The sequence below is a fragment of the Ruegeria sp. BC8 genome (assembly GCF_056535705.1).
Window position 1 is genome coordinate 258,428 of record NZ_JBQFIV010000001.1, and the last position, 109,482, is coordinate 367,909.

General features: G+C 61.9%; 118 protein-coding genes and 1 tRNA gene (2 of these 119 only partly in view). 64 read left to right on the top strand and 55 right to left on the bottom strand.

Features of this window, described 5'->3' with window-relative positions; genetic code table 11:
- The 9 genes from ACR3EK_RS01445 to ffh all read right to left on the bottom strand — a co-directional run.
- On the bottom strand, positions 1-158 hold the beginning of the coding sequence (locus ACR3EK_RS01445; protein WP_480632496.1) for a hypothetical protein. It extends 661 nt beyond the left edge of the window; the window shows 158 of its 819 coding nt (coding positions 1-158); its start codon is at positions 156-158; the stop codon falls past the left edge of the window.
- Entirely contained in the window at positions 155-658 is a 504-nt protein-coding gene (rimM, locus tag ACR3EK_RS01450) for a ribosome maturation factor RimM (protein ID WP_170453980.1), read from the bottom strand. Before rimM ends, ACR3EK_RS01445 begins: the two co-directional genes overlap by 4 nt.
- Entirely contained in the window at positions 651-800 is a 150-nt protein-coding gene (locus tag ACR3EK_RS01455; protein WP_170366219.1) for a hypothetical protein, read from the bottom strand. Before ACR3EK_RS01455 ends, rimM begins: the two co-directional genes overlap by 8 nt.
- A 6-nt stretch (positions 801-806) precedes the next feature.
- Entirely contained in the window at positions 807-1,442 is a 636-nt protein-coding gene (gene bluB / locus ACR3EK_RS01460; protein WP_480632497.1) for a 5,6-dimethylbenzimidazole synthase, read from the bottom strand.
- A 12-nt stretch (positions 1,443-1,454) separates the two neighbouring features.
- A complete protein-coding gene (gene rpsP / locus ACR3EK_RS01465) occupies positions 1,455-1,850 on the bottom strand; it encodes a 30S ribosomal protein S16 (RefSeq protein ID WP_170526298.1) in 396 nt (131 codons plus the stop codon).
- Positions 1,851-1,920: 70 nt separating this feature from the next.
- Complete coding sequence (locus ACR3EK_RS01470; protein ID WP_005981236.1) at positions 1,921-2,217, bottom strand: chorismate mutase; 297 nt, start codon at positions 2,215-2,217, stop codon at positions 1,921-1,923.
- Positions 2,214-2,765 (bottom strand): GNAT family N-acetyltransferase, encoded by a 552-nt coding sequence (locus tag ACR3EK_RS01475; RefSeq protein ID WP_170392261.1) that lies wholly within the window; start codon positions 2,763-2,765, stop codon positions 2,214-2,216. Before ACR3EK_RS01475 ends, ACR3EK_RS01470 begins: the two co-directional genes overlap by 4 nt.
- Positions 2,762-3,370, bottom strand: coding sequence for a GNAT family N-acetyltransferase (locus ACR3EK_RS01480; RefSeq protein WP_480632498.1), 609 nt, complete (start codon positions 3,368-3,370; stop codon positions 2,762-2,764). Before ACR3EK_RS01480 ends, ACR3EK_RS01475 begins: the two co-directional genes overlap by 4 nt.
- Positions 3,371-4,879: a signal recognition particle protein gene (ffh, locus tag ACR3EK_RS01485; RefSeq protein WP_480632499.1), complete on the bottom strand. Its 1,509-nt coding sequence runs from the start codon at positions 4,877-4,879 to the stop codon at positions 3,371-3,373.
- Positions 4,880-5,137: 258 nt separating this feature from the next.
- Here ffh and ACR3EK_RS01490 point away from each other — a divergent pair, with 258 nt between their 5' ends.
- Positions 5,138-5,668 carry a prolyl-tRNA synthetase associated domain-containing protein gene (locus tag ACR3EK_RS01490; RefSeq protein ID WP_480632500.1) on the top strand — a complete coding sequence of 177 codons (531 nt, stop codon included), beginning with the start codon at positions 5,138-5,140 and terminating at the stop codon, positions 5,666-5,668.
- Here the strand turns inward: ACR3EK_RS01490 and ACR3EK_RS01495 are convergent, their stop codons facing one another.
- Entirely contained in the window at positions 5,669-6,409 is a 741-nt protein-coding gene (locus tag ACR3EK_RS01495; protein WP_480632501.1) for an aspartate/glutamate racemase family protein, read from the bottom strand. It lies immediately after the preceding gene.
- Between the two features lie 73 nt (positions 6,410-6,482).
- On the bottom strand, positions 6,483-7,064 hold the full coding sequence (locus ACR3EK_RS01500; protein ID WP_170366227.1) for an FMN-dependent NADH-azoreductase: 582 nt from the start codon (positions 7,062-7,064) through the stop codon (positions 6,483-6,485).
- A 121-nt stretch (positions 7,065-7,185) separates the two neighbouring features.
- On the opposite strand from ACR3EK_RS01500, the gene ACR3EK_RS01505 reads away from it, so the two are divergent.
- The 4 genes from ACR3EK_RS01505 to ACR3EK_RS01520 all read left to right on the top strand — a co-directional run bounded on the left by ACR3EK_RS01505 (position 7,186) and on the right by ACR3EK_RS01520 (position 9,790).
- Positions 7,186-8,064 (top strand): LysR family transcriptional regulator, encoded by an 879-nt coding sequence (locus ACR3EK_RS01505; RefSeq protein WP_480632502.1) that lies wholly within the window; start codon positions 7,186-7,188, stop codon positions 8,062-8,064.
- Positions 8,061-8,975: a DMT family transporter gene (locus tag ACR3EK_RS01510; RefSeq protein ID WP_480632503.1), complete on the top strand. Its 915-nt coding sequence runs from the start codon at positions 8,061-8,063 to the stop codon at positions 8,973-8,975. Before ACR3EK_RS01505 ends, ACR3EK_RS01510 begins: the two co-directional genes overlap by 4 nt.
- A gap of 57 nt (positions 8,976-9,032) precedes the next feature.
- A complete protein-coding gene (locus ACR3EK_RS01515) occupies positions 9,033-9,302 on the top strand; it encodes a hypothetical protein (protein WP_141138530.1) in 270 nt (89 codons plus the stop codon).
- Between the two features lie 74 nt (positions 9,303-9,376).
- Positions 9,377-9,790 (top strand): universal stress protein, encoded by a 414-nt coding sequence (locus tag ACR3EK_RS01520; protein WP_170361483.1) that lies wholly within the window; start codon positions 9,377-9,379, stop codon positions 9,788-9,790.
- Here ACR3EK_RS01520 and ACR3EK_RS01525 read toward each other — a convergent pair.
- Positions 9,787-10,122, bottom strand: coding sequence for an ArsR/SmtB family transcription factor (locus tag ACR3EK_RS01525; protein ID WP_170361571.1), 336 nt, complete (start codon positions 10,120-10,122; stop codon positions 9,787-9,789). The two genes, ACR3EK_RS01520 and ACR3EK_RS01525, sit on opposite strands and share 4 nt — an antisense overlap.
- A gap of 231 nt (positions 10,123-10,353) precedes the next feature.
- On the opposite strand from ACR3EK_RS01525, the gene ACR3EK_RS01530 reads away from it, so the two are divergent.
- The 8 genes from ACR3EK_RS01530 to ACR3EK_RS01565 all read left to right on the top strand — a co-directional run bounded on the left by ACR3EK_RS01530 (position 10,354) and on the right by ACR3EK_RS01565 (position 15,751).
- The gene (locus ACR3EK_RS01530) at positions 10,354-10,686 is read left to right on the top strand and encodes an AtpZ/AtpI family protein (protein WP_093965213.1); all 333 of its coding nucleotides are present in this window, start codon (positions 10,354-10,356) and stop codon (positions 10,684-10,686) included.
- 2 nt (positions 10,687-10,688) lie between these two features.
- Positions 10,689-11,444 carry a F0F1 ATP synthase subunit A gene (locus ACR3EK_RS01535; RefSeq protein ID WP_093965215.1) on the top strand — a complete coding sequence of 252 codons (756 nt, stop codon included), beginning with the start codon at positions 10,689-10,691 and terminating at the stop codon, positions 11,442-11,444.
- Between the two features lie 69 nt (positions 11,445-11,513).
- Positions 11,514-11,738: a F0F1 ATP synthase subunit C gene (locus ACR3EK_RS01540; RefSeq protein WP_005981269.1), complete on the top strand. Its 225-nt coding sequence runs from the start codon at positions 11,514-11,516 to the stop codon at positions 11,736-11,738.
- 86 nt (positions 11,739-11,824) lie between these two features.
- Complete coding sequence (locus ACR3EK_RS01545) at positions 11,825-12,376, top strand: F0F1 ATP synthase subunit B' (RefSeq protein WP_170343394.1); 552 nt, start codon at positions 11,825-11,827, stop codon at positions 12,374-12,376.
- Between the two features lie 5 nt (positions 12,377-12,381).
- Positions 12,382-12,942, top strand: coding sequence for a F0F1 ATP synthase subunit B (locus ACR3EK_RS01550; RefSeq protein WP_170361487.1), 561 nt, complete (start codon positions 12,382-12,384; stop codon positions 12,940-12,942).
- 255 nt (positions 12,943-13,197) lie between these two features.
- Positions 13,198-13,980: a hypothetical protein gene (locus ACR3EK_RS01555; protein WP_480632504.1), complete on the top strand. Its 783-nt coding sequence runs from the start codon at positions 13,198-13,200 to the stop codon at positions 13,978-13,980.
- A gap of 79 nt (positions 13,981-14,059) precedes the next feature.
- Positions 14,060-14,965: a hypothetical protein gene (locus tag ACR3EK_RS01560; RefSeq protein WP_480632505.1), complete on the top strand. Its 906-nt coding sequence runs from the start codon at positions 14,060-14,062 to the stop codon at positions 14,963-14,965.
- Positions 14,966-14,968: 3 nt separating this feature from the next.
- Complete coding sequence (locus ACR3EK_RS01565) at positions 14,969-15,751, top strand: class I SAM-dependent methyltransferase (RefSeq protein ID WP_480632506.1); 783 nt, start codon at positions 14,969-14,971, stop codon at positions 15,749-15,751.
- Here ACR3EK_RS01565 and ACR3EK_RS01570 read toward each other — a convergent pair whose 3' ends face one another.
- Positions 15,752-16,525 carry an FCD domain-containing protein gene (locus tag ACR3EK_RS01570; RefSeq protein ID WP_480632507.1) on the bottom strand — a complete coding sequence of 258 codons (774 nt, stop codon included), beginning with the start codon at positions 16,523-16,525 and terminating at the stop codon, positions 15,752-15,754.
- Between the two features lie 159 nt (positions 16,526-16,684).
- On the opposite strand from ACR3EK_RS01570, the gene ACR3EK_RS01575 reads away from it, so the two are divergent.
- The 5 genes from ACR3EK_RS01575 to ACR3EK_RS01595 all read left to right on the top strand — a co-directional run bounded on the left by ACR3EK_RS01575 (position 16,685) and on the right by ACR3EK_RS01595 (position 22,880).
- Complete coding sequence (locus tag ACR3EK_RS01575; RefSeq protein WP_480632508.1) at positions 16,685-17,878, top strand: aminotransferase-like domain-containing protein; 1,194 nt, start codon at positions 16,685-16,687, stop codon at positions 17,876-17,878.
- Between the two features lie 44 nt (positions 17,879-17,922).
- Positions 17,923-18,327 carry a hypothetical protein gene (locus ACR3EK_RS01580; protein WP_480632509.1) on the top strand — a complete coding sequence of 135 codons (405 nt, stop codon included), beginning with the start codon at positions 17,923-17,925 and terminating at the stop codon, positions 18,325-18,327.
- Between the two features lie 137 nt (positions 18,328-18,464).
- Positions 18,465-21,920 (top strand): chromosome segregation SMC family protein, encoded by a 3,456-nt coding sequence (locus ACR3EK_RS01585; protein ID WP_480632510.1) that lies wholly within the window; start codon positions 18,465-18,467, stop codon positions 21,918-21,920.
- Between the two features lie 54 nt (positions 21,921-21,974).
- Complete coding sequence (locus ACR3EK_RS01590; RefSeq protein WP_480632511.1) at positions 21,975-22,337, top strand: hypothetical protein; 363 nt, start codon at positions 21,975-21,977, stop codon at positions 22,335-22,337.
- Positions 22,338-22,382: 45 nt separating this feature from the next.
- Complete coding sequence (locus ACR3EK_RS01595; RefSeq protein WP_480632512.1) at positions 22,383-22,880, top strand: P-loop nucleotide/nucleoside kinase family protein; 498 nt, start codon at positions 22,383-22,385, stop codon at positions 22,878-22,880.
- A gap of 4 nt (positions 22,881-22,884) precedes the next feature.
- Here the strand turns inward: ACR3EK_RS01595 and ACR3EK_RS01600 are convergent, their stop codons facing one another.
- From ACR3EK_RS01600 to cobD, 3 genes are read right to left on the bottom strand one after another with little or no spacing between them, the layout of a single operon-like run.
- Positions 22,885-24,048 carry a lytic murein transglycosylase gene (locus ACR3EK_RS01600; protein ID WP_480632513.1) on the bottom strand — a complete coding sequence of 388 codons (1,164 nt, stop codon included), beginning with the start codon at positions 24,046-24,048 and terminating at the stop codon, positions 22,885-22,887.
- Between the two features lie 14 nt (positions 24,049-24,062).
- Complete coding sequence (gene cbiB / locus ACR3EK_RS01605; RefSeq protein WP_170441998.1) at positions 24,063-24,983, bottom strand: adenosylcobinamide-phosphate synthase CbiB; 921 nt, start codon at positions 24,981-24,983, stop codon at positions 24,063-24,065.
- The gene (gene cobD, locus ACR3EK_RS01610) at positions 24,980-25,945 is read right to left on the bottom strand and encodes a threonine-phosphate decarboxylase CobD (RefSeq protein ID WP_170343406.1); all 966 of its coding nucleotides are present in this window, start codon (positions 25,943-25,945) and stop codon (positions 24,980-24,982) included. Before cobD ends, cbiB begins: the two co-directional genes overlap by 4 nt.
- 182 nt (positions 25,946-26,127) lie before the next feature.
- On the opposite strand from cobD, the gene ACR3EK_RS01615 reads away from it, so the two are divergent.
- Positions 26,128-26,490 (top strand): response regulator transcription factor, encoded by a 363-nt coding sequence (locus ACR3EK_RS01615; RefSeq protein ID WP_170342693.1) that lies wholly within the window; start codon positions 26,128-26,130, stop codon positions 26,488-26,490.
- On the opposite strand, the gene ACR3EK_RS01620 is transcribed toward ACR3EK_RS01615, so the two are convergent.
- Positions 26,472-27,461 carry a glutathione S-transferase family protein gene (locus ACR3EK_RS01620; protein WP_480632514.1) on the bottom strand — a complete coding sequence of 330 codons (990 nt, stop codon included), beginning with the start codon at positions 27,459-27,461 and terminating at the stop codon, positions 26,472-26,474. The two genes, ACR3EK_RS01615 and ACR3EK_RS01620, sit on opposite strands and share 19 nt — an antisense overlap.
- Positions 27,462-27,675: 214 nt before the next feature.
- Here ACR3EK_RS01620 and ACR3EK_RS01625 point away from each other — a divergent pair, with 214 nt between their 5' ends.
- Positions 27,676-28,029 (top strand): hypothetical protein, encoded by a 354-nt coding sequence (locus ACR3EK_RS01625; protein ID WP_093965240.1) that lies wholly within the window; start codon positions 27,676-27,678, stop codon positions 28,027-28,029.
- A 20-nt stretch (positions 28,030-28,049) separates the two neighbouring features.
- Here the strand turns inward: ACR3EK_RS01625 and ACR3EK_RS01630 are convergent, their stop codons facing one another.
- On the bottom strand, positions 28,050-29,222 hold the full coding sequence (locus ACR3EK_RS01630; protein ID WP_480632515.1) for a MalY/PatB family protein: 1,173 nt from the start codon (positions 29,220-29,222) through the stop codon (positions 28,050-28,052).
- A gap of 94 nt (positions 29,223-29,316) precedes the next feature.
- On the opposite strand from ACR3EK_RS01630, the gene def (ACR3EK_RS01635) reads away from it, so the two are divergent.
- Genes def (ACR3EK_RS01635) through ACR3EK_RS01660 form a run of 6 tightly spaced genes read left to right on the top strand, consistent with a single transcriptional unit; the run spans position 29,317 to position 32,345 of the window.
- The gene (gene def, locus ACR3EK_RS01635; RefSeq protein WP_170462032.1) at positions 29,317-29,835 is read left to right on the top strand and encodes a peptide deformylase; all 519 of its coding nucleotides are present in this window, start codon (positions 29,317-29,319) and stop codon (positions 29,833-29,835) included.
- Positions 29,832-30,326, top strand: a complete 495-nt coding sequence (gene def / locus ACR3EK_RS01640) for a peptide deformylase (protein WP_170462030.1) — start codon at positions 29,832-29,834, stop codon at positions 30,324-30,326. The genes def (ACR3EK_RS01635) and def (ACR3EK_RS01640) overlap by 4 nt, the downstream gene beginning before the upstream one ends.
- Positions 30,327-30,332: 6 nt before the next feature.
- Positions 30,333-31,253, top strand: coding sequence for a methionyl-tRNA formyltransferase (gene fmt, locus ACR3EK_RS01645; RefSeq protein WP_170392227.1), 921 nt, complete (start codon positions 30,333-30,335; stop codon positions 31,251-31,253).
- Entirely contained in the window at positions 31,253-31,489 is a 237-nt protein-coding gene (locus ACR3EK_RS01650) for a hypothetical protein (protein ID WP_005981317.1), read from the top strand. Before fmt ends, ACR3EK_RS01650 begins: the two co-directional genes overlap by 1 nt.
- Position 31,490: 1 nt before the next feature.
- A complete protein-coding gene (locus tag ACR3EK_RS01655) occupies positions 31,491-31,727 on the top strand; it encodes a GlsB/YeaQ/YmgE family stress response membrane protein (protein WP_149776373.1) in 237 nt (78 codons plus the stop codon).
- 57 nt (positions 31,728-31,784) lie between these two features.
- On the top strand, positions 31,785-32,345 hold the full coding sequence (locus ACR3EK_RS01660; protein ID WP_170361520.1) for a DinB family protein: 561 nt from the start codon (positions 31,785-31,787) through the stop codon (positions 32,343-32,345).
- Here the strand turns inward: ACR3EK_RS01660 and ACR3EK_RS01665 are convergent.
- From ACR3EK_RS01665 to ACR3EK_RS01690, 6 genes are all read right to left on the bottom strand, one after another.
- Entirely contained in the window at positions 32,342-32,965 is a 624-nt protein-coding gene (locus ACR3EK_RS01665) for a trimeric intracellular cation channel family protein (RefSeq protein WP_170343413.1), read from the bottom strand. The two genes, ACR3EK_RS01660 and ACR3EK_RS01665, sit on opposite strands and share 4 nt — an antisense overlap.
- A complete protein-coding gene (gene rnhA, locus ACR3EK_RS01670; protein ID WP_480632516.1) occupies positions 32,962-33,429 on the bottom strand; it encodes a ribonuclease HI in 468 nt (155 codons plus the stop codon). The genes ACR3EK_RS01665 and rnhA overlap by 4 nt, the downstream gene beginning before the upstream one ends.
- Complete coding sequence (locus ACR3EK_RS01675) at positions 33,422-34,006, bottom strand: class I SAM-dependent methyltransferase (protein ID WP_480632517.1); 585 nt, start codon at positions 34,004-34,006, stop codon at positions 33,422-33,424. Before ACR3EK_RS01675 ends, rnhA begins: the two co-directional genes overlap by 8 nt.
- Positions 34,003-34,455: a DUF3429 domain-containing protein gene (locus tag ACR3EK_RS01680; protein ID WP_170366272.1), complete on the bottom strand. Its 453-nt coding sequence runs from the start codon at positions 34,453-34,455 to the stop codon at positions 34,003-34,005. Before ACR3EK_RS01680 ends, ACR3EK_RS01675 begins: the two co-directional genes overlap by 4 nt.
- Entirely contained in the window at positions 34,452-35,402 is a 951-nt protein-coding gene (gene ispH, locus ACR3EK_RS01685; RefSeq protein WP_480632518.1) for a 4-hydroxy-3-methylbut-2-enyl diphosphate reductase, read from the bottom strand. Before ispH ends, ACR3EK_RS01680 begins: the two co-directional genes overlap by 4 nt.
- Before the next feature lie 200 nt (positions 35,403-35,602).
- Positions 35,603-36,175: a LabA-like NYN domain-containing protein gene (locus tag ACR3EK_RS01690; RefSeq protein ID WP_170370048.1), complete on the bottom strand. Its 573-nt coding sequence runs from the start codon at positions 36,173-36,175 to the stop codon at positions 35,603-35,605.
- Positions 36,176-36,323: 148 nt separating this feature from the next.
- Between ACR3EK_RS01690 and folK the strand changes: the two genes are divergently transcribed.
- The 9 genes from folK to rnc all read left to right on the top strand — a co-directional run bounded on the left by folK (position 36,324) and on the right by rnc (position 43,415).
- Entirely contained in the window at positions 36,324-36,881 is a 558-nt protein-coding gene (gene folK, locus ACR3EK_RS01695) for a 2-amino-4-hydroxy-6-hydroxymethyldihydropteridine diphosphokinase (protein WP_480632519.1), read from the top strand.
- Positions 36,882-36,975: 94 nt separating this feature from the next.
- Positions 36,976-37,329 (top strand): DNA-directed RNA polymerase subunit omega, encoded by a 354-nt coding sequence (rpoZ, locus tag ACR3EK_RS01700; RefSeq protein WP_093965263.1) that lies wholly within the window; start codon positions 36,976-36,978, stop codon positions 37,327-37,329.
- 26 nt (positions 37,330-37,355) lie between these two features.
- Complete coding sequence (locus ACR3EK_RS01705) at positions 37,356-39,488, top strand: RelA/SpoT family protein (protein ID WP_480632520.1); 2,133 nt, start codon at positions 37,356-37,358, stop codon at positions 39,486-39,488.
- Between the two features lie 16 nt (positions 39,489-39,504).
- Complete coding sequence (locus tag ACR3EK_RS01710) at positions 39,505-40,203, top strand: DUF2062 domain-containing protein (RefSeq protein ID WP_170392217.1); 699 nt, start codon at positions 39,505-39,507, stop codon at positions 40,201-40,203.
- Positions 40,196-40,942 (top strand): pyridoxine 5'-phosphate synthase, encoded by a 747-nt coding sequence (locus ACR3EK_RS01715; RefSeq protein ID WP_170343422.1) that lies wholly within the window; start codon positions 40,196-40,198, stop codon positions 40,940-40,942. Before ACR3EK_RS01710 ends, ACR3EK_RS01715 begins: the two co-directional genes overlap by 8 nt.
- 37 nt (positions 40,943-40,979) lie before the next feature.
- Positions 40,980-41,426, top strand: coding sequence for an ABZJ_00895 family protein (locus ACR3EK_RS01720; protein ID WP_480632521.1), 447 nt, complete (start codon positions 40,980-40,982; stop codon positions 41,424-41,426).
- A complete protein-coding gene (gene acpS, locus ACR3EK_RS01725) occupies positions 41,423-41,869 on the top strand; it encodes a holo-ACP synthase (protein ID WP_093965271.1) in 447 nt (148 codons plus the stop codon). Before ACR3EK_RS01720 ends, acpS begins: the two co-directional genes overlap by 4 nt.
- Positions 41,870-41,901: 32 nt before the next feature.
- Positions 41,902-42,738 (top strand): signal peptidase I, encoded by an 837-nt coding sequence (lepB, locus tag ACR3EK_RS01730; RefSeq protein ID WP_170342658.1) that lies wholly within the window; start codon positions 41,902-41,904, stop codon positions 42,736-42,738.
- Positions 42,735-43,415: a ribonuclease III gene (rnc, locus tag ACR3EK_RS01735; RefSeq protein WP_170343425.1), complete on the top strand. Its 681-nt coding sequence runs from the start codon at positions 42,735-42,737 to the stop codon at positions 43,413-43,415. The genes lepB and rnc overlap by 4 nt, the downstream gene beginning before the upstream one ends.
- Positions 43,416-43,517: 102 nt before the next feature.
- On the opposite strand, the gene ACR3EK_RS01740 is transcribed toward rnc, so the two are convergent.
- Positions 43,518-44,900 carry a multicopper oxidase family protein gene (locus ACR3EK_RS01740; RefSeq protein WP_480632522.1) on the bottom strand — a complete coding sequence of 461 codons (1,383 nt, stop codon included), beginning with the start codon at positions 44,898-44,900 and terminating at the stop codon, positions 43,518-43,520.
- 161 nt (positions 44,901-45,061) lie between these two features.
- Here ACR3EK_RS01740 and era point away from each other — a divergent pair, with 161 nt between their 5' ends.
- Both era and ACR3EK_RS01750 read left to right on the top strand, forming a co-directional pair.
- Complete coding sequence (era, locus tag ACR3EK_RS01745; RefSeq protein ID WP_480632523.1) at positions 45,062-45,970, top strand: GTPase Era; 909 nt, start codon at positions 45,062-45,064, stop codon at positions 45,968-45,970.
- Positions 45,967-46,296 carry a DUF1491 family protein gene (locus tag ACR3EK_RS01750; protein WP_170367960.1) on the top strand — a complete coding sequence of 110 codons (330 nt, stop codon included), beginning with the start codon at positions 45,967-45,969 and terminating at the stop codon, positions 46,294-46,296. The genes era and ACR3EK_RS01750 overlap by 4 nt, the downstream gene beginning before the upstream one ends.
- Before the next feature lie 7 nt (positions 46,297-46,303).
- Here the strand turns inward: ACR3EK_RS01750 and trhA are convergent, their stop codons facing one another.
- A complete protein-coding gene (trhA, locus tag ACR3EK_RS01755; RefSeq protein ID WP_170441969.1) occupies positions 46,304-46,951 on the bottom strand; it encodes a PAQR family membrane homeostasis protein TrhA in 648 nt (215 codons plus the stop codon).
- A 159-nt stretch (positions 46,952-47,110) separates the two neighbouring features.
- On the opposite strand from trhA, the gene recO reads away from it, so the two are divergent.
- A complete protein-coding gene (gene recO / locus ACR3EK_RS01760) occupies positions 47,111-47,836 on the top strand; it encodes a DNA repair protein RecO (RefSeq protein ID WP_170367964.1) in 726 nt (241 codons plus the stop codon).
- On the opposite strand, the gene ACR3EK_RS01765 is transcribed toward recO, so the two are convergent.
- The 3 genes from ACR3EK_RS01765 to ACR3EK_RS01775 form a co-directional block, all read right to left on the bottom strand.
- Complete coding sequence (locus ACR3EK_RS01765; protein WP_170361550.1) at positions 47,820-48,212, bottom strand: META domain-containing protein; 393 nt, start codon at positions 48,210-48,212, stop codon at positions 47,820-47,822. The two genes, recO and ACR3EK_RS01765, sit on opposite strands and share 17 nt — an antisense overlap.
- Before the next feature lie 25 nt (positions 48,213-48,237).
- Positions 48,238-48,765: a hypothetical protein gene (locus ACR3EK_RS01770; protein WP_480632524.1), complete on the bottom strand. Its 528-nt coding sequence runs from the start codon at positions 48,763-48,765 to the stop codon at positions 48,238-48,240.
- Positions 48,766-49,010: 245 nt separating this feature from the next.
- The gene (locus ACR3EK_RS01775) at positions 49,011-50,702 is read right to left on the bottom strand and encodes an acyl-CoA dehydrogenase family protein (RefSeq protein WP_480632525.1); all 1,692 of its coding nucleotides are present in this window, start codon (positions 50,700-50,702) and stop codon (positions 49,011-49,013) included.
- 144 nt (positions 50,703-50,846) lie between these two features.
- On the opposite strand from ACR3EK_RS01775, the gene ACR3EK_RS01780 reads away from it, so the two are divergent.
- Positions 50,847-51,611 carry a sulfite exporter TauE/SafE family protein gene (locus tag ACR3EK_RS01780; protein ID WP_480632526.1) on the top strand — a complete coding sequence of 255 codons (765 nt, stop codon included), beginning with the start codon at positions 50,847-50,849 and terminating at the stop codon, positions 51,609-51,611.
- Between the two features lie 4 nt (positions 51,612-51,615).
- On the opposite strand, the gene ACR3EK_RS01785 is transcribed toward ACR3EK_RS01780, so the two are convergent.
- The 3 genes from ACR3EK_RS01785 to ACR3EK_RS01795 all read right to left on the bottom strand — a co-directional run bounded on the left by ACR3EK_RS01785 (position 51,616) and on the right by ACR3EK_RS01795 (position 54,455).
- On the bottom strand, positions 51,616-52,158 hold the full coding sequence (locus tag ACR3EK_RS01785; protein ID WP_254430024.1) for a hypothetical protein: 543 nt from the start codon (positions 52,156-52,158) through the stop codon (positions 51,616-51,618).
- 32 nt (positions 52,159-52,190) lie between these two features.
- Positions 52,191-52,508 carry a hypothetical protein gene (locus tag ACR3EK_RS01790; protein WP_254920234.1) on the bottom strand — a complete coding sequence of 106 codons (318 nt, stop codon included), beginning with the start codon at positions 52,506-52,508 and terminating at the stop codon, positions 52,191-52,193.
- Positions 52,509-52,856: 348 nt separating this feature from the next.
- Positions 52,857-54,455: a phosphoenolpyruvate carboxykinase gene (locus tag ACR3EK_RS01795; protein ID WP_480632527.1), complete on the bottom strand. Its 1,599-nt coding sequence runs from the start codon at positions 54,453-54,455 to the stop codon at positions 52,857-52,859.
- Positions 54,456-54,801: 346 nt separating this feature from the next.
- On the opposite strand from ACR3EK_RS01795, the gene ACR3EK_RS01800 reads away from it, so the two are divergent.
- The 7 genes from ACR3EK_RS01800 to ACR3EK_RS01830 are packed head-to-tail and all read left to right on the top strand — an operon-like array spanning position 54,802 to position 60,223.
- Positions 54,802-55,506: a response regulator transcription factor gene (locus tag ACR3EK_RS01800; RefSeq protein ID WP_170342637.1), complete on the top strand. Its 705-nt coding sequence runs from the start codon at positions 54,802-54,804 to the stop codon at positions 55,504-55,506.
- 35 nt (positions 55,507-55,541) lie between these two features.
- Complete coding sequence (locus ACR3EK_RS01805; protein WP_480632528.1) at positions 55,542-57,254, top strand: sensor histidine kinase; 1,713 nt, start codon at positions 55,542-55,544, stop codon at positions 57,252-57,254.
- Between the two features lie 51 nt (positions 57,255-57,305).
- Entirely contained in the window at positions 57,306-57,728 is a 423-nt protein-coding gene (locus tag ACR3EK_RS01810) for an HPr kinase/phosphorylase (RefSeq protein ID WP_254437156.1), read from the top strand.
- Complete coding sequence (gene rapZ, locus ACR3EK_RS01815) at positions 57,725-58,606, top strand: RNase adapter RapZ (RefSeq protein ID WP_170343439.1); 882 nt, start codon at positions 57,725-57,727, stop codon at positions 58,604-58,606. Before ACR3EK_RS01810 ends, rapZ begins: the two co-directional genes overlap by 4 nt.
- Positions 58,603-58,995: a PTS sugar transporter subunit IIA gene (locus tag ACR3EK_RS01820; protein WP_093965293.1), complete on the top strand. Its 393-nt coding sequence runs from the start codon at positions 58,603-58,605 to the stop codon at positions 58,993-58,995. The genes rapZ and ACR3EK_RS01820 overlap by 4 nt, the downstream gene beginning before the upstream one ends.
- A 17-nt stretch (positions 58,996-59,012) precedes the next feature.
- Positions 59,013-59,282 carry an HPr family phosphocarrier protein gene (locus ACR3EK_RS01825; protein ID WP_170343440.1) on the top strand — a complete coding sequence of 90 codons (270 nt, stop codon included), beginning with the start codon at positions 59,013-59,015 and terminating at the stop codon, positions 59,280-59,282.
- Positions 59,283-59,323: 41 nt separating this feature from the next.
- Positions 59,324-60,223, top strand: coding sequence for a lysophospholipid acyltransferase family protein (locus ACR3EK_RS01830; protein ID WP_170343441.1), 900 nt, complete (start codon positions 59,324-59,326; stop codon positions 60,221-60,223).
- Between the two features lie 56 nt (positions 60,224-60,279).
- On the opposite strand, the gene ACR3EK_RS01835 is transcribed toward ACR3EK_RS01830, so the two are convergent.
- Positions 60,280-61,155, bottom strand: coding sequence for a 3-hydroxybutyryl-CoA dehydrogenase (locus tag ACR3EK_RS01835; protein ID WP_170407999.1), 876 nt, complete (start codon positions 61,153-61,155; stop codon positions 60,280-60,282).
- A gap of 165 nt (positions 61,156-61,320) precedes the next feature.
- Between ACR3EK_RS01835 and ACR3EK_RS01840 the strand changes: the two genes are divergently transcribed.
- Positions 61,321-62,148, top strand: coding sequence for a DUF6473 family protein (locus ACR3EK_RS01840; protein WP_480632529.1), 828 nt, complete (start codon positions 61,321-61,323; stop codon positions 62,146-62,148).
- Between the two features lie 48 nt (positions 62,149-62,196).
- On the opposite strand, the gene ACR3EK_RS01845 is transcribed toward ACR3EK_RS01840, so the two are convergent.
- The 6 genes from ACR3EK_RS01845 to ACR3EK_RS01870 all read right to left on the bottom strand — a co-directional run bounded on the left by ACR3EK_RS01845 (position 62,197) and on the right by ACR3EK_RS01870 (position 66,496).
- Complete coding sequence (locus ACR3EK_RS01845; protein ID WP_170361565.1) at positions 62,197-63,126, bottom strand: electron transfer flavoprotein subunit alpha/FixB family protein; 930 nt, start codon at positions 63,124-63,126, stop codon at positions 62,197-62,199.
- Positions 63,126-63,884 carry an electron transfer flavoprotein subunit beta/FixA family protein gene (locus ACR3EK_RS01850; protein ID WP_093965302.1) on the bottom strand — a complete coding sequence of 253 codons (759 nt, stop codon included), beginning with the start codon at positions 63,882-63,884 and terminating at the stop codon, positions 63,126-63,128. The genes ACR3EK_RS01845 and ACR3EK_RS01850 overlap by 1 nt, the downstream gene beginning before the upstream one ends.
- Positions 63,885-64,116: 232 nt before the next feature.
- Positions 64,117-64,689: a cob(I)yrinic acid a,c-diamide adenosyltransferase gene (locus ACR3EK_RS01855; RefSeq protein ID WP_480632530.1), complete on the bottom strand. Its 573-nt coding sequence runs from the start codon at positions 64,687-64,689 to the stop codon at positions 64,117-64,119.
- Positions 64,690-64,893, bottom strand: a complete 204-nt coding sequence (locus ACR3EK_RS01860) for a twin transmembrane helix small protein (protein WP_093965306.1) — start codon at positions 64,891-64,893, stop codon at positions 64,690-64,692.
- 80 nt (positions 64,894-64,973) lie between these two features.
- Positions 64,974-65,801 (bottom strand): SDR family NAD(P)-dependent oxidoreductase, encoded by an 828-nt coding sequence (locus ACR3EK_RS01865; RefSeq protein WP_475142768.1) that lies wholly within the window; start codon positions 65,799-65,801, stop codon positions 64,974-64,976.
- 68 nt (positions 65,802-65,869) lie between these two features.
- Positions 65,870-66,496, bottom strand: a complete 627-nt coding sequence (locus tag ACR3EK_RS01870; protein WP_244952481.1) for an SH3 domain-containing protein — start codon at positions 66,494-66,496, stop codon at positions 65,870-65,872.
- Positions 66,497-66,695: 199 nt separating this feature from the next.
- Between ACR3EK_RS01870 and ACR3EK_RS01875 the strand changes: the two genes are divergently transcribed.
- The 3 genes from ACR3EK_RS01875 (at position 66,696) to tuf (ending at position 71,024) form a co-directional block, all read left to right on the top strand.
- Positions 66,696-69,044 carry a DNA topoisomerase IV subunit A gene (locus ACR3EK_RS01875; protein WP_170392192.1) on the top strand — a complete coding sequence of 783 codons (2,349 nt, stop codon included), beginning with the start codon at positions 66,696-66,698 and terminating at the stop codon, positions 69,042-69,044.
- Between the two features lie 97 nt (positions 69,045-69,141).
- Positions 69,142-69,732 (top strand): hypothetical protein, encoded by a 591-nt coding sequence (locus tag ACR3EK_RS01880; protein WP_170361569.1) that lies wholly within the window; start codon positions 69,142-69,144, stop codon positions 69,730-69,732.
- Between the two features lie 116 nt (positions 69,733-69,848).
- Positions 69,849-71,024: an elongation factor Tu gene (gene tuf / locus ACR3EK_RS01885; protein WP_170343064.1), complete on the top strand. Its 1,176-nt coding sequence runs from the start codon at positions 69,849-69,851 to the stop codon at positions 71,022-71,024.
- A gap of 6 nt (positions 71,025-71,030) precedes the next feature.
- Here the strand turns inward: tuf and ACR3EK_RS01890 are convergent, their stop codons facing one another.
- Both ACR3EK_RS01890 and ACR3EK_RS01895 read right to left on the bottom strand, forming a co-directional pair.
- A complete protein-coding gene (locus ACR3EK_RS01890) occupies positions 71,031-71,420 on the bottom strand; it encodes a hypothetical protein (RefSeq protein ID WP_480632531.1) in 390 nt (129 codons plus the stop codon).
- Between the two features lie 45 nt (positions 71,421-71,465).
- Complete coding sequence (locus ACR3EK_RS01895; RefSeq protein WP_170390736.1) at positions 71,466-72,170, bottom strand: lysophospholipid acyltransferase family protein; 705 nt, start codon at positions 72,168-72,170, stop codon at positions 71,466-71,468.
- A gap of 144 nt (positions 72,171-72,314) precedes the next feature.
- On the opposite strand from ACR3EK_RS01895, the gene ACR3EK_RS01900 reads away from it, so the two are divergent.
- The 8 genes from ACR3EK_RS01900 (at position 72,315) to lptF (ending at position 85,032) form a co-directional block, all read left to right on the top strand.
- Positions 72,315-72,390 (top strand) — tRNA-Trp (locus tag ACR3EK_RS01900).
- 204 nt (positions 72,391-72,594) lie between these two features.
- Complete coding sequence (locus ACR3EK_RS01905) at positions 72,595-75,909, top strand: adenylate/guanylate cyclase domain-containing protein (RefSeq protein ID WP_480632532.1); 3,315 nt, start codon at positions 72,595-72,597, stop codon at positions 75,907-75,909.
- 122 nt (positions 75,910-76,031) lie between these two features.
- A complete protein-coding gene (locus tag ACR3EK_RS01910) occupies positions 76,032-77,591 on the top strand; it encodes an FAD-binding oxidoreductase (protein ID WP_480632533.1) in 1,560 nt (519 codons plus the stop codon).
- Positions 77,592-77,635: 44 nt separating this feature from the next.
- Positions 77,636-79,336, top strand: coding sequence for a hypothetical protein (locus ACR3EK_RS01915; RefSeq protein WP_480632534.1), 1,701 nt, complete (start codon positions 77,636-77,638; stop codon positions 79,334-79,336).
- A complete protein-coding gene (locus tag ACR3EK_RS01920; RefSeq protein WP_170440382.1) occupies positions 79,329-81,086 on the top strand; it encodes a ferritin-like domain-containing protein in 1,758 nt (585 codons plus the stop codon). Before ACR3EK_RS01915 ends, ACR3EK_RS01920 begins: the two co-directional genes overlap by 8 nt.
- Positions 81,083-82,390 carry a radical SAM protein gene (locus ACR3EK_RS01925; RefSeq protein WP_480632535.1) on the top strand — a complete coding sequence of 436 codons (1,308 nt, stop codon included), beginning with the start codon at positions 81,083-81,085 and terminating at the stop codon, positions 82,388-82,390. The genes ACR3EK_RS01920 and ACR3EK_RS01925 overlap by 4 nt, the downstream gene beginning before the upstream one ends.
- A gap of 11 nt (positions 82,391-82,401) precedes the next feature.
- Positions 82,402-83,841 carry a flavin-dependent monooxygenase QhpG gene (gene qhpG, locus ACR3EK_RS01930; RefSeq protein ID WP_480632536.1) on the top strand — a complete coding sequence of 480 codons (1,440 nt, stop codon included), beginning with the start codon at positions 82,402-82,404 and terminating at the stop codon, positions 83,839-83,841.
- A gap of 51 nt (positions 83,842-83,892) precedes the next feature.
- Complete coding sequence (lptF, locus tag ACR3EK_RS01935) at positions 83,893-85,032, top strand: LPS export ABC transporter permease LptF (protein ID WP_480632537.1); 1,140 nt, start codon at positions 83,893-83,895, stop codon at positions 85,030-85,032.
- Between the two features lie 2 nt (positions 85,033-85,034).
- Here the strand turns inward: lptF and ACR3EK_RS01940 are convergent, their stop codons facing one another.
- On the bottom strand, positions 85,035-85,871 hold the full coding sequence (locus ACR3EK_RS01940; protein ID WP_170436072.1) for a LysR family transcriptional regulator: 837 nt from the start codon (positions 85,869-85,871) through the stop codon (positions 85,035-85,037).
- Positions 85,872-85,975: 104 nt separating this feature from the next.
- On the opposite strand from ACR3EK_RS01940, the gene ACR3EK_RS01945 reads away from it, so the two are divergent.
- Positions 85,976-86,566, top strand: coding sequence for an HD domain-containing protein (locus ACR3EK_RS01945; RefSeq protein WP_170390745.1), 591 nt, complete (start codon positions 85,976-85,978; stop codon positions 86,564-86,566).
- On the opposite strand, the gene speB (ACR3EK_RS01950) is transcribed toward ACR3EK_RS01945, so the two are convergent.
- From speB (ACR3EK_RS01950) to ACR3EK_RS01995, 10 genes are all read right to left on the bottom strand, one after another.
- Positions 86,563-87,405 carry an agmatinase gene (gene speB / locus ACR3EK_RS01950; protein WP_480632538.1) on the bottom strand — a complete coding sequence of 281 codons (843 nt, stop codon included), beginning with the start codon at positions 87,403-87,405 and terminating at the stop codon, positions 86,563-86,565. The genes ACR3EK_RS01945 and speB (ACR3EK_RS01950) overlap by 4 nt on opposite strands.
- A complete protein-coding gene (gene nspC / locus ACR3EK_RS01955; protein WP_480632539.1) occupies positions 87,402-88,571 on the bottom strand; it encodes a carboxynorspermidine decarboxylase in 1,170 nt (389 codons plus the stop codon). Before nspC ends, speB (ACR3EK_RS01950) begins: the two co-directional genes overlap by 4 nt.
- A gap of 131 nt (positions 88,572-88,702) precedes the next feature.
- Positions 88,703-89,914, bottom strand: a complete 1,212-nt coding sequence (locus ACR3EK_RS01960) for a saccharopine dehydrogenase family protein (RefSeq protein WP_480632540.1) — start codon at positions 89,912-89,914, stop codon at positions 88,703-88,705.
- A 23-nt stretch (positions 89,915-89,937) separates the two neighbouring features.
- Positions 89,938-91,827: a biosynthetic arginine decarboxylase gene (gene speA, locus ACR3EK_RS01965; protein ID WP_480632541.1), complete on the bottom strand. Its 1,890-nt coding sequence runs from the start codon at positions 91,825-91,827 to the stop codon at positions 89,938-89,940.
- Positions 91,828-91,926: 99 nt separating this feature from the next.
- On the bottom strand, positions 91,927-93,015 hold the full coding sequence (locus tag ACR3EK_RS01970) for a DUF1513 domain-containing protein (RefSeq protein WP_170340143.1): 1,089 nt from the start codon (positions 93,013-93,015) through the stop codon (positions 91,927-91,929).
- Positions 93,016-93,018: 3 nt separating this feature from the next.
- A complete protein-coding gene (locus ACR3EK_RS01975; protein ID WP_480632542.1) occupies positions 93,019-94,029 on the bottom strand; it encodes an imelysin family protein in 1,011 nt (336 codons plus the stop codon).
- Between the two features lie 3 nt (positions 94,030-94,032).
- Positions 94,033-95,568 carry a di-heme oxidoreductase family protein gene (locus tag ACR3EK_RS01980; RefSeq protein WP_480632543.1) on the bottom strand — a complete coding sequence of 512 codons (1,536 nt, stop codon included), beginning with the start codon at positions 95,566-95,568 and terminating at the stop codon, positions 94,033-94,035.
- On the bottom strand, positions 95,540-96,025 hold the full coding sequence (gene bfr, locus ACR3EK_RS01985; protein WP_149776400.1) for a bacterioferritin: 486 nt from the start codon (positions 96,023-96,025) through the stop codon (positions 95,540-95,542). Before bfr ends, ACR3EK_RS01980 begins: the two co-directional genes overlap by 29 nt.
- Positions 95,973-96,266, bottom strand: coding sequence for a (2Fe-2S)-binding protein (locus ACR3EK_RS01990; protein ID WP_480632544.1), 294 nt, complete (start codon positions 96,264-96,266; stop codon positions 95,973-95,975). Before ACR3EK_RS01990 ends, bfr begins: the two co-directional genes overlap by 53 nt.
- Positions 96,267-96,382: 116 nt before the next feature.
- Positions 96,383-97,654 carry an imelysin family protein gene (locus ACR3EK_RS01995; protein WP_480632545.1) on the bottom strand — a complete coding sequence of 424 codons (1,272 nt, stop codon included), beginning with the start codon at positions 97,652-97,654 and terminating at the stop codon, positions 96,383-96,385.
- 284 nt (positions 97,655-97,938) lie between these two features.
- Here ACR3EK_RS01995 and ACR3EK_RS02000 point away from each other — a divergent pair, with 284 nt between their 5' ends.
- On the top strand, positions 97,939-98,457 hold the full coding sequence (locus ACR3EK_RS02000; protein WP_480632546.1) for a ZrgA family zinc uptake protein: 519 nt from the start codon (positions 97,939-97,941) through the stop codon (positions 98,455-98,457).
- A gap of 12 nt (positions 98,458-98,469) precedes the next feature.
- Here the strand turns inward: ACR3EK_RS02000 and speB (ACR3EK_RS02005) are convergent, their stop codons facing one another.
- A complete protein-coding gene (gene speB, locus ACR3EK_RS02005) occupies positions 98,470-99,435 on the bottom strand; it encodes an agmatinase (protein WP_480632547.1) in 966 nt (321 codons plus the stop codon).
- 350 nt (positions 99,436-99,785) lie between these two features.
- Between speB (ACR3EK_RS02005) and ACR3EK_RS02010 the strand changes: the two genes are divergently transcribed.
- The gene (locus tag ACR3EK_RS02010) at positions 99,786-103,454 is read left to right on the top strand and encodes a flavoprotein (protein ID WP_480632548.1); all 3,669 of its coding nucleotides are present in this window, start codon (positions 99,786-99,788) and stop codon (positions 103,452-103,454) included.
- Here the strand turns inward: ACR3EK_RS02010 and ACR3EK_RS02015 are convergent.
- Both ACR3EK_RS02015 and ACR3EK_RS02020 read right to left on the bottom strand, forming a co-directional pair.
- The gene (locus tag ACR3EK_RS02015; protein ID WP_254430305.1) at positions 103,435-104,652 is read right to left on the bottom strand and encodes a hypothetical protein; all 1,218 of its coding nucleotides are present in this window, start codon (positions 104,650-104,652) and stop codon (positions 103,435-103,437) included. The genes ACR3EK_RS02010 and ACR3EK_RS02015 overlap by 20 nt on opposite strands.
- Positions 104,649-107,948 (bottom strand): adenylate/guanylate cyclase domain-containing protein, encoded by a 3,300-nt coding sequence (locus tag ACR3EK_RS02020; RefSeq protein WP_480632549.1) that lies wholly within the window; start codon positions 107,946-107,948, stop codon positions 104,649-104,651. Before ACR3EK_RS02020 ends, ACR3EK_RS02015 begins: the two co-directional genes overlap by 4 nt.
- A 280-nt stretch (positions 107,949-108,228) precedes the next feature.
- Between ACR3EK_RS02020 and napF the strand changes: the two genes are divergently transcribed.
- The 3 genes in view from napF to napA are tightly spaced (each overlapping or abutting the next) and all read left to right on the top strand, a layout consistent with a single transcriptional unit that may run on beyond the window.
- Positions 108,229-108,741 carry a ferredoxin-type protein NapF gene (gene napF / locus ACR3EK_RS02025; RefSeq protein ID WP_170339549.1) on the top strand — a complete coding sequence of 171 codons (513 nt, stop codon included), beginning with the start codon at positions 108,229-108,231 and terminating at the stop codon, positions 108,739-108,741.
- Positions 108,738-109,031 carry a chaperone NapD gene (locus tag ACR3EK_RS02030; protein ID WP_170451192.1) on the top strand — a complete coding sequence of 98 codons (294 nt, stop codon included), beginning with the start codon at positions 108,738-108,740 and terminating at the stop codon, positions 109,029-109,031. Before napF ends, ACR3EK_RS02030 begins: the two co-directional genes overlap by 4 nt.
- Positions 109,028-109,482, top strand: the 5' end (the start) of a protein-coding gene (gene napA, locus ACR3EK_RS02035; RefSeq protein ID WP_170365082.1) for a nitrate reductase catalytic subunit NapA. 2,038 nt of this gene lie beyond the right edge of the window; 455 of the gene's 2,493 nt are visible here — the first part of the coding sequence; its start codon is at positions 109,028-109,030; its stop codon lies off the right edge, out of view. The genes ACR3EK_RS02030 and napA overlap by 4 nt, the downstream gene beginning before the upstream one ends.

Here is a 109,482-nt window from a genome sequence, read left to right on the forward strand (position 1 = left end):
CGCGTGGCGGCTTCGGATAACCCGGATTTGCGGGTGACATAGGGCAGAACCAATGCGTGGCGCGGCCAGATAAGCGCTCGGTTCTCGAACAGAAAGGATTGCGCGGCGGTCGTGCCGGTTTTGTGAAGGCCCAGATGCAGCAGGATGCGCCGCGTCACAGCAGGCCCTCGGGAGGGTCGGCAACGATACGCCCGGCCTCAAGGTCAACCGTGGGTACGGCCGCCTTGGTGAATGGCAGGAACACAGTCGATTTCAGCCCCGGCCCGTGCAGTTCGAGCAGGTCGTCGGCGCCGTGGTTCTGCACCGATTTGACCCGCCCCAACAGGGTTCCGCCGGTATCATAAACGTCAAGCCCCAAAAGGTCGGCGTGATAGAATTCGTCATCTGGAAGCGATGGCAACTGCTCGCGCCGGGCATAAAGGCGAAGCCCCTTCAGGGCGTCCGCCTGTTCTTTGGTTTCGACCCCGCCCAGACGCGCGGCAAATCCGTTCTTGATCGCGCGGGTGATGATCAGCGGATAGCGCTGGGCGCCACTCTCGTCGGTCAGAGGGGAGTAGGTCTCGATATCCTCGGGGACCGCGCAATAGCTTTTCAGGCGGACCTCGCCGCGTACGCCGAAGGACCCGGCGATGCTGCCGACACAGATCAGATCAGTCATTGGGCATTTCCGTAGTCACGCATATTCCACTTTCCCAGACACCGATTTCGTCACAGGCTTCGCGTTGATTGCTGCGTTCAAAGAACACGCCCACAATAAAGGCGATCAGCAGCAGGATGGGAAGGCGTATCAATCCAAACATGCCACCCTACCGCGTTTTCACCGGGAGGCTGCCGCGGCGGCACTCCCAGCCATGGGTTTCCAGTTCGGGCGTGTCCGAGCTTTCCTCGGGCCAGCCCACGCAGAAATAGCCGATCAGCCGCCAACCCTCGGGCACCGACAGGTCGCGGGCGAGCCGGTCGGGATCGAGGATCGAGACCCAGCCCAGCCCCAGGCCATGCGAACGCAGCGCCAGCCAGAACAAAGTGATGGCCGAGACCACCGAATAGCGGCGCATCTCGGGCATGGTGCCTGCGCCCAGCCCCTGGCCCTTGTCGGTGGCGTCATCGCAGAACACCGCCAGCTGCACCGGCGCCTCTTGCATGCCCGACAGTTTCAGCTGGCTGTACAACTGCGCTCGGTCACCGGAGTAGCCCGCCAGCGCCGCGTCATTTGCCGCCTTGAAGTTCTCCAGCGCCGCGGTCCGGGCCGCGGGGCTTTCGACGCGGATCACGCGCCACGGTTCGCTCAGCCCCACCGAAGGGGCCAGCTGAAACGCATCGAGGCAGCGCGTCAGCACTGCCTCGTCCACCGCGTCTGTGCGGAACCGGCGCACATCGCGCCGGAGCCGCATCAACAGATCGAACTGCGTGCGGAAATCTTCGGTGAAAGCCTGATCCTGCACGCGCCCGCCTGTTTACTCTTCTGCAGCAGCAGCTTCTTCTTCGGCCGGAGCGGCAGCAGCCTCTGCGGCTTCAGCAGCCTTGGCGGCTTTCTCTTCGGTGCGCTCCTGGGCTTTCTTGCCCGGGGTGCCCTTCTGAGGGTTGTTGCGCTCGGCTTTCTCTTTGGCGCCGGCGGCTTCCAGCATGCGGGCGATCCGGTCAGTCGGCTGCGCGCCCTGGCCCAGCCAGTACTGGATGCGCTCCATGTTCATCTTCACGCGCTCTTCGCTGTCTTTCGGCAGCAGCGGGTTGTAGGTGCCCAGCTTCTCGATGAAGCGGCCGTCACGCGGCATGCGGCTGTCCGCTGCAACGATGCGGTAGAAGGGGCGCTTTTTCGAGCCGCCACGGGCCAGACGAATTTTCATTGCCATTGTGGTATCTCCTTTGGATGGCGTTGGCCGGAGTGTTCCGGCTATTTCTGGTGTTTGTTGAACCTCTGGTTCACTTCTGGTGTTTCTTGTGGTGTCGGATGACTTCCTGAATGATGAAATTCAGGAAAGCCTTGGCAAAATCGGGGTCCAGATCCGCCTCTTTCGCCAGGTCTTCAAGCCGTGCGATCTGCGCGGCCTCGCGCGAGGGATCGGACGGGGGAAGGTCGTGTTCGGCCTTGAGCTTGCCAACGGCCTGCGTGTGCTTGAACCGCTCGGCCAGCGTATAGACCAGAATCGCATCCAGCCGGTCGATGCTTTCGCGGTGGTCTTTCAGCAAGGCCGCGGCCCGCGTCACGGGATTGTTCATTGGCCGGTCCTTTCGGTGGTCAGATCGGTCGTTGACGTGTCGAGTTTCGGGTGCCGCCAGATCTGCGCGGACTTGCCCAGCACTTCGCCCTCGCGCTCGTAGGTCGCGCCGAGACGCTGTGCCAGAGCGCGCGAGCGGTCATTGGCGTGGGCGATATAGCTGATGACGCCGTTCAGCCCCTGATGGCGCGCCGCGTGGTCGCGGGCGGCCTGCGCGGCCTCGAAGCCCAGGCCCTTGCCCTCGACCTGCTCCATCAGGGTCCAGCCCAGCTCGGGTTCGTCCCAGCCCGGCACATAGATCATGCCGGTCCAGCCCACGAAAGTACCGCTGGCCTTTTCGGTCAGGTGCCACAGGCCATAGCCACGCAGCGCCCAATGGCCCAGACGGTTGGCCAGTCCGTTCCAGCAGCCCGCCGCATCCTTGGGGCCGCCCACCATGTGGCTGCGCTCGGTCGCGTAGAAGGCCGTCATGGCCGGCAGGTCGTCCGGATGCGGTGCCCGAAGGATCAGGCGCTCAGTCTCAAGGGTCGGGATGGTGAAGGTCGTCATGCGTAGGCCTCCATCCCGCCATCGCCGTCGCCGGGCAGATGACGATAGACCAGAACCGACTCGTCGAACCCGGCCTCGGCCTGCAGGTCGCGCTGGGCGCCCAGGCGCTCGGCCACGCGGGCCGAGGCTGCGTTGTCGGGGTCCACATAGCTGACCAGTGACGGCAGAGCCTGCGACCCCAGCGCAAAGTCGCGGGCGGCTTCGGCCGCCTCGGTTGCAATGCCACGCCTTTCGGCGGCTTCGGTCAGCAGATAGCCCAGCTCGTGTTCGCGGTCGCCGAATTCCATGCCAATCGACACGAAACCCAGAACCTGACCGCCCGCGCGGTCCTCGATGGCCCACATTCCCGCGCCGCGCAGCAGCCAGCCCGCGACGTATTGCGAGAAATCCAGCCAGGCCGCCTGCCGGTTAAACGGGCCGTCCATGTGTTTGGCACGGTCCGACATCAGGATGTCGGCATAGGTGTCGAAATCCCCGATCCGCGGCGCGCGCAGCACCAGCCGCGCGGTCTCGATCCGCGGCAAGTCCGCAGCCAGCCGCGCCGACAGCGCGGCGGCGGGGCCGGTGGCCGGAGCCTCCCAGGGATATGCGACGGGCGCAGTCACTTACTTTTTCTTTCCGAATCCGCTCAGGCCGGGGGGCAGGGCCATGCCGCCGCCCATGCCGGGCAAACCGCCGGGCATCTTGCCGCCCATCGCCTTGGCCGCGGCTTCCAGCGCCTTGGGGTCCATGCCCGCGGCCATTTCTTCGGGGCTGGGCGCGCCCTTGCCGAACATGCCTTTCATGGCCTGTTTCAGCATTTTGCCTTTGCCCATCTTGCCCATCTTCTTCATCATGTCCGACATCTGCCGGTGCATCTTGAGCAGCTTGTTGATGTCGCTGACTTCCATGCCCGACCCGGCCGCGATGCGTTTCTTGCGGCTGGCCTGCAGCAGCGCGGGGTTCGCGCGTTCCTTCTTGGTCATCGACTGGATCATGGCGATCTGCTGGCGCAGGATCCGGTCGTCCAGCCCGGCCTGATCCATCTGCTTGGCCATCTTGCCCATGCCCGGCATCATGCCCATCATGCCTTGCATGCCGCCCATCTGGATCATCTGTTCCAGCTGCATCTTCAGGTCGTTCATGTTGAACTGACCCTTCATCATGCGCTTCATCATGCGCTCGGTCTGCTCGAGCTCCATGGTCTCCTGGGCTTTTTCGACCAGGGCCACGATGTCGCCCATGCCCAGGATCCGGCCCGCGATGCGGTCGGGCTCGAAGGTTTCCAGCGCATCCATCTTCTCGCCCAGACCGACGAAGCGGATGGGCTTGCCGGTCACTGCGCGCATCGACAGCGCCGCGCCGCCGCGGCCGTCACCGTCCATCCGGGTCAGGACCACGCCCGTGATGCCGACCTTGGCGTCGAACTCTTCGGCCACCTCGACGGCGACCTGACCGGTCAGGCCGTCGACCACCAGCAGGGTTTCGCGCGGGTCGACCACGTTGCGGACCTGCTCGACCTCGTCCATCAGGACCTCGTCGATATGCAGACGGCCGGCAGTGTCGAGCATGTAGACGTCATAGCCGCCGAGCGTGGCCTGCTGTTTGGCGCGCTTGGCGATGTCCACCGGCTTCTGCCCCGGCACGATCGGCAGGGTGTCCACTCCGATCTGGGTGCCCAGCACCGCCAGCTGGTCCATCGCCGCCGGGCGGTAGACGTCCAGCGAGGCCATCAGGACCTTCTTGCCCTCTTTTTCTTTCAGGCGTTTCGCCAGCTTGCCGGTGGTGGTGGTCTTGCCCGAGCCCTGCAGGCCGACCATCAGGATCGGCGCAGGCGGATTGTCGATCTTGAGCTTGCCGGGGTCTTCCTCGCCGCGCAGGGTATCGACCAGCGCGTCGTGCACGATCTTGACGACCTGCTGGCCTGGCGTGATCGACTTGGTCACCGCCTGGCCGGTCGCCTGCTCCTGCACCTTCTTGACGAACGCACGCGCCACCGGCAGCGATACGTCAGCCTCAAGCAACGCCACGCGAACCTCGCGCAGCGCGGTTTTGACGTCTTCCTCGGACAGGGCGCCCTGTTTGGTCAGCCGGTCAAAGACGCCAGAGAGGCGTTCGGATAGATTTTCAAACATGCCTTCGGCCTCCTTCGCCGGTTGTCGATTGGCGCCCCATAGATAGGGGCAGACGGGTCAATGCACAAACGCCCCCACGGGCGAAACTCGCTGGTGGGGGGCGATCCCTGAACGACTCAAGGGACCGGAAGAACAGACGCTTCCGGATGTTGCGTTGGCGTTTAGGCTCATTGGCTGCCTGAGTCAACCATCAGCGCTTGCCGGGTTGCATCGTCTGGCCCCGTCGGCCATCACTGGCGCGCTATTTAGGAGAAGACCATGGACGCCTCATCCGCTTTTCAGGACTCATTGCCGCTCAGTTCCGATGCACTGCTGGAGCAGCTGGACGATTGGGGGCTGCCCTATCGCCTGCACAGCCACGTCCCGCTGCGGACGGTCGAAGAGTCGAAGGCGGTTGAGGATCAGTTCATGGTGCCGGGCGAAAACGCGTTGCGGCTCAAGAACCTGTATATGCGCGACAAGAAAAAGCGGAACTACCTGGTGACGCTGGAACAGAGCCGCGAGATCGACCTCAAGGCGCTGGGCGCCGAACTGGGTGTAGGCAACCTGTCCTTCGGGTCGGCGGATCGGCTGATGCAGAACCTTGGCATCCGTCCCGGCGCGGTCAGCCCGCTGGCGATGATCAACGGCGTGGGCAACGATGTGCGGTTCTTCATGGACGACGCGGCGCGGCGCGCGGATGTGATCTATATGCATCCGCTGGTCAATGACCGGACGGTGGCCATGGCGCGCGACGACCTGATGGCCTTCTACGACCGGATCGGGTGCGAGGTCACCTGGCTGCCTTGATCATTCGCTCAGCGCCTCTTTCAACGCGGCGGCGACATGGGCGGCCGAGGGATTGACGAACAGGTGTCCGTCGGCCTCGAAAACCGGGTCATCAAGATGTTGGGGAAAGGCTAGCGGCAATTCCGTGCAGGCCAGCAGGATCGCGGTTCCGGGGGCGGCGTGCCGGTTGCAGAACGCCAGCAGATCGTGGCGGGCATTGGCCGAGGCACCGCCGTAGAACTCGGTGTCGATCATGGCCTGCATTTCCGCGATCTGGTCCTCGGGAAGCCGGTCATTGGCCGTGATGGCTTCAGCCGCCAGCCGTTCCGCATAGTGGCGCGCTTGCATCGTGACCGAGGTTCCCAGCACCAGCGCGCTTTTGGCGCCTGTCGTTTTGGTGGCCACGGCGGTTGCATCAAAGATACTCAGGATCGGCATGGTCACGCCCTGCCGGATCGCATGCAAACGGGCGTGAGGTGTGTTCGAGGCGATGATGCCGAAATCACATCCCGCCTGCTCAAGCGTCAGCAGTGCTTCGCGGAAAACGGCATCGAACGCGGACCAGCTTGCTTCGTCGCCGGCGGTTCCACGCAGCGCGCGGGTTTTGGCCTGGGTGACGGACTCGATGGTCATCGGAGGAACAGGCAGCGGTGATCCGTGCCCACGGTCTGCAAAATGACGCCCCGCGCCCTCGGCGATGGCGCGGTAATAGTCTATTGTCGACGCCCAGCCGACCCCGCCCAGAATTCCGATCTTCTTCATGACAACCGTCCAACCTGCCGATCCCGCTCGGGGACAGATTGGACGGTTTGACCGGGGATGGCCAGTGGCCGGATCAGGCGGCCAGTTCGGCCACGGCTTTCTGGGCGTTGCTCAGAGTTGCTTCCGGGTCCAGCGCCATGCGGTCAGCGGCCACCACATCCACGTCATGGATGCCGATGAAGCCCAGAACATGGCGGGCGTATCCGGTTGCAAAGTCGATCTCGGACCCCACTGCGGTACCGCCCGAAGCGATGGCGAGGATGGCGCGCTTGCCCTCCAGCAGGCCCTTGGGGCCGTTCTCGGTATACGAGAACGTCAGGCCCGCACGGGCGACCAGGTCGATCCAGGCTTTGAAGGCGGCCGGGACCGAGAAATTGTAGATCGGCAGCCCGATCACCACCGTGTCGGCCTGCTGCAGTTCCTTGACCAACTCGTCCGACAGGGCCAGCAGGTCGCGCTGGGTGGCGTCGCGTTGATCGGCGGGGGTGAAGTTGGCGGTGATCCAGTCCTCGGTCAGCAGTGGCAGGGGGGTGGCCAGGTCGCGGCGGATGATGCGGCTGGCGCCCAGGTGCTGGACGATGCGGGCCGACAGGTCGCGGGTGGCCGAGCCGGTGCGGCGGGCCGAGGCGTCGATATGCAGGATGGTCTTTGTCATGGCGTGGATCCTTCTCAGGGTTCGGATTTTGCGTCTGAGCCCAATATGAGTATTGCGTGAGCGAACGAAACTAGGATAAATCAACAGGCATTGTTGGAAATTGCACAGAATTGGTTTTGTCATGGACAATTGGGACGAGGTCCGCACCGCCTATCAGGTTGCGCGAATGGGTACGGTCAGCGGCGCGGCCGAGGTTCTGGGGGTGCACCACGCCACGGTGATCCGCCATATCGACGCGATCGAGGCCCGGCTGAAGGTCAAGCTGTTCCAGCGCCACGCGCGCGGCTACACCCCGACCGAGGCGGGCGAGGATCTGCTGCGCGTGGCCCAGGCCACCGAGGATCAGTTCAACCAGCTGGTCGGGCGGCTGAAGGGGCGTGGAGACGATGTCTCGGGCGAGTTGGTGGTGACCTCTCTGGCCTCGCTGGCGCCGCTGGTGGTACCCACCCTGACCGCGTTCCAGCAGGACCATACCGACCTGATCGTGCGCTATCTGACCGGCGACCGCCTGTTCCGCCTGGAATATGGCGAGGCGCATGTGGCGATCCGCGCCGGTGCGGCCCCCGACCAGCCGGACAACGTGGTGCAGCCCTTCATGACGCAAGAGGTGGGGCTTTATGCCAGTCAGGACTACATCGCGCGGCGCGGCCTGCCCGCGGGCGTCGAGGATTTCCCCAACCACGCCTTCGTCGGGGCGGATGATGAAAACAGCCGCGCGCCCTTTTCACGCTGGCTGCGCGCCAATGTTCCGGCCGAGGCGATCACCTTCCGTTGTTCCAACAACTTCACCGTGGCCGAGGCGGTACTGGCCGGGGCGGGGATCGGCTTCATGGCCCGGTGGGAGGCCGCCCGCCATCCGCAGCTGCAGGAAGTGATGGAGCCGCTGCCGGAATGGGCCGGCAATCTGTGGCTGGTAACCCATGTGGATCTGCACCGCACCAACAAGGTGCAGACCTTTCTCAAATTCCTCAAGGAGCAGGCCAAGGACTGGCTGCCATGAACCCGCAGGCGCGTGGCCACTTGGCCATGCTGGTGTTCTCGGCGCTGGTGGCGGGCAGTTTCTCGCTGGGTTCGATGATTGCCAACGAGATCGCGCCGGCGGCGTTGAACGCCGCGCGCTTCGCGATTGCCGGCGTGGTGATCGGCATCGCGGCGCTGATGACGACCGGTTTGCCGCGCAGCGCGGCGCGCGCGCCGTGGCGCTATCTGGTGCTGGGCGGGCTGTTCTCGGCCTATTTCGTGCTGATGTTCTACGGGCTGAAAACCGCGCCGCCGGTCAGCGCGGCGGCGGTGTTCACCCTGACGCCAATCTTGTCGGCGGTGGCAGGTTGGGTGTTGCTGCGCCAGATCACCACCCCGCACATGGCCCTTGCGCTGAGCGTGGGCGCGGTTGGCGCGCTGTGGGTGGTGTTCCGCGCCGACTGGCTGGCCTTTCGCGCCTTCGAGATCGGGCAGGGCGAGATCATCTATTTCTGGGGCTGTGTGGCCCATGCGATCTATACGCCCATGGTGCGCAAGCTGAACTGGGGCGAGCCGCCGGTCGTGTTCACCTTCGGCACGCTGGTGGCCGGGTGCGCAGTGCTGACGGTGTTCGGCTGGTCCGACATCCGCGCAACCGACTGGGCCAACCTGCCGGCGATCGTCTGGATCGGCCTGTTCTACGTCGCCATCTGCGCCAGCGCGGCCACCTTCGTTCTGTTGCAGTACGCCACGCTGCTGCTGCCATCGGCCAAGGTCATGGCCTATACCTACCTGACGCCCAGCTGGGTGATCATCTGGCAGATCGCGCTGGGCCAGCCGGCGCCGGGCCCGTTGGTCCTGGTGGGAATAGGGCTGACGATCCTTGCCCTCGTGCTGCTGCTGAAAGGGGATGACCTAGGGATGGCTCGGCAACAAACCGCGCCGGACTGACCTTTGCCAAAGCGCCCGTTCGTGGCAGGGTGAGGCAAACTCCGAAAGGACCAGAACATGCACAGATTGATTGCCTCGGCCACGCTAATGTTGGTTTTTGGATGTACGCAGGACACCGCCGACAATTCAACCCTTCAAGCCAGCTGCGAGGCATTGGTGGCTGCTGAGGCAAACCGGAGCCCCGCGGATGTCCAGGCTCTGTCTACAACTGCCGAACCGGCGGGAACCGTCACGCAGGTCGCAGTGGCCGGCGCTCAGGCACCCTGGCTGTGCCGCGCCGATCCCAGCGGCGTGGTCACAGGGGTCGAGTACAGCCAGCAAGGCTGATCCTCTTGGGTTGAGCCACATCAAGGGCCGGTTGTGTCAAACCCGCTAAGCTGTCGGCGTGAAAGGAGGGACTGATGTTCAAACACATAATGTTTCCCGTCGATCTGCATCTGCCACCCGAAGTGCGCAAGGCGGCCGAGGTTGCGGCACAAGTCGCCCGGTGGCAGGGGGCGCGGATAACCATCGTCAGCGTGACAAGCAATCAGCCCGGCGACCCCACGCAAACCGAATCCGCGATCAAGGACCATCTGTCCGATCTGGCGGACGAGTTGTCCCAAGCCAGTGGAGCGCAAGTTGATTTCCGCAACATTCATTCGGTGGATGTGGCGGTCGAAGTGGATGGTGACCTGGCCCGCACCGCTGAAGAGATCGGTGCCGACCTGATCGTGGTGGGCACCCATGCGCCGCGGATTACCGACTTTATACTGTCCAGCCATGCCGGATATCTGGCCAAACATGCCAGCATGTCGGTCTTCGTAGTGCGCTAGACCTCGTCCCCCGCGGAAAGCTGGTTTTCCAGGAACCGCTCGAACGCGTCCAGATTCACGGGTTCGAACTGCCCGAACCCTTGCATCCAGACCGAGGCCGCGCGCAACGCGTCGGGTTCCAGCTTGCACCATTTCACCCGGCCGCGCTTTTCCTGGCTGATCAGCCCGGCCCGGGTCAGGATCGTCAGGTGTTTCGAGATCGCCGCCAGCGACATCTCGAACGGCTCGGCCACGTCGGTGACGGCCATGTCATCCTCGAGCAGCATCGCCAGGATGGCGCGCCGCGTGGGGTCGGCCAGGGCCGCAAAGACGGTATCGAGGTCATCGGACATGATCCCGCTGAACCACAGCGGGAAAGTTTGGTCAACCATTTGGTTGAATATGCGGAATCCGGTGCTTCCAGCGGAATGGATTGCCAGTGACCCGATCGGCAGACAACGTGCTCCCTTAATATACATTAGAAAACAAAGGTTTAAGCTGCGTCAATTGGAGCCATCAACAGCGTTGACTCTGCGCGCGAGGCCGCATAGCAACTGCGCCAAGACTGTGCGAGGGAAACGCCCGTGACCGATGACGACCCAAAGCAGCGCCTGACGCAGCTTGAGGCCAAGATCGACGCGGCAAAAAAGGCCAAAGCGCCGAAACCGCGTGCGGACGCTGACATATCCGGGGGCGAACTGGCCTGGCGGATGGTCATCGAGATGGTTTCCGGTCTGGGGATCGGATTTGGCATCGGGTACGGGCTGGACAGCCTGTTCGGGACGATCCCGATCTTCCTGGTGCTGTTCACATTGCTGGGCCTTGTCGCGGGCGTGAAGGTCATGCTCCGCAGCGCGCAAGAAGCTCAAGAGAAACAAGCGGCCTCGACACAGGCCGAGAAGGACGAGAGGGACTGAACGTGGCGACCGAGACCACCGCAGCAGAAGGCAGCAGCCTGGTTTTCCATCCGATGGACCAGTTCATCGTCAAGCCGCTTTTCGGCGGTGAGATGGCTTGGTACACGCCCACCAACGTGACCCTGTGGCTGTTCTTCGCGGTTCTGGCCATCATCGGCCTGCTGGTGCTCAGCACCTCGAAGCGCGCCATCGTTCCGACCCGCATGCAGTCGATCGCCGAGCTCGCCTACGGCTTCATCTACAAGATGCTGGAAGACATCTGTGGCAAGGAAGGCGTCAAATACTTCCCCTATGTCATGACCCTGTTCATGTTCATCGTCACCGCGAACTTCCTCGGCCTGATCCCGACCTCGTTTACCACGACATCGCATTTCGCGGTCACCATTCCGCTGGCGCTGGCCGTGTTTCTGACCGTGACCGTTCTGGGCTTTGTCAAGAACGGTGCTGGGTTCCTCAGCCTGTTCTGGGTGTCCAGCGCGCCGCTGGCGCTGCGCCCGATCCTGGCGATCATCGAGCTGATCTCGTACTTCGTGCGCCCGGTCAGCCACTCCATTCGTCTTGCAGGTAACGTCATGGCCGGCCACGCCGTGATCAAGGTTTTCGCCGGCTTCGCCGCGGTCGCCGTGATCTCGCCCGTGTCCGTTCTGGCGATCACCGCAATGTACGGCCTCGAGGTCCTGGTGGCCTTCATTCAGGCCTACGTATTCACCATTCTGACCTGTGTTTATCTGAAGGACGCTCTGCATCCGCATCACTGATCAGGGGCGACCCTGAGCACAGGAACGATAACCCAAAATCGAAACTTCCAATTCGTAAGGAGATACATCATGGAAGGCGATCTCGCACACATCGGCGCAGGCCTGGCAGCAATCGGTTCCGGCGCGGCCGCAATCGGGGTGGGCAACGTGGCCGGCAACTTCCTGGCCGGCGCTCTGCGCAACCCTTCGGCGGCTGCTTCGCAGACCGCAACCCTGTTCATCGGTATCGCATTCGCAGAAGCCCTGGGGATCTTCGCATTCCTGGTCTCGCTGCTGCTGATGTTCGCCGTATAATCTGCGGAACCTGATCCTTACGCGCAGGTGGGCCCAAGCCATAGCGGCCCACCTGTTGTAAAGACAACGTTCCGACGGAGGACATCATGGCGACAGAACCCATAGCTGCAGAAGCAGTCGGCAAATGCGTCGATTCCCATGGCTCGGCCATCGGGATGCCGCAGCTCTGCTTCGATTGGTTCCCCAACCAGATCTTCTGGCTGGTCATTACGCTGGTCGTCATCTTTCTGGTCCTGTCCCGCGTGGCCCTGCCGCGCATCGCGGCGATCCTGGCCGAGCGTCAGGGGACCATTACAAATGACCTGGCTGCGGCCGAAGACCTGAAGGCCAAAGCGGTCGAGGCCGAAGAGGCCTACAACAAGGCGCTGGCTGATGCCCGTGCCGAGGCGCAGCGGATCGCAGCCGAAGCGCGCGCCGAAATCCAGGCGGATCTGGATGACGCGATCGCCAAGGCAGATGCGGAAATCGCGGCCAAGGCGGCAGAATCGGAGAAGGCAATTGCCGAAATCCGTGCTGGAGCGCTGGAAAGCATTCAACAGGTTGCCAACGATACGGCGGCCGAACTGGTGACTGCGCTGGGCGGCGAGGCGGATGCCAAAGCCATCAGCAGTGCCGTCAGCGCACAGATGAAAGGATAAGTGACATGCGGAATACACTTGCTCTTATCCTGACCGCAGGCTTCGCCAGCCCGGCGCTGGCCGCAAGCGGCCCGTTCTTCTCGCTGGCGAACACCGACTTCGTCGTGACGCTGGGCTTCATCGTCTTCATCGGGGTTTTGTTCTATTTCAAAGTTCCGTCGATGATCGGCGGGGCGCTGGACAACCGCGCCGAGGGCATCAAGGCCGAGCTGGACGAAGCCCGTGCCCTGCATGAAGAAGCGCGCAGCCTGCTGGCCTCATACGAGCGCAAGCAGCGTGAAGTGCAGACTCAGGCCGAAGCCATTGTGGCCGCGGCGAAGGAAGATTCGGTTCTGGCTGCCGAACAGGCAAAGGCGGATCTGGAGAAATCCATCGCGCGTCGTCTGGCTGCCGCACAGGATCAAATCGCATCGGCCGAGGCCTCGGCGGTGAAGGAAGTGCGCGACCAGGCTGTTACTGCGGCCGTTGCGGCGGCCAAGTCCGTGCTGGCCAAGCAGATGACTGCGGCGCAAGCCAACAAGCTGATTGACTCGGCGATCTCCGAGGTCGGTGACAAGCTGCACTGAGCTGTTCGGCGTGAGCCAATCTCAATTTCCAAAACCCGAAAGCTACCTGCTTTCGGGTTTTTTGCTTGTAGCCCGTGTCATTGTCTGTTGATTCAGGGCAGTCAGCTTGTGGCGTTTCGGTGAGGTACGATGACATCCGGACATACCAAGATTGTTGATCCCGCCCCTGTGTGCGTGTTCGCGTTCAACCGACCCGAACACACGCGGCGGACGTTGGATGCCCTGGCCCAATCGCCCTTGGCCGCGTCGACATCCTTGACCGTATTCATCGACGGCCCCCGCAATGATGCCGAGAAGCCGATTGTCGACGCTGTTGCGCAGGTCGCCGAAACGCAGCAGGGCTTCGCCAGTATCGAGCTGCGCCGACGTGACCAAAATGCAGGGCTGGCGGTCTCGATCGAGGAGGGTGTTTCGCAGATGATGGCCGAGCATGGCCGCGCGATCATTCTCGAGGATGATATACTCACGTCGCCAGCCTTTCTTCATTATATGAACCTTGCCCTAGAGCACTACAGGGAAACTCCGGATGTGTGGCACATAGCCGGGTACAATGAGGATATTCCGCAGAACAGAGGCTCGAACCATGCGAGTCTGTGGCGGTTCATGAGTTGCTGGGGCTGGGCGACGTGGGCTGATAGATGGACCCATTACTCGCGCGATCCGGACGAGTTGGTCAGTCTGTTTACGGATGAAGACATCCACCGTTTCAACCTAGACGGAGCAAATGACTTCTGGGCTCAGGTTCTTGCCAATAAGAGTGGGGAACTGAAGACTTGGGCCGTGTTCTGGTACGCCACGATCTTCCGCAATGGGGGGCTTTGCTTGTCCCCCCAATTCTCCTACGTCGAAAACATCGGATTTGACGGCTCAATCGTACTGTGCTCGCTCCAGTTTCAATTACCCGGGCAGTGTTTGGACCGAAACGAAAACACGGCCTTTCCGGAAATAGTGCCGAAGGAAAAGGCGCCCGTAAATGCGCAAGAGGAATTCCACGCTCCTTGGACGGGTCTATTCGCAAAAAACCTTCTCATGGTTTAAGTAATAGACCCGTAAAGCCGAAAATGGCGACTAAGAAAGAAAGGGGCGAATTGCAGATATTCATGACTGAGAGATAAAGATGAAGAAAACAACTTCTTTTGCGACCGATCCCGGTGGGATGTTATTGGAAACACCGGGTGGCGATGTTTGCATGAGTATCGTGGGTGTCGTGCGCAATGGTGGCAATGCATTGAAAAAGACGATCTCACGGATCGAAGAGTTATCTATGCACCTTCGAGATTTCTCAATTATTATAGCAACTAACGATAATTCAGACGACACCGACGCGGTATTATCTGCATTCTCTGAGCGTTGTGGAAAATCCCTGATTCTTCGTTTGGACGGCTTGAATGACGAATATCCGGAAAGAGTCGAAAGAATCACGGTCGCACGAAACGCGGTGCTCGACGCATTGCAAGAAGGTGAGACAAAGAAAGAGTACACCCTAGTTTTGGACTTGGACGGACCGAATACCGAATTGGATATTTCCGCCGTGTTGGCCGCGACCCAGCGCGCGACACTGCGCTGGGATGCGGTTTTCGCGAACCCTAGACCGGCCTATTATGACATTTACGCTCTTAGGTGTCGCGGTTGGTGCGAAGAAGATGTTTGGAATCGAATTGGAAACACGCGCAAACCCTTGTTTGGCAGACGGAAATGGCGGCGCAATCTTGTCAAGTCGGCGATCTATGACCGCCAGTTCAATATACCTAGGAATTTCCCGCTGATAGCTGTTGACAGCGCTTTCGCCGGTGCAGGCCTGTATCGTACCAAGGCCCTGGAAGGTTTAAGCTACTCTTGTCGAGATGAGCATGGTAGGCTTGTTTGTGAACATGTGATGCTGCACAAAAGAATGCGGGACCGCGGGGCGCGTTTGTTTATCGACCCAGCCTTTATGACTGTTGCACCAGACGAGCATCTTGGTGAAGGAAGCGGAGCGCAGCTACCACCAAATTTAATCAATCGCGTATCGGGGATTTATTGATCAATGCCAAAGTCACCAATTACTGGACAGGTTGGCACTTATTTATTCGAAGCTAAAGTAATCGGCCATCATTCTGCAAAGTACTACCTAGACAATAGTTGCGGTTATATCTGGGTAGAGAATCCCACATGGTTGGAAGAAGCTTACAGCGATGCCATCGCTCTGACCGACACCGGGATAGTTGCCCGAAATCTAAAGAATACTCAGTCAATTACCCAAGTCATGCGGGCAAATAGGTTAACCCACGAATGCGGCGTTGACCTTGGTGGAGGTTACGGTCTGCTAGTCAGGGGCCTAAGAGACTCCGGATTGGATTTTCATTGGTCAGATCCTTACGCCAGAAACTTGCTCGCGCGCGGTTTCGAGGCGGTTGACAAAAACTACGCGGTGGCGACGGCCTTTGAGGTTTTGGAGCACCTGCCGAACCCCCTAGATTTCCTAACGCAGGCACGTGCACGATATGGATTTGACACTCTCTTTTTTTCGGCAACCTGCTTTGACCCACACGAGATCCCGCATCGCGACTGGTGGTATTGGGCCTTTGAAACCGGACAGCACATTAGCTTTTTCTCAGAAAAGTGCCTCGACTATATGGCAGTTCAATTGGGCATGAGAAAGGTTCACCTGCGTGGGGACATTTATGCCTTCACGATATTAGAAAAGCTTAGGTGGCCCGGAAGACTGCAACGACGAATACTCGACAGAAAACATCGTCGAGTTAGCCTGACACAAAAGGATTACGAGGATATGAAGCAACGCGTGATCGAACTTTGGTCAGGGACTTGACTAATACCGTTCTTCGGTTTCTTGGCGAAACCTTTGTCTTGCTATTTCTTCGTGTTTCTCGGCCTTTTGCTGGTCTTCCATGCAGCGTTCGACAAAGCTAAGGTGCTGTTCCACCGCCTGCCGGGCGGCTTCGGGGTCGCGGGCCTGAAGCGCTTCGTTGATTGCCCTGTGCTGGTTCAGGATCGCGTCGCGCGTCGTGCGCTGGTGGAACATGATCTGGCGGTTGTAGAACACGCCCTGCCGCAACAGATCGAACATCGACCGCATCATATGCAGCATCACCACGTTGTGGCTGGCCTCGATGATGGCCATGTGGAACTGCGCGTCCAGATGGGCCTCGTCATCGGCCGCGTTGCGGGCATGGGCGGCCTCCATCTTGTCGAAGATCGCCTGGATCACCTTCAGGTCGCTGTCCGAGCCCAGCCGCGCGGCGCGTTCGGCCGCCAGCCCTTCCAAGTCGCGCCGGAACGACAGGTAATCGAACACAGCCTCGTCATGGCTGCTGAACAGACGGATCAGCGCCGGCGAAAAGGCCGAGCCCAGAACCTCGGCCACATAGATGCCTGACCCGGCCTTGGCGGTCAGAAGGCCTTGCTCCTGCAGTTGCGAGATCGCCTCGCGCAGCGACGGGCGCGACACGCCAAGCCGGTCGGCCAACTCGCGCTCGGACGGCAGGCGCTCACCGGGGCGCAGGATCCCGCGCAGGATCAGCAACTCGATCTGTTTGACGACGGCCAGGGACAGTTTCTCGGTCTGGACTTTCTGAAAGGGCATCGGATCATCGCTGAAAATTGGTCAAATCATATGACCACACATGCCCGGCCCGTGCAAGAACGGGCCGCGATCACATTGGCTGAAACACTAGGTCAGCATTATTGACTTTAAGCGCAGAGGTCATAGCGTCAGTCCGACCCAGCGGAGGAGGCTCGGCCCATGCACCAGTTATTTGCAACGCGCGCCGCGCGAATGAAGGCATCCGAAATCCGAGAGCTGCTGAAACTGCTGGATCAGCCCGGCATCATTTCCTTTGCCGGCGGCATCCCCGATCCGACGCTGTTTCCGGCCGAGGCCTTTGCCCACGCATTCCAACAGGCGCTTGGCGCCGACAGCCGGGCGCAGGCGCTGCAGTATTCCGTGTCCGAAGGGTACATGCCGCTGCGGGAATGGATCGCTGGCCACATGTGCCAGATCGGCATCGACTGCGGCCCCGACGACGTTCTGATCACCTCGGGCTCGCAACAGGCGCTGGACTATCTGGGCAAGCTGTTTCTGTCGCCCGGCGACACGGCGCTGGTCGGATGGCCGACCTATCTGGGGGCATTGGCGGCCTTCAACGCCTATGAACCACGCTTTGACCAGTTGCGCGCAGGCGGCAATGCGGGCGCGGCGCAATACCGGGCCGCCGCGGGGCCGGGGGCGGTCAAATACGCCTATCTGTCCCCCGACTTTGCCAACCCGACCGGCGAGACCGTCGATCGGCAAGGGCGCGAGGCCCTTCTGGATCTGGCCGAAGAGTTGGACTGCGCCCTGATCGAGGACGGCGCCTATCAGGCCCTGCGTTATGACGGGCAGGCGATACCGCCGATCCTAGCGCTGGAACTGGCGCGGAAGGCCGATCTGCAAGCCTGCCGGACGATCTATTGCGGCAGTTTTTCCAAGACCCTGTCGCCCGGGTTGCGGGTGGGGTGGGTCGTGGCGGCGCGGCCCGTCATCGCGCAGCTTGTGCTGATGAAACAGGCCGCCGACCTCCATTCGGCCACCATCAACCAGATGGCGGTGCACCAAGTGGCCCAAACCTGTTTCGACAGCCACATCCCGAAAGTGCGCGCAACCTACCGTGCGCGCCGCGACGCGATGCTGGCGGCGCTGGATCGGCGCATGCCCGAAGGCGTGCAATGGACCCGGCCCGAGGGGGGCATGTTCATCTGGCTGACCCTGCCGTCCGGCTCGGATGGCGCGCAACTGCTGGCCCGCGCGCTTGAGACGGTCAAGGTCGCCTTTGTGCCCGGTCAGGCCTTTCACCCCGATGGCAGCGGCGCCAACACGATCCGGCTGAGTTTCTCCAACTCGGACGAGGCTACGATTGCCGAGGGTATTGCCCGGTTGGGCGCGGTCCTGGGCGGCTGAGCGCGCGAAAGCTTTCGTTAACCATTTTGCCGCAAAGCTGCGGCATGATCCGGTTCCTCGCCTTGCTGTTGCTGGCCGGCTGCTCGGCCGGTACGACCCATTTCCGCGACCTGCCCGCAACCCGCGTGGTCGTAAACGGCAGCGTGTTCGACGTGCGCCTGCGCGGTGACCTCGCCGAGGCGGTCCGCGTCAACAGCCAATATACCCCGCGGCTGGGGCCGATCCGGGATCGGGCCGCATTGGCCATGGCGCAGGTCTCGGGATGTCCGGTCGCCGACGTGTTGGGCGATGCGGCGGTGACCCTTGGCATCCTCGCCTGCGACCGCAGGGCGTCGGACCGGCTGTTGCTGGCTGCGGTCACGCCGACCAACTATGAATGCATTGACTTCGGAACCTATGACAGCGGGTCGGACACCGGGTACCAGGTGTTCGAGTGTTCGCCTTATTGACTCTGCGCAATTCCGCCCAAATCAGCAAGATATTGTGGATAACTCGGCTCAATATCCCATATCCTGCGCAACTGCGTTGACTCGCGGGCATTCCCTTGTCCAGACTTTCAGGGAACGGGAATCATGGAAATCGGCCTTTGCGCTTCACCAAACTCAAACTCACCGGCTTCAAAAGCTTCGTCGATCCGACCGATCTGATCATCGCGGACGGGTTGACTGGTGTGGTGGGGCCCAACGGCTGCGGCAAGTCCAACCTGCTCGAAGCGTTGCGCTGGGTTATGGGCGAGAACCGCCCCAAATCGATGCGCGGCGGTGCGATGGAGGATGTGATCTTTGCCGGTGCCGCCACCCGTCCGGCGCGCAACTTCGCCGAGGTCGTCCTGACCATGGACAACTCGGAACGTCTGGCCCCGGCCGGGTTCAATGACAGCGATCAGATCGAGATCGTGCGCCGCATCACCCGCGACGTGGGCAGCGCCTACAAGGCCAACGGCAAGGACGTGCGCGCCCGCGACGTGCAGATGCTGTTCGCCGACGCCTCGACCGGCGCGCATTCACCCGCTCTGGTGGGGCAGAACCGGATCGCCGAGCTGATCAACGCCAAACCCCGCGCCCGCCGCCGCATTCTGGAAGAGGCCGCCGGTATCTCGGGCCTGTACCAGCGGCGGCACGAGGCCGAACTGAAGCTCAAGGGCACTGAAGCCAACCTGACCCGCGTCGATGACGTGCTGGAGCAGTTGGGCACACAGTTGGCGCAGCTGGCGCGGCAGGCCCGTCAGGCCGCGCGGTATCGTGAGATCGGCGAGCAATTGCGCCAGGCCGAGGGCATGTTGCTGTATCGCCGCTGGAAAGAGGCCGACATGGCCCGCCAGCAGGCCGAAGAGCGTCTGCGCGACCGCACCACCGAAGCCGCGCGCGCCGAGGCCGAGGCTCGCGCCGCCAGCGCGAAACGCGCCGAGATCGAAGAGACCCTGCCGCCGCTGCGCGAGGAGGAGGCCATTGCCGCCGCCGTCCTGCAGCGCCAGCAGGTGCAGCGCGATCAGCTGTCCGATCAGGAAACCCGCGCGCGCCAGACCATCGAAACCCTGACCGCCCGCATCCAGCAGCTCGGCCGTGACATCGAGCGTGAAACCGGTTTGAACCGCGACGCCGGCGAGATGATCGAGCGGCTGGAATGGGAGGCCCGCGAACTGGCCAAGGCCGCCGAGGGCCATGACGACAAGCTGGCCGAAGCCGCCGAAATTGCCCGAGAGGCCGCCGCGGTTCTGCAGGAGCGTGAGGATCTGCTGGCGCAGGAGACCGAGGACACCGCCCGCCTGGTCGCGCGTCACCAATCGGCGCAGCGCCTGGTCGAGGACAGCCGCAAAACGCTGGCACGCTCCGAGGCCGAAGAGGAAAAGGCCCGCGCGGCCGTCGCCGAGGCCCGCGCCGCGCTGACCCACGCCGACGAAGCGTTCGAGGCCGCGCAAGCCGCCGAGGAAGAGGCGCGCGAGGCCGCCGAAGCCGCCGAAGAAGCGCTGGCCGCCGCCGACGAGCTGCGCGGTGAAACGCAGGCGCGCGAGGCCGAGGCCCGCGCCCAACGCTCCGAGGCCGAGGGCGAGTTGGGCGCGATTCGGGCCGAGACCACCGCGCTGGCCAAGCTGGTCGAGCGCGACACCGCCGAGGGCGGGCAGGTGCTGGACCTGCTGCGGGTCGAGCCAGGCTTTGAAAAGGCGCTGGGGGCCGCGCTGGCGGATGATCTCCGCGCCCCGCTTGTCGAAGGCGATGGGCCGTCGGGTTGGGTGCAGGTGCCGGGCTATGACGCCGATCAGCCTTTGCCGGACGGGGCCGAGCCGCTTGCGCTACACGTCTCGGGTCCGGACCGTCTCAGCCGCCGTATCGCGCAGATCGGCCTGATTGACGCCGATCAGGGCGCCCGGCTGCAACCCTTGCTGAAACCCGGCCAACGGTTGGTGTCGCGCTCTGGCGATCTGTGGCGCTGGGACGGGTTCCGCGCCTGGGCCGAGGATGCCCCCAGCGCCGCGGCGCTGCGGCTCGAGCAGCTCAACAAGCTTGAGGCGCTGAAACAGCAACTGGCGCTGGTCGAAGCACAGGCCGACGGCGCCCGCGCCGCGCACGAGGCCCTGTCGCGGCAACTGGCCGAGGTGACAGAGGCCGACCGTCGCGCCCGCGAGGCCCGCCGCGCCGCCGATCAGCGCATGGCCGAAGCCGCCCGCGCGCTCAGCCGGGCCGAGGCCGACCGCAACCTGGCGCAGGGCAAGCTGGAGAACCTGACGCTTGCGGTCGACCGCCACAAGCAGGATGCGATGGCGGCCCGCGCCCAGCTGCGCGAGGCCGAGGCCGCCCTGGCCGAGCTGGGCGATCTGGACACCGCCCGTGCCCGGGTCGAGGACATCAAGCAGACGGTCGAGGCCGCGCGGATCACCATGCTGACGCACCGTTCGACCCATGACGAGCTGCGCCGCGAGGGCGAGGCCCGCACCCGCCGCGCACAGGAGGTGGCCAAGGACCTGAGCGGCTGGAAACACCGTCTGGAAACAGCCGAGAAGCGCATCGCCGAATTGGCCGAGCGCAAAGCCAGTTCCGAGGAAGAGCTGACCGAAGCGATGGCCGCGCCCGCCGAGATCGCCGAGGCGCGCGAAGAGCTGAACGAGATGATCGAGGCCGCCGAGGCCCGCCGCGCCGAGGCCGCCGACAAGTTGGCCCAGGCCGAAGCGGTGCAACGCGAAGCCGTGCTGGCCGAGCGCGAGGCCGAGCGCAAGGCCTCGGAGGCGCGCGAAGCTCGCGCCGCGGCGGAGGCGCGGTTCGAAGCGGCCAAGGAAAGTGTCGCCGCCGCTGCCGAGCGCATCGCCGAGGATCAGCAACTGACCCCGAACCAGTTGTTGAACCAGCTGGACGTGAACCCCGATGACATGCCCGCCGCCGATGCCCTGGAAGCTGAGGTGAACCGCCACAAGCGCCAGCGCGACGCGATGGGTGCGGTGAACCTGCGCGCCGAGGAGGATGCCAAGGAGGTTCAGGAGGAGTTCGACACGCTCAACAGCGAGAAATCCGATCTGGAAGAGGCAATCAAGGCGCTGCGCAGCGGCATCGCCAGCCTCAACCGCGAGGGCCGCGAGCGTCTGCTGACCGCCTTCGAACAGGTCAACGCGAACTTCGCCATGCTGTTCAAGCATCTGTTCGGCGGTGGCGAGGCCAACCTGGTGATGGTCGAGAGCGACGACCCGTTGGATGCGGGGCTCGAGATCATGTGCCAGCCGCCGGGCAAGAAGCTGTCGACTCTCAGCCTGCTGTCGGGCGGGGAGCAGACCCTGACAGCCACCGCGCTGATCTTCGGCGTGTTCTTGGCCAACCCCGCGCCGATCTGCGTGCTGGACGAGGTTGATGCGCCGCTGGACGATGCCAACGTGACCCGGTTCTGCGATCTGCTGGACGAGATGTGCCGCCAGACCGACACGCGGTTCCTGATCATCACCCACCACGCGGTGACCATGGCGCGGATGGACCGTCTGTTCGGCGTGACCATGCAGGAACAGGGCGTCAGCCAGCTGGTCTCGGTCGATCTGAAGAAGGCCGAGCAGATGGTCGCCTGACCGCTCACCGCAACGTTATTCCGCGATCGGGCCGGGCCGGGCTAGGCTGGTTCCATGAAACACCTGTTGCTGATCGCCGCGGCCTGCGCCGCCTCGCCGCTCTGGGCTGCCGAATGGGCCACCCGCCCCGGCGATATCCCCCTGAGCCCCGCTGAACTGGACGCGTTGGCAGGCCGCACGCTGACTTTCTATGACGATGGGCAGTCGAAATACTCGGCCGGTGGGGCCTATTCCTATACTTATTCCGCGGTCAATGGCGGCGGAACGGCCTTCGGAACCTACTCAATCGCCGCTGATGGCAGCATCTGTGTGCAGTACCGCAACGGGTTCGACCGCTGCGATCTGTACGTGCGGAACAATGGTCGGTTGATCCTGATCACCGAAAAAGGTGAACGTTACCCGGTGCGACCCGAGTGATCGGGGTCTGCCCTTCGCCCGCCGTGCCCAACCAGGAACCGACCGATGACCCGACCCGCTCCGACCCTGCACATGCTTTGCGGCAAGATCGCCGCGGGAAAATCGACGCTTGCCGCCCAGCTCGCAAGGCAGCCCGGCACAGTTCTGATTGCCGAGGACGCCTGGCTGAAGCCGCTGTTTGCCGATCAGATGGTGACAGGTGCCGACTATCTGCGCTGTTCCACGCGTCTGCGGGCGGCGATGGGTCCGCATGTCACGACTCTGCTTGAAGCGGGCATGTCGGTTGTTCTGGATTTCCCGGCCAACACGGTCGAAACCCGCGCCTGGATGCGCGAAATTCTGGATCAGACCGATACAGCGCATCAGATGCATGTGCTGACCACGCCCGACGCTGTCTGTCTGGCCCGATTGCAAGCACGAAACGCAGCGGGCGACCACGCCTTTGCCGCGACCGAAGAACAGTTCCGCCGGTTTTCCAGGCATTACGCGGAACCGACGCCTGAGGAAGTATTTACGCTGGTGTTCCACGACCCAACGGATTGAGCGGCTAGAGTCGGTTCAGCAAATCAACTGTCGGCCAGGCATCTGCGGGCAGGCCCAGTCGGGCCTGTTCAGCCTGTACTGCAGCGCGCGTTCCGGCCCCCAGGATGCCGTCGATCTTGCCCACGTCGTGGCCGCGCGCCTGCAGTTTCGCCTGCAGCTGTTTCATCTGGGTGCCGGTCAGGCCCGGATCGGGGTTGCCCGCAGAATAGACTTGTGCGCCTTCGAGACGCGTTCCGAAATAGGCCGCGGTCAGGACATAGACAAAGCTCTGGTTCCACTCGAAATAGACATCGAAATTCGGATAGGCCAGAAAGGCCGGCCCCTTGCGCCCCTGCGGCAGGATCAGCGAGGCCGGCAGGTTGGCCAATGACCCGCTGCGCGCCTGCACGCCCATCGCCCGCCAGTCCGAGACCGGGCGCGGTTTGCCCGGCCCGGTCAGCGACCAGTCCATCTGTGCGGGCACGGTGACCTCCTGCAGCCAGGGCTGACCGGGCTGCCAGCCCAAATGCGACAGCATCTTGCCCCCGGACATCAGCGCGTCGGGGGCCGAGGTTTTCAGCCGCACATGGCCGTCGCCATCACCGTCCACGCCGTTTTCCAGAATGTCACGGGGCAGCATCTGCACCATGCCGATCTCGCCCGCCCATGCGCCGGTGGTGCGGTTCGGGTCGAAATCGCCGTTCCGGAACAGCTCGATCGCGGCGAAAATCTGCGGCCGGAACAGCTCGGGGCGGCGGCAATCATGGGCCAGCGTCACCAGCGCATTGCGGGTGTTGAAATCGCCCTGGAACGCGCCGTAATCCGTCTCGAACGCCCAGAAGGCCAGCAGGACCCCACGCGACACGCCGTATTCGGCCTCGATCCGGTCGAACACGGCATCGTATTTCTGCGCCATCGCCTGGCCGCGCCTGATCCGATCCTGCGAGATCAGGCGGCGCGAGAATTCGATGAACGGTTTCTGGAACACACCCTGCGCGCGATCGGCCTTCAGCACCTTGGGGTCCTGTTGCACACCTTTGAAGAACGCATCGACCGTGGCCGTATCGAAACCCTGCTGTGCCGCTTCGGCCTTCAGTCCGCGAACGAAGGCGTTGAAGCCGCCGCCGCACTGGGCAAGGGCAGGGGCAGCGAACAGGCAAGCGGCCACAAGGCCCGAGACAAAGCGCATTACGAAAACCATCCTCAGAAAACCGTGTTCAGACCAACCCACACCGTCAGCCCCGCCAACGCAAGCCCCCAAACCTGCCAAAGCATTCCGCATGCGCGGAAAACCTCCGTCGCACCGATCGTGCGCCGGGCCTCGCCGTTGACCCAGGCCAGATCGCGCAACTGCCCGTCATAGCTGCGCGGCCCGGCCAGTGCCACGTCCAGCGCGCGGGCCATGGCGGCCTCGGGCCAGCCGGCATTGGGCGAGATGTGGCGCTGCGCGTCCGCGACGATGGCCCGCCATTGGCGCCACTGCCCCGACAGGGCCAGGATCATCAGGCAAGTCAGCCGCGCCGGGATCAGGTTCAGCAGATCGTCCAGCCGGGCGGCGGCCCAGCCGAAGTCTCGGTACGTGTCGTTGCGGTAGCCGATCATGCTGTCGGCGGTGTTCACCGCCTTGTAGACCAGGAGCCCCGGCAAGCCGCCCAGCAGGAACCAGAAGGCCGGGGCGATCACCCCGTCGCTGAGGTTCTCGGCGGCGCTCTCGATGGCCGAGCGCGCCACCTGTGCCTCGGTCATCTGCGAGGTGTCGCGCGACACGATCATTGCCACCGCCGCGCGCCCCTCGGGCAGGGATTGCCGCAGCGCGACGCCCACGGCGCGGACATGCGCCACCAGAGAGTTCTGTGCCAACAGGATCGCGCAGACCACGACCTCGACCACCCAGCCAAGCGACCCCAGCGCCGTGCCGACCACCCAGCCGCCCAGGACCAGCAGAAGGGCGACGAACACGCCCTTGGCGCGTCGATGCTTGCCGTGATTCAGGCGGCGGTCCAGCCAGGCGATGGCGTTGCCCATCAAAACCGCCGGGTGCCGCAGGCGCGACCACAGCCAGTCGGGCTCGCCCAATGCGGCGTCCAGCAGCATCGCCAGGGCCAGCGTCAGGGCGGTGCTCACAGCGCCGCCTCGAGCCGCGACCAGCCATGCTCGGGCGGCAGGCCCAGCCGCAGGAACCGATCGGAATAGGGGAAGATGCGGCTCCAGATATGGGCCTGTGCCAGCCGGTCCTGCCAGGCGGCGGCATCGTCCACTTCGTACAGGCGGAACAGCGTGGTGCCGCCGACCAAATGCGCGCCCTTGCCGGTCATCAGCGTATCCAGCCGTTCCGTATCACGGGCCAGTCGCGCGCGCGTGGTTTCAGCCCAGGTCGTGTCATTCAGGGCCTGCGCGCCGATGCGCAGGGCCGGGCCGGACACCGCCCATGGACCGGTCAGATCGTTCAGCCTCGCGATCAGGTCGGGATGCCCGATGGCAAAGCCCAGCCGCAGGCCCGCAAGACCCCAGAACTTGCCAAAGCTTTTCAGGACGATCACGCCGGGGCGCTCGGACAGGCTGATCAGCGAGGCATCGGGCGTCACGTCGCAAAAGCTTTCGTCGATCACGGTCAGCGGCGCATCGGCGTCCTTAGCCTGCCAGATTCGGCCGTCGGGGTTGTTGGGATGCACGATCACCCGCGCCTGCGTCGGGCCGCCGGGCTGCACCGTCCAGCCCTGCGCGGCAAAGGCAGCGGCATGTTCGTTGTAGGTGGGCGTGGTGATCTGGACCGCACCAACGGGGGCCAGCGCCGGGATCCGCGCGATCAGGGCCGAGGCCCCCGGTGCGGGTAGGATTGCCGCGCTCTCCGGCACACCCCAGAAGCGACGGGCCGCATTGCTCAGCCGGGCAAATGCCCCGTGATCCGGCAGGGCGGTCCAATCCTCAGACGTAAGGTCCGCCACAGGATAGGGGTGTGGGTTGATACCGGTCGACAGGTCGATCCATTCCGTTCGCGCGCCGCCATGACGGGCAATGGCGTCGTCCAAACCTCCGCCGTGGTCACGCTTGCCGCGCGGGTTCAAGTCGTCAGTGCGGTCAGTCATGCCGGAATCGTCCAAAACGCCGAAATTACCCCGCTTCAAGCGGATTTACGCCGTTTTTACAAGCAAATCCGGTTCCTTGAAGAGCGCTGGGGCGACCGTTAACCCTTTGTTAACGAAATAACGTGATCACAGCTTATGGGGGTCGGCACCACTCACCTTATCAAGTGCCGAGGTTGTTGCAAATGAAAGTTCTGATTGTTGAGAGTAACCCCGACCTGGGTCGGGTCTGGCAGCGGCACCTGGAACGGCAGGGGGCTGAGGTTTCTCTGGTCGAAAGCCAGGAGGCAGCGATCCTTGCACTTTACGGCACGCCCTTCGACATCATAATCTTGGACCTGGTTCTGGATTCAGGCAGCGCGTTGGCGGTCGCGGATTTCGCCAGCTATCGCCGCCCGGATGCCCGGGTGATCTTCGTCACCAACACAACGTTCTTTTCCGACGGATCGATCTTTGCGCACAGCCCCAATGCCTGCGCCTATGTCCAGAGCGGAACACCGCCCGAGGATCTGGCGGCGATGGTCGAACACTACGCCGCGGGGCGTTGATCGCGTCCGTGCGGCTCCCAATAGTCCAGGGTGGGGTTGATCGGGATGATCCGGTGCGGATTGATGCTGTCGTGACTGTAGTGATAGTGCCGCACGATATGGTGCATGTTTACCGTGCCCGCCACGCCCGGCCATTGATACAGTTCACGCGTGTAGGCCCACAGGTTGGGATAGTCGATCAGCCGCCTGCGGTTGCACTTGAAATGCAGGTGATAGACCGGGTCGAACCGGATCAGGGTCGTGAATAGGCGCCAGTCGGCCTCGGTCAGGCGATCCCCCATCAGGTATCGGTGCGTGGACAGCCGATCTTCCAGCCAATCCAGCGTGTCGAACAGGGGGTGCACGGCCGCGTCATAGGCCTCCTGCGAGGTGGCAAAGCCGGATTTGTAGACGCCGTTGTTCACGTTTGAGTAGACCCTCGCATTGACCTCTTCGATCGCGTCGCGCATCTCGGCGGGCCAGTAGTCGTCGGTGTTGCCAGTGATTTGGTCGAAGGCCGAATTGAACATGCGGATGATTTCCGAGCTTTCATTCGACACGATGGTCTCTTGCACCTTGTCCCACAGGATCGGCACCGTCACCCGGCCCGAGTAGTTCGGGTCGGCGCGTGTGTAGACCTGATAGGCATAGTCCAGCCCATACAAAGCATCGCCGGTGGCGCCGTGATCGTCGGTCTGGAAAGTCCATCCGCGGTCCAGCATGTCCGGATGGACAACCGATACGGTGATCAGGTCCTGAAGTTCCTTGAGCTGGCGGAAGATCAACGTCCGATGCGCCCATGGACAGGCCAGGCTGACATACAGGTGGTATCGACCGGCTTCAGCCTTGAAACCGTCCTTGCCCGAGGGACCTGCATTGCCATCGGCCGTTATCCAGTTTCGAAACTGGGCAGCCGAACGTTTGAACGCTCCGCCGGTGGATTTCGTGTCATACCAGGTGTCGTGCCAGGTGCCGTCGACCAACAGGCCCATCTTGGATCCTCCGTTTCCGTCTCCGGACAAAGCTTAGTGCGACAGCGCCGCAGTTCACATCGCCGAAGGCGCGCAGCATCTCTGCGCAGTCGCACAGTGCCACCCGGGATGTCTGTGCAACAAATCGCCCACAGATCCGCGTCAACGGTCGGGCTTCACTGGATTTTTACGAAGATACCCCCACAATAGATGGCATAGCTTGGGGGGAATTTTGATGAGTACTTATGTTTCCAAGGAAATTAGCGCCGAATTGGATGCGGCCCGAATCGCATCGCTCAAGAAGTCCAGCCGTCTGCGGGTGGAAATGGGCGACAATACCTACAGAATCCTCAAATTGTGGAAGGATGGTTTCGCCGTCGAGGCCGAGACAACACCGCGTCTACGTGGACTGGTCGATATTTTTGACGGCGCCAACCACCTGTATCAATGCCTGATCGTCGCTGACGAGGAAGACGGCGGCCAGATGCGATATGAGTTCAAGCGCAGCACCGTCGCGGCGGACAAGGCGCCACTGGATTTCTATCGCGCGCCGGATGCCCCAATCGCCCTTCTCGGCAAAGACGACTAGGGCAGACCGTTCGCGCGGCCTTATTGAAGGTCGGAAAAAGCAAGTTTCAAACGGGCGCACGCGTCCTCGACCCGCGCCCGCTGAGTGGCGAGATTGAACCGTTCGAAGGTCTCGCCTCCCGTTCCAAACCCCGGACCGGATGACGTTGCGATCCGCGCATCATCGCGCAGACGGCGCACGAATTCGGCGTGGTCCATTCCGGTGCCCGAGAAATCGACCCAGGCCAAGTAGGTCGCCTGCAGGGGCATCGACCACAGGCCGGGGATCTCGGAAATCGCGGCATCGAACAGCGCGCGATTGCCGTTCAGGTGGTCGATCTGGGCATCCACCCATTCGGCGCCCTCGGGTGAGTAGGCTGCGGTGATCATCGCCACGCCCAATGCGCTGGGGTCGTAGTCCAGCGTGTTCAGCCGGTGGCGCATTTGCGCCCGCAGCTTGTCGTCGGGAATGATCATGTTGCCCGTGCGCTGGCCGGCGATGTTGAAGGTCTTGGACGGTGCGGTCAGCGTCACCGTCCAGGGCCGTGCATCCGGCGCGGCAACGTCCATCGGCACGAATGTATGCCGGGGATAGACCAGATCATGATGCACTTCGTCCGAGATCAGGATCAACCCATTGCGTTCGGCAAAGGCCGCCACCGCGCGCAGCTCGTCCGGTGTCCAGACCCGCCCGGACGGGTTCTGTGGTGAGCACCACAGCAACAGCTTTTCCGACCCGTCCAGCCGCGACTGAGCGTCATCCAGGTCGATCTCATAGGTGTCGCCGGCCCGCACAAGCGGGCATTCCACTACCCGGCGGCCGGTCTTGTTCACCTTGTGCGCAAACTCGTGATAGACCGGCGTGAAGATCACAACCCCGTCACCCGGTTCGCTCCACACATCGAGGCTCAGCGCGATGGCGTTGCCCAGACCCTGTGTGGTCAGGATCCAATCGGTGTCGATCGCCCAGTCGTGACGCTTCTGCATCCACCACTGCACCGCCTGCAGATAGGCCGGGTGCTGCCAGGAATAGCCGAACACGCCGTGATCCGCCGCACGGCGCACCGCCTCAATCACGCAAGGCGCGGTGGCATAGTCGGAATCGGCGGTCCACATGGCGAGCCCGTCCTCGGGCGAGACACCATAGATTTTCTCCATCTTGTCCCATTTCGAGCTGAAGGTGCCCCGGCGGTCGATCAGGTCGTTGAAAGTCATGTCTGCTCCATTCTTTGGCCCGAAAGCTATCGGGAAATTCGCCCGGCGCAAGGGGGGCGTTGCGGCCACGCGCGCGATGACCTAAATCAGCCACATGAAACGCAACATCCTGATCCATCCCGATCCCCGCCTGAAAAAGGTCTGTGCGCCTGTGGACGACCTGTCGGACGAGCTGCGCGCGCTGGCCGACGACATGCTGGAAACCATGTATGACGCGCCGGGCATCGGGCTGGCCGCGCCCCAGATCGGCGTGTTGGAACGGCTGATCGTGCTGGATTGCGTCAAAGAGGAAGGCGCCACCCCCCGCCCGCTGGTGATGTTCAACCCCGAGATCATCTCGGCCTCGGACGAAACCAGCGTCTACGAGGAAGGCTGCCTGTCGATCCCCGATCAGTTCGCCGAGGTCACCCGCCCGGCCGAGGTCGAGGTCGCCTGGATGGACCAGAACGGCAAGGCGCAGCGCGAAACCTTCGACGGGCTTTGGGCCACCTGCGTGCAGCACGAGATCGACCACCTGAACGGCAAGCTGTTCATCGACTATCTGAAGCCGCTGAAACGGCAGATGATCACGCGCAAGATGGTCAAGCTCAAGCGTGAGCGTGCCCGCGCATGACCGTCCGTCCCTGCCTGCCGTGGCCCGACAAGCGCCTGCGCACCAAGGCCGGGCCGGTGACCGAGATCACCGACGAGATCCGTGCCATCTGGGACGACATGATCGACACGATGGAGGCGATGCCCGGCGTCGGCCTGGCGGCGCCCCAGATCGGCGTGATGCTGCGGCTGGCGGTCGTGGACGGCTCGGCCGAGCGTGGCCGCGCGGTGCGCCTGGCCAACCCCGAAATCCTGCACAGCTCGATCGAACTGCGCGAGCATGACGAGGCCAGCCCGAACCTGCCGGGCGTGTCGGCCAAGATCAAACGTCCGCGTGCGGTGACGGTCCGGTTCCTCAATGAAAAAGGCGAGATCGACCGGCGCGATTTCGTCGGCATCGAAGCCACCAGCGTGCAGCACCAGATCGACCATCTGAACGGCCGGATGTATTTTGACCGTCTCAGCAAGGTCAAACGCGACATGCTGCTGCGCAAGGCGAAAAAGGCGGGGTAGGGCGGCATGCGCGTCATCTTCATGGGAACGCCCGAGTTTTCGGTGCCGGTGCTGGATGCGCTGGTGCAGGCCGGGCACGAGATCGCCGCCGTCTATTGCCAGCCCCCGCGCCCGGCCGGTCGCGGCAAGAAGGACCGGCCCACGCCGGTGCATGCCCGCGCCGAGGCGCTGGGCCTGCCGGTGCGCCATCCCACCTCGCTGAAATCGCCCGAGGAACAGGCTGCCTTTGCTGCGCTGAAGGCCGATGTGGTCGTGGTCGTGGCCTATGGGCTCATCCTGCCGCAGGCGATCCTGGATGCTCCGAAACATGGCTGCTTGAACATTCACGCAAGCCTTCTGCCCCGCTGGCGCGGGGCCGCGCCGATCCACCGGGCGATCATGGCGGGCGATGCCGAGACCGGCGTCTGTATCATGCAGATGGAGGCCGGCCTGGACACCGGCCCCGTCCTGCTGCGTCAGGCCACCCCGATCGGACCCGAGGAAACCACCGCCCAGCTGCATGACCGCCTGTCGGCGATGGGCGCCGATCTGATCGTGCAGGCTCTGGACCGCCTGCCCGAGCTGACTCCCGAACCGCAGCCCGAGGTCGGCGTGACCTATGCCGCAAAAATCGACAAGGCTGAGGCCCGCGTGGACTGGTCGCGCCCAGCTGTCGAAGTCGATCGCCAGATCCGCGGCCTGTCGCCCTTTCCCGGCGCCTGGACTCAGATTGAGGGCGAGCGCGTCAAGCTGCTCGCTTCGCGCCTGTCGGACGGTCAGGGCGTGCCGGGCGAAGTGCTGGACGACGCGCTGCGGGTGGCCTGCGGCACCGGCGCAGTCGAACTGCTGCGCTTGCAACGGGCGGGCAAGGCGGCGCAGGATAGGGAAACCTTCCTGCGGGGCTGGCCGATCCCGGCCGGAACCCGCCTCGGCTCGGAGACATCCTGATGTTCATGGTGATGATGGGTACCGTCGTGATTGCCGGCATCGTCGGCTATCTGTCCGAGGTGACGGGCTTTACCCACAACGGTTATCTGCAATCCATCATCATCTGCGTGGGCGGGGCGTTCCTGTTCTATTTCATCCGCATCATGTTCGGCATCAGCTTTGGACCGCCTGGGCTGGATGCGGTGATCTCGTCGGTGGGGGCCTTGATCATCGTGCCCACGCATTGGAGGAAATGAGATGCCCGTCCTTGCCCTGATCGTCATCGGCGCCGCGGCCGGATTTCTGGCCACCCGCCTGATGCGGATCGAGGCGGACATCCCCACCACCCTGCTGATCGGTATCGCCGGGGCCGTGGTGGGCGGGCTGATCATGCGCGCCTTGCTGACGGTCATGGGCTGGATGCCCGGATTCGTCGGCGCGGTGCTGGGCGCGCTGCTGCTGATCTGGATCTGGAAGACCTATTTCCGGCGTTGATGCGGCAGGCCGCAGGCCACGCTAGACAGTGCTTTGGCAATCAACTAGGCATCGGCAATGAAAAACTATTTTTTCCCACAAGCTTATAACAACGCATGGGCCAACCACCGAATTCTGGAGGCTTGCGCGCAATTGCCCCCCGAAGAACTGGCGAAGCACCGTACTGGTTTCTTCCCGTCCATCATCGAGACTCTCAATCACATTTATACGGTTGATCTTTTCTACGTCACCGCTCTGGAAGGCCGGCCAATGGGATTGGACGCCTTCGACCCGGAAACTCCCTATCCCGACTTGCCCGAGCTTTCGGCGCACCAACGCGCCATCGACCGACGTTTCGTTGATGTTTGCCGCGATGAGAAGGTTTTGGATGAAACTGCACGCGTCAGGATTCCACGTGGGGAATTGGTGCAAGTCGAGCGGTACGACCGCACGATCCTGCACTTGCTGCAGCACCAGATTCACCATCGGGGACAAGTGCATTCGATGCTTTCGGACACGATGATCGCTCCGCCGCAATTGGATGAGTTCTTCATGGAGTGGGAGGCTGACAGATCGTTGCGGGCCGAAGATTTCACATCTCTGAACCTGACCGAGGAAGAGGTCTGGCGCGGCCTCTAGCTTCGTGGCGGGCGTGCCTTGTAGACCGGCAACTGCCAGCCGAACAGCAGCGATCCGGCCCGCAATGCCCAGCAGGAGAGTGCGCACAGGCCCAGCGCCAGCAGCGTCTCCAGCCCCAGACGGGTGGCCAACACGGCCACAAGCGCCCCGGTGAAGGCGCATGAGACATAGAGCTCGCCCTGTTTCAGCACCAGCGGCACCTCGTTGCAGACCACGTCGCGCATCAGCCCGCCCAGGCAACCGGTGGTCACACCCATCAACACCACGATCACGCCCGACTGACCCAGCGCCAGCGCCGCGCCAGTTCCCGCGGCCGCGGCGATCGACAGCGCGAAACTGTCCAGCCAGACCAACCAGTTGTAGCGGCTTTCGACCAGATGCGCGGTGAAAAACACGACCACCGCCGCCGCCACCGCGATCAGGATATAGTCAGGTTGGCCCACCCAGAATACGGGGTGCCGATCCAGCAGCAGATCACGCACCGTACCACCGCCCACCGCCGTCAGACAGGCGATGAAGGCAAATCCCACAAGGTCCAACTGCGCCCGGCTGGCCACCAGCGCCCCGGTCAGCGCAAAGACCAGAACCGAGGCATAGTCCAGCAGGGCCAGACCGCTCATGTGCGGGCCTTTTTCGGCTTGAACGGGGCCATGCCCGCGCGTGCCAACTCATCTGCGCGTTCGTTTTCGGGGTGGCCGGCATGGCCCTTGACCCATTCCCAGGTAACGTCATGGCGCTGTTGGGCTTCGTCCAGCCGCTGCCACAGGTCCACGTTCTTGACGGGCTTCTTGCTGGCGGTCTTCCAGCCGTTGCGCTTCCACCCGTGGATCCAGCCCGTCACCCCGTTTTTCACATAGGCGCTGTCGGTCACGATGGTGATCTTCGAGGGCCGATCCAAAGTTTCGAGCGCGCTGATCGCGGCCAGAAGCTCCATCCGGTTGTTGGTGGTCTCGGCCTCGCCGCCATTCAACTCGCGCTCTTTCAGGACGGTTTCTCCATCCATCGCCCGCAGCAGCACGCCCCAGCCCCCCGGTCCGGGATTGCCGGAACAGGCACCATCGGTATAGGCAAACAGATCAGGCATGGGCCAGCACCAGAATGAAACCGTCATAAGAACCGGCCAGCCCCTTTCCCATACCGGTGGTGACACGGTCAATGACGAACCCGGCCTCGACCAACGCGGTCTCGATCTCGGGGCGCGTGAAATAGGTGTAATAGCGGTCCAGTTCGTCGCGATGCTCTCCGGTGCCCAGTTTGAGGCCCAGAAAGAACACGCCGCCCGGCTTCAGGGCCCCGTGGATGGCGGCCAGGTGTCGCGGGAATTCGGCGCGCGGGGCGTGCAGCAGGGAAAAGCTGGCATAGACCCCATCGTATTCGGCCGTTTCGGTCACGTCGTCGAACGTGCCCAGATGCGCGTCCACGCCATTTGCGCGGGCGTGTTCGACAAAGGCAGGTGTGGCGTCCAGCGCCCGAACCCGCAGCCCCTGGCGCAGAAAGAAACCGCTGTCCGAACCCGGACCCGACCCCAGATCCAGCACCAGCCCGTCGCCGACCGCCTGCGCAAAGGCTGCGCGCGCCTCGATCTGTTCGGGCGGCAGCGGCACTTTCAGATAGTCGTCCACACGGGTTGTGTAGGCGTCGATGGTTCGTTTGTCGCTCACAGGAATACTCCAACGGCCAGGCAGGCCAGCACGACGGCGCTCAGCAGCAGCCGCAGTTTCATCCACCAGCGCGGGGTCAGGCCCCAGGACCAGAACAGCGCGTCCAGCACCAGTAGCCCGGCAAAGCCGATCATCAGGTTGGTGCCCGCGTCGACCGGCCCGCCGCCAGTGGTGAAGAACGCCCACAGCGCCGGCAGGACCGACAGCCCATAGCACAGCGCCGCCCGGCTGCCCGCGGTCTTGGTGGCAAAGCCCCACAGAACGCCGGACATGAAGCTGAGGATCACAGCGCCATAGAACAGCTGCACATAGGGCCCCACGAACCGCGGGCCCAGCGCGCGGCTGCCCCAATCATTCAGGTCTCCGCTCAGGTAGGTCAGCGCGCCCCAGACAAACGGGATCAGACCGGCCAGGCCCAGAACCAACGGTGCGCGGGGGATGCCGCTCATGCGGGCACGCGCAGAATGCGGGGCACCTTGAACTCGACATTCTCGGTGGCGGTTTCGACGGTTTCGACGGTCACGTCAAAGCGGTCGCGGAAGGCGTCGATCACCTCGTTCACCAGAACTTCGGGCGCCGAGGCGCCGGCGGTGATGGCGATGCTGGAAATCCCCTCGAGCGCGCGCCAGTCGATGTCGGTGGCGCGCTGCACCAGCTGGGCATAGGTGCAGCCCGCCTTGGACGCCACCTCGACCAGACGGCGCGAGTTCGAAGAATTCGGCGCACCCACCACCAGCAGCGCATCCGACTTGGGCGCGACGGTCTTCACCGCCTCCTGCCGGTTGGTAGTGGCATAGCAGATGTCTTCCTTGTGCGGGCCGACGATAGCCGGAAACCGGTCCTGCAGCGCGGCCACGATGTCGCGCGTGTCGTCCACCGAGAGGGTGGTCTGGGTGACGAAGGCCAGTTTTTCAGGGTCGCGGACCTGCACCCCGGCCACGTCGTCAACCGTTTCCACCAGCAGGACCTCGCCGTCCGGCAGCTGGCCCATGGTGCCGACGGTTTCGGGGTGGCCCTTGTGCCCGATCATGATCATCTGCAACCCGGCCTCGGCGTGGCGCTGGGCCTCGATATGAACCTTGGACACCAGCGGGCAGGTGGCGTCGACATAGATCATCTCGCGCGCGGCTGCTGCGGCAGGCACCGATTTGGGCACGCCGTGGGCGGAAAAGATCACCGGCCGGTCATCGGGGCATTCGTCCAGCTCTTCGACAAAGACGGCACCCTTGGCGCGCAGCCCGTCCACGACGAACTTGTTGTGCACGATCTCGTGCCGCACATAGACCGGGTCGCCCCATTTCTGCAGGGCCATTTCCACGATTTTGATCGCGCGGTCCACACCGGCGCAGAACCCGCGCGGGGCGGCCAGATACAGGGTCAGGGGGGGCTTGGTCATGCGTCTGTCTCCTTGAAAGGGACAGGTAAGGCTTTTCCACCTGTTGGTCCAGTCAGGACAGCCTTGTCATCATGCTGACATGAAGTCCTGTTAGCCAATACCCGTTTGAGCACGGGTTCTTGATTAAAGAAGCGCGGCCAGGACAAAAAGTCCTGACCGCGCGATTGCTCCACATGTGTGAGTAGTGGATGGCGGAGTTCTTATTTTCCTGCGACGGCTACCGTACGCGGTTCATCGGACACGTCCCGCGGAGGGCGTCCGATCACGTCGCGCAGGTCGTCAAGCTCGATGAAATTGTCGGCCTGACGACGCAGCTCGTCCGAAATCATCGGCGGCTGGCTGCGGATGGTCGAGACGACCGACACGCGCACGCCCTGACGTTGCAGGCTGGCAATCAGCGGGCGGAAATCCCCATCACCCGAAAATAGCACGATATGATCCACGCGCGGCGCAAGCTCCATGGCATCGACAGTCAGTTCGATGTCCATGTTCCCCTTGACCTTACGTCGCCCTATGCTGTCGGTGTATTCCTTGGCCGGCTTGGTCACCATGGTGAAGCCGTTGTAGTGCAGCCAATCGACAAGCGGACGGATCGGTGAGTATTCGTCGTTTTCTAGCAGCGCTGTGTAGTAGAAGGCTCTGAGAAGCTTGCCTCGACGCATGAATTCCTGGCGAAGCAACTTGTAATCGATGTCAAACCCCAGTGCTTTTGCGGCGGCGTACAGATTCGAGCCGTCGATGAACAGCGCAAGCCGTTCGTCCTTGTAAAACATTAATTTGTCCTTCCGGTATCGCTCAACGCGCGGAGGTGTCTGTGAGTGAAAAAAATAAATTCGCGCATTGATGCCTTTAAAATAGGCTATTTGACCTGTATCGCAAGTATTCTCTGAACGGAATACGGGGATAAAAGTGGTCAAATCCATGTCAAAAGTGGTCGTGGCGTTGGGGGCAAATCTCACCTTGAGAGGAAACGGGCCCAAGGTGACACTCGCGCAGGCTCTCGAGGTGATGGAGGCCAAGGGGCTGGTGATTCGGGCCAAAAGCCGGCTGTTTTCGACCCCCTGCTTCCCTGCGGGCGCCGGCCCGGACTATGTGAACGCAGCCGCTGTGATCGAGACGGAACTGGATCCGCGCGGTGTTCTGGGCCTGCTGCACGAGGTCGAGGCCGAGTTCGGCCGCGCCAGGGTTCAGCGTTGGGGTATGCGCACACTTGATCTTGATCTTGTCTGCTGGGACGACCGCGTTCTGCCGGACCTGGACGGATACCGCCGCTGGCTGGATTTGCCGATGGACCAGCAGGTGCAATCCGCGCCCGAACAACTGATCGTGCCGCACCCGCGCCTGCAGGACCGGGCATTCGTGCTGGTTCCGATGGCTGATGTCGCGCCCGATTGGCGCCATCCGGTGCTGGATTTGACCGTCCGGGAAATGATCGGACAGCTGCCTGCGGACGAGGTTGCCGCCGTAACCCCCCTCTGAGCCGCCAATGCTGGGCATTTCCCGCTTGTCAAGGCAGAGATTCGCGCTTAGATAAACCCCTTCCTGACACGGATTCATTTGTGGAGAGCGCCTCATGGCCCGCGTGACGGTCGAAGACTGCGTAGACAAGGTACCGAACCGGTTCGAACTGGTGATGCTTGCCGCCCATCGTGCGCGCGAGATTTCCACTGGCGGATCGATCACCGTTGACCGCGACAACGACAAGAACCCCGTCGTGTCTCTGCGCGAGATTGCAGAAGAAACCCAAACGGCGGACGAGCTGCGTGAACGTCTGATCGAGGCCAACCAGACCCAGATCGAGGTCGACGAGCCCGAAGAAGATCAGATGGCGCTGTTGATGGGTGCAGAGTCGGACAAGCCGGCAGATGACGACATGTCCGAAGAGAAACTCCTGCGTGCCCTGATGGAGGCCCAGGGGCAGGGGTAAGCCCTGCAAGCGAAGGTGCGGACCGGATGATTTCTGTTGAAGACCTGATTGCGCTGGTCCGCAACTACAACCCCAAGACAAATGCAGATCGCATCGCCCGGGCCTACGAGTTCGGACTGCAGATGCATCAAGGGCAGTTCCGGCATTCGGGCGAGCCCTATTTTTCGCATCCCGTCGCAGTCGCCGCCATTCTGACCGAACAGCGTCTGGACGATGCCACGATCATCACCGCGCTGCTGCACGACACGATCGAGGACACCAAGGCCAGCTATTCCAAGATCGCCGAGCTGTTCGGTGACGAGGTGGCGATGCTTGTGGACGGCGTCACGAAGCTGACCAACCTGCAGCTCTCCAGTCGCGAAACCAAGCAGGCGGAAAACTTCCGCAAACTGTTCATGGCCATGTCCAAGGACTTGCGGGTGATCCTGGTCAAGCTGGCCGACCGGCTGCACAACATGCGCACGATCAAGGCGATGCGCCCCGAAAAGCAGGTGCAGAAAGCGCGCGAAACGATGGACATCTACGCGCCGCTGGCCGGCCGGATGGGTATGCAGTGGATGCGCGAAGAGCTTGAGGACCTGGCGTTTCGCGTCCTCAATCCCGAAGGCCGCCAGTCGATCATCCGCCGCTTCATCACGCTGCAGCGCGAAACCGGTGACGTGATTCACCGGATCACCGGCGACATGCGGCACGAGCTTGAGAAAGCGGGGATCGAGGCCGAAGTCTTTGGCCGCGCCAAGAAACCCTATTCGATCTGGCGCAAGATGCAGGAAAAGGATCAGGGGTTCTCGCGCCTGTCCGACATCTATGGCTTCCGCATCATCACCCAGACCGAAGAAGACTGTTATCGCACCCTTGGGGCCATCCACCAGCGCTGGCGCGCGGTGCCGGGACGGTTCAAGGACTATATCAGCCAGCCGAAATCGAACGGCTACCGGTCGATCCATACGACGGTTTCGGGCCGTGACGGCAAGCGGGTCGAGGTGCAGATCCGTACCCGTCAGATGCATGACGTCGCCGAGACCGGTGTTGCCGCGCACTGGTCCTATCGTGACGGTGTGCGGACGGAAAACCCCTTTGCGGTCGATCCGGCCAAGTGGATCGCCAACCTGACCGAGCAGTTCGACACCGAGGAAGACCACGAAGATTTCCTCGAGGCGGTGAAGCTCGAGATGTATTCGGACCAGGTCTTCTGCTTCACCCCCAAGGGCGACGTGGTGAAACTGCCGCGCGGGGCGACCCCGATCGATTTCGCTTACGCCATTCATACGCGTATCGGCCATGCCTGTGTCGGGGCCAAGGTGGACGGTATCCGTGTGCCGCTGTGGACGCGGCTCAAGAATGGCCAATCGGTCGACATCATCACGGCCGACGGCCAGACTCCGCAGGTAACGTGGCTTGAGATTGCCGTGACCGGCAAGGCCCGCACCGCCATCCGCCGCGCGCTGCGCGAGGTTGACCGTGAACGGTTCATCAAACTGGGGCGCGAGCTGGTCCGCGCGGGGTTCGAGCATGTCGGCCGCAAGGCGACCGACAAAGCATTGGAAACCGCCGCCAAACACCTGCGCATCAAGAACAGCGATGAGTTGCTGGCCCGCGTCGGCAGTGCCGAACTGACCGCCCATGATGTGGTGGCCGCGGTCTATCCCGACCTGACCCGCGACGAGGGCGAAGCAATTCCCTTGCGTCGCGCCGTGATCGGGCTTGAGCCGGGACAGGGGTTTGAACGCGCGCCGTGCTGCCAGCCTTTGCCGGGCGAACGCATCGTGGGTATCACGTCTCGGGGCAAGGGCGTGGTGGTGCATTCCATCGATTGCGATCGTCTTGCCGAATTCGAGGATCAGCCGCAACGGTGGGTGAACCTTCACTGGCATACTGGCACGCATCCGGCCGCCTACGGCGCCACGTTGGAGCTGACCATCGGCAACGACGCCGGCGTGCTGGGACGTATTTGCACATTGATCGGCGAGAAAAAGGCCAATATCTCGAACCTGGAATTCGTGGACCGGAAGCCAGATTTCTATCGTCTGCTGATCAGTATCGAGGTGCGGGATCTTGAACAGCTGCATTCGCTGATGCTGATGCTTGAGGCGGAAAGTGACGTGGCTGCGGTCGAACGGTATCGGGACATGACAAGCGCTGCGGTCGCAGCTGACTGAGAAGGGGTGATCAGGAGTGGTTTTCAAGCGCCGTGATCGCCGCTCGGTACTCCAGGTCCTGTCCGAGTTGGTCTATCCTCGCGGCGGTTGGACCCGCGCCTTCCACTATGTCAAACACCGCGTCCGTCGTCTTCCGGACTCGCCCGAACGCATTGCCCGTGGGGTAGGGGCCGGGGTGTTCGCGTCCTTCACCCCATTCTACGGCCTTCATTTTCTGGTTGCCGCGGTCTTGGCCCGGATGCTGAACGGCAACATCCTTGCCGCGTTGAGCGGCACGTTTTTCGGCAACCCGCTGACCTACGTTCCGATCGGCGTGGTCTGCCTGCAAACTGGGCATTTCCTGCTGGGCACCGAATACGAAGAGGGCGACACCAAGGGGCTGATGGGCAAATTTGCCAGCGCGATGGGGGACCTCAAGGATAACTTCCTGGCGATGTTTTCCGATCGGGTCGCTGACTGGCACGGGCTGTCGCAATTTTATGACGACGTGTTCTTTCCCTACATGATTGGCGGCATCATTCCCGGCATCGTGGCCGGCGTGATCTGCACCTATATCAGCCTGCCGGTGATCCGAACCTATCAGATGCGCCGCCGCGCAAAGATCAAGGCGAAGTTCGAAGAAATCAAACGCTTGGCCGAAGCAAGCTCTGCCGTTCCTCGACCAAACCCGATAGGCTCGGGCGACGCGAACAAAAAGGATTCGAAGGATGTCTGACACCCCTCTGCGCCTGGGCGTGAATATCGACCATGTTGCCACCGTGCGCAACGCCCGTGGCGGCGCCTATCCCGACCCGCTTCGCGCCGCAAAGCTTGCCGAAGAGGCCGGGGCCGACGGCATCACTGCGCACCTGCGCGAAGACCGGCGGCATATCTCGGATGCGGATATCGACGGGCTGATGGAGGTTCTGACTGTTCCGCTGAACTTTGAAATGGCGGCTACGGATGAGATGCAGAAGATCGCTCTGCGCCACAAGCCGCACGCCGTCTGCATCGTCCCCGAGAAGCGCGAGGAACGTACCACCGAAGGTGGCCTGGAAGTCGCGCGCGAGGAAAACCGTCTGGCGCATTTCATCGCGCCGCTTCGTGACGTCGGTTGCCGGGTGTCCATCTTCATCGCCGCAGACCCCAAGCAGATCGAGGCCGCCCACCGCATCGGCGCCGAAGTGATCGAGCTGCACACTGGCGCCTATTGCGACGCCCATGCCGAGGGTCGGGTGGACGACGCGCAACGCGAACTGGAGGCTCTGCGCAAGATGTCCACCTTTGCCCATTCGCTGGGCCTTGAAGTGCATGCCGGCCATGGCCTGTCCTATGACACGGTCCAGCCCGTTGCCGCCTTTCCCGAAGTGCGCGAGTTGAACATTGGTCATTTCCTGATCGGCGAGTCCATCTTCCGGGGCCTCACCCCAGCCATTCAGGAAATGCGCCGCCTGATGGATGAGGCGCGCCAATGAGCCACTGCCTTGAAGCCTCCTTCTTCTGGATCTTCCGATGCGCTTGAACACTCCCAGGTTTCTTGTCGTCTTCGTGATCACATCGATCGCGGTCCCGGCTGTTTTGTTTGGCGTTTCGGCGGTGTTCGGAATTGACTTGTCCAGCAGTTTCCTGCCGTTCATCCCCTTTTTGGCCGCCGCGACTTTCGAAGGACACCGACAGGTTCAGACGCACCAGACCATGCCGGGCAGCGGCGACATGTGGAGCGCCGCACTATGGATGGGCATCGTCGGCATGTTGACCAACCTGGTCATGGCTGGGCTGTTCTTTCTTGTCGTTCCGGGCATGTCCGAGGGATTGGCCGGTATCCCGGTGAACTTTTTGGTGATCGGTTTCACGATCACCTTTGTCGTGGCGTTTCTCATTTCGCGACTATTCCTGTGGGTGGGCGCCCGGTCTGCGTTCAAGGCTCTTGAAAGGGCAAAGAAAGAGACGCACTCATGATACTCGGCATTGGTACGGATCTTGCGAATATCGAGCGCATTCAGGGCACGCTCGATCGGTTCGGTGACCGGTTCCGCAACCGTGTCTTCACCGAGACCGAGCAGCGCAAGGCCGAGCGCCGGCGGGATACGGCCGGAACCTACGCCAAGCGCTGGGCCGCAAAAGAGGCGTGCTCCAAGGCGCTGGGCACGGGGCTGCGTATGGGCATCGCCTGGAAGGACATGGCAGTTACCAATCTGCGCACAGGTCAGCCCGTGATGCATGTGACCGGCTGGGCCGCCGAACGGCTGAAAGAAATGACGCCCGAAGGGCACGAGGCGATCATCCACGTCACCTTGACCGACGATCATCCATGGGCGCAGGCCTTCGTGGTGATCGAGGCGCGCCCGCTTGGTGATCCCGACGCAGCGGCCTTGACACCCCCGCGACCGCGCCGCATGTAACCCCCCGAGCCGAGCAAGGACTGGAGAGCAGTATGGCCGAGCAAGCCAAATCCGGAAACGCCATCTGGGAGACGATCAAGACCATCGTCTATGCCCTGCTGATCGCGGGCGTTTTCCGCACTCTGTTCTTTCAGCCGTTCTGGATTCCGTCGGGGTCGATGAAACCCACGCTGCTGATCGGTGATTTCCTGTTCGTCAACAAGATGGCCTATGGCTATTCCTACGCGTCCTGCCCCAGTCTGATCATCCCCAGCGTCGGCCTCGATGTCGATGCCGAGGACATCTGCGGCTGGATGGGGGGCGACAATACCCGCCTGCTGGGCGGCGAGCCCGAGCGGGGCGACGTCATCGTGTTCCGCCATCCGGTTTCGGGGCGCGACTACATCAAGCGACTGATCGGCCTGCCCGGAGACAAGATCCAGATCAAAGATGGCGTGGTCTACATCAACGGTACCGAAGCCAAGCAGACCCCGGATGGCACTTTTACCGAAATCGCCGAGCCGCAAGGGCCTCAACGTCTTCGGCCGCGCTGTGAAAATGGCCCGGTCGGTGTCGGCGGCACCTGTGAAAAGACCCGGATGATCGAAACGCTGCCGGGCGGCGTGTCGCATGAAATCCTGAATATCGGCAACCAGAGTACCGACAACACGGGTGTCTACACCGTGCCGGAAGGGCACTACTTCTTCATGGGCGACAACCGTGACAATTCCAGTGACAGCCGCGTGCCGCAGGTCGCAGGCGGCGTCGGCTACGTTCCTTATGAGAACCTGATCGGTCGTGCCGACCGCATCATGTTCTCGTCCGCCGGGCGTTCGATGCTGTTCTTCTGGACCTGGCGCGGTGACCGGTTCTTCAAGGCGGTCAATTGAAGCTGTCGACCGACATGAAGGCGTTCGAAAAACGCCTTGGACACAGGTTCGCCAATCCCGAACTACTGGTTCGGGCGCTGACGCACGGGTCGGTTTCGTCTTCGACACGCCCGGACAACCAGCGGCTCGAGTTTCTGGGTGACCGTGTGCTGGGGCTTGTGATGGCCACCGCATTGCTCGAGGCCGATCAGAAGGCCACCGAAGGCCAACTGGCCCCCCGATTCAACGCACTGGTGCGCAAGGAAACCTGTGCCGACGTTGCCCGCCAAATCGATATCGGCGCGGTTCTGAAGCTGGGCCGGTCAGAGATGCTGTCGGGCGGGCGCCGCAAGCAGGCGCTCTTGGGCGACGCGATGGAGGCAGTTATCGCCGCGGTCTATCGCGATGCCGGTTTTGAGGCGGCGCAGAAAGTGATCCTGTCGCTGTGGGGTGACCGGATTCACACGGTCGAAGCGGATGCGCGCGATGCCAAGACATCGCTTCAGGAATGGGCGCAGGCGCGCGGGCAGAAACCGCCCGCTTATGTCGAGATTTCGCGCAGCGGCCCGGATCACGCCCCTGTTTTCACCATCGCGGCCCGGCTGCAGGACGGATCCGAGGCCCAAGCAACCGCCGGCTCCAAACGTCAGGCGGAACAGGCGGCTGCGCAGGCTCTGCTGGATCGTGTGACAAGCTGATCTCTTCGATCGCGGCGTTGCCTGCTCTTCATCTGTCCGGGAATGTCCGCAAGGGCTGTCCACCTATCACGAACCGCGTCTGCAACGGCTAGTCCTTGCCGCTCAAACGACCCGCAAGAACCCGGTCAGCCCAGTCTTCTGGTGTTCGATCACATGGCAGTGAAAGGCCCAGTCGCCCGGATTGTCCGCGACCAGCCCGATTTCAACGACCTCGTCTTTCAACAGCAGCATGGTGTCCGTCAACAGCGGCGGCAATTCTCGCAGGTTTGATCGCAACGGCACAAAGACCAGCCCGTGCAGATGGATCGGATGCAGGTTCGGAGATTCATTGCGCAGCCTCAAGACATAGCTTTTGCCCAGTTCCAGCGTCGCCAGTGGCCCGACGTCTGCGGCAGCATCTCCGGGCCAGGGAACCCGGTTGATCGACCAGAAACTGTATCCAAGAGACCCGCAGAACCCATTGTCCGGCAGTTCACCTTCTGGCGTCCAGCCGAAGACGAATTCGTGCACCTGCGCGTTGCCGAGATCGGGCAGGGCGACCGGGTTCTTCGGCAAAGGCCTCAGTTCTCTCAGGTCTCGACCCGCGGATTGCCCGAGCGACCGTAGGCTGGTCATCGTCCTCAAGGGCTGGCCGGGCAGTTTGGCCACAAGGTCGACCTGTGCCCCTTCGCCGTCTGGCATCGCAACGGCAAAATCCACACGCTGACCGGGGCCCACCTGCAAGGGATCATCTGCACTCGGCATCAGCAGTTCGGCGGTGACCGGGTGACCGTCCCACGCAATGATCTGCGCGTTTCCGCCCGTCAGGTGCAATTTGTAGATCCGGGTCGTGTCCGAATTGAGCAGTCGCAGCCGCACGAGGCTGCCGGCGGAGTGGTCATAGATTGGGTGCTGGTACCAGTTCGCGGTCTGCACATTGCCGAAAGTTCCGGCTCTGGCCGCGCCCCGCTGGGTGTAGGCGGGCAGAAATGCCCCCGTCTCGTCCAGGCGAAAGTCCCGCAGGTTGATCACTTGCTCGCCGTCGAACCCGACGTCTTCAGGCTCAGCGATGACCATCACTCCGGTCAGGCCGTGCGCCATCTGCTCCATCGTCATGCAGTGCGGGTGATACCAGTAGGTTCCGGCGTCTGGGGGTGTGAAATCGTAGGTGAAGCTTTCGTTCTGTCCCAGGGGCATCTGGGTCAGATAAGGCACGCCATCCATATCATTGCGGATGCGCATCCCGTGCCAGTGCATCGAGGTATAGTCGGACAGAGTGTTTTTGACCGTCAGTCTCATCGCTTCACCCTGACGTCCAAAAAGGACGGGCGGAGGAGCGTCGGGGCTCAGGCTGACCATTCCTTGCGTAGGCTGGTCCCGAAACATGTAGCTGGCGCTTTGAACCACCAGTTCCTGATCGGAGCTATTGGACGCGAATGCAAGTCCACCCAAGCCTGCGGCCCCCATTGCGGCGCCGCCCGATAAAAGAAACTCCCGTCGTTTCATGCCTGATCCTCAAGATGCGGGTCTGCGGCCTGGCTGGGATCGGCTTGGCCTGTGCGCCTGTCCTGCCATTCCCGTACCGGCCCGGCAATGCGACAAATGCCTCTGGCCCGCTGTGCCTTTCTGCGATAGGGATGCGCACTTGAAAACAGGATCACCACACAATGACGACACGCGCCGGATTCATCGCCCTGATCGGAGAGCCCAATGCAGGCAAATCCACCCTTCTGAACCGCATGGTCGGGGCCAAGGTCTCGATCGTGACGCACAAGGTGCAGACCACGCGCGCGCGCATTCGCGGCGTCGCCATGGAGGGCGAATCGCAACTGGTTTTCGTCGACACGCCCGGCCTGTTCAAACCCCGCCGCCGGCTTGACCGCGCGATGGTCGCGGCGGCCTGGGGCGGCGCGGCCGATGCCGACATCATCGTGCTGATGGTCGAGGCGCATCGCGGTATCACCGAGGGCGTCGAGCGCATCCTGGATGGCCTGTCCGAGATCGCGCAGGGCCGCAAGGTGGCGCTGGCGATCAACAAGATCGACCGGGTCGAGGCCCCCGCGCTGCTGTCACTGACCCGCGACCTGAATGACCGCTTCCCCTTTGCCGAAACCTTCATGATCTCGGCCGAGAAGGGCCACGGCGTCGAGGACTTGCGTGCCTGGCTGGCACAGCATCTGCCCGAAGGCCCCTGGCTTTATCCCGAAGACCAGATCGCCGATCTGCCGCTGCGCATGATCGCGGCCGAGATCACGCGCGAAAAGCTGACCCTGCGCCTGCATCAGGAACTGCCCTATCAGTTGACGGTCGAGACCGAGAACTGGGAGGAGCGCAAGGATGGTTCGGCCAAGATCGACCAGGTCATCTATGTCATGCGCGACGGCCACAAGGGCATCGTGCTGGGCAAGCGCGGCGAGACAATCAAGGCCGTCAGCCAGGCCGCTCGGGCCGAGTTGGAGGAATTCCTTGATCGCAAGGTCCACCTTTTCCTGCAGGTGAAGGTCCGGCCCAACTGGCTGGAAGAGGCCGAGCGCTACTCGGAAATGGGGCTGGACTTCAAAGACGGCAACGCATGACCCGCCTGACTGCCGAGTTCTGGGTCCACGCCTACCTAGCCCGGCTGCGCCTGCACGAGATCCCCGCCTTTGTCGTATCCCATGGCGACGACACTGCCGGCGCGGTTCTGGTCAAGCTCAACACGCTCGACGGCAATGCCACCGCCTTTCAGCGCAGCTTCGACCTGCTCAGCGGCGCACGCAAATGGATCGAGCTCGCCACAGGTCCCGAAGCCGAGGTGGACGAGGCCATCGCCCGTCAGCGCAGCTTTGACCCCGATCTCTGGGTGATCGAGGTCGAAGACCGGCAAGGCCGGCATCTGTTGAACGAGGAAGGGCTGGACTAGGGCTGCCTTACCACAAAGGCGACAGCGCCAGCCAGACGCCCGCGAACATGGCGATCCCGCCCAGGTTCACCCAGATATGCCAGATCGCATAGCGGTAGGGCAGCGTCTTGCGGGCGTAGAACGCGGTTCCGATCACATAGCAGCCGGACCCGGCCAGAATGCACCACAAAGTTGCCACTGGTACGCCCCGCAGGTCGGGCAAGGCCAGCAGCCCCAGCGCGCCCAACCCCAGGTAGGATGCCGTCGACCAGCGTGATTTCACCGTCTCGTTGGTGATCTTGTTCCAAACTGCCACCGCTGTCAGCGCCCAACACACCACCAGCAGGCCCAGGGTCCAGGTCGTGCCAGCCAGAACGAAGAACGGTGTGAAGGTGCCTGTTATGCTGGGGTAGATCGCCGCGTGATCAATGCGCCGCAGCAGTGTGCGCCGCTCGTGCAGCGGTAGAAAGTGATAGGCCCAGGACGCCAGGTTCGACGCCAGCGCACACAAGACGTAAACCACGACGGCAGCAACCAGCGGACCTTGCAGATGGGTTGCCGCCTTTGCCACCAGCAGGCCGCCCGCAATCAAGATCAACGTCAGGCCCACCGCATGCACCGTCATGTCCGCGCGGCGGAAAGCGGGGGAAATGCTAGGAAAGGTCGCGTCGGTCATGTTTGGTCTCGTGTCTGCCCGTTCTGGGTAATATCGCCCCGGGCTCAAGTCCACAATTCCGGCACGTCAGCCGGCGTCTTCCGATTGAATTTGCTTCTTTCCGCGCCGCGCCGTACCGTCGCGGTCCGACGCGATCTCAAGGCAACCCAAGGGCCCCGCATGGACTGGCGCGACCATGGCATTCTACTGACCGCCCGCCGCCACGGCGAAACCGCGGCCATCATCGAGGTGTTCACCGAAACCCATGGCCGCCATGCGGGCGTGGTGCGCGGGGGTGCCAGCCGCAAGATCGCGCCCATCCTGCAGCCCGGCGCGCAGTTGGACGTGCTGTGGCGGGCGCGGCTGCAGGAACATATCGGCACTTTCCAGGTCGAACCGCTGCGCTCGCGCGCGGCGGCGGCGTTTTCGGGGCGGCTGGCGCTGTCGGGGCTGAACGCGGTCGTGGCGCTGCTGTCCTTCTGCCTGCCTGAGCGCGAACCACACCCCGCAATCTATCGACAGACGGAACAGCTGATGGATCTGCTGGGCCAGGACGAGATCTGGCCGCTGGCTTACCTGCGCTGGGAACTGGCCCTGCTTGAAGAGCTGGGTTTTGGGCTGGACCTGACCCGCTGTGCCGTGACCGGCACTACCGAGGGGCTGGCCTATGTCTCGCCCAAGACCGGCCGGGCGGTCAGTGCCGAAGGCGCCGGGGATTGGGCCGACCGCCTGCTGCCTCTGCCGCCGGTGCTGCGCGGGCAGGGGGCCGCCCCGGATGACGAGATCGCCGCCGGGCTGCGCACCACCGGCTATTTCCTGGCACATCGCGTGGCGCCATCGCTGGGTCACACGCCGCTGCCCGAAGCCCGCGCCCGCTTTGTCGATCAGTTCACTCGGCGGCTTTGAACACCATCTCGTGCCCGTCCTCGTTGCGCAGGATCAGCACGTCGCCCGACACCTCGGACTGCGTCATCGCCAGCAGCGCGGCGAAATAGAACCCTTCGGCCTCAATCCCGGCGCAGGCGGCGCGGGTGGCGGACAGGTCGGTGATTTCGAACCACGGATAGGGCGCGTTCAATGTGCCCGAGTAGCTGTTGCAGGGCGCGTTTCCGGCAATCTTGCCGTCTTCGGGAAAGCGCAGCAGGGCGCTGGCGTCATAGGGTTGGCCGTTCACCTCCTGCAGCACCCAGGTGCGGTCGGCTGCGCCATAGGCGGCGACGCTTTCGTCGCGGTCACATTGCAGCAGGGCAAGGGCGGGCAGGATCAGGCTCAGGCGCAGCATAAGGGCTTTCTATCCCGACTTGGCGTCATTGCGCCAGCAGTTCGGCGCGCACCTCCATCCGGGGGCGCCAGTTGTAGCGTGTGTCCTCGCGCACCGGGGCCCAGAACAGGTGACCCCCGTTGCGCCAGCCGTCCAGAACGATCGCGTCAAATGGCCCGTCGCCCTTGGCACTAATCGCGGCCGAGTGGTGGATGATCCGGAACGGGGTCGGCGGCGAAGTGATCCAGTGCAGGTCCAGCGTGCGGAAGTTCTCTTTCCGCAGGCGCTTGAGGATGTCCTCGGCCCAGTCATTGCACAGCCCGCGTTCGCGAAAACCGTTGATGACCTTGGCGTTGTGGATGATCGCCGGATCGGTGACCCGGTACTCGGCCCTCAGCTGCAGCGCATAGTCATGGGCGATCTGCGCCGCGCGGGCGGCTTCCTGCGGATCGACATCAGGGCTGAGGTTCTGAATGGCGCGGGTCAGACCGGCAACATCGCCCGAGGTCGTGCCGGACGGCGTGCTGCATCCTGCAAACAAGAGGCCAAGAACAAGGATCAGAAGGCGCGCCATGGTTTCTCCGCAAGGCTTGATCGGGCATCTGCATTGCGGCGGCGCAGCATGATGCGGTTCGCAGGCTACTTAGCCGAAACCGGTACCGGAACCCAAGGCATATTTTGTTCTCCGCCCGAGCGTACGGTCGAGATCAGGGATGTACAATCCGGAAGATCGGGGCCCGAGAACCTGTTTGATTTGTAAAAAAGAAAAGACCCGGCGCTGGGCCGGGTCAAGTTGGGGAAACCGCGACGGGCGGGCGCTCAGGCCAGCAGACGCCGCGCGATGACTTGCGCCTGGATCTCGGCGGCGCCTTCAAAGATGTTCAGGATGCGGGCGTCGCACAGCACCCGGCTGATCTTGTATTCCAGCGCAAAGCCGTTGCCGCCGTGAATCTGCAACCCGTTGTCCGCCGCGGCCCAGGCGACGCGCGCGCCCAGCAGCTTGGCCATCCCGGCCTCGAGGTCGCAGCGGTGGCCGTTGTCCTTCTCCCAGGCGCTGAAATAGGTCAGTTGGCGCGCGATCATGATTTCGACCGCCATCATCGCCAGCTTGCCCGACACGCGCGGGAAGTTGATCAGGGCCTTGCCGAATTGCTTGCGCTCCTGCGCGTATTGCATGGCGATGTCCAGCGCGCTTTGGGCCACACCGATGGCGCGGGCGGCGGTCTGGATGCGCGCGGATTCGAAGGTTTCCATGAGCTGCTTGAAGCCCTTGCCTTCCTCGCCGCCCAGCAGGTTCTCGCCCTTGACGTGGAAGCCGTCGAAGGCCAGTTCGTATTCCTTCATGCCGCGATAGCCCAGCACCTCGATCTCGCCGCCGGTCATGCCGGGGGTCGGGAAGGGGTCGTCGTCGGTGCCGGGCGTCTTTTCAGCCAGGAACATCGACAAGCCCCGGTGATCGGTGGTTTCGGGATCGGTACGCGCCAGCAACGTCATCACATGGGTGCGCGCGGCATGGGTGATCCAGGTCTTGTTGCCGGTGATCTTGTAGTCGCCGTTCGCGTCCTTGACCGCGCGGGTGCGCAAGCTGCCAAGGTCCGAGCCGGTGTTGGGTTCGGTGAACACGGCCGTCGGCAGGATCTCGGCACTGGCGATCTTGGGCAGCCATTGGGCCTTTTGGTCGTCGGTGCCGCCCGCGATGATCAACTCGGCCGCGATCTCGGACCGGGTGCCCAGGCTGCCGACGCCGATATACCCGCGCGACAGTTCTTCAGAGACGACGCACATCGACGCCTTGGACAGGCCGAACCCGCCATATTCCTCGGGGATGGTCAGGCCGAATACGCCCATCTCGGCCAGTTCCTCGATGATTTCCATCGGGATCAGCTCGTCCTTCAGGTGCCATTCATGGGCGTTGGGCTCGACCCGATCCAGCGCATAGCGGCGGAACTGCTCGCGGATCATCTCAAGCTCTTCGTCCAGGCCCGAGGCGCCGAACATGGTGGCCCCGGATTGGTCTTGCATCAGCTGAACCAGACGGCTGCGCGCGGCCTGGCTATTGGCCTGTGCCATCAGAGTCTGCACCTCGGCGCATTGGAAGCCCGACAGCGCATCCCAGCCCAGCCCCAGATCCTGCAGGCGCACGACCTCACCCTGGTTCATCGGGATGCCGCCGGCGACCTGGTGCAGATATTCGCCAAAGGCGATCTGGTGCAGCAACTGTTCCATCTCGCCGAACTTGCCCTGGGCGTCCAGCGCCTCGGCCCATTTCTGCATCTGCTGCAGCGACTGGTTGTAGGTCGCCAGCCAAGCCAGCCCATGCGCGGCGGTCTGGTGCGCCTCGACCAAAGCGCCCGAGACGCGACCCTCGGCCGAGACCATCTCGCGCACCGCATCGCGCGCCCGCTCAAAGACGGACTGAACCGCCGGCAGCGCGGCCCCCGTCAGGGTCAGAAGATCAGGCAGAACCGGCTGAGAAGTCATGTTCGTCATATCTTGTCCGTCATGGGCCATGAATCACGTCCTTTGCTGGGTTGTCTGGTCATATCATGCTGCAACTGCAGCGCAACAAAAATTCACAAAATGCGTCGAAAAGGTCCAAAAATTACGTAACGAATTTTGCGATGCAGAGAAAATCTGCGGTGATATGTAGGGGCAATGGATCTGTTTTCTTTGATGTCCCTGCCCGAACTCTGCCTTGCGTTCGCGGTCGCCTTTCTGGCCGGAGCGGTGAAAGGCATGGTCGGTTTCGCCATGCCGATGGTCCTGATTTCGGGGCTCAGCATGATGCTGCCGCCCCAGCTTGCGCTGGCCGGGCTGATCCTGCCAACGGTTGTGACGAACGGGATCCAGGCCTTGAGAGAAGGACGCGCGGCAGCGATGTCTTCCATCCGGCAGTTCCGGGTCTTTCTTTCCGTCGGGCTGGTTTTTTTGTTGGCGAGCGCTCAGCTGATCAGCCTGGTTCCATCGCAGGCTTTCCTTCTGATGATCGGAATTCCCGTCACGTTCTTTGCCACGATCCAACTGCTGGGCGTGAAACTGAGCCTGTCTGAACAATCGCCGAAGATCGAGGCCGCAGTCGGTGCGGTTACCGGGTTCATTGGCGGCATATCAGGCGTTTGGGGACCTCCGACCGTTGCCTATCTGACTGCGCTGAATACCCCCAAATCCGAACAATTGCGCATTCAGGGCGTAATCTATGGCTTGGGAGCCTTGGCTCTGGTCGTGGCGCATATTGGATCAGGCGTGTTGCGGGCTGAAACCGTGCCGTTCTCGGCTGCGCTGACCCTTCCGGCTTTGGCCGGCATGTGGCTGGGATTGCAGATGCATGATCGGATTGATCAGGCCACGTTCCGCAAGGCGACTTTGTTGGTTCTGATGATCGCAGGTGCGAACTTGCTGCGCAGGGGGGTGTTCGGTTGAACGCTCAACCCTTACGTTCAAAATAGCGGAAGGCAAAAAACAGTCCGAACATCAGGAACAGCAGTCCCGAAAGATCGCCGATCAAAAAGGCAAAATACTCGGCCGTCGCGCTGCCAAAAGCCAGGTTGGTCAGGCCGGACACCAGGATTGACGTGATGACTCCGACCCCCATGATGCAGGCCCAGCAGGGCGCCCGATCAGCGGCGGGAAACAGATCCCATCCTAGCCATTTCAACAAATAGAATACGGCCGGCGCCGTCGTGACCGCAATCAAGATGGCCAGCAGGCGGCTGGTCAGAAAAACGTCCGAGCCACCGAGTGTCGCGAAAACCAGAAAGACACCGGGCAGCATGGCCAGTATCGCACGCCACCCCAAGAGCCACGCCGCAAGGACCCGCACGCCGTGCGGAAGAAACAACAGGCTGGCGCGGCTGGGGTACTCTGGAAAGAACACGTTCTGCATGGGCATCAAAACCCAAAAGGTCAGAAACGATGCGCCGATATAGGCCAACGAAGCATAAAACGTGTCAGAGGCCCACGATCGCATCACGTCATGCTTCTTTCAGGATTGCTCAGCGGTCAACGCGGGGCGTTGACGACATACCGTCCCCGGTTGGCGTTTCCGCTTTGGGACAAGTAGCCCTTCTGTACCAGCGACTTGAGGGCGCGGAAGAAGGTCGGGCGCGAAACGCTTTGCACCAAAGTGTGCTCGATCAGGCCATAGGTCCGGACTTCGCGTGTGTCTTTCGACAATTCTTCGGCCGCGTAATAAATGTCACGCTCTACCGGAGAAAGCTCTTCGAGCCCCAACGTGCGTTCCATGCTCTGCATCAACTTGCGCAGTTCCGCCAGTTTCGAGATCTCGGTCATTTCCATTCCTGATTTTACCAGTGCCACCAGTTGATATCCGCTTGGTCAAATGACCCATGATAGTCGCCTATCACACGGCATATCTCATGTTGACACTCATCCCCTTGATAATACACTACCGCCTTGATTAGGCTGCTCATCTTGCGAGTGTGAGTGTCCGCGCGCGAGCTGCCCAAAGGTTTTTTCAGTCTCGGCCCGGTGCATTTTGCGCCGGGCTATTTCCTTGTAATGGGTCCTTGATTTACTGCATGATTTTTAGGCGGGCAACGAATTTGTTCATGCCAATGTCACATTACAACTGCAGGAAGAACAAATAACTGCAAGGACCCGTTATTGTGCGCGCAGGGGCACGCAACCGCGCCCCTGCATGTCGGTTCAGCCGATTGCGACGGCTTTGATGTCTTCGTCGATGAACGGCAAATACTGTTCAAAGTTCTCGGCAAACATGTGCACCAGCTTTTCCGCCTGTTTGTCGAAAGCGGCCTGATCGTCCCAGGTACGGCGCGGATCCAACAGAACTTCGGGCACGCCGGGGACCGTCACCGGAACGTCGAAGCCGAAATTGGCGTCCTTGCGATACTCGGCATCGGCCAGCGACCCGTCCAATGCGGCCGTCAGCAGGGCACGTGTGGCTTTGATCGGCATCCGGCTGCCAACGCCGTATGCGCCGCCGGTCCAGCCGGTATTGACCAGCCAGCATGTCGCGCCGTGCTGGGCGATCTTGTCGCGCAGCAGCTTGCCGTATTCCTCGGGCCGGCGCGGCATGAACGGGGCGCCGAAGCAGGTCGAGAAGGTCGGCTGCGGCTCGGTCACGCCGCGTTCGGTTCCGGCAACCTTCGAGGTGAAGCCCGACAGGAAGTGGTACATCGCCTGCGCCGGGGTCAGCCGGGCGATCGGAGGCAGGACACCGAAGGCATCACAGGTCAGCATAATGATGTTTTTCGGGTGCCCGCCCAGCGCCGTCTTGGAGGCGTTCGAAATGTATTCCAGCGGGTAGGCGCACCGCATGTTCGCAGTCAGGCTGTCATCGTTGAAATCCAGTTCCAGGGTCTCGGGATCGAAGACCATGTTCTCGATCACCGTGCCGAACTTCGACGTGGTCGCGTAGATCTCGGGTTCCGCTTCGGCGCTCAGATTGATGGTCTTGGCATAGCATCCGCCTTCGAAGTTGAAGGTCCCGCGATCCGACCAGCCGTGCTCGTCGTCGCCGATCAGAACACGCGCCGGATCAGCCGAAAGCGTGGTCTTTCCGGTGCCGGACAGGCCGAAGAAAACGGCGGTGTCGACGGGGTTGCCCACCGCATGGTTGGCCGAGCAATGCATCGGCATCACGCCTTTTTCCGGCAGCAGGTAGTTCAGAAGCGTAAACACGGACTTCTTGTTCTCGCCCGCGTATTCGGTGCCGCCGATGAGAATCAGTTTGCGGTCAAAGTTCAGCGCGATCACCGTTTCGCTTCGGCAATCGTGCTTTTTCGGGTCCGCCTGGAAACTGGGGCAGTTGATGATGGTGTAATCTGCGATGAATTCGTCCAGGTCCTCGCGGTCCGGGCGACGCAGCAGGTGCCGGATGAACAGGTTGTGCCAGGCCAGTTCCGTAACCATGCGCACATTGATCGCATAGGCAGTATCAGCGCCGCCAACCAGATCCTGAACGAAGTAGTCCTTGCCTTTCATATGGGCCAGCATGTCGGCGTACAGCGCGTCAAAGCCATCGGGGGTCATTTCCGCGTTGTTTTCCCACCAGATGCTGTCCGCCACGCTTTCGGTCCGGACGACGTGCTTGTCCTTGGGTGACCGGCCCGTGAACTTGCCGGTGGACACCAGAAACGCTCCGCCATTGCCCAGCGTGCCTTCATTCCGCTTGAGCGCCTTCTGAATCAGCGCCGGCTCCATCAAGTTGTAATAGACATTGCCCAGCCCCTCGATGCCTTGATCTTCGAGGCGGAACTGCGGGTTTACCCGTCCAAATGTCATTCGTGTCTTCTCCTGTGGCGGCGCTGCGGCGGTTGGGGCCGTCTGCGCTCATGAGGCGTAGTGCCGGTTAGTCCGGCGGATAAGGGCCTCATATCACGGCCGTTTAGGGCATGAACAGGACGGTTTGGCACAGTTAGCGCAACCAAGGCCGGGTTTAGCGCAACCAAGATTTTCCGGTCGGAAAACCCGGGCACTTTCGGAAGCGCAGGACGACCTTTTTGTCGCAGGATCGTGAACAATGTGGCGCGATTCGTACATCCGGATTGATTCGCGGCCTTAAAAAAGCCAAGAATGCCCTACAAAAAGCAAAAATACATCGTGAGTGAGCAGGTAAAGGGGCAGCCCTATGTCTAAGATTGCACTGGTGGATGACGATCGGAACATTCTGACGTCCGTATCCATGACGCTCGAGGCCGAAGGGTTCGAGGTCGAAACCTACAATGACGGGCAGGCAGCCCTTGATGCGTTCAATAAGAAACTGCCGGACATGGCGGTTCTGGACATCAAGATGCCCCGCATGGACGGCATGGATTTGCTGCAGCGGCTGCGGCAGAAAACCCAGATGCCGGTGATTTTCCTCACGTCCAAAGACGATGAGATCGACGAGGTTCTGGGCCTGCGGATGGGCGCGGATGACTACGTGAAAAAGCCATTCTCTCAACGCCTTCTGGTCGAGCGCATCCGTGCACTGCTGCGCCGTCAGGAAGCGACCGACGGGGATGCGTCGGCTGCAACCACCGGGGACGCAAAGGTGATGGAGCGCGGCGATCTGCGCATGGACCCCCTGCGTCACGCGGTCAGCTGGAAGGGGACCGATGTTTCGCTGACGGTCACGGAATTCCTGCTGCTGCAGGCCTTGGCGCAACGCCCCGGCTTCGTCAAAAGCCGCGATCAGCTGATGGATGTCGCATATGACGATCAGGTCTATGTCGACGACCGGACCATCGACAGCCACATCAAGCGTCTGCGCAAGAAGATGCGTGCGGCTGATCCCGAGTTTTCGGCTATCGAAACGCTGTACGGTATCGGGTACCGTTACAACGAGGAATAAGCCGGGCCGGCTTTCTGCAAAGGTGAATTTGTTTCGTGCGTGACACCGAGCAATCCAGCGAGTTGCGCGACGGTGACGTCGTTCTGGGCGATGATTGGGTCATCCCGCAAGACCCCGAGTCGGCCGAGCTGCGCGCGCGGCGATCGCGGCGTACTCTGTTCACGCTGCGCAACTCGCCGCTGGCGCGCAAGATCATCACGTTCAACCTGATTGCTTTGGTGATCCTGGTCGCAGGGCTGCTGTATCTGGATGACACCCGAAAAGAGAGGGTCCAGCAAACGGCGCGGAACCTGATCGGCGATGCGCAACTGGTCAGCAACGTCTTCGAGGCCCAGCTGCGCCAGGTTGCCGGATCGCGGGACGCTTCTGACCTGAACGTCAAGGCGACCCTTGCCGGGCTGAGCATCCCCGAAGGCGGCGAAGTCTTCGTCTATGACAGCACCGGCACGTTGATCGGCTGGACACGGGGTTCCTCGACCGTGTCGGAATTGCCGGGCCTGATTCAGGCCGAGGCGGATGTTCCGACCGGCAGCACATTGATCTCTGATGCCCTGACCGCCGTCTGGAATGGTCTGTATTCGGTTTTCACCACCGGATCTGAAACCGAGGCGCCGACGCTGGCACAGCGGGTTCAGGACATCATACCAAACGCGCTGGACGGCCACATGCAGGTTCACGCCGTGTCTGATGCGGCCGGAGACACCGTGATTGTGGCGGCGTCGCCAATCGTTCTGGATGGCGCCCCTGTGGGGGCTGTCGCAATGGCTGGCCCCGCCGGAGAAATCGATGCACTGGCTCGAAAAGAGCAGGAGCGCATTCTACAGATGTTTGTCGTTGCCCTGCTGGTCTCGGTGGGTCTCAGCCTTGTGCTGGCCTCGACCATCGCGAACCCGCTGGCGGATCTGGCCGCTGCGGCGGAAATGGGCAAGGACCGCGGCACTGGGGTCAATCCCGGCCGTATCCGCATCCCCGACCTGAGCGCCCGCCCGGACGAGATTGGTCGGCTTAGCCGTGCGCTGCGGGGAATGGTGACGGCGCTCTACAACCGGATAGACGCCAACGAACAGTTCGCGGCTGACGTCGCGCATGAAATCAAGAACCCCTTGGCCAGCCTGCAATCGGCCGTCGGTACGCTGCGAATGATCAAGCGTGACGATCAGCGCGAGAAATTGTTGGGCGTTATTGAGCACGATGTCCGCCGATTGGACCGCCTTGTCAGCGACATCTCGAATGCGTCCCGCCTGGACGCTGAACTGGTCAAAGAGCAGGAGCAGCCCTTCGATCTTCTGAAGCTGATCGGCAATATCAGTCAGTACCTGGGCGAAGATGCCCGATCGAAGGGGATCGACTACATCACGGATTTGCCGTCCAAGCCCATCGTCATAAACGGGCTCGAGGCCCGTCTGGCACAGGTTTTCGTGAACCTGATTACAAATGCCATCTCCTTCTGCGAGGAAAGCGACGCGATCCGCGTTTGGGTGCGCCAACGCGAAAACCGGGTTCTGGTTGTTGTTGAAGACACTGGCCCCGGTATTCCGGATCAGGCCCTGACCAAGGTGTTCAAGCGCTTCTACTCGCAGCGCCCTGCCGAGCATTTCGGCAACAACTCGGGCCTTGGACTTGCGATCTCGAAACAGATTGTCGAGGCCCACGGCGGCGTCATCTGGGCCGAGAATATCCGCCCGACCGAGGCGGACATCACGTCGGACCCGCAAGGTGCGCGGTTTGTCGTGGGTCTTCCCCTTTGAGCGATGTGCGCTTTGCGCCTTCCCGAAAAACCTAGCAATGATCCGGTCTGCATGCACGCCACATGCGTTGCCGTTGCAGGCCGCGGCGCCCTGATTTCGGGGCCGTCCGGGGCCGGAAAATCGGCACTTGCATTGCAGATGATGGGCTTCGGCGCGGACATGGTCGCCGATGATCGTGTAAACCTAACCCTGTCGGGCGACCGGGTGATTGCGGATGCGGTCCCTCAGATCCGAGGATTGGTCGAGGCCCGCGGCGTCGGCCTGCTGCGCGCCACGGCCTGCGGCCCCGTTCCGTTGGAATGGATCGTGGATCTGGATCAAGTGGAATCCCAGCGACTGCCGGAACCGCGACAGGTTCTTGTGCTGGGACATCCTGTTCCCTTGCTTCGTGCCGCCGGCGTCCCCAACTTGGCATCAGCACTTGTTCAACTGATGAAAATGGGGCGCGTCGATCCGCAATGGCCAAGCACATGACAGCACAAACGCGTATCGTTCTAGTGACAGGTCCGTCGGGCGCGGGCCGGTCGACGGCGATTCATGTGCTCGAGGATCTGGGCTATGAGGCCATCGACAACTTGCCTATGGGCCTGTTGCTGCGCCTGATGGAGGGCGCGGATCCATCCCGGCCGATGGCGCTGGGAATCGATGCCCGCAATCGTGATTTCTCGACCATCGGCTTTATCGAATTGGTCGCCAAACTGGGCCGGATGAGCCAGGTGGACCTGTCCACGCTCTATCTGGATTGCAGCGACGACGTGCTGTTGCGCCGGTTTTCGGAAACCCGGCGCCGTCATCCGGTCGCAACCGATGCCAGCCCCGAAACCGGCATCCGCCAGGAAAAGGAATTGTTGGAGCCGATCCGCGAGATCGCCGACACCCTGATCGACACCAGCGTGCTCAACGTGCACCAGCTGCGATCCGAGGTCGAACGCTGGTTCGCCCCCGAAGGAGGCCGGCATCTGGCCGTTTCTATCGAGTCCTTCTCCTACAAACGGGGGCTGCCGCTGGGCCTGGACATGGTGTTCGACTGCCGATTTCTGGCCAACCCCTATTGGCGTCCGGAGCTGCGCGAGGCTGATGGTCGAAATCCGGACGTTGCGTCCTATGTTCAGGCTGACACGAACTATGCCGCCTTTTTTGAACGGGTGGTGGAGCTGTTGCTGTCTCTGCTGCCCGCCTTCAAGGCCGAGGGCAAAACGCACCTGTCGGTCGCCTTCGGCTGTACCGGGGGTCAGCACCGCTCGGTCGCGATGGCCGAAGCGGTCGCAAAAGCCCTTGCAGAGCAGGGGCAGCCGGTGGCAATTAGACACCGCGAGATGGAACGTCGATCGTTGAATGTGAGGCCGGATTGATCGGAATTGTAATCGTGGCGCATGGCGGATTGGCCCAGGAATACCTGGCGGCCATGCAACACGTCGTGGGCAAGCAACCCGGCCTTGTGGCAGTGTCGATCGACGCTGATCATGATCGCGAAGAAAAGCAGGCCGAAATCTGTCGAGCCGCGGATGCTGTGGATGTCGGCGACGGTGTTGTTGTCGTGACCGATCTGTTCGGGGGCAGCCCCTCGAATCTCAGCCTGCGCGCCTGTGCGCCGCAGGACCGTAGAATTCTTTACGGCGCCAACCTTCCGATGCTGATCAAACTGGCCAAAAGCCGCCAACTTCCGGTCGGGGACGCCGTCCGTAGGGCTATGGAGGCTGGACGAAAGTACATCAATGCGCAAAATGTGACATTGGACTGACATCGGATCGATTGAATATGGCCACCAAAAGCTTGAAAATCATCAACGAAAAGGGCTTGCACGCGCGCGCTTCAGCCAAATTGGTCGAGGTAGTCGAAGGGTTTGACGCCCGCGCCGAAGTGTCCAAAGACGGCATGTCCGCGTCGGGTGACAGCATTATGGGCCTTTTGATGTTGGCGGCTTCGCGTGGAACGACTATTGACGTCGAAACGTCCGGGCCGGATGCTGAGGCGCTGGCAGATGCGCTGGAAGCATTGGTGAACGACAAGTTCGGCGAAGGTTTCTGACGCAGGGCACTGCCACAAAACAAGAACGGGAAGACCAGGAATTGGCGGAAACCACGCACGATACCAAGACCAACACGGTGGTGGCCGAGACCGCGGAAGCGGGCGAAATCTACGACCGCCGCACGCTGACCTACGCAAATTCGTTTGACGACGCCTGGACCTCGACGGCCATCAAGGCGATCGAATGGTGCACAGGCAAGCTGACCATTCTGCGCATGGTCAACAAGTTCGAAAAGCAGAATGAAAAGTATCGCGGCCAGAAATTCTGGGGTGGTGCCCTTGGTATCATGGGAATCGACCTGACCACGCCCGAACACCAGATTGCGCGCATTCCGAAAGAGGGGCCCGTTGTGGTGGTGGCCAATCACCCGCATGGGATGGTGGACGGCATGATCCTGGCCGAGTTGATCGGACGAGTGCGCCAGGACTATCGCATCCTGACCCGCTCGGTTCTGACCGGGCTGGATGAAGCCGCGACATCGTTCATGATCCCGGTCCCGTTTCCACATGACCCCGAAGCCCAGAGCAAGATGCTTGAGATGCGGGGCAAAGCGATGGAGCACCTCAAGAACGGTGGTGTCGTCGCGCTGTTCCCATCCGGGGTGGTGATGTCTTCGGACACGTGGTTCGGCCCGGCTCAGGAACGCGAATGGAACGTGTTTACCGCCAAGATGATCCGGCGATCCGGTGCCAAGGTTCTGCCCATCTACTTCCCCGGCAGCAATTCGCGCTGGTACCAGATTGCCAACAAACTATCGGCAATATTGCGTCAAGGACTTCTGCTGCACGAGATCGTCCGGTCCTGCAACAAACCGGTCGGCCCCGTGATCGGAGAGCCGATTTCGGACGAGGACATGAAACTGCTCGAACGCGACCCGCGCGGATTCATGACCTGGCTCAGAAAACACACGCTGGGCTTGGGGCAGTCACCACAAGCCTGATCCACCGTTCATTGGCGCGAAAAAATCGCGGGCGAGCGGGGCGGTCCCTTGACGGCTTAGCGCGTCGGGACCGGAACCTCGCCACGGTAGTCATAAAACCCGCGATCGGTCTTGCGGCCCAGCCAGCCGGCCTCGACGTATTTCGTCAGTAACGGGCAGGGGCGGTACTTTGTATCCGCCAACCCATCATGGAGGACGTTCATGATGGCCAGACAGGTGTCCAGCCCGATGAAATCGGCCAGTTCCAGCGGACCCATGGGGTGATTGGCGCCCAGCTTCATGGACTGGTCGATCGACTGAACACTGCCGACCCCTTCATACAGAGTATAGACGGCCTCGTTGATCATCGGCATCAGGATACGGTTCACGATGAAGGCCGGAAAATCCTCGGCGCTGGCGGCGGTTTTGCCCAACCGATCCACCACCGCCTTGCAGGTGGCAAAGGTCTCTTCGTCGGTGGCGATACCGCGAATCAACTCGACCAATTGCATGACAGGAACCGGGTTCATGAAGTGGAACCCCATGAAACGCTCCGGCCGATCCGTCCGGCTGGCAAGCCGTGTGATCGAAATGGACGAAGTGTTCGACGTCAGGATCGTGTGGGCCTGCAAATGCGGCTGCAGATCCTCGAAAATCGCCTGCTTGATGGCCTCACGCTCGGTCGCGGCTTCGATCACGAGGTCCGTCTGGCCGATCTCCGGAAGGTTCAGCGTGGTCTTGATCCGCTGCAATGCGGCCTGCATCTCGTCGTCACCGATCTTGCCGCGTGACACCTGACGAGCCAGGTTGCCCTTGATCGTTTCAATGGCAGCATCCAGCGCATCCTGGCTGATGTCGTTCAGCAGAACGTTATACCCTGCCAACGCCATCACGTGGGCAATTCCGTTGCCCATCTGGCCCGCGCCGATTACTCCGACTGATTTCACGTCCATATTGAACTGCCTTCCGCATCAAGGTTCAGGGGGACATTATCGGCAGTCCGGGTTGGGCGGCAAGGGGTTGGGACCGGTCCAATTCGCTTCAAATGCGCACATTAGAGTTTTCTAAACACCTAAGGCCGCAGAATGGCAATTGGGTGAAGAAAATGGGTGGCTGACATGAGTTATCATGAGTCGGGCGCGACCGGTGTCGAGGAATCCGTCTGCCGGTACAGGGCGTCAAAACTGTGGTTTCGCGGGCCAAAGCGTGCGTTGCAGGTACCATATGTGGCCTGCGTCGGCGGCACCGAGACATTCGGTCGGTTCGTCGATTCTCCGTTTCCCGCAGCGTTGGAGCAGCGGCTGGAAATGCAGTGTCTGAATCTGGGTAGTCTGTTCACGGGTGCCGAGGGATTGGCGCGGGATCCGGAAATTCTGAGCCTGATGAATGGCGCCGAGGTTTGCGTTGTGCAACTGCCCTCGGCGCTGAATCAGTCCAACCGGTTCTACCGTGTTCATCCCCGACGCAATGATCGGGTGCTCCAGGCAACCTCGGACCTTTCCGCGTTGTACCCCGAAGTTGACTTCGCGGACGTTCATTTTGTGCGGCACCTTATGTCCAGGTTGTCGGCATTTTCGGACGCACGGTTCGAAGTGGTGGCCGCCGAGTTGCGGCGGGCTTGGGCAGAGGCGCTTCGCACCCTGTTGGACAACGTCACCAGCCGGTTTCTGCTGCTGTGGCTGGACTGGGATCACAGCGCGGCAATCGGGCCAGATGCACACGGGGTATCTGATCCGGTGCCGATTACACAGGCCATGATTGATGGGGTGTCGGATGGAGGGGTGGCAATCGTGAAGATGACGGTGCGCCCTTCAGGTGCTTCGGATGATCTTGAGGACATGCTGTTCGGCACGATGCAGCAACCGATGGCGGAATATATGATCGGGCCTGCCACGCACCGGGCCATTGCCGAACGTTTGCTGCCTGCGATCCGAGACCTCGAATGAAAAAGGCCCGCCGATTGGCGGGCCTTGAATTCTCGAAAAGAAGGGCCGTCAGCCCAGCTTTTCGGTCAGCTCCGGCACAGCCTGGAACAGGTCGGCGACCAGGCCGTAGTCCGCGACCTGGAAGATCGGAGCTTCTTCGTCTTTGTTGATCGCGACGATGATCTTCGAATCCTTCATGCCGGCCAGGTGCTGGATCGCACCCGAAATACCAACCGCGATGTACAGATCGGGTGCAACGACCTTGCCGGTCTGACCCACCTGCCAATCGTTCGGGGCATAGCCCGAGTCGACTGCCGCGCGGCTGGCACCAACCGCCGCGCCCAGCTTGTCGGCCAGGGCTTCGATCAGTTTGAAGTCTTCTTCCGAGCCAACACCACGGCCGCCCGAGACAACGACGCCGGCCGAGGTCAGTTCCGGACGGTCGCTTTCGGCGACCTTGTCCTCGACCCAGTCCGACAGGCCGGGGTTTTCACCGACCGATACGGTCTCGACCGGGGCCGATCCGCCTTCGCCGGCCGCATCAAAGCTGGCCGTACGGAAGGTGATGACCTTCTTGGCGTCGTTCGACTTGACGGTCTGGATCGCGTTGCCCGCGTAGATCGGGCGCTCGAAGGTCGAGCCGTCCACCACGCCCGACGCGTCCGAGATGACCATCACGTCCAGCAGCGCGGCCACGCGCGGCATCACGTTCTTGGCGTCGGTGGTGGCGGGCGCCACGATATGTTCATAGCCATCGGCCAGGCTGACGATCAGCGCGGCGGTCGATTCGGCCAGACGGTGGCCCAGCGACGGGTCTTCGGCGACCAGGACCTTGGACACGCCGTCGATCTTGGCGGCGGCTTCGCCGGCAGCGGCGGCCGAGCCGCCCGCGGCCAGAACGGTCACGTCACCCAGCTGCTTGGCTGCGGTGACCGCCTTGGCGGTTGCGTCCATCGCCAGTTCGCCATTGTTGACTTCGGCAAGCAGAAGTACAGCCATTACACAGCCCCCGCTTCTTTGAGTTTCCCGACCAGCTCGTCGACCGAGCCCACGATGATGCCAGCGGCGCGTGCCGGCGGCTCTTCGGTCTTGACGACTTCGAGGCGCGGCGTGACGTCGACGCCGTAATCGGCGGCGGTTTTTTCGTCCAGCGGCTTTTTCTTGGCCTTCATGATGTTCGGCAGCGACGCATAGCGCGGCTCGTTCAGGCGCAGGTCGACGGTGATGATGGCCGGCATCTTGACACTGATGGTCTGCAGACCGCCGTCAACTTCACGCGTGACCTTGGCGGTGTCGCCTTCGATGTCCAGTTCGGACGCGAAGGTGCCCTGGCTCCAGCCCAGCAGTGCCGACAGCATCTGACCGGTGGCGTTCATGTCGTTGTCGATCGCCTGCTTGCCGCACAGAACCAGTCCGGGCTGCTCTTCCTCGACCACCTTGGCCAGGATCTTGGCGACGGCCAGCGGCTCGATGTCCTGGTGGACGTCGTCCGCCGCGACGACCAAGATGGCGCGGTCTGCACCCATCGCCAGCGCGGTGCGCAGCGTTTCCTGCGCCTGCTTGACGCCGATCGAAACGGCCACGACCTCTTCGGCCTTGCCGGCTTCTTTCAGGCGGATCGCCTCTTCGACGGCAATCTCGTCGAACGGGTTCATCGACATTTTGACATTGGCGAGATCAACACCGCTGCCGTCCGCTTTGACGCGAACTTTAACGTTGTAGTCGATCACGCGCTTGACAGGCACAAGTACCTTCATTTTTGCGTACGCTCCTTACAAAAACGGCAAGCCGCAATGCGACTCCACCAATGCTCTCGTCGGCCTAGATAGCGCCTTGCGGGGCGTCGGGACAGGGCAAAATCGTCACGTCATGTCGTGGGGACGTCGCGTTTCACGCTTTTTGACGTGAAGGAACGAAATATTGTTACCCGGCCGATGGGCGGTTTTGCCGCGCCGGATGGTGCAAAAACGCATTCAAGAAGCTCGGGTTTCAGCGGTTCGCGCCCGGAACCCACAAGACGTCATCGCGGCCGCCATTGTTGGCGCAGCGGGCTGCCACGAAGAACCAGTCGCTGAGGCGGTTGAGGTATTTTACCGCGGCCGCGTTCACCGGTTCCATGTTGGTCAGTTCGACAGACAGGCGCTCGGCGCGCCGCGAGACCGTGCGGCAGACATGCAGATGCGCCGCCAGCTTTGATCCGCCCGGCAGGATGAAGCTGCGCAACGGCTCGAGATCCGCGTTCATCGCGTCGATTTCCGATTCCAGACGATCGATCTGGGCCGGGGCGATCCGCAGGGGCGGGTAGTCGGCCTCGGCATCCTTTTCCATGTCGGGGCGGCACAGGTCAGCGCCCAGGTCGAACAGATCGTTCTGGATGCGGGCCAGCGCCGCATCGACCTCGCCCTCAGCCTCGGTGCGCGCCACGCCGACAAATGCGTTCAACTCGTCCACCGTGCCATAGGCCGCCACGCGGCCCGAGTATTTCGCAACCCGTTCGCCATTGCCCAGCGCGGTTTTGCCATCGTCACCGGTGCGGGTGTAAATCTTGTTCAGAACGACCATCTACTGCACTCCCTGTCCACGCAAATAGACGTAGAGCACGATCAGTACCACGGCAATGAATTGAAACAGGATGCGCAGCCGCATCATCTTGTTGCTTTTCTTGGCAGCCGCCATACCGCCCTTGCCGAAATTGGATATGCCGATGGCCAGAACAACGACGACCGCCGCCATGGCCAAAAGAAGTACGCCCATTAGAAGGTCCATGAACTCACCGTCCGCATTTGTTGTATCCTTTCCGCACCATCTAGCGGGGCGGCCCGCGAAAGCGAACGGGTAATTTCGTCTCAGATACCCGAAAGGATGCGGTCTATCGTGCCCGTTGGCAGAATGCGGCGCAGATAACCCGCGATATAGGTCGGTGTGGTCACGTAGTATCGAGCCTTGGGCGACTTTGCCTCGAGCGCGCGGGCAAGTTTGTCGGTTACCGCAGACGCCGGCAGCTCGAACCGGTCGGGGCCCGAGTCTTCGTACAGACGTTTGAGCAGCGACCCCTCATACTTGTCGCGTAGGGCCGAGTTTTCCCAGTCTATGAACCGTTCAAAAATCGGTATGGCTTTTTCGCGCAGCTTAGAGGTGATGGGACCGGGTTCAATCAGCACCACTTTGATGCCGGTGCCGCGCAGCTCCAGCCTCATCGTATCGGTCAGGCCTTCGATTGCGTATTTCGTGGCGACGTAAGCACCGCGCCAGGGAAAGGCGACCAGACCCAGTACCGACGAGTTCTGCACGATGCGGCCATGGCCCTGTGCACGCATGACGGGTATCACCTGGCGGGTCAGTTCGTGCCAGCCAAAAACATTGGTCTCGAAGATATGGCGCAACCCGTCGGTGGGCACATCTTCGATCGCACCGGGCAGGCCATGGGCGCCGTTGTTGAACAGCGCTTCCAATGTGCCGCCCGTTGCTTCGAGAACACTGGCCAATCCCGAAGTGATCGTTTCGGCATCGGTATAGTCGATTCTTGGGCTGTCAAAGCCCTGAGCCCTCAGCCTGTCGCAATCGCGCTGATGTCTGCAGGCGGCAAACACGCGCCATCCGCGTGCACGCATCCCGTGTGCCGCGTCCAGACCAATGCCGGATGAGCATCCGGTGATGAGGATGGATTTCTGCATGTCTGCCCCAAAGTCGTCCTCGGCAAAAACTATTGCGAGGATCGGCCTCCGGCAATGACGGCATCACGTCAATTTGTGCTTTTTCGGATCAACGAGGAGGAAATCCAGCCAACCTGTTGCTCGGGCAACACGCGCAGGCGCAGCCAGCCGGTTCCGGACTCGCTCAGAACTTCGACCTGCTGACCCATCCGCGCTTTGCCGATGATCGGATAGATCGTGCCGGGGCCGTCGCGCATGTTCACGCGGGTGCCGGACACGATGCGGATGTCTTTCGGCGGCTCTGCGGGTGCAGGGGCGGCTGCCGTTTCCGGTTCGGCGTCGGTGTCCAAAACCTGGACGGCCGCGTTTTCATCCAGCGACGCCAGCGAAAAGGTGCCGCCGGTATTGTCGAAACTGGACAGATCAGAATTCAGACCGGCCGCGATCTGCGCTAGCAACGCCTCGGTATCGACGGCATCGGCGGCGGGGATCGGTTCCGGCTTAGGTTCGGACGGCTTGGCGGGGCGCAGGGCCACTTTCGTCACAAGCTCGGTTGCCGGGGAGGGGACCAGTGGCCTGGGCTCGGGTTTCTCACCTGCCGCAACGACGGGTGGTGCCTCGGCGCGGGTTCCGCGCGGTTCGAATTCGGATCCACCGCTCATGACGTAGAAGAACCAGCCGAGCATGGCAAAAGTAACAAGCATAAGGCGCGTCATGGCGCATCCCCCGGTAATCATAACAACAAGAAAAAGGCAGCATTCAATTGTTGGGATCCTACCATAGTTCGGGTCCCGAGTCGAAAATCGGGGGAAATCGCCGGGTTGGCTCCCCCTGTTGCAAAAATCCCGACTTGTCCCCAGCAAAATATGCCTTGGTTGCTTTACCACGCGCGCCGGGCGTCGTATCACATCATCTATGAACGACACGATCGACGACCCCAACATGGAGGCCCCCGACGCCGGGGGTGAGGTGGCCGAACCGCTGCGCCGGGCAATTGGCGAGCGTTATCTAACCTATGCTCTCTCCACCATCATGCACCGCGCGCTGCCGGATGCGCGCGACGGGCTGAAGCCGGTTCACCGGCGAATCCTCTACGCTATGCGCGAGCTGCGACTCAGCTCCTCGGGCGGGTTCCGCAAGTCGGCCAAGATCTCGGGTGACGTGATGGGTAACTATCACCCGCACGGGGACGCCGCGATCTATGACGCGATGGCGCGTCTGGCGCAGGATTTCAACGTCCGCTACCCGCTGGTCGACGGGCAGGGGAATTTCGGCAATATCGACGGCGACAACCCGGCGGCCTCGCGCTACACCGAGGCCCGGATGACCATCGTTGCCGAGGCGTTGCTGGAGGGGCTGAACGAGGACGCCGTCGATTTCCGCGACAACTATGACGGCACGCTGACCGAACCGGTCGTCTTGCCGGCACAGTTCCCGAACCTTCTGGCCAATGGCGCCTCAGGCATTGCCGTGGGCATGGCGACGAACATCCCGCCCCACAACATCGCCGAGCTGTGCGACGCCTGTCTGCATCTGATCAAGACGCCCGACGCGCGTGACGACACGCTGCTGAACTATGTGCCGGGGCCCGATTTCCCAACGGGCGGCGTAATCGTAGAACCGGCCGAGAATATCGCGCAGGCTTATCGCACCGGGCGCGGATCGTTCCGGCTGCGTTGCAAATACGAGGTCGAGGATCTGGGCCGCGGCCAGTGGCAGATCGTGGTCACCGAGATCCCGTATCAGGTTCAGAAATCCAAGCTGATCGAAAAGATCGCCGAGCTGATCCAGACCAAAAAGATCCCGATCCTGGGCGATGTGCGCGACGAATCCGCCGACGACATCCGCCTCATCCTCGAACCGCGCTCCAAGAACGTGGACCCCGAGGTGTTGATGAACATGCTGTATCGTAACTCGGATCTCGAGGTGCGGTTCAGCCTGAACATGAACGTGCTGATCGACGGGGTGACGCCCAAGGTCTGTTCGATGAAGGAAGTACTGCGCGCCTTCCTCGATCACCGGCAAGAGGTGCTGCTGCGCCGCTCTCGTCACCGCATGGACAAGATCGACCACCGGTTGGAGGTGTTGGAGGGCTTTATCGTTGCCTTCCTGAATCTCGACCGCGTGATTGATATCATCCGCTATGACGACGATCCCAAGGCCGCGCTGATGCGCGAGAATTGGGGCATCGACCATGTCCGCGCCACCAGCGAGGCCGACTATGTCTCGCCCAAGCCGGGCGAGGGCGAATTGTCCGAAGTTCAGGTCGACGCGATCCTGAACATGCGCCTGCGCAGCCTGCGTCGGCTCGAAGAGATGGAACTGGTCCGTGAGCGTGACGCGCTGATGGAAGAGCGCGCAGAACTCGAGGATCTGCTGGCGGATGAGGGTCTGCAATGGGCCAAGATCGCCGAGCAGCTGAAAGAGACCAAGAAGACCTTCGGCAAAGATTATGAGGGCGGCGCGCGTCGCACCCGCTTTGCCGAAGCAGGCGAGGTCGAGGACGTACCGCTAGAGGCGATGATCGACAAGGAGCCGATCACGGTCGTCTGCTCGCAGATGGGCTGGATCCGCGCCATGACCGGCCATATCGACCTGAACCGCGAGCTGAAGTTCAAGGACGGCGACGGGCCGCGGTTCATCTTCCATGCGGAAACCACCGACCGGCTGCTGGTCTTCGCATCGAACGGGCGGGTCTACACGGTCAGCGCCGCGAACCTTCCCGGTGGCCGGGGAATGGGTGAGCCGCTGCGCCTGATGGTCGATCTGCCCAACGAGGCGCAGATCGTCGATATCCTGATCCACAAGCCGGGGCGCAAATTGCTGGTTGCTTCGGATGCGGGCAACGGGTTCATGGTGCCCGAGGACGAGGTGCTGGCCCAGACCCGCAACGGCAAACAGGTGCTGAACGTCAAGGATGACGAGCGCGCGGTGATCTGCAAGCCGATCGAGGGCGATCACGTCGCTGTGGTATCACAGAATGGCAAGTTTCTGGTGTTCCCGGTCTCCGAACTGCCCGAGATGACGCGGGGCAAGGGCGTGCGTCTCCAGAAATACAACATGGCGCGCGGGCGCCAGGGCACGCTGGAGCTGGATGGCGGCCTGTCCGACCTGACGACGTTCAACTGGGAGGACGGTTTGAAATGGTCAATGGGCGGCGACAAGACGCGGCATGAGGCAGATATGTCTCAATGGCTGGCAAAGCGCGCAAGCGTCGGAAAAAAACCGCCCTATGGGTTCCCGCGCGATTACAAGTTCTCGTGATCGTGCTCCGACCACGGTGGAAATCTGCCGATACGGCTTGGCACAAGCTGCATCGGTGCGCTAGATCAAAGAAAAACACGCCTATCGAGACGAGACAATGCTGCGCATTCTGACCCTGATTACCGGACTGGCCCTGGTGGGCGCCTGCACGCAGACGCAACTCTATGAAGAACCGGAAGATCTGGGTGAATTCAAGCTGCGTGTGAACTATGCGTTTGCCGACAAGGCCGTCCAGGGGCCGGTGTCTCGTGACGCGACGCCCCAGGAATGGACCGAAGCGATCCAGAAGGCCGTCGATATCCGCCTTGGTCGCTATCAGGGCTCGCAGGAGTATGACATCGGGATCAGCCTCGAAGGCTATATGCTGGCGCCTCCTGGTATTCCGGTGATCTACAACCCCAAAAGCACAGCGATCGTTCTGGTCAACGTCTATGATGTCGGCAAGAAAGAGTTTCTGGCCAAGGGCAAGCAGTTCCAGGTCCTCGAAGATACCACCGGTGGCAGCGCTCTGAAGGGCTCGGGCAACGAACGCACCAAAGAAGAGCAGATGAGCGGTTTGGCACTGAAAGTGGCCGACCGCGTCGAGGAATGGCTGGCTGAAGAGCACAAGGACAACGGGTGGTTCGACCTGCGCCCCGGCCTGATCCAACCGATTGAATCCGGACAGGCGGTACAAAACCCGGCATAGTTTTGAGGATTTCCCTCAGGATGTGCTTGATTTTCCGCTTTGAACCAAATATCTCGCGCGCGCAGATGTAACCACGGGACCAAGGGTCCCCCAAATCGCAAAAGGGCGCCTGAGGAATGGCAAAGGAAAAGTTTGAGCGTACAAAACCGCACGTCAACATTGGCACGATTGGCCACGTTGACCACGGCAAGACGACGCTGACCGCAGCAATCACCAAGTATTTCGGCGACTTCAAGGCGTATGACCAGATTGACGGTGCGCCGGAAGAGAAAGCGCGCGGCATCACCATCTCGACCGCCCACGTGGAATACGAGACCGACAACCGCCACTATGCGCATGTCGACTGCCCCGGCCACGCTGACTATGTGAAGAACATGATCACCGGTGCGGCGCAGATGGACGGCGCGATCCTGGTTGTGAACGCCGCTGACGGCCCGATGCCGCAGACCCGCGAGCACATCCTGCTGGGCCGCCAGGTTGGCATCCCGAAGATGGTCGTGTTCCTGAACAAGGTTGACCAGGTTGACGACGAAGAGCTGCTGGAACTGGTTGAGATGGAAGTTCGCGAACTGCTGTCCAGCTACGACTACCCCGGCGACGACATTCCGATCATCGCAGGTTCGGCTCTGGCCGCGATGGAAGGCAACAACCCGGAAATCGGCGAGAACAAGATCCGCGAGCTGATGGCCGCCGTTGACGAGTACATCGACACGCCCGAGCGCGCTGTTGACCAGCCGTTCCTGATGCCGATCGAAGACGTGTTCTCGATCTCGGGTCGCGGTACCGTTGTGACCGGTCGTGTCGAGCGTGGTGTGATCAACGTTGGCGACGAGATCGAAATCGTCGGCATCCGCGACACGCAGAAGACCACCTGCACCGGTGTCGAGATGTTCCGCAAGCTGCTGGACCGCGGTGAAGCCGGCGACAACATCGGCGCCCTGCTGCGTGGTGTTGACCGTGACGGCGTTGAGCGTGGCCAGGTCCTGTGTAAGCCGGGCTCGGTTACTCCGCACACCAAGTTCGAAGCCGAAGCCTACATCCTGACCAAGGAAGAAGGCGGCCGTCACACTCCGTTCTTCGCGAACTACCGTCCGCAGTTCTACTTCCGTACGACTGACGTGACCGGCACCGTGACCCTGGCCGAAGGCACCGAGATGGTCATGCCCGGCGACAACGTGTCGTTCGGCGTCGAGCTGATCGCCCCGATCGCCATGGAAAACGGTCTGCGCTTCGCCATCCGCGAAGGCGGCCGCACCGTCGGCGCAGGCGTCGTGTCCAAAATCATCGAGTAAGGCGCATCAGCGCATACTGATGGAAAGGGCGTCCCTTGGGGCGCCCTTTTTCTTGTTGGGAAGCAGATCAGATGGTTCCAAGTCTGCCATTGTTTTCGATTTGGTAGTGCCCCCGACCCTCGGCTTGAGAAATCTTAACCTTCCGCCCATCTGCTCCAGAAGCTGAATGTCTACCTGATGTGCAACGCCGAAAGCGACCTGTGCACGCTCGGCAGAATGCCCGAACAGCAGGAAGACGCGATGTTTGGCTTTGAGTTTCTGAATTACGGGGCGCAAATCCTTCACAACAAGGACCTGGAAGACATGCGCGACGCCATTCTCAGCGATGATGATCACGAAGTCGACTGCACCGTCAGCGATTTTTTTCGGGAACGCAGAAGGCTTGGGGGCAAGCAAACCGGCGCCCTTCGCCGTGACTTTGGCGGAAAGCAGGCGGGCTGATCAGAGCTTTGGTTCCCACGGGGCGCGACCGACCATACGATCCGCCTCGGCGGTGATGTCATTCATGTGCTTCTCGAGGCTTTGACGCAGTTGCTCGATCTGCTCTTCCGACGCCTTGCGGGGTACGGTCTCAGTCCATTCGCGGCAAAGGAAGACGCCTTCGTTGCGCCAGGGGCGCGGCAGCAGCAGCCGGTCCCAGGTGCCCGCCTCACGGCCATGGCGGGCCGAATAGGTGATGCCAAAAACGCGTTTGCCCGAGCTGCGCGCCCAGACCAGCGGGACGGTCGAGCACACCCGTTCCGGGCCGCGTGGACCGTCGGCAGCTATGCCGATCGAGATCCCCTGCTTCATCTTGCCCAGCACTTCACGCGACAGGGCCACGTGACGCTTGTGGCTGGACATGGCGATGGTGTCCATGCCGAAGAGCTTCTGCACCCGGCCCACCATGCTGCCGGCGCGCGCGGCCGATGTGATCGAGCAGATGCGCCCCTTTTCCAGCGGAAAGAAATAGGGCGACTGGGCCAGCCGCTGGTGCCACAGCACCACGATGACCGGCTCGCCCTGTTCCGCGAGCTTGTCCAATTCATCATAGCCGATCCGCTGCCATTTGGTGTTGCGATGGACCATCCTGATATAGCTGGCGATGCGGCGCGCGGCCCAGTTCAGGGTTGTCTCGCTGTCAGCAATCTTCTTGCGAAGGCTCAAGGGTAATTTCCTCTCGGTGGGCCGAACCTTGTCTTATAGAACTGCACGACGCACGCAACTTCTTTGTCTAATGCATATGTGTCCGAGAAACTGAAAAAGCCTCTTGAGTCCGTCGCGCCGCTGGCATATCTGATGGCGCACCACAGGGGTATAGCTCAGTTGGTAGAGCGACGGTCTCCAAAACCGTAGGTCGCGGGTTCGAACCCTGCTGCCCCTGCCATTCTCCAAGCAAATCAGCAATGTTGCCTCCACGGTCAACCGTGCTGCGCCGGTTTGGTTCGCCAAACCTCTTGACGTGCGGGTAAAGAACGAAAAGGCTGTTCAGTCAGTTGGATAATGAACGGGCCACGGTTTGCGACGCGCGATCTGCGCGGGGTGGACCGAGCCAAAACAAACCGGCGTTGGACAGGCCGTTGGGGGAGAAATGACGGATATCGCCGCTTTTCTGGAGAAGTTGGGGCTGTCCAAATACGCCCCCGCCTTCGCTGCGGCAGAAGTGGCCTTGTCCGACCTCGTTCATCTGTCCGAGCATGATCTGATCGATCTCGGGCTGCCGCTGGGTCCCAGACGTCGCCTGCTTGCCGCAACCGCGCGTTTTGCCCAGGACACGGCCGGTGACGCCGTGCACACCCGCCGACAGGGGAAAATCGTGGCCGAACGCCGGCAATTGACGGTCATGTTCGTTGACCTCGTAGGCTCGACGGCAATGTCCGAGCGCCTGGATCCGGAAGATCTGGGCGAGCTGGTGCGGCGATTCAAAGAGACTTGCACAACCGCCGTTTCGAAATTCGGTGGTCACATCGCCTGTTTCATGGGGGATGGTGCGATGATCTATTTCGGCTATCCGCACGCGCAGGAGGATGCGGCCTCGCGCGCGATCGAGGCCGGGTTGCAGATTTTGGACGAACTCCCCGCGATCGACCGAAAGGAAGAGCTGCAGGCGCGGATCGGAATCGCCACGGGACTTGTGGTGGTCGGCACCATCTATGGGGACGGGTTGCGGGAAAACGACGTGGTCATGGGGCGGACGCCGAATCTGGCCGCCCGTTTGCAGGGTCTGGCCGAACCAAATTCGCTGATCATCAGCCCCTCGACGCGCCGCCTGGTCGGGGGCGCTTTCCGGCTGAAGGATGCCGGCAGGCATGTTCTCAAGGGGTTTGCGGACGAGATTCAGGCCTGGACCGTGGAGGGTACCGCGCGGATCGAACGGCGGTTCGAGATCAATCCCGAAGCGGGTTCCGGCCGTCTGATCGGTCGCGGCTCCGAGTTTCGCAAGCTGTGTGACAAGTGGAACGAAGCCAGTCACGGGGCGGGTCAATCCGTTCTGATCTCGGGTGAGGCGGGGATCGGAAAGTCCCGGCTGATCGAAGGGTTGGCGCACGAGTTGCAGGGTCAGGACATTCTGCGTCTGAATTTTCAATGCTCGCCGCTGCACACAAGCAGTGCTCTGTATCCGATCGTGCAGCAACTGGAACGTTCCGCCGGGTTCGCGCCGGCGGATACGGACGCCCAAAAGCTGGACAAGCTTCTGCCGCTGCTGCGGTACCTGACATCCGAACAACAGCGCCTGATTGCGGATCTGTTGAGCATCGATGCCGATGATGCATTGGGACCCTTGGACCTGCCGCCGCAGGTCAAGCTGGAAAAGACGCTGGAAGCCGTCACGCAGCAATTGGTGTCGATGGCCCGAAGCAAACCCGTTCTGTTGCTGTTCGAAGACGCGCATTGGGTGGACCCGACCACGCTTTCGCTGACCGACAGGGTGATCGAGCGGATCCGTGACCTGCCGGTTCTTATCGTGGTCACGGCCCGGCAGGGATTCGACCCCAGCTGGGGGCACCACCACAACACGTTGCACATCCCCCTGACCCGATTGTCGAATGCCGAGGTGGCGGAAATCGTCACGGATGTTGCGGGGGGCAAACCTTTGCCGGGTCCGGTCTGCGACCTGATTGCCGCCAAGACCGATGGGATCCCGCTCTTTGTTCAGGAGGTGACGCGTGGCCTTCTGGAATCCGGCCAGTTGCGGCTGACCGAGGATGGCTATGTCCTGCGCGGTCCGCTGCCGTCGCTGTCGGTGCCCAGCACGCTCAAGGATTCGCTGATGGAGCGTCTCGACCGCCTAGGCATGGCAAAGGACGTGGCGCAGACCGGTGCGGTGTTCGGGCGACGCTTTTCGGTGGCTCTGGTCGCGGCGGTCTCCATGCTGCCGGCAGCCTCGATGCAGGCCAGCCTGGAACAATTGGCCATGGCGGGCATCATCCAGCGGCCACCGGACGGGGCCGAGGACGAATACCTGTTTCGCCATGCTCTGATCCGGGACATGGCCTATGACAGCCTTCTGCGGTCCGAGCGGCAGGTCCTGCACGACCAGGCCGCGGGTGTATTGCTGGACCAGCAACCCTATCTTGCACAGACCCAGCCCGAAGTTCTGGCCCAGCACTATACGCTGGCAAACCGACCCGAAGAGGCCGTTACCCATTGGCAAAACGCCGGTCAGAGAGCGATCGAGCGGTCGGCCCTGTCCGAAGCACTGACTCATTTGTCCAAGGCGCTTGGTCTTGTGTCAGAGCTGCCGAAAAGCCACGACCGCGACTTGCGCGAGATTGATCTGCAAGTGCTGCGGGCGGGTGTCCTGCGCTCGACTGACGGGATTGCAGGCGAAGCGACAGGCGAGGCCTATGGCCGGCTGCGCGAGCTGTGCCGTCGGGCACGCGAGACGGAACGCCTGTTCCCGGTTCTCAATGGGCTTTATGCGTTTCACCTTGTGCGGGCCGAGTACCGCCTGGCCGGTGAGGTGGCGGACCAGATCCTGGACCTGGCCGAAGTCAGCGGCCGGACCGAGCACCGGATGGTAGGGCACCGCGCCATGGGGGCCGTACAACTGCACATCGGCAATCTGACGGATGCCCGGGCGCACCTGGAGCAGGCCTGGACCCTTTACGATTTCAAAACACATGGGAAGCTGGCCTATGTCTATGGCACCGACCATGCGGCCATCACAGCTGGCTTTCTGGGGGTCTGTTACAGCCTGATGGGTGAGCCGGCCCGTGCGCGAAAGGTTCAGGCGCAGGCTTTGGACTGGGCCAATGAATTGCAACACGCGCACAGCGTAGCCCAGGTCCTGACCTATACGTGCATGGTCCATCTGTTGAACCGCGATATCGACGCACTGATCGCGACCGTCGCACCGCTGGAGGAGATTTCTCGCGAGCACAGATTGGCCTTCATGTCGATCACGGCCCGCATGTGGCTCGGTTGGGCGCGGGCGCACCGGACCCCGGACGCCGAGCACATCGCGGCCCTACGGCAGGCGTCGGATGACTGGTGGTCCAGTGGCGCCGGAAACTACAAAAGCTTCTTTCTATCGCTGATCGCGGAACTTCTGGTGCGTGCCGGGGGGCTCAAGGCCGCCAAGCAGGCGCTGACGCAGGCCGAACTTTGGCGCAAAGACACCGACGAAGGATGGGCCGATGCCGAGGTTCTCAGGGCCCGCTCGTTGCTTGACGATCATGAGCGGAAAGATCCCAAACCGATGCTCAAACAGGCGGTGTCCGAGGCGCGCAAATGCGGGGCCAGCCTATTCGAACTGCGCGCAGCCGTGGCGCTGACGCGCCACGTTTCCAAAACCGGGGGCCGGCCGGGGCCATGGCTGTCGGATGCCCTGGAACGTTTCGACCTAAAGGCCGACATCCCTGAATTGCTCGAAGCCCGGGCATTGCATGAAACGATCTCTTGACCGGTACGGAAGCTTTCTGCCAGCTTGGGACGGGCAGAAATGGGTTGATGGAAAGACCGTAAAACGTGCGCGCAGTGTTTTTTCCTGCGCGTTCTGCATGTTATGCCAAGGGAGCACCCATCATGCGCAAGATAAGCAAGACCATTCTGGCCAAGGATCGGGTCGCCTCCAGCCGAACGGACCTGTCGCTGCAGCGCTATCATCCGATTACGCCTGAGCAGATCCGGGAGTTTGAAAAAGGCCTGGTTGGATCGGTCGTTTTGCCGACTGATCCGAACTACAACACGGATCGCCAACTGTGGAACCCGGCCTTTCAGGACTACCCGGAAATCATTGTCTATTGCGAAACCATTCAGGACGTGCGGGCCAGTCTGGCCTTCGCGCGGGCCCATGATCTGTGGGTGGTCAGCCGATCGGGCCGGCACAGTACGGCGGGGTACTCGGTCAACAATGCGATGGTGCTGGATACCAGCAGGATGTGTTACGTGACGGTCGATCCAGATACCCCGATGGCCTATGTCGGCCCCGGTACCCCGTTCAAGGTCCTGAACTCGGTGCTGGATTCCTATCACCTGCATGTGCCGGGTGGCGCGTGTCAGGATGTCTGCGTGGCCGGATTCATGATGGGCGGAGGATACGGGTTCACGTCGCGCCTGTTCGGAATGGCCTGCGACAATGTCCTGGGCGTGACGGTTATGCTGTGGGATGGCAGTATCGTGATCGCGGATGACACGACCAACGCCGATCTTTTCTGGGCGATCCGGGGAGGCACCGGCAACAACTTAGGGGTGCTTCTGGAAATCCGGTTCAAGCTGCACAACCTGTACGAAGTTTGGGGCGTTCATATCAAATGGCCGCTGGACAGGGCTGCCAAGGCTTTGGAGTTTCTTCAGGCCAACTACATGAAGGACGGTCTCTCGGACAAATTTGGGGCCTACATCTTTCTGGCTTATCAAGGAGACCAGAAGGTTCTCTTGGTCTCGGCCCTATATCACGGGCCCGAAGACGAAGGGCGCCGGGTCATTCAGCCGCTGTTGGACGAACCCATTGGCGGCCACATGGAAAACAGCAAGACAGGGACCTACCAGCAGATCAATTCCTGGCTGTATGACGAGAAATACGACATCCCGGTGGTCCCGGATCAAGCCCGCGAAGACAAGCAGGGCGGGTACATCGCCCGCCAACTGTTGCAAGATGAATGGCAAAGGGTCGTCGATTATCTGGACAGCACGCCAAACGACTACGGGGCCGTGGCGATCGAGCCGTATGGCGGGGCGATCAACCGAATGCCGGTTGGCAAACAGGGAAACGCCTTCATTCACCGCGACGTGTCGATGAATTTCTACGTTGACGTGTTCTGGTTGTCCGAGGATGAGAAAGACGTCGTGGTCCCATGGCTGGATGGGTTCATGCAGATGATGACGGACGAGGGCTTCTTCATCGATCGCTGTTATCAGAATTATCCGCGGCGCACTCAGTTGAACTATCGTTGGCTCTATTGGGGCGACAACTTCAACTCACTTCTGTTCGTGAAGCGGAAATTCGACCCACAGAACTTCTTTCACTACCAGCAGAGTATTTCTCCGGTTCCGGACGACGCTCCGCCGGACATCATTCGGGACAAGTCGACTCCGTTCTTCTCGGACCCGACGATTACCTATCAAAGCTATTCGTACCCCTGAAAACGGGTTGCGGACCGGCATGGCCAAACTGGAGAGCGCCCGGCATGGACACGATACAGGAAATCTTCTTTCTGCCGCCGATGGCCGTTGCCAGGCTTGGCCCGGGCGAGACCCCGCTGGAAAGCTACGAATGGCAGCAGGATCTGGACGCGCATGGCAACAACAAGACGGTCATACGCTCGAACGTGACTTTGCGGGAAAACGAGGATGGGAGTGTCTCGGCCTACCTGCCGGACCCGCGGAAGATTCGATTTCGGGATGAAGGCACCGGCGCCCTGCGCCCGGTCGCGCCGTTCTTTGAACTGTGGGCGCGAATGTTCGATGCTGAAACCGGCGAGGCCTATGAAACTCCTGTGACTCTGAACCTTCTTGAAGGGCAGGGGCTGTCGCTGAAGAACATCCGCTACACGGTCGCTGTAGGTAATCAGAAAGCCGCCCGCCGCACCGGAGATGCAGCCTGCGGGTTTCGTACACGGGTCGAGATCGCGGCCGAGGATTTTACTCCCAAACCCTTGCTGGCCTTCAGTCCGCACACGTCGGAACAGCAACCGCTGGTCTATGAACACAACCCGATCCCGCTGGGCTCGGTGCGGGTTGTCCGCCCGGTCCAAGGGACGGACGAGCCGGTGCCCGGCGAGATGGTGGACCGCAGTCTTCTACGTTTGCGGTTCACTCCGCCCAAGGGCGAGGTATACGGCCCGCCCGACGCCGCCTTCGGCCCTGCAACTCTTGCTGTGCCGGGATACAAGAATGACCCGCCCAAATCGGAATATGGCCGGATTCATGAGATCGTGCCGGCCCAGAACCGCATCCTGAACCCGGACACGCCGTGGTCGAAGTGGATCATGATGTCGGGGTTGTCTGACGATCCCGAACCGCATGACAGTTATGATGGTGCACGGGTCGGCAACGATCAGTCCTGGGGGGTGGTTGACGACACGTGTGATGGAACGATCGAGGCCACGCTGGCTGTTCGCGGTCAGCGTTTGGTCGCCCGGGCGCGCATCTTCACTGGGCCGCCGGATTTCGCACCGGATTGCCGGCCTTTCTACAGCCTCGAAGACGATCTGGCGGATCGCGACATGTCGTTGATCTCGGTCACCGCCGAAAACTACCTTGATGCAAAAACCGAAGTGGTCGACATCTTCCGAAGGGCGTTCGAGACCAACAGCCTGATCAATCTGGACGACATCCGGGCACAGGGCCTCAAGGACAATGCCTCTCTTCAGGCGCAGACCAGTATCGCACCCACACCGGGCCTGCCGTCCACCGATGCGGCATCGATGACGGAAAAGGACTCGGTGCCGCCCGACAAGATCGACGAGTTGATCCGCCCACAGCCGGTTTCGGTCTTTTCAAACTCGGTCCCGAATGAACAGCTGCCCTATACGGTCGCCACCAAGTTTGTGCACGAGCAGTTGATCGATGAAGAAAACCTTTTGGATTTTCTGCGCCGCAGGCCTGATTTCGTTCGGCGATTGATGCGCCCACCCTTTGGCGTTCTGGCCCAGTTCGAAGAGGACCCGAACCCTGACCAGACACCCGATCCCGCCTTCCGCGACCCGCGGATCGTGCGCGACATGATGCACGACGCCCGCATGCCGCCCTACATGCGGGATTCAAACTATTTTCCGCTCTCGTTGTCACGGCGGCAGTACCACCTGGTGATGTCTTTCATCGATTACCTCGAGGCGCACCCGCCCGCGCCCGAAACCCAACCGGTAGGAGAGCCTCGGGATGTCTGACAAACCAGCGCCGATCCGCATCAAACCCCGCAACCTGACGGCCCGTGCGGCCTACAAGGTGCCCGGCAACCCTGACAACACTCGGCTGGACGGGTCGGTCGGAAATTGTTTCCCGGGGCTGGAAATGGACGTACGCGACCTTGATCGCCGGTTCTTTCCGGGATTGGTTTTCAATGCCGTACGTGTCCCGCTGAACCCGGTTCCGGAAGCACCCGAAAATACGCAAGGGTTTCATCTGGTCTATGTCGACTATTTCTATGACCCGATGTTGCCCGATGAGAGTTCGACACCTTGGGTGCAGGACTTGCTGGACGCCTATCGTGGTGACATCGGCGCCGAGCTGTCCAGCGGCCGGTGGTTTCTGGCCTGGGTCGAACAAGGCGGGCGACGTATCTCGTTCCGCGACGACAAGGGCAAACCCTACGACGGCATGCTGGTTTGGCGGTTCATCCGCAGCCTTGAATGCGGCGACGACCATCCGGTGACCATCGCACTGGAGCGGCGCAATCACGACGGTGTCGTCGACGCACCGCCGGTCGTCCTGCATGGATACCGCCGGCAGTACCGCACCGAAGCCGGCGTGTTCGATACGGCCTACGACCCCGGAGAGCTGACCCAAAGCCTGTGCAATCCCTGGTCGCATGACTTTCGGGATTGCGGCTGCCACTACTGGCCATCAAACCACCCGGATGTGGTCACTGCCGAAGTACCGCATGACACCCGCCTGCCGACTGGTGCGCCCGACGATCCGGTTGTGGCCGAAACCTATCTGGATTGGCTGCGCTCGGACAAATCGCCCTCGGGCAATGTGGCGGCGTTGAATACCGTCGAACAGAACCGCCCGTTTCAGATCGACCATTACGAGGTCAACCAGATGTGGAGCGACCTGCCGATCGTAGTCGAGGGACGCGAGACCGGCGAAGTCTATGAGGCCGACACGGACCTGCCCGGTGTCGAACCGTATGAAAGCGTAGCGGCGATGGTCAAAGACCTGCAGACCCGTCTGGCGCCGATGGAGATGACGCTCAGCCTGCAATACCTCTATGCCTATTTTTCGCTGGCCGATCCCGAAACCGTCGATTCCGAGCGCTGGCCAACGTTGAAGGATGATCTGATCTTTGCGCGGCGCGCCCTGCTTGAAGTTGCGATCGGCGAGATGACCCACATGCGCTGGGCAAACCAGTTGCTGTGGTCGTTGCAGGGCAAGGATTATAAGCCAGTGCTGACGCCCGCGCTTGCCCTGCCCATCGGACCCAAGCGGATCATCCCACGGTCGTTGCGCCCCTTGACGCCCGAGGCCATCGACGACTTCATCGAGATCGAACGCCCCGACGGGTTCATCGACCGTGCTTATGCCCAGTGCGTGGCGACACTGGAACACAAGGCGTTCACCGATCGGCGTCTGTATGCTTTGGCCGTGCGGATCGACACCGACGGTGACGAGCATTTTCTGCGGTTCCGCCAGATGAAGGACGTTCTGGCCAAATACCAAACGGGCCGCGGCACACCTGCCTATCTGCGCCCGATCCAAGTGGGCTCGGAAACGCAGGCGAAAGAGGCACTGGATCTGTTCCGCCGCATCACCGATGGGCTCGAACAGGCCTATCAAAACGAGGCTCAGAACCGATTTGCCGAAGCGCAGAAGTATATCCAGCAGGTGCGCGACACGATGAAAAGCTTCCGGGTCGCCGGTGAAGCCTTGGCGGAAAAGGGTATCGGTATCCCGTTCTGGCCCGAGGTCGAGACATGACCGACCCATCTGCCGAGGTGCATTTTTTCGAAACGACATTGGGCGAGCACATGCTGGCCGTAGATGGCTCGCGCGTGTTCGATGTGCCCGAAGGAACGGCGGATCACTTCGCCCGTATGGCCGCCGAAAGTCAGCGAGAGTTTCTGACGCAGATGGGTCTTGATGGTGTGCCGTTCATTGACGACGCGCCGCCGCGCCGCATGCCGGTCAGGTCTTTGTCGCTGGCGGTCGCGCAGAAATGCAACTTGGCGTGCACCTATTGCTATGCCTCGCAGGGCAGCTTTGGTGGTCCTGCCCGCAGTATGGAATGGGAGGTCGCGAAAGCCTCGGTCGATCGGCTGATCATGGACGCGGAACCCGGCACCCGGATCAATCTGGCCTTTCTTGGAGGCGAGCCGTTGATCAATCGCGACCTGATCCGAAAAACGACGGTTTATGCTGCTGAACACGCGCAACGCAACAAAGTGGATGTGGGATTTTCGATCACGACGAATGGCACGTTGCTGCGCCCGGAAGACGCTGAGTTTTTCGAAGACCACGCCTTTGCCGTCACCATCAGTCTGGATGGCGTTCGCAAGGCACATGACCGGTTGCGCCCCAACCAGGGTGGGCGCGGCAGCTACGACACCATTCTGCGCAAGGTGCTGCCGTTGCTGGACAAACAGCACCGCATGCAGGTGGGCGCTCGAGTCACTGTGACACCGCGCAACATCGAGCTGCCTGAGACCCTGAGCCATTTCATAGGCTTGGGTTTCCACTCGGTCGGGTTCTCACCCATGCTGGCTTCGCCAACCGGGCGCGAAGAAATGAGCAGCAAGGACATGGCCGAAATGCTTTCGCAGATGATCCGCTGCGGACGCGTTTTCGAAGACGCAGTGCTGCAGGGCCGCCGCTTTCCCTTCTCGAACATGGCCGCCGCAATGCACGAGATCCACCGTGGCACGCACCGGCCCTACGCTTGCGGAGCCGGTGGCGGATATTTCGGGGTTTCGGCGGATGGCGATCTGTTCGCCTGCCACCGCTTCGTCGAGGACGACTTGGCCGCGATGGGCAATGTCCATGACGGCCCGGATGCGCGGCGAGAAGCCTGGCTGGCCGAGCGCCACGTGCACAACCAATCGCCGTGCAACACCTGTTGGGCACGGTACATGTGCGGTGGCGGTTGCCATCACGAGGTCATTCATCGTGGCCGCCCGGCATGTGATTATATCCGCGGCTGGCTGGATTATTGCCTGCAGGCCTATGTCAGGCTGTCGGCTGCCCGCCCGGATTTCTTCGGCGACGCTGCCCGCCGTTCGGCCTGAGGGCGCAGCGGATGGCGGCCGAGATTGAAGCCGAGATCTGCGTGATCGGCGGTGGCCCGGCCGGGGCCGTGACAGCGATGCGGCTGGCACAGCTGGGGCGACGGGTCTGTCTGCTGGAACGCGCCATCTTCCCACGCCAACACATCGGAGAGTCACTGCCTGCCTCCATCTGGCCCATTCTGCGGTTTCTGGGTGTGGGCGATGCTATGAAAGCTGCGGGATTCCTGCAATCGTCGGGTTCCGTCCTTATGTGGGGCGGGGCGTTTGAAAGGCGGGGTGAACCAGTTGACGATCCGGGCCTTCTGGTGGATCGCAGCCGGTTCGATGCCATCCTGCTGGACGCTGCACGCCAGTCGGGTGTTCGTGTGTTGCAACCCGCACGCGCCTATCGACCACGGCGCACTGGCGCCGGTTGGGAGGTTCCGATCCTGACTGCGCAGGGAAAAGGCCGGCTGCGCCCCGACCTTTTGGTGGATGCGGCGGGCAAGCATGCGGGACTGGGTCGGAGGTTCCGCCCGGCCTCAGCGCCATTGACGGCGCTCTATGCCTATTGGCAAGCCCCACCGGGTTTTGGCACGCAGGCCCGCGTGGAGGCTGGTGATGCCCATTGGTATTGGGGCGCAGCACAGCCGGACGGTACGGTCAACGCTTGCGTTTTTGTCGACCCGTCGGATTGCACTGGTTTGTTGCCGGCAGCCCGGCGTGATCTGTATCTGAACCTTCTGGCACGATCGACTCTTCTGGCCGGCTGTCTGGAGCAGGCGCGGATGGGCCCGGTGCGCCGGTGTGATGCCAGCAGCCAATGTGAATTGACACCGCCCGCCGATGATCTGCTGCGTGTGGGCGAAGCGAGTTTCTCGGTCGATGCGCTGTCATCGCAAGGGGTGCAACTGTCTATGGCGCAGGCCATGCAGGCGGCAGTGGTTGCAAACACGATTCTGACTCGGCCCTGCGACACCAACATCGCGCTGGGGTTCTATTCGGGACGACAGCGCGAACGCGTAGAAACCCACGCCGAATTGGCGGCGGCATTCTATGCACGTCACCACGAGGTCACCTCTGGTCCGTTCTGGAGCCAGCGCGCACAGCCTCTGGACTGGCTTCGCCGCCCGCCTGCGGACCTGCAGAACGCCGAGTTGTCCCCGGGCGAGGTGCTTCGCCGGTCGCCGGAGGCGAAGCTGATACAGGGCGGTGTGCAAGGCGACGCGTATGTTGTGCGGTCAGAGATTCTGACCCACCCCAATTTGCCGCGCCCGGTCCACTCGCTGGCGGGGGCCGAACTGGCGCCGTTGATATCCGATCTGCGCGACTCACGCTCTGTGCCCGATATTCTGCAGCGATGGTCGAGCCGCATCGGACCCACCTCGGCGGTTAAGGTCCTGCGGTGGCTGTGGCACACCAAAATCCTTGTGCCGGCCGGTGAACTGGGGCGCAATCGCGGTTCCCCTTGACTGGCGAATGGCCTAATGTCCCGCCAGGATAAAACAGCCGAAAGAGGTCACATGTCGCGCTTTGATGGGTATTTCCTGCGGCAGCTATTGGTTCTTTTCGGCTTCTTCACGCTTGTTCTGGTGGGCGTGTTCTGGATCACCCGCTCGGTCAGCCTGTTCGAACACGTCATCAGCGGCGGCCAGTCAGCTATGGTGTTTCTGGAGTTCACGGCGCTGACCCTGCCAACACTTGTCCGAACGGTCATGCCGATGGCGGTCTTTGCCGCCGCAGTCTATGCCACCAACCGGCTGAGCCGGGAAAGCGAGCTGACCGTGATGCTGGCCACCGGGTCCAGCCCATGGCGGCTGGGCCGGTCGGTGTTGCTGTTTGGTCTGGTGGCGGGGCTGATGATGGCGATCGTCAGCGTCATTCTGCGGCCCGCATCCGTAGAACAGCTGGAATTGCGCCAGGCCGAGGTGGCAGGTGACATCACCGCGCAGTTGCTCAACGAGGGGGAGTTCATGCACCCGGCTCGGGGCGTGACCGTCTATATCGGTCGGATTGATCTGGATGGCACATTGCACGAGGTGTTCGTGTCCGACCGTCGCGATCAGGAAAACCCCGCCACATACTCCAGCACGTCCGCCTATCTGGTGAACAACGGATCCGGCGTTCATCTGGTCATGGTGGATGGGGTTGCACTGCGGTTGAACAAGGAAGGCAAGACCCTGTCGTCGACCCTTTTCGACGATGCATCATACGACATTTCGGAGCTGTCCCGAAACACTGACAATGGACGCCGCAGTCTTGAGGCGATTCCGACGATCGAGTTGTTGGGCGATCTTGACGCTGTCGCCGTGGCAGACGGCTACCCGTTGGGGGAATTGGTGGAAGAGCTGCACCAGCGGTTTTCCTGGATCGCGATCTGCATCACCGTGGCGCTGGTGGGGTATTCGACTCTGATGCTGGGCAGTTTTTCCCGGTTCGGCCTTTGGCCTCAGATATTCGCGGCATTCACGATTCTTGTCTTGTTGGAAGGCGTGCGTGGGTTCGTATCTCCGGTGGTGATCAAGGATGCGAAGCTATGGCCGCTGCTCTATGGTCCAGCCGTTGTCGGGTTCGCAATATCGGCCGTATTCCTGGCTTTCGCCGGAAGACCGATCATCCGCCGGCGGGTGAGAACTGCCGCACCCGCGCCATCCCCGGCCTGAGGTCAGTCCCGCAGCTCTGACAGGCACTGGTGTAATTCACCCAACAGTTTTTGGTGGTCGTCCTCTGCGCGCGAGACCAAGTGGACCGGTAGAATTAGCGGTGCGGCTTCCTCGACCATGCGCAGCGCGCCATTCTCAAGGTGCGGGGCTACAACGCTGTGCGGGAAAAAACCGCGCCCGCCGCGTTGCAGGATATAGCGCAGTGCCATCATGCAATTGCCCAGAAACACGGTTTGCCCAGCAGACAGCCGGGCAAGACCGCGTACATGCTCCTGATAGCCTTCACCAAGTTCGAGATTGATGAAAACAGGATCGGTACCGGACTCAGCCAGATGGGGCGTCTCGACAAGGATCAAGTGCTCGGGCGGCAATTCCTGGCACGAAATCCCGGACCGCGATGGCCTCTCATGTGTCAAAGCCACGTCCAGAACGTGCGAAGCAACGGCCTCGGCCATGTTCAGCGTGTGGTCATAGTTGAGCGTCAACAGAAGTTTGCCAAACCTCTGCTCGAACCGGACGGCCAGATCGACCAGAAGCGGGTCCCAGATGCTGAGCTGAGCGCCCAAGCGAAGGGCCACACGACCCTGACTTTGGGCCGGCAGGTCCTGCGAGGCGAAGGACCAAAGCGACAGCATCTGTTCGGCATAGGGTTTGAACTGTGCCCCGAAGTCGGTGAGGCTGGTACCGCCGGCACCACGTGAAAACAGGGCTTTGCCCGTGGCGGCCTCAAGCTGGCGGATCCGTGCACTGACAGCCGTCTGTGTCACGTTCATCCGTCGGGCCGCAGCATGGAAACCACCGGTTTCCGCCACGCATAAAAACGTTTCGAGTTCACGCATCTGCATGTGAAACTATTTTTTGATCGACGTGATAAAATCAATTTATTTTTTCTATTGGCTGGTCGCGGCTAGTCTGGCTGTGACCCGCAGACAAAGGACCCGCCATGCTGGACAAAAGCCACAAACCCACCTGGACCAGTTTCGAAGAGGCCACCAAGGCCGATTGGGACGCCGTCATGGAATATGAAGAGGCCTATAACGCGGCTTTGCCCGACCGAATTCTGGATGCGATCCGGTCCTTGGACGAGGAATGGACGCCCTATCCGGTCAACCGGTATCAGCACAGCCTGCAGGCCGCGACGCGGGCCTACGAGGATGGCGCGGATGAGGAACTGGTCGTTGCGGCCCTGATCCATGACACCGGGGACATCCTGTCGCCTTACAACCACGGTGAGCTGTCAGCGGCGATGATGAAGCCCTATGTCAGCGAACGGACCCATTGGATCCTGAAACATCACTGCGTGTTCCAGGGCTATTACTATAACCACCATCTGGGTGGAGACCGCAACGCGCGGGACAAATACCGCGACAGCCCCTATTGGGAGGACTGCCGCTATTTCTGCCACGAATACGATCAAAAGGCGTTCGACCCGGACTATCCGACCAGGCCGCTGGAGTTCTTCGAGCCCATGCTGCGCCGCGTGTTGAACAAGGGCGACGGGCATATGGAGCTGAACGAAACCGTGGACGCCTAGCAGGAGGCCATCAGGCGATAAACGATCTGTGCCGTGGTGAAATCCCACGCCGCGTTGCCGTCCGGGGCCAGTTCGACCACGTCGAAGCCCACGCAGCGGCGGCCTTTCAAGGCGTGTTCGACCAGATGCAGCGCCTGATAGTATCCCAGCCCGCCCGGAACCGGTGTGCCGGTGGCGGGCATTAGCGACGGGTCCAGCCCGTCGACGTCAAAGCTGACATAGACCAGTTCTGGAAAGTCCTCGGGCAGGTCGACGGCATGAATGTTGCCGGTCACCAATTCTTCGGAATCCACATGGAAGACACGGTTCCTCAGACGGCTTTTGGCTTCTTCGGTCGAGAAGGCGCGTACGCCGAATTGCGCCAGACGGACGCCTTCCTCGGCCAGCAGATGCATGACCGAGGCGTGGCTGTGTTTCTCGCCCTGATAGGCGTTGCGCAGGTCGGCATGAGCGTCGATCTGCACGATGCCGAGGGGCTGAGCCAACGCGCGGGCCACGCCCATCACCGCGCCATAGCTCAGCGAGTGTTCACCGCCCAGCGTGACCGGCACCTTGCCGGCGTGGATCGCGGCCTCGGTGCGCTGGGCCAGACACTCCATGACGTCCGGCAGCGGGCCGGTGCAATCCAGCGAAGGTTCGGTGAAGATGCCATCGACACAGGGTTCGGAATGGCCAGTGATGCGCTCGAGTTCATTGCTGGCTGCGATGATCGCGGCGGGGCCGCCTGCCGTACCCGAACCGTAAGAGACCGTGCGCTCCAGCGGCACCGGGATCACGCGGAACCGGGCGTCTTCGCTGCGCTCGGCCTCGGTCAGTTCGCTGTCGAGGAAAATGCTCATGAAAGCCTCTCTTTGAAGTCGTCGTAGCCGAATTGCCTGATGATCTTCAGGTCATCGGTTTCGCTGTTCCACAGGGCGATGGTGGGCAGGGGCACGCCGTTGAACGTGTTGGTCTTGACCATCGAGTAATGCGCCTGATCGAGGAAGGCAAAACGCTGCCCGATCCGCAGCGGCTCGGCCCAGGTGTAGTCACCGATCACGTCGCCAGCCAGGCACGAGGGGCCGCCCAGACGATAGGTGTGGCCCGCCTCGGCCTCGTCCATCAGGGCGGGGCGGTAGGGGGCCTCGATCACGTCGGGCATGTGGCAGGTGGCCGAAATGTCGGTGATCGCCAGATCCATCCCGTTGTGCGGCAGGTCCAGGATTTCGCCCACGAGGATGCCTGCATCCAGCGCCACGGCCTCGCCGGGTTCCAGATAGACCTCGACGCCGTATTTGGCGCGGATGTGTTTGATAAACTCCACCAGCCCGTCGCGGTCATAGTCGTTGCGGGTGATGTGGTGGCCGCCGCCGAAATTCAGCCATTTCAGGCTGTTCAGGAATGGCGCGAGCTTCGGTTCGATCGCCGCCCATGTGCGCGCCAGCGGCTCGAACCCCTGTTCGCAGAGCGTGTGCATGTGCAGGCCATCCACGCCCTCCAGCGCCTTGGCGTCTAGTTGGCTGACCGGGGTGCCGAGGCGCGAGCACGGGGCGCAGGGGTCGTATTTCGCAACCTCGCCTTCGGAATGTTCGGGGTTGATGCGCAGCCCGACCTGCCGCCCGGCGGCCTGTGCCTTGGCCAAAAAGCGGTCTTTCTGCGCGGGGCTGTTGAAGATGATGTGATCTGAGAGCGCAAGGATTTCGTCGATATCGGTTTCCTTGTAGCCCGCGCAAAAGGTTGCGACCTCGCCGCCATATTCCTCGCGGCCCAGCCGGGCCTCGTAGATGCCGCTGGCACAGGTGCCGCCGAGATACTGGCGCACCAGCGGGGCCAGCGCGTACATGGAAAAGGCCTTGAGCGCGGACAGGACATGCGCGCCGGACCGCTCGCCAATATCGGCCAGAACCGCAAGGTTTCGCTCCACCGCCTTTTCGTCGACGACGAAACAGGGTGAGGGGACGCGGGTCAGGTCGAAGTGGCGGAAGGCGCCGGCGTCTCCGGCCTGGGTCTGCATCAGTTGGGTCATGTCCGGCGTCTCCGATTGGTGGGTAGGACGGGGGTGCGACTTGTCGCCATTGTCGCTCGGACCAATGGCGCCCCCCCCCGGATATTTTGGGCCAGATGAAGTAGGGCGGTCGCGCGGACCGCCCCGAGGTTTCAGAACTCGACCGGGCCGTCGAGTTCGTGGACCTGCCAAGGAAGGCCGTGCTTGTTGAGCATGTCCATGAAATCATCTGGGTCCAGCTGTTCCATGTTCCAAACGCCCGGTTCGCGCCAGTTTCCTTTCAGCACCTGGGCCGCGCCGATCATGGCGGGGACGCCGGTGGTGTAGCTGACGGCCTGGCTGCCGACCTCGCGGTAGCATTCCTCGTGGTCGCAGATGTTGTAGATGTAGTAGGTCTTTTCGCCCGAGCCGTCCTTGGCCTGGCCGGTGGCGATGTCGCCGATGCAGGCCTTGCCCTTGGTTTCGGCGCCCAGATCGCCGGGATCGGGCAGCAGGGTCTTCAGGAACTGGATCGGAATGATCTCGACCCCGTTGTGCACCACCGGGTCGATCCGGGTCATGCCGACATTCTGCAGCACCTTGGCATGGGTGATGTAGGCATCGCCGAAGGTCATCCAGAAACGGGCGCGCTCGATCTCGGGGAAGTGGGTCGAGAGTGACTCCAGTTCCTCGTGATACATGAGGTACATGTTCTTCGGCCCGATGCCGGGGAAGTCGAACTCGACCTTGTGGGTCATGGCTGGCGTCACTTTCCACTCGCCGCCTTCCCAGTGGCGGGCGTCGGCCAGTACTTCGCGCAGGTTGATCTCGGGGTTGAAGTTGGTGGCGAATTCCTGATCGTTCTGGCCGCCATTGGCGTCCAGAACGTCGATCTGGCGGATCGAGTCCAGCTTGTGTTTCTTGAGCCACTTGGCAAATACGCTGGTCACGCCGGGATCGAAGCCCGAGCCGAGGATCGCGGTCAGGCCGGCCTGCTTGAACTTGTCCTGATAGGCCCACTGCCAGTGGTATTCGAACTTGGCCTCTTCCTCGGGCTCATAGTTGGCGGTGTCGAGATAGTGGCACCCGGCCTCGAGGCAGGCATCCATCAGCACAAGGTCCTGATAGGGCAAGGCCAGGTTCACCAGAAGCTCGGCCCCGGTGTCCTTGATCAGCTTGACGGTGTCGGGGACCTTGTAGGCGTCAAGCTCGGCGGTCTTGATGTCGACGCCGGTGCGTTCCTTGACCGATTTGGCGATGGCATCGCATTTCGCCTTGGTGCGGCTGGCCAGCGTGATCTCGGTGAAGATGTCGGAATTCATCGCCATCTTGTGCACGGCGGCGTGGCTGACGCCACCCGCGCCAACAACCAGTGTCTTGCCCATGGGAAATTCTCCTTTCGCCGGGGTTATTCGTAGTAGGTATAGCCGTTGATGCTGTCGCGATAGGCAGTCATCAGGGTTTTGCGTTCATTCGCCTTGAGCGTGCCGGTCGAGATCGCCTCGTCGACCATCTTGCGGAAGGCAGCGATGCAGTCGCTTGGGTCGAACTCGACATAGGACAGGACTTCGCTGATCGTGTCGCCCTCTTGCTCATGCAGCAGGTCGAACCCGCCATCGGCGCGCAGGTCGATGGTGACCACGTTGGTGTCGCCGAACAGGTTGTGCAGGTCGCCTAGGGTTTCCTGATAGGCGCCGACGAAGAACACGCCCATGTAATAGTCGCGATCTTCGGGCAGGGAATGCACCGGCAGGCTGGGCGAGACACCGTCGGCCAGAATGAACCGGTCGATCTTGCCGTCGCTGTCGCAGGTGATGTCGGACAGCACCGCGCGGCGGTCGGGGGCCTGGTTCAGCATCTGCAGCGGCACGATCGGGTGCAACTGGTCGATCGCCCAGACATCGGGCAGCGACTGGAACAGCGAGAAGTTGCAGTGATAGATGTCCGCCAGCTTTTCCAACTGGTCGTCCACATCGGTTTCGACCTCGTCCGAGGCCGCCAGCGCCTTGATCCGCGCCATCAGCGACAGGTAGATGCGCTCGGCCCGGGCCATCTGGCGCAGGTCGACATAGCCACGGCGGAACAGGGCGCGCAACTCGTTGCGGTAGAAGGTGGCGTCGTTCCAGCATTCCTGCAGCCGATCGTGGCTGAGGTACCCGTTTACCGCCGCCAGATCGGACACCATGTGGTGGTCGTCGGGTTCCACCTCGGGGCCGTTGGGCGCGTCATAGAGCGTGCTTTCAAGCACGTTGAACACCAGCATCGACGAGGTCGCCACCACCGCGCGGCCGCTCTCGGTCACCAGCGTGGGGTGGTCCACCTCGGCCTCGTCCATGGCATAGGCCACGGTCTCCACCACATTGGCGCAGTATTCCTCGACCGTGTAGTTGATCGAGTTCTCGGTCGCCTTCTTCTCGCCCGTGTAATCGACGCCCATGCCGCCGCCCAGATCCAGGTGGGTCAGCGGCACGCCCTCGCGGGTCAGTTCGGTGTAATAACGGCAGGCTTCGCCCACGGCGCGGCGCACGTCGTTCACGTCGGGCACCTGGCTGCCCAGATGCGAATGCTGCAGCTTCAGGCAATGCAGCAGGCCCGCATCGCGCAGCTTGTCGACGACCGCGACCAGCTGATCGGTGTTCATGCCAAAGGTCGACCGATCCCCCGAGCTTTCCTGCCATTTGCCGCTGATCTGGTTGGTCAGTTTCACCCGCACGCCAAGCAGCGGTTCGATGCCAAGCCGTTCGTAGACCTCGATGACCGTGTCGGCCTCTTTCGGGCTTTCCAGAACGATGACCGTGTTGAACCCGATCTTGCGGCTGAGGATGGCCAGTTCGATGAACTCCGCGTCCTTGACGCCGTTGCACACGATCAGCGCCTCGGGGGCCAGACGGTGCGCCAGGGCGATCACCAGCTCGGGCTTCGATCCGGCCTCGAGCCCGTAATTGTATTGCTTGCCGAACTCGACGATCCGGTCGACGACCTGCGCCTGCTGGTTCACCTTGATCGGGAACACGCCGCGATAGGACCCCTTGTAGCCGGTACGCGCAATCGCATCGCGGAAGCTTTCGTTGATATGCGCGATTTCGCGTTCCAGATACGAGCTGATGCGCAGGATCATCGGCGCCTTGATCCCGCGTTGATCAAGGTCGTGCAGAATACCGGGCAGGCTGATGGCCGCCGCATCGGGTGCCATGGGATTGCGCAGACTGATCTCGCCGTCCTCCGTCACCTCGATGAGACCCTTGCCCCATTTTTCAACCCCGTAGATGGAATGCGGTGCGACGGGCGTTTGTTTCAATCAAGTCAGTCCTTGCGTTGCAGGCGTGGAAATTTCGCCCGCCAATACGGCAGCCGTTCGATTCTTCCAAGTGTAATCTGTATCGGAGGTTAGCCCAATTCAGATCGCAGGGCGAATGGGAACCAGATGATTGTCCCAACGGACCCGAGGATGGGGCGATACCGCCGGGTTTGACCCAACCAGATGCCCCACATCGCCATGCCCGGTGGTAAAGACAAAGCCGGATGGCCCGGGGCCCAACCCGCACACGTCGCCGAGCGAATGGGCGCTGTCAAAACGAGCTGCCTCGGCATCAAAGACGTGCAGCGCGTTGCCGCGTGGGCAGGTGATGGCGACCTGACGCCCCTCGGCGGAAAAGGCGACACTGCCTGCATAGCCGGCCAGCGTCGCCTGAATGTCATCCGGCGCGGACAGAAGGTGGTAACGGCCACCCCGCCGATTCAGCCCCAGCAGGGCCGGCTTGTGGGACAGGTCGCCCTGCCACTGCATCGCGAAGGCCAGCAGGCCATCCGCACGAACGGCCAGATGCCGGATCGAGTTTTTGTGCAGCGCCGCGGGCAGCTCGACCTGCTCCAGAACCGATCCGTCGAGGCTGACATAGGTCAGGTTCGGGCGCATGGTCGGCAGGTTCAACTTGCTGCGCCCGGTATCCGGGTGGGTTTCGATGCCGCCGTTGGCGATGGCAAGAGATTTGCCGTCGGGCATCAACACTACGTCATGGGGGCCGACCCCCGCCGAAGAAAACTCGCCCATTCGGGCATAGCCCTCGGCCGCGTCCCAGACGCCGATGACCCCGGTGCCAGCCTCATAGTCGTTTTCGGTGGTGAACAACCGGCGGCCGTCGGGCGAAAATGCGCCGTGGCCATAGAAATGACGCCCGGCCGGCGCCTCGAGCCGGGTCAGCTGGTCCCCGGTCGCGCAATCGATCACAAGCGCAAATCGCCCCGGACGGCGCGCGAATGCAACGGCCCGCGCCAGATGGGGATGGGCGGCGGCGGCATGCCCGCGGCCGGGCAGGGGGACCGAGAACCGAAACTCTCCTGAACCGGTCAGCCCGACCAGGCGGTACGACCCATCGTCGAACAGCGCAGCCGACAGGAAATCGGGCGAACCGACCTCAGCCCAGCCCGGCAGGGGGGCAAGAGTGGCCGCTGCCAAACCGGCCAGGAACCCTCGGCGGCTGGTCATCGGTCAGTCTCCGTCCAATGAATTGAACCCGGCGCTTATGCCCAGGGTCGGACCCAACTGCGCGGCGGCCAAGCTGCGGATGTCGTTGATCGACTGCTGCAGCGCCTCGATCCGCAGCCGCCCCTGGGGCTCGGCCACGCCGGCCAGTGCGGGATCGTCCAGCGCCTGCGCCCGGGCGATGCTGCGGGCAAAGGCGTCGTCCAGCGCGGCGGCAATCTGTGGGTGATCGGCCGCCAGCCGCGCCGCCAGGTCGCGCAGCGCTGTCAGCGACAATTCCACATGCCGCAGCGACCGCAGCGACCGGCGGGCCTCGGCCCGGTTGGGGCGGGGGCGGTCGAAACTGCCCATCGGGCGGCCCAGGCGCGTATCGGCCGTAAACTCGAGCCCGGTGGTCAGGGCCTTGTAGAGCTCCTGCAGGGCTTCGTCGGAGGACCGATAGGGGCTGTCCGGCCCGGGTTGGGTCATGATGCGGGCATGGCCGTACCAGTCCCGGTCGATGGCCCGGGCGGTGCGATGGATGTCGGCGGCGATGGCGCGGATCAACCCGCAGCGATAGGCCGCATTGCCCTGATCGGCAAAGGCCGGGTCGTACAGCATCCTCTCGAGCGCGAGGAAGCCGCGCCCCGCGATCGAGGTTTCTGCAAAGGCATCGGGGTCGGCAATGGCCGGGTCTTCGGCCGCGATCATCGCCGACAGCGCCTTGGGCGTGAACCCTTTGCTGTCGGGCCAGAAGGCCAGGGCAAAGGCACGATCTCCGACCTCGGTCGGACCGAACCGCAGGTGGCTTGCGGATATCCAGGCGTCAAAGGCGGCGTGATAGGCCGCGCGCAGATCGGCGGACCCCGGCGCGCAGTCGGCTCGTGCGGCAGCATCCAGCGTGGCGGTCATTTCGACAAGTTGCTCGAAACGCGGCAGGATATGGGCCTGGGTCACGTCGGTCAGGATCGCATCGCGGCTTTGTGCCACCGCGCAGAGGGGGATCAATGCGGAAAGGATCACGGCAATCAGGCGCATGGGTCAGAGACTCTCCAGGAACCGGATCAACGCATCGCGGTCGGGTTTGGGCATGGAAACGACTGCATCGCGCGCGGCCTGGGCCTCGCCGCCGTGCCACAGGACCGCTTCGAGAAGCGAGCGCGCCCGGCCATCATGCAGGAACTGGGTATGCCCCGAGACCCGTTCGGTCAGGCCGATGCCCCACAGTGGCGCGGTACGCCATTCGCGGCCCGTGGCGCGGGCCTCGGGGCGGTTGTCGGCCAGTCCCTCGCCCATGTCGTGCAGCAGCAGGTCCGTGTAGGGCCAGATCAGCTGGAAACTGTGCTCGGGCCGGTCGGGCAGACGGTGGGTGACGAAAGCAGGCGTGTGACAGGACGCGCAGCCAATGGTGTGGAAAACCTCTTTCCCGCGCAGAACTTGCGGGTCATCCACATCGCGGCGGGCGGGAACGCCCAGGTTGCGGCTGTAGAAGGCCACCAGATCCATGCCCTGCTGGTCGATCTCGAAGCCGCGTTCGTCGCCGTCACCATGCGGGGCGGTCTGGCAATCGGCCTGGGCCGGGGTGCAGTCGCCAAATGGCGCGGGGTAGAGCGGGCTGGAAATGCCGATATCGCCGGCGAAGGCCGCGGCCGACTGCTCCATGATCGTCGGCATGCCCGCCTTCAGCCCGAACCGGCCCAGCATGGGTTCGCCGAATTCCGTCGACCACACGATGTTGGGCCGCCCCGAGATCCCGTCTCCATTGGCATCTTCCGGGTCGGCCTTGGCCAGGATGTCCTCGGCCGGGATCGCCTCGAGCAGGCCCAGACCGATCATCTGCGGCGCCACGCGTGGGCTGAGCATCGCGTCCGGGTGCAACGGCCCATAGCCCAGATCGGCCGCTCTGTAGGTGGGCTTGCGCAGCGACACGGTTTCGCCGTCGGACAGTTCCACCGGGATTTCCTCGTAGGTGATGTCCAGCCGGTATTCGGCCTGGTGGCCGGGCAGGGCGAAATCCTGCATCTGGCCGCCATAGGTGGGTTCGGGCAGGGTAGCGAGATACCCTTCGATCCCTTCCGGCGCGTCCGCAGGCGTTCCGGGGATGGAAACGCGCAGGAACATCGAAATGGCGTTGTCTTCGGGTCCGGCCGGGGTGTGGCCACGCCCGTCCTTGATGTGACAGCGCTGGCACGACCGGGCATTGAACAGCGGCCCCAGCCCATCCGAGGCCAGAGTCGAGGACGGAGACGACACCCAGACCTTCTTGAACAGCCCGTTGCCGACCTTGAAATCCAGCTCCTGCTCAAAGCTCAGGTTGGCCGAGGGTTGCGAGAACGCATCCGCATCGGTCCGGGCGCGCACCGTCGCGGCGCCTGCCGGCAGGTCCTCATAGCGCTGGGGCTGCGTGAAATCCGACGGCGCTGCGGTGACTGTGGCGATCCGTGCCCGTTCAGCGTCGGTTCGGGGGAGGGGGTTCAAATGACTGTCCCGCAGATCCTGAGACAGGGAAGGGGTGGCCGCAAAAACGGCCACCACGAAGAGGCCCGCCTTATTCGGCCTCGTCCATTTTCGATGCATTGAGTTGCGCATAATTTGCTTCGCCGAGTCTTTCGTACAGATCGAGCTGGGTTTCGAGGAAATCGATATGGCCTTCTTCATCGGCCATCAGTTGTTCGAACAGCGCCATCGACACGAAGTCTCCGGCCTGTTGGCAGTATTCGCGCGCTTCCTTGTACAGGGCCCGGGCGTCGATCTCGGCCGCCAGGTCGCATTCCAGGGTTTCCTTGGGCGTCTGGCCGATGCGCAGCGGGTCGAGCTTTTGCAGGTTGGGGTGGCCGCCGAGGAAGATGATCCGCTCGATCAGCTTGTCCGCGTGCTGCATCTCTTCGATGCTTTCCTCGCGGCTTTTCTTGGCCATGTGGCCCAGGCCCCAGTCCTCCTGCAGGCGGTAATGCAGCCAGTACTGGCTGACTGCGGTCAATTCATGCCGCAGGGACTTGTTTAAGTATTCGATGACTTTGGGGTCGCCCTTCATCTGCACTCTCCTGTGTATCATCCACGCGCAGGGCGCGGAGTTGCATGGGTATTTCGAGGTTATCGGTTGCGCGCATCGTGTCCAGAAACAGCGGCATACACCCGCCACAATCCGCCGATTTTCCCAAAGCATGGTAAATCTTGCCCGGCGTGATGATGGTTTGAGGATCTGCCGCGCGCATCCAGTCGATTGCCGCGCGGATCTCGTGATCCGTGATGTTGGTGCAGTGGCAGACGATCATGGCGACTCGGCCTTTCTTAATTCCTAGTCAAATAGTAGGGTATTTGCTTCGGGTCCAGACACAGCTTGTCGCAGGGTCGGGCGCAAGCGGTCGCTGCGCCCGGCTGCTTTGGTTCATCAGTGGAAAACGGCGTCGGGGTTGTCGAGGCTGTCGGACCCTTCGAATGCGACATTGCCCAGGCCCAGCACGGACACGATACGTTCGATCGTCTTGGTCTGATCGATCAGACCTTCGACACCGCCCATGATCAGCGTTTCGCCACCGACGTTCCCGCGCTCGAGCATCTGATCGTAGGCTAATCCGGCCTCGGCTGCGGTTTTGATCTGGCCTAGCGCGTACATTGTGTTGGCCAGCTTGGTCTTCATCTCGGTGTCCAGAGCCGGGTCCGAGGCCGCAACCAAATCCGACAGGGACGGACCCGAAACCGGAGTACCGTCAATCCGGACATACCGACCCAGATAGACGTTCTGAATCCCCAACCCGTCATAGTAATGGCTGTTGTGCGTGTTGTCTGAGAAACAGTCATGCTCTTCTTCCGGGTCGTTCAGCATCAGTCCAAGGCGCATGCGCTCACCGGCCTGTTCGCCATAGGACAGGGATCCCATGCCCGTCAGAATTGCACTGATGCCCGAGTCGGCGTCGTCGGTCAGGGCCGCCCGCGCGGCACCGTCGCCCTGCCATTGCGCGGCCATCCATTCTAGGTCCGAGACCAGCAGGTCGGTCGCCGCCACCAGATACTGGGCCCGGCGATCGCAGTTGCCGCCGGTGCAGGACTCGTCCTGCGCATAGTCGGTCCACGGACGGTTGCCGGCGCCCTCGCCGTGACCGTTCAGATCCTGGCCCCACAGCAGGAACTCGATGGCGTGATAACCCGTTGCCACATTGGCCTCGATCCCGTCGGCCTCGTGCAGGGTCTCAGACAGCAGCTCGGGCGTGATCTCGGTGGCGTCGACCGGCTGGCCAGACAGCTCAAAGCTGGGCGAGGCAACCACGTTCAGAACCGCAAGCTCGTTTTCGTCCGTCGCGCCGCCATAGGCCGCATCCACATAGTCGATCAGACCCTCGTCCAGAGGCCACGCATTCACCTTGCCTTCCCATTCGTCGACGATCGGATTGCCGAAGCGATAGACCTCGGTCTGTTGGTACGGAACGCGCGCCGCAACCCAGGCCTGGCGTGCGGCGGTCAGGTTTTCAGCAGAAGGCTGGTCAACCAGTGCGGCAACGGCGGCCTGCAACTTGCGGGCAGCACGCAGGCTGTCGTCATATTTTGCTTCGGCAATGTCAGCATAGGTGTCCAGAATGTCGACCTTTGCGGGGGCGTCGCCGGCGGCTGCCGCCGTTGCCATCAGCAAGGCTGCCAGGCTGGTCGTCGAAAATATGCGGGTCATAAAGTTCAGGCCTTCCTGTCGAAATGAATGGGCAAGAGCACCCGGTGCGGGTGCTGAGATGAATATTAACTGAGTTAAATTGTAAGTTATGTCAACCCGAGTCTTTAAGTCGGGAATTATTTGTGAAACACGTCGCTGTTTTGGCCAAATACGGTTTGGCTGGATGGGTTCTCTGGATCTGTCTAGCCATTTCCGGCGGGGTCAGACCGGGTTGCGCGCCGTTGCCTGCGGAAGGCGTGCAGATACAATGATGGTGTGATTCTTAAGTTGGTGGTGGTTGCGTGATGAGATCCCTGGCGTTTGCCCTTTGCGTGTTTCCCCTTGCGTTGGACGCGCAGCAGGAAGGGGCGCCAAAACCCGCAGCACTGGTGATCGCGTTTTTGGATTCGGGGTACACGCTGTCTCTGTCTGTTCCTGCGTCTGAAATCGTTGGCTTTGAACTTCCCGCTTCGAGCGCAGAGGAAAAGGCGAAGGTCGCGGTCGCCATTTCGGACCTGTCGCAGCCCATGACCTTGTTCGCGGTCACTGCCGAGGCGGGTTGTGCCACGGCCACGGCGAACGTGGCGCTGGTCGGCGGCGAAGCCGGGTCGGCCTTGGGGTCTGACGATCACCGGCCCGAATTTCAGGCCGAATACACGATCAGGTGCAGCAACCTTCAGGCGCTTGGTGAAATTAGATTTGATTACTTCGACCGGTTTTCGCAGGCTGAACGTGTGGACGTGCGGGTTCAGTCACCGGGTGGTAGTCACGCCGTCGCGGTTACACGAGAGACCCCGTTGGTTGATCTCTCCGAGTTTATGTGACCGGGGTTTCTTTCATTCCTTGTGGTGAAAGATGAAGCCGATGAAGTTCAGCAACAGCTGCGCGGCAAGGATCTGCGTGCTTTCGGTCGGGTCATAGGCCGGGGCAACTTCGACAAGGTCGATGCCAGCGACCTGCCCTTTCCGGGCAAGGCCCTGCAGGATTTCCAGAACGTCGTAGTACAAAAAACCGCCGTGGCTTGGTGTTCCGGTGCCCGGTGCAATGGATGGGCAAAACGCGTCAATGTCGATAGTCACGTAGTATCGGACGCCCGAGGGGATGCGGTCCAACACCCCTTGAGTTCCCAGCTTGCGGACCTGCCGCACCGACAAGATGTCGGAGCCGCGCGCGCGTGCATCCTCGTAACCTTCTTTCGCAGTCGACGAGACATTGCGGATGCCCAGCTGGGTCATACCCGAGACATAGTCCTTCTCGATCGCCCGCCGCATCGGGTTTCCATGGCCCGCCGTAACGCCATGTCGCTCGTCCACGAAATCCAGATGCGCGTCGATCTGGACCACGTGAATGGGACCGTTTCGGGCGCAGTCCTGATCAAAGGCGTTGATGCATGGAATGTTGATGGAATGGTCACCACCGATCGTCACGGGCAGAGCGCCGGCCTCAAGGATCTTGCGTACCCCGTATTCGATATTCGCGTGGCTGGCTTCGGTCTTGGTGTGGATGATATCGGCATCCCCCAGATCGACGATGCGCACCTCTTCGCCCAAGTAGGTGGCATCGTCCTCGTGATCATAGGCACCTGCATGACCAAAGCTGAACAGAGTGGATGCCTCGCGCACCGCACGCGGGCCAAACCGGGCTCCGGACCGGTATTGGCAGCCGAAGTCGAACGGGGCGCCCAGGATGGCGACATCGGCATCGATCCGGTCCCAATCCTGCACATATGGCTTCTTGCCGAATGTGGCGATGCCGACGAACGGCAGATTCAGGCGGCCGGATTCATATCCATGTTTTGACATTGGGGGCTCCGTTGCTTTGAACCGGGCGCGGGTCTGGCGGGTTGCTTGCACGTTGACGACTATCACCCGATCAATCAAGGCCGCTCTGCCCCAGCGGTGCATCAGTTTGCGAAGCTGGGTAAACCCCACAATCCCAGTGATTTTTCTGCAAATCTGTACTAAGAATGCAGGTATCGCTCGTATTGCCTGCGCAAATTGAGGGGTGGAGCCAGCATTGAATGGCGCCACGCGTCGGGCGGTCTGCCGTTTGTTCGGCGGGGGAGACTGCAAAATACAAATGCTGATTTCAGGAAAGTGACCACGAAATACGAAACTATTGCGCCACTGACTTTTTGGGGGAGGAACTGGCCGTGACCACACAGACGATTTCCAATTCAAAACCGATTGAAGCCACATCTGCCGATTGGGAGAAAATATTCGCCGTTCTGCCCGGAGAAAAGGTGCGGCAGAGCGCCGAGCGGCTCAGGCAGCATTTCGATCTGTTCGAAGTTCTTGAGGACACGGTTCTGCCGCCGCGCGGGATGTATGTGGTTTTGGACGGCATCGTGAAGCTTCGCCAGAACGACGTTGATCTGGCGACCGCCGATACCGGGGACTATTTCTACGAAGAGCATCTGGAGATCCGCGACATACCGGTCAGCCTGCAGGCCGTTGCCTTGCCCGGCACTCGGCTTGCCTTTCTGGCCAGTAACGAGTGGCTGGATATTCCCGCGGAAATTCGACGCGAATGCTACGCCACGCTGTTCGGCGATCTGGTCAGCGTGCATCTTCAGAATTTCCAGCAGCCGATCAACTGCTGCAGCGTGACCGCGGCCGCGCTGAGCATGTCGGCGCTGGGCTTCAGCTGCGAGGTGAACGACATCTTCCGCGTCTGCGAACTGCCCACCAGCTTTGTCGTCAATGACGGCATCTCGCTGGGTGAACTGTTCGACGTGGCGTGCACCTATATCCATTCGCAGGGTCTGCGCGACCTTGTGCAGGTCCAGGCCTACTTCATGGACGAGGCGACGACCTCGGTGCCGCTGCTGCTTGAGGCGATTGACGAATCCAATCGACTGGGCGGAGACAACGATATCCTGGTGGCGAATTTTCAGGTTGGGGTCGCGCATGGCAAGCCCACCATGCCCGGCGGCCATTTCGCGGTGATCGCCAAGTGCAACCCCAGCACCGGGTTGGTGCACATGATGGATGTGCATCCCGAAAAATACGGCAAGCTGTGGGTCACCACGATCGACCGCCTGTACGCGGCCATGTCCGACCGCGACGGCACTTCGATGCGCGCGCGCGGGCTGCTGCGGTTCTCCGCGCGCGAAGCGGTCAAGACCACGCTGCAGACCTTCCGGCAGGACTGCAACTATGTGGACAGCACCAGGTATCTGGCCCGCGATCCCAAGAAGCGCCGCAACCTGTTCCGGCGGGCCAGCCCGAACATGAACAGCCTGGGCGTTCTGGCCGAAAGCCTGCAGATTTTGGGCGATGTCCAGGTCACCGAAGACAAGCTGCTGATCGCGACCCAGACCTCGTACACCGAGGCGCTGAGCCGCGTTTCGACCGCCAAGAAGATGAGCGAGATGGCCCACCGGTATCTGGCCGGCACCTCCGAGGTGCATATCGGCAGCACCTTCCGCAGTTATGCCAAACGACCCGGCAAGGACAAAAGGTCGCCGCAAGACTGGTTCCGGGATCAGCTGCGCAGTCTGAACGAACATGAGGGGCGCCACCTGATGATCAACATCGACTTCAACCGCGTGTTGGGGTTCGAGGTGATCCGGCCGCCCGAAAACGTGTTCCGCGAGACGGCGCTGCTGGAAGAGTTCTGGTGCCTGTGCGTGGCCTATGACGAAAAGGCCGACCTTGTCACCGTCGTCGACATGAGCCCGGCCACATCGCAGGTCTGGCAGGCGCCACGCGGGCATATCTTTCGCGGGCTGCGCGACCTGAAAAGCCCGGCCATGCTGGTGATCGAAGAGACCCAGGCCCCGGAAGACCCCAGCGACGTGGCGCGGATTGTCCGGGAAAACCCGCTGGTTCTGTTTTACGAGGATGAGGACCCGTGGTCGAACATGCTGAAGAACATTCTGGCCAATATCGGCGCGACTGGTCTGAAATTGGTCGATGTCGCCGGGCACGGGGCCAACGCCATGAAGATGCGCCGGCAACTGGTGGCCGAAAGCAGCAAGGAAAAGGTGCCTTACCTGTTCTTCCAAGGGAAATGCCTGGGCAAGCGCAGCGACATCGTCGACATGATCCTGGACGGCAGCCTGCAGGAAGACATGAAGAAAGCCGGTCTGCCTGTCTTGCTGCGCCACGAGTCGCCGAGCCTCGACAAGAACATCTTCGGGTATCCCAAGGGCGGGTTGACAGCCCCGCCAAACGGTCGCCGGAACGTTCTGCTATGCGCCTGCGGCTCATCGGCTGCGGACAAGGTGCCTCAGTTGGTCGCCCGGATCACCGAGGCTGGTCACAACGTGAAACTGATCCCTTCGGTTTCGGCCGAAAAGTTCTTTCGCGATATCGGGACCGACAAGGCCAGCGAGGCCGGCAAGGCAAAAAAGACCGGGAAGAAAACCAAGACAGTCGACGACTATATCACCCACAATGACTACTACCGCGACGATGACGAGTGGAACTTTCGCTATACCGAGTTCGGGATGCCCTTGCGCGCGTCGCATCTTGCGCTATGCGACTGGGCCGATTGCGTGATTGTCGCGCCGGTCACCTGCAACACGATGGGCAAGATCGCCAACGGCATTGCCGACAACCTGCTGACTTCGGTTTTTGTGGCCTGGCAGTATCGCAACAAGCCGGCGATCCTCTGTCCGGCTTGCAACACCAACATGTGGAACAACGTCACCACCCAGAACAATGTCGAAAAGCTGCGCGATCTGGGGATTGATCTTGTGGGTCCCCGCAAGGGGCGCCTGTCGAACGGGATGATGGGCATCGGCATGATGGCCACGCCCGACCAGATCATGGAGGTGTTGGAAGAAGCCTTCGAAGAGCTGGAAAACCACGAACACAATATCTGCAAATGGGCGCAGGATGCTGCGGCCTCGGATGACTTCGCCCAATGGGAGCCCGTGTTTCAGGCCATAGATGAGGGGGTCGCCGGTATCGACATTGTCGATGACCATAATGGCGACACGCTGCTGCACTATGCGGCCGGGGGCGAGGGCGAGCTGACCGAGAACGGGCAAGATCTGGGAAAACCGGACATCGAGGCTGCCAAAGCCCTCATCGCAAGAGGTATCAACGTGAACGCGGTCAATGATCACGGATTTACCAGCCTGCATGTCGCCGCGATGAACAACTCGGCCGAGATGGTCGAAACCCTGCTGGCGGCGGAGAGCATAGATGCAAGCCCTCTGATCCACTTCCTGCAGGATCCGGTGCGGTCCAGGGGCATCAGGGTGTCGGACGAGATCCGCGCGATGCTGGATGAATGGGCCAACACGCACGCACTGTCAGAACCAGAAGAGGTGGAAGACGAAGATGACCTGATCGATGATCGCGAAAAGACCTATCTGTATTTTACCTACGGATCGCTCAAAAAAGGATTTCCCAACCACGACGCTCATGCGGACGTTCTGGATGATTTCGTTGGACAAGCGGTCACTCGGCAGCCTATGCCCCTGATCGTTCCGAAAGAGCCGTTTTGCGACAACCCGAACTGTGCCTATCTGCACCGCATGGCCACACTGGTGGATCGCAAGGGCACTGGCCGTCCAATCAAGGGCGAGGTCTACCGGGTAACCTCGGACGGGTTGAAGGAACTCGACAAGCTCGAGGGCTTTCACGGACCGGGCGCGGCTGACAATGTCTATGTCCGCAAGCGGATCAATGTCCTGATGGATGGCGTGAAAAAACCGGCTTACGTCTACGTCATCGCCAATCCGGAAAAATACCTTGCCGAACTGGAAAGCGGTGCGTCCGAATTGGTCGACGAATACTCGATCGACATGGCCACAGGGACGCTCAAGCCCGGGTATGAGGCGGCCGCTAGCCGTCCTGATGCGTGATGGCCTCGGGGGCATCCGTTGACGGAGGTGACTTGAGGCTGAGGTTGTAGGCGGTGATCGCGATCATGCAGCTCAGGACAAATGGCCAGAACGCGGCCTTCGGAATCAGGTTGTCACGATAGTGGATCAAGCGCAGCGACGGTGCGGACTCGGAGACGAACAGATAGGTGTTCACCGAGACAACAAGCAGCATGAAGTACATCAGGAAAAAGAAGGACTCCATGTAGATTACCGGTGACCCGGCAAAACCCTCGCGCAATTGCACATGGGCCAGCAGGATCACGAAGAACAGGACCGAGCAGGTTCCGATCACGCTTGAGGTGCTGAAATCGTGCCGTTCGACCAGGTTCGGCTTCCGCGTCACCGTCATTACGGCGCCGAAGAGAAGCATCGTGACTACGATCAATGGGATCATGTGCACCACGAAGGCGTTCGCAAAGTTGCGTTTGATGACAAAGTTGTAGTGCAGTTCGGGCAGTCTGGTCTGAAACTCGTTCTGGTTGATGCCCAGCGTCGTGTCCAAATCGGACAGCTTGTAGTCAAAATAGGTGTTTTCGCGTTCCCAAGTGCCCATGACGATGCGGTTGTCGATCCCGAAAATGTCCTTTGGCCCAGTCGCGGGATAGGCGTCGAAGTCGGGAACCAAGGCGACGTTCACGTCAAACCGGCCCGGCCAGAACCGCACCCAGACGGTTTTGTGGTCGAAAGGATAGCTGGTGTAGTCGAAGGACTGGCGCAGGGTCTGCTCAAAGTACCAGCCGATCACTTCGCCGCCGGGTTCTGGCATCCGGTAGGCTTCTTCGATAAGGCCGCTCCCGACATCCACGGACTCGGGCAGAAGGAACCCGGCCTGACCGGGTTCGGGTTTTATCGCGTCATGGACGCCGGTTTGATAGTGCTGCCAGACATAGCCCGTGACGTGGACATCGCTTGCGTCGACGAAACTGAAGGATTTGAGGAATATTCCCGTCCTGACCCGATAATCCGGCGCGTTCTCCAGCGACTCCAGGTAGGAATCGACCGAGGCTTGATCCGGCAATTGGGTCGGGTCCTGCTCGAAATGGTTCAGCGATGCCCAAAGGTAGAACAATACGGCCGTCAGTATCAGCGACACGAGGCCTGACAGACCCCAGACCTTTTTCTCGACCGTCATTACGCGCCCTGTTTCTTCCTGTTGTTCCATCGTCATGCGGTTCATGCCGTCGGTTGACCGGCCATTCCGGCCACCGGAAAATCCAGATGCCCCATCAGCGACCGCACCACGCCCAGATCATCGAACTGAGATCGAAGTTCTGGAAACTCGGCGTGGTCAGACAGGGCGAGGCCCTGTTGCCCGGCCGCAGCAAGAAGACGGGTGTGACGGATGGACAGATCGGCCATCGGCAGTGGTTCTGAGGCGGTGAACTCGGACAAGGCGTCGGCAAAGCGGATCGCGCGGTCCCAATCCTGGCGGGCCAGCATTACGGCGCAGGCGTCTGCGTAGAAATGCAGGTGGCTGTGCCCAACGCAGCCTTCGCCCAGTATCCGGACGCCCTGATCCAACAGATCATCCTGGGCATCCGGGTCGTCCAGAGCCAAGGCCAATGCCGACAGCGCCTTGGGGCCGACAAAGTTGCGGCCATGTTCCAACGCGATTTCCACGGCGCGCCGCCCCACCTGTTCAGCCTCTTGCCTTTGCCCGGCGTAAACCTGCGCCCGCGCCAAGTGTTCCAGCGCCTGAGCCTCGAGTCGCTTGGCACCGACGCGCTGGGCGATATCGGCGGATTGGATGAAGGCCTGCAGCGCGCCGTCCATGTCATCCTGAAAGGTGCACGCGACGCCCAGGCAGGTCTGCGCGACACATTCCGGCACGAAGGCAAAGTATTTCTGCGAGATTTCGATGGCTTCCTGCGCATCGGCCCGACCTTGCGCCACGTCACCCGAGTAACTGCGGGCAACACTGAGATTGTGAAGGTTGGCGGCCAGGTCCCGGACCAGTCCTTTGTCCCGCGCTCTTTCGACGGCCTGAGTGTAGAACCCTGCGGCGGTACGCATTGCGGCATTCATGAAATTCGCGTCGCCAAAGCCGCTGAGGGCGCCGACCTCCAGCCGGACGGATTCCAGTTTGCGGGCCAGCGTCAGCGCTTTTTCGTTGCTTTGCAGAGCATCCGCGACCCGTCCCAGCGGGAAATAGATGTTTCCGCGAACATAGCTGATCTGGGCCAGATCCCGTTCCGATCCATTGCGGTCAGCGGCGGCCTCGGCGATGTCGAGGCTGTGCAGCGCATCCTGGTACAGGCTGGCCTGGCGTGCGGCTTGTGCCAGACCGATATGAACGCGGCAACTCTGCGCGTCAGTCTCGGCCAAGGCAGCGGCTTCGTTGAACTCGCTCAGGGCCTCGTCCGACAGGCCCTGAAGCCGATGGGTTTCCGCGCGGGCACACATCAGGTCAAACCGGATACCCGGCGGAGCCGAAAGCTCGAGCGCGCGTTCGATCAGCGGGCTGGCCTCGTCAAACTGGAAGGCCTGGATCAGGTTTTCGGCGGCCTCCAGATAGGCTTCGGCTGCGTTGGAGGCGTCGGCACGGTCCAGGTGTTGGGCGCGCAAGGTGGCGTCCTTGCCTTCGTACCAGCTTGCTGCCTGCCGGTGCAGTCGGGCGCGCTCGGACTTGACCAGCGTCGCATAGGATCCGTCGCGGATCAGAGCATGCGCAAACATCAGATCTGCCCCGACCTCGCGGATCAGGGCCGAGCGGATCAGGTCGGACGTGTCCAGATGGCCTTCACCCAGCAGATAATTCAGAACTTCGGGCGAGAACCGCTGCCCCAGAACCGATGCTGCCTGAATCGCCGTTCTGCTACGACGATCCAACCCGTCCAGACGGGATTGCACGATGCCTTGGATGCTGCCGGGGACAGTGTCGCGGGTCAGGCCGTCGATATTACGCAGCAGTTGCTCGAGAAACAGCGGATTGCCTCCGGCGCGTTGCACGCAGGTTTCCAACAGCTCTGGGTCGATGGCGGTGAATTCCTCGACCAGTTTCCGCGCCTGTTCGTCACCCATAGGCGACAGCTCAAGCTTGGACACCAGCGCACCATCCGTTCCCATCTGCCATTCCCGATCGATCGGGTCGCCTTCGACCCGGCTGGTCATCATCAGAACGCAAGGCAGGTCCCGCGTCGCGGCAGCCATGTAAGAGCACATGGTCAGAATGTCCGGTGGCGCCCAATGGATGTCCTCGACCTGGAGCAGAAGGGGGGCCTCGCGGCTGCGGGCCTGCAGCAGTTCGTCGATGACCTGTCGCCGACCCCGCATGCGTGCGGCGTTGTCCATCGCGGCATAGACTTCGGCCAGCCCGGGATCCTGTTCAAGTTCGAGCAAAGCACTCAGATGGGCTGAACTGGCGGGGTTGATCCACCCCCGGTCGATCGCGTCATGAGCGGCCGCGGTGCTGGCATCGGAGTCGTCGGTCGGGTCGAGGCCCAGAAGGCTGCGGGCGATGGACTGGATGGCCGAATGCCCTTCGCGTGTGCCGAAATCCATCACCACGCCCCCGTGGATCGAATAGGACCGGTTTGCGGCCAGCTCGGCCACCTGTTCCGAAAAGTGGGTCTTGCCGATACCGGGTTCGCCAAGAATGATGTGAACCTCACCCTTTCCGTGGCGCTGGCACCGGTCGAATGTCGCCGAGAACAACGACATCTCGCGTTCCCGCCCGATGAATTTGTGGCGCCGCGTGCGAATGTTCCGGGCCAGACGGTCCAGACGCCAGATTCCGACCTCCTTGTTAAGGCCCTTGATTGCCTTGGTGCCGATCGCCTCGCCCACGAACAGTGGGCCAAGCGCGCGCTGGATGTCGTCCGACACCAGCGTTTGACCCGGCGCAGAAATGTCGGTCAGGCGGGACGCAAGATTCACGCCGTCCCCTGTCACGGTGTATTCGGTATGGGCTTCGCTTCCGGTGGTGCTGGCGATGACCTGCCCCGAGGCGATGCCGATATGGCACGACAGGGGCGGGTCAAGTGTGGGAAGCGCGGCGTGAATCTCCAGCGCAGCCCGGGCCGCCCGTTCGGTGTCGTTGGTGTGCGAGATCGGCGCCCCGAACACCGCCATGACAGCGTCTCCGATATGCTTGTCGATCCGGCCTCCAAATTTCTCGACGGCGCGGTCGACCTTGCCAAAGAACGCATTCAGCAGCGCGTGCATGTCTTCGGCGTCGTGTTCGCTGGACAATTTGGTAAAGCCGGTCAGGTCCGCGAACAGAACAGTGACCTGACGTTTTGCCGGTTCCAGTTCGACCTCGGGTTCAAACGCGCCGACGGTTTCCGGGACGTCCAGCTCGGATATCGCGCGCAGCAACCGGCGACGGTCGCCGACGGCGGTCACCCCGATCTCGCGCAAATCCTCGCCCGTAAGTTCAGGAAGAATTGCAAAGTCGATTTTGTTTTCCGCGAACGCTTGGGTGTAATCGGACAACCCAAGGGCGCTCAGCCATTCCCTTAGGTCGCCAGACATTGGTGCCCTCAGAAGTATCCACCCGCAGGCAGCCTAGTACAGACCACCGGGTCGAGTCTGCATTTTTATAGTAATATTCGATTATGACTGCGCAATCCGCTGCTGCCGGTCCTGCGGATCAGCTTTGTGCCGCACCTTTCCAGAGTTGTGTTTCAGGAAGGATTCGGTTGCTCAATCCATGAGCAAATCTGATCAAGATCAAGTCAGAGTTGACTCGTATCCGCTATCCACGCAGCATGAACGGAGTACCACAAATGTTTCTAGAACGGGTGGGCGGCACATGTCTGCAGTAGCCAGCAGGCGCGCGTTCCTGACAGGACGCCTGCCTCGCGAAGACGACAGCGTGAAGCGGCCGCCAGGAGCGGCGCGCGAAAACTTCCACGATCTCTGCACTCGATGCGGCGACTGTGTCTCGGTTTGCCCCGAGGATGTTTTGGCGATGGACGACGCGGGCTTGCCGGTGTTTCAGCCGCAGCAGGGTGGCTGCACCTTTTGCGGAGGCTGCGCGGATGCCTGCAAGACCGACGCATTGAGCCTGGACCGGTTCGCCGAGTGGCCGTGGCGCGCGAAAGTGTCCGACACCTGCCTTTCGGCAAATGGTGTCAGTTGCCGAGTGTGCCAGGACAGCTGCGATCAAGGGGCCATCCGATTCCGCCTGAAAACCGGAGGCCGTGCCGAAGTGAACCTGGACCTGGCATCATGTGTCGGTTGCGGAGCCTGTTCGGCCGCATGCCCGACCGGTGCCGTTTCCCTTGAGAGATACCAGCCCGCCACAGTGGAGGTGCGTGAATGAATATCTGTGGATGCCTCGTGCATGTCGCGCCGGACCAGACCTCGGCAGCACGGTCGGCGATGACTGCGTTTGACGGGGTCGAGGTCCATGCCGAATCCGACGACAGCCGGTTCGTTGTCGTTGTCGAGGACACGCAGACACGGCTGGCGTCCGAGATCATCATGGACCTGCATCAGATCCCCGGGGTCGTCTCGCTGACCCTGACCTATCACCATTTCGAAGATCTCGCGGAGACCCGTCCGCGTCCCGAAACTCCCAGCCAAGATTCCAGCCGGAGGCCCTTGTCATGACCATTTCCGAATCTCGCCGTACGTTTCTGAAAGCAACCGCCGCCGCCGCGACCGCGTCCGCGGCCGGTATCCCGCTGGCGACGGGCCAAGCTGCCGCCCAAGTCGCCAATGCCGACATCCGATGGGACAAGGCACCTTGCCGGTTCTGCGGCACGGGCTGCTCGGTTCTGGTGGGCACCAAGAACGACCGCGTGGTTGCCACGCAAGGCGACCCGGACGCTCCGGTGAACCGGGGGCTGAACTGCATCAAGGGCTACTTCCTTTCGAAGATCATGTACGGCAAGGACCGTCTGACCACCCCGCTGTTGCGCAAATCGAACGGCGTCTATGACAAGAACGGTGACTTTGAGCCCGTCAGCTGGGACGAAGCCTTCGACGTGATGGCCGAGAAGTGGAAAGAGGCGCTGGCCAAGAAAGGCCCGACCAGCGTGGGCATGTTCGGCTCGGGACA

Excerpts from the sequence above, each read along its gene's own strand:
- bfr (WP_149776400.1), bottom strand. The coding sequence starts at position 96,025 with ATGAAGGGCGACCCCAAAGTCATCGAATACTTAAACAAGTCCCTGCGG.
- ACR3EK_RS01625 (WP_093965240.1), top strand. The coding sequence starts at position 27,676 with ATGAGTACTTATGTTTCCAAGGAAATTAGCGCCGAATTGGATGCGGCC.
- ACR3EK_RS01560 (WP_480632505.1), top strand. The coding sequence starts at position 14,060 with ATGAAGAAAACAACTTCTTTTGCGACCGATCCCGGTGGGATGTTATTG.
- ACR3EK_RS02030 (WP_170451192.1), top strand. The coding sequence starts at position 108,738 with ATGAATATCTGTGGATGCCTCGTGCATGTCGCGCCGGACCAGACCTCG.
- ACR3EK_RS01970 (WP_170340143.1), bottom strand. The coding sequence starts at position 93,015 with ATGACCAGCCGCCGAGGGTTCCTGGCCGGTTTGGCAGCGGCCACTCTT.
- ACR3EK_RS01860 (WP_093965306.1), bottom strand. The coding sequence starts at position 64,893 with ATGGACCTTCTAATGGGCGTACTTCTTTTGGCCATGGCGGCGGTCGTC.
- ACR3EK_RS01505 (WP_480632502.1), top strand. The coding sequence starts at position 7,186 with ATGGACAATTGGGACGAGGTCCGCACCGCCTATCAGGTTGCGCGAATG.
- ACR3EK_RS01510 (WP_480632503.1), top strand. The coding sequence starts at position 8,061 with ATGAACCCGCAGGCGCGTGGCCACTTGGCCATGCTGGTGTTCTCGGCG.
- def (WP_170462032.1), top strand. The coding sequence starts at position 29,317 with ATGAAACGCAACATCCTGATCCATCCCGATCCCCGCCTGAAAAAGGTC.
- ACR3EK_RS01620 (WP_480632514.1), bottom strand. The coding sequence starts at position 27,461 with ATGGGCCTGTTGGTCGACGGCACCTGGCACGACACCTGGTATGACACG.
- ACR3EK_RS01870 (WP_244952481.1), bottom strand. The coding sequence starts at position 66,496 with ATGACGCGCCTTATGCTTGTTACTTTTGCCATGCTCGGCTGGTTCTTC.
- ACR3EK_RS01785 (WP_254430024.1), bottom strand. The coding sequence starts at position 52,158 with ATGCGATCGTGGGCCTCTGACACGTTTTATGCTTCGTTGGCCTATATC.
- ACR3EK_RS01660 (WP_170361520.1), top strand. The coding sequence starts at position 31,785 with ATGAAAAACTATTTTTTCCCACAAGCTTATAACAACGCATGGGCCAAC.
- fmt (WP_170392227.1), top strand. The coding sequence starts at position 30,333 with ATGCGCGTCATCTTCATGGGAACGCCCGAGTTTTCGGTGCCGGTGCTG.
- rpsP (WP_170526298.1), bottom strand. The coding sequence starts at position 1,850 with ATGGCAATGAAAATTCGTCTGGCCCGTGGCGGCTCGAAAAAGCGCCCC.
- speB (WP_480632547.1), bottom strand. The coding sequence starts at position 99,435 with ATGTCAAAACATGGATATGAATCCGGCCGCCTGAATCTGCCGTTCGTC.
- ACR3EK_RS01600 (WP_480632513.1), bottom strand. The coding sequence starts at position 24,048 with ATGCGCTTTGTCTCGGGCCTTGTGGCCGCTTGCCTGTTCGCTGCCCCT.
- tuf (WP_170343064.1), top strand. The coding sequence starts at position 69,849 with ATGGCAAAGGAAAAGTTTGAGCGTACAAAACCGCACGTCAACATTGGC.
- ACR3EK_RS01570 (WP_480632507.1), bottom strand. The coding sequence starts at position 16,525 with ATGCCCTTTCAGAAAGTCCAGACCGAGAAACTGTCCCTGGCCGTCGTC.
- def (WP_170462030.1), top strand. The coding sequence starts at position 29,832 with ATGACCGTCCGTCCCTGCCTGCCGTGGCCCGACAAGCGCCTGCGCACC.
- ACR3EK_RS01475 (WP_170392261.1), bottom strand. The coding sequence starts at position 2,765 with ATGACGACCTTCACCATCCCGACCCTTGAGACTGAGCGCCTGATCCTT.
- ACR3EK_RS01880 (WP_170361569.1), top strand. The coding sequence starts at position 69,142 with ATGCTGCGCATTCTGACCCTGATTACCGGACTGGCCCTGGTGGGCGCC.
- ACR3EK_RS01975 (WP_480632542.1), bottom strand. The coding sequence starts at position 94,029 with ATGCGCCTGATTGCCGTGATCCTTTCCGCATTGATCCCCCTCTGCGCG.
- ACR3EK_RS01845 (WP_170361565.1), bottom strand. The coding sequence starts at position 63,126 with ATGGCTGTACTTCTGCTTGCCGAAGTCAACAATGGCGAACTGGCGATG.
- recO (WP_170367964.1), top strand. The coding sequence starts at position 47,111 with ATGGACTGGCGCGACCATGGCATTCTACTGACCGCCCGCCGCCACGGC.
- rapZ (WP_170343439.1), top strand. The coding sequence starts at position 57,725 with ATGACAGCACAAACGCGTATCGTTCTAGTGACAGGTCCGTCGGGCGCG.
- ACR3EK_RS02020 (WP_480632549.1), bottom strand. The coding sequence starts at position 107,948 with ATGTCTGGCGACCTAAGGGAATGGCTGAGCGCCCTTGGGTTGTCCGAT.
- ACR3EK_RS01680 (WP_170366272.1), bottom strand. The coding sequence starts at position 34,455 with ATGAGCGGCATCCCCCGCGCACCGTTGGTTCTGGGCCTGGCCGGTCTG.
- ACR3EK_RS01470 (WP_005981236.1), bottom strand. The coding sequence starts at position 2,217 with ATGAACAATCCCGTGACGCGGGCCGCGGCCTTGCTGAAAGACCACCGC.
- rimM (WP_170453980.1), bottom strand. The coding sequence starts at position 658 with ATGACTGATCTGATCTGTGTCGGCAGCATCGCCGGGTCCTTCGGCGTA.
- ACR3EK_RS01655 (WP_149776373.1), top strand. The coding sequence starts at position 31,491 with ATGCCCGTCCTTGCCCTGATCGTCATCGGCGCCGCGGCCGGATTTCTG.
- ACR3EK_RS01795 (WP_480632527.1), bottom strand. The coding sequence starts at position 54,455 with ATGACATTTGGACGGGTAAACCCGCAGTTCCGCCTCGAAGATCAAGGC.
- ACR3EK_RS01650 (WP_005981317.1), top strand. The coding sequence starts at position 31,253 with ATGTTCATGGTGATGATGGGTACCGTCGTGATTGCCGGCATCGTCGGC.
- ACR3EK_RS01990 (WP_480632544.1), bottom strand. The coding sequence starts at position 96,266 with ATGATCGTCTGCCACTGCACCAACATCACGGATCACGAGATCCGCGCG.
- ACR3EK_RS01740 (WP_480632522.1), bottom strand. The coding sequence starts at position 44,900 with ATGAAACGACGGGAGTTTCTTTTATCGGGCGGCGCCGCAATGGGGGCC.
- ACR3EK_RS01565 (WP_480632506.1), top strand. The coding sequence starts at position 14,969 with ATGCCAAAGTCACCAATTACTGGACAGGTTGGCACTTATTTATTCGAA.
- ACR3EK_RS02015 (WP_254430305.1), bottom strand. The coding sequence starts at position 104,652 with ATGAACCGCATGACGATGGAACAACAGGAAGAAACAGGGCGCGTAATG.
- ACR3EK_RS01780 (WP_480632526.1), top strand. The coding sequence starts at position 50,847 with ATGGATCTGTTTTCTTTGATGTCCCTGCCCGAACTCTGCCTTGCGTTC.
- ispH (WP_480632518.1), bottom strand. The coding sequence starts at position 35,402 with ATGACCAAGCCCCCCCTGACCCTGTATCTGGCCGCCCCGCGCGGGTTC.
- ACR3EK_RS01500 (WP_170366227.1), bottom strand. The coding sequence starts at position 7,064 with ATGACAAAGACCATCCTGCATATCGACGCCTCGGCCCGCCGCACCGGC.
- ACR3EK_RS01665 (WP_170343413.1), bottom strand. The coding sequence starts at position 32,965 with ATGAGCGGTCTGGCCCTGCTGGACTATGCCTCGGTTCTGGTCTTTGCG.
- ACR3EK_RS01630 (WP_480632515.1), bottom strand. The coding sequence starts at position 29,222 with ATGACTTTCAACGACCTGATCGACCGCCGGGGCACCTTCAGCTCGAAA.
- ACR3EK_RS01765 (WP_170361550.1), bottom strand. The coding sequence starts at position 48,212 with ATGCTGCGCCTGAGCCTGATCCTGCCCGCCCTTGCCCTGCTGCAATGT.
- ACR3EK_RS01905 (WP_480632532.1), top strand. The coding sequence starts at position 72,595 with ATGACGGATATCGCCGCTTTTCTGGAGAAGTTGGGGCTGTCCAAATAC.
- ACR3EK_RS01945 (WP_170390745.1), top strand. The coding sequence starts at position 85,976 with ATGCTGGACAAAAGCCACAAACCCACCTGGACCAGTTTCGAAGAGGCC.
- trhA (WP_170441969.1), bottom strand. The coding sequence starts at position 46,951 with ATGACCGACGCGACCTTTCCTAGCATTTCCCCCGCTTTCCGCCGCGCG.
- ACR3EK_RS01455 (WP_170366219.1), bottom strand. The coding sequence starts at position 800 with ATGTTTGGATTGATACGCCTTCCCATCCTGCTGCTGATCGCCTTTATT.
- ACR3EK_RS01865 (WP_475142768.1), bottom strand. The coding sequence starts at position 65,801 with ATGCAGAAATCCATCCTCATCACCGGATGCTCATCCGGCATTGGTCTG.
- ACR3EK_RS01720 (WP_480632521.1), top strand. The coding sequence starts at position 40,980 with ATGCGCTTGAACACTCCCAGGTTTCTTGTCGTCTTCGTGATCACATCG.
- acpS (WP_093965271.1), top strand. The coding sequence starts at position 41,423 with ATGATACTCGGCATTGGTACGGATCTTGCGAATATCGAGCGCATTCAG.
- ACR3EK_RS01960 (WP_480632540.1), bottom strand. The coding sequence starts at position 89,914 with ATGGGCAAGACACTGGTTGTTGGCGCGGGTGGCGTCAGCCACGCCGCC.
- speB (WP_480632538.1), bottom strand. The coding sequence starts at position 87,405 with ATGAGCATTTTCCTCGACAGCGAACTGACCGAGGCCGAGCGCAGCGAA.
- rpoZ (WP_093965263.1), top strand. The coding sequence starts at position 36,976 with ATGGCCCGCGTGACGGTCGAAGACTGCGTAGACAAGGTACCGAACCGG.
- folK (WP_480632519.1), top strand. The coding sequence starts at position 36,324 with ATGTCAAAAGTGGTCGTGGCGTTGGGGGCAAATCTCACCTTGAGAGGA.
- ACR3EK_RS01850 (WP_093965302.1), bottom strand. The coding sequence starts at position 63,884 with ATGAAGGTACTTGTGCCTGTCAAGCGCGTGATCGACTACAACGTTAAA.
- ACR3EK_RS01595 (WP_480632512.1), top strand. The coding sequence starts at position 22,383 with ATGACCCGACCCGCTCCGACCCTGCACATGCTTTGCGGCAAGATCGCC.
- rnhA (WP_480632516.1), bottom strand. The coding sequence starts at position 33,429 with ATGCCTGATCTGTTTGCCTATACCGATGGTGCCTGTTCCGGCAATCCC.
- lptF (WP_480632537.1), top strand. The coding sequence starts at position 83,893 with ATGTCGCGCTTTGATGGGTATTTCCTGCGGCAGCTATTGGTTCTTTTC.
- ACR3EK_RS01910 (WP_480632533.1), top strand. The coding sequence starts at position 76,032 with ATGCGCAAGATAAGCAAGACCATTCTGGCCAAGGATCGGGTCGCCTCC.
- ACR3EK_RS01615 (WP_170342693.1), top strand. The coding sequence starts at position 26,128 with ATGAAAGTTCTGATTGTTGAGAGTAACCCCGACCTGGGTCGGGTCTGG.
- ACR3EK_RS01810 (WP_254437156.1), top strand. The coding sequence starts at position 57,306 with ATGCACGCCACATGCGTTGCCGTTGCAGGCCGCGGCGCCCTGATTTCG.
- ACR3EK_RS01840 (WP_480632529.1), top strand. The coding sequence starts at position 61,321 with ATGAGTTATCATGAGTCGGGCGCGACCGGTGTCGAGGAATCCGTCTGC.
- ACR3EK_RS01925 (WP_480632535.1), top strand. The coding sequence starts at position 81,083 with ATGACCGACCCATCTGCCGAGGTGCATTTTTTCGAAACGACATTGGGC.
- nspC (WP_480632539.1), bottom strand. The coding sequence starts at position 88,571 with ATGACCCAACTGATGCAGACCCAGGCCGGAGACGCCGGCGCCTTCCGC.
- ACR3EK_RS01545 (WP_170343394.1), top strand. The coding sequence starts at position 11,825 with ATGGCGACAGAACCCATAGCTGCAGAAGCAGTCGGCAAATGCGTCGAT.
- ACR3EK_RS01825 (WP_170343440.1), top strand. The coding sequence starts at position 59,013 with ATGGCCACCAAAAGCTTGAAAATCATCAACGAAAAGGGCTTGCACGCG.
- ACR3EK_RS01495 (WP_480632501.1), bottom strand. The coding sequence starts at position 6,409 with ATGAAGAAGATCGGAATTCTGGGCGGGGTCGGCTGGGCGTCGACAATA.
- ACR3EK_RS01920 (WP_170440382.1), top strand. The coding sequence starts at position 79,329 with ATGTCTGACAAACCAGCGCCGATCCGCATCAAACCCCGCAACCTGACG.
- ACR3EK_RS01540 (WP_005981269.1), top strand. The coding sequence starts at position 11,514 with ATGGAAGGCGATCTCGCACACATCGGCGCAGGCCTGGCAGCAATCGGT.
- ACR3EK_RS01800 (WP_170342637.1), top strand. The coding sequence starts at position 54,802 with ATGTCTAAGATTGCACTGGTGGATGACGATCGGAACATTCTGACGTCC.
- ACR3EK_RS01875 (WP_170392192.1), top strand. The coding sequence starts at position 66,696 with ATGAACGACACGATCGACGACCCCAACATGGAGGCCCCCGACGCCGGG.
- ACR3EK_RS01575 (WP_480632508.1), top strand. The coding sequence starts at position 16,685 with ATGCACCAGTTATTTGCAACGCGCGCCGCGCGAATGAAGGCATCCGAA.
- ACR3EK_RS01835 (WP_170407999.1), bottom strand. The coding sequence starts at position 61,155 with ATGGACGTGAAATCAGTCGGAGTAATCGGCGCGGGCCAGATGGGCAAC.
- ACR3EK_RS01750 (WP_170367960.1), top strand. The coding sequence starts at position 45,967 with ATGACCCGCCTGACTGCCGAGTTCTGGGTCCACGCCTACCTAGCCCGG.
- ACR3EK_RS02000 (WP_480632546.1), top strand. The coding sequence starts at position 97,939 with ATGAGATCCCTGGCGTTTGCCCTTTGCGTGTTTCCCCTTGCGTTGGAC.
- ACR3EK_RS01705 (WP_480632520.1), top strand. The coding sequence starts at position 37,356 with ATGATTTCTGTTGAAGACCTGATTGCGCTGGTCCGCAACTACAACCCC.
- ACR3EK_RS01775 (WP_480632525.1), bottom strand. The coding sequence starts at position 50,702 with ATGGCCCATGACGGACAAGATATGACGAACATGACTTCTCAGCCGGTT.
- ACR3EK_RS01590 (WP_480632511.1), top strand. The coding sequence starts at position 21,975 with ATGAAACACCTGTTGCTGATCGCCGCGGCCTGCGCCGCCTCGCCGCTC.
- qhpG (WP_480632536.1), top strand. The coding sequence starts at position 82,402 with ATGGCGGCCGAGATTGAAGCCGAGATCTGCGTGATCGGCGGTGGCCCG.
- ACR3EK_RS01490 (WP_480632500.1), top strand. The coding sequence starts at position 5,138 with ATGGACGCCTCATCCGCTTTTCAGGACTCATTGCCGCTCAGTTCCGAT.
- ffh (WP_480632499.1), bottom strand. The coding sequence starts at position 4,879 with ATGTTTGAAAATCTATCCGAACGCCTCTCTGGCGTCTTTGACCGGCTG.
- ACR3EK_RS01580 (WP_480632509.1), top strand. The coding sequence starts at position 17,923 with ATGATCCGGTTCCTCGCCTTGCTGTTGCTGGCCGGCTGCTCGGCCGGT.
- ACR3EK_RS01770 (WP_480632524.1), bottom strand. The coding sequence starts at position 48,765 with ATGGCGCGCCTTCTGATCCTTGTTCTTGGCCTCTTGTTTGCAGGATGC.
- era (WP_480632523.1), top strand. The coding sequence starts at position 45,062 with ATGACGACACGCGCCGGATTCATCGCCCTGATCGGAGAGCCCAATGCA.
- ACR3EK_RS01715 (WP_170343422.1), top strand. The coding sequence starts at position 40,196 with ATGTCTGACACCCCTCTGCGCCTGGGCGTGAATATCGACCATGTTGCC.
- ACR3EK_RS01980 (WP_480632543.1), bottom strand. The coding sequence starts at position 95,568 with ATGCATCGAAAATGGACGAGGCCGAATAAGGCGGGCCTCTTCGTGGTG.
- lepB (WP_170342658.1), top strand. The coding sequence starts at position 41,902 with ATGGCCGAGCAAGCCAAATCCGGAAACGCCATCTGGGAGACGATCAAG.
- ACR3EK_RS01915 (WP_480632534.1), top strand. The coding sequence starts at position 77,636 with ATGGACACGATACAGGAAATCTTCTTTCTGCCGCCGATGGCCGTTGCC.
- ACR3EK_RS01525 (WP_170361571.1), bottom strand. The coding sequence starts at position 10,122 with ATGTCCGATGACCTCGATACCGTCTTTGCGGCCCTGGCCGACCCCACG.
- cobD (WP_170343406.1), bottom strand. The coding sequence starts at position 25,945 with ATGACTGACCGCACTGACGACTTGAACCCGCGCGGCAAGCGTGACCAC.
- napF (WP_170339549.1), top strand. The coding sequence starts at position 108,229 with ATGTCTGCAGTAGCCAGCAGGCGCGCGTTCCTGACAGGACGCCTGCCT.
- ACR3EK_RS01550 (WP_170361487.1), top strand. The coding sequence starts at position 12,382 with ATGCGGAATACACTTGCTCTTATCCTGACCGCAGGCTTCGCCAGCCCG.
- ACR3EK_RS01690 (WP_170370048.1), bottom strand. The coding sequence starts at position 36,175 with ATGTTTTACAAGGACGAACGGCTTGCGCTGTTCATCGACGGCTCGAAT.
- ACR3EK_RS01515 (WP_141138530.1), top strand. The coding sequence starts at position 9,033 with ATGCACAGATTGATTGCCTCGGCCACGCTAATGTTGGTTTTTGGATGT.
- ACR3EK_RS01940 (WP_170436072.1), bottom strand. The coding sequence starts at position 85,871 with ATGCGTGAACTCGAAACGTTTTTATGCGTGGCGGAAACCGGTGGTTTC.
- ACR3EK_RS01855 (WP_480632530.1), bottom strand. The coding sequence starts at position 64,689 with ATGGTCGTTCTGAACAAGATTTACACCCGCACCGGTGACGATGGCAAA.
- ACR3EK_RS01520 (WP_170361483.1), top strand. The coding sequence starts at position 9,377 with ATGTTCAAACACATAATGTTTCCCGTCGATCTGCATCTGCCACCCGAA.
- ACR3EK_RS01995 (WP_480632545.1), bottom strand. The coding sequence starts at position 97,654 with ATGACCCGCATATTTTCGACGACCAGCCTGGCAGCCTTGCTGATGGCA.